Consider the following 115,343-nt stretch of genomic DNA (forward strand, 5'->3'; position numbering starts at 1 on the left):
CCCTATAGAATATAGGGTTAAGGCTGCTTAGATAATGTACCTTTTATTTAAGTGTCTACTTGACAGGGGTAAGACCATTATAATAGGTCTTTTTTTATTAGAAAAACATATTTCCAATCAAAATTTTCATCAAATTTTCATAAAACTTTTATATAATAATTTCCGATCAAAAAAATGGAGGAAATTTTAATGAACTACTCAATATTTAAATTAATAAATAATTTTGCTGGAAAATGGCCGGCATTAGATAATGTAATGATTTATTTATCTAAAACTGCCATTTTAATCGTAATAGCACTTTTATGTTATTTATGGATTCAAAAAGGTACCGAGCGTAAGTATACAGCTTTTTATATCGCTTTAACACTTATTTTAGCACTAGGCGGTAACTTTATAATCCATCAATTTTATTATCACGCACGACCATTTGTGAATCACCATGTGACGAAACTGATTTCACATTCATCGGATTCATCTTTTGTAAGTGATCATGGAACATTAGTATTTTCTACAGCTCTTATTTTATTGCTTAGAAAAGATCGTTTAGGTATGGTTTCACTTGTGTGGGCGATTTTAGTTGGTATTTCGCGTATCTTTGTTGGGGTACATTATCCATTTGATATAATTGGTGCATTTATTTTGGCTAGTATAGTAGCGATTATTGTTTTAAAAACATCATCATTAACGGAACCATTAATGAAAATATTATTGAAAATATACGAAAGAATAATAAACAAGTTACCATCTAATATGAAAAAGAAATTAAGTGCCTGATTAAGAACTTAATAGAGGAGACTTCTTTTGAAAATTTTATTTGCTGAAGACGATCAAAAACTTGGAAAAATGACAACCCATTTGTTAAAAACACAAACTCCATTTCAAATCGAATGGACTACTAATGGAAAACAGGCATTGGATTTAGCTACTCACTATGATTTTGATTTACTTATTTTGGACTGGATGTTACCTGAAATAAGTGGTTTAGAAATATGCAAAAAGCTAAGAAGAGGTGGATTTAAAGGACCTATCTTAATGTTAACAGCGAGAGACAGTATTAATCATCGTGTTGAAGGGTTAGAAGCTGGAGCGGATGACTATTTAATTAAACCATTTGATTTTAGTGAACTTGCCGCAAGAATTAAAGTACTCAATCGAAGAAATTTTGCGCCACTTCAAGATGAATTAATCACGATTGAAGACTTAACATATAATCGGACAAACTTTAGTTTAAGTAGAGGTAATGAACAAATAATTTTGACTCAAAGAGAATTACAATTATTTGATTTATTAGTAAAAAATAGAGGGATTGTGCTTACTAGGGAAGTTATTTTTGAAAGAGTTTGGGGAATTGAATCTGAGGTAACAAGTAATGCTGTTGAAGCGTATGTAAAAAATCTAAGAAAAAAAATTGATCTACCATATCAAAAAACCTATATAAAGAGTGTTAGAGGTGTTGGATATACAATCGAAAAATGAAATCTCATTATTTCATCAAATTAGCAAGCGATTAACATTTTTCAATCTTAGAATTTTAATGATTTTCATTATTTTATTTAATATTTCAGTAGGAAGTGTATTGTCGTTTTATATTTATTTAGATCAAAAGAGTGATCTAATTACAGTATTAAAGGAAGAAATAAAAGAAGTAAAAATGAATGCTGCATCTCTAGGTCCAAATGATGATATTACTCAAAGAAAACATAAACGCAAAAATGTTTATTTTAATTATTTTTTAAATAAAAAGAACGGATTTGAAATCTATGATGAAACATCACCAGGGTATACAAAAGATATAGAAAAAGTTTTAAAACAGATTAATCCTAATCATAATAAAGTATTTATTAAACGAATTAGTCCTCATGATAAAGAAGAACTAAATTTAATGATTGCTGCAGAAAAGGTATATGATTCATCCAATCATTACCTCGGTACAATTTATAGTGGTAAAGATTTATCGTCAGTTATTTATTTAATAAAGCAGTTTATCAGTATCTCATTTCTACTCTCAATTATCTTTTGTTTTATGGCGTACTACTTCGGCAAGAAAATTACAAATCAGGCAATGGAACCAATTATTTCATCTTATAAAGAACAACAAGAATTTGTGGAAAATGCTTCACACGAACTTAGAACACCGTTATCTGTATTACAAGCTGGTATAGATGTATTAAGCGTTGAGCAAGATCGCTTATCTGATTTCGGTAAGGAAACCTTAACCGATTTAAAAAAGGAATTAAGTGATACGCGTAATCTTGTCCATCAATTACTGTTTCTTGCAAGACTTGACCAGAAACAAATCGCCAAAGTTAATATTGAAGAATTTAGAATTGATGTCTTTTCGGAACAAATTCAAAAAGCATGGCAATATAAAGCATCAGAAAAAAATCAAATAATACAGCTATTAAATGAACAAAAATTTATTGTTAAAACGAATCAAGAAAGTCTAAAACAATTGATTAATATCTTTGTTGATAATGCGATTAAATACTCACATGAGGACCGTACAATTTCGTTAAATTACTACGTGAGATCAGAAAAAAAAACAAACTATTTCTATTATGAAATAAAAGATAATGGTATTGGAATTGCAAAAGAACTACAAGACAAAATATTTAATCGGTTTTATCGAATAGAAGAGCATAGATCAAGAGATGAAGGTAATACAGGACTCGGGTTATCGATCGCAAAAACGATTATTGAGTCTTTAAATGGAGAAATTATTGTTAATAGCGAATTCGGAAAGGGTAGCAGTTTTAAAATTAAAATTCCGATTTCAAATTTGTTTCAAATTAAGAAAAACATATAGAGAAAATTTTAAGGGAGTTAGAGTATATGGAGATAATAAAAAATTTTATTGATCTCATATTGCACTTAGATCAACATTTATTAACTTTTGTGCACAACTATGGGGCATTAACATATATCATCTTATTTTTCATTATTTTATTGGAAACGGGACTTGTTGTGACACCATTTTTACCTGGAGATTCATTAATTTTTACAGCAGGTGCACTTGCATCCTTACATTTATTAAACTTTTTTGGATTATTAATCCTTTTCATAATCGCAGCTAGTTTAGGTGATTCTTTAAATTATTTTATAGGTAATAAATTCGGAAGTAAATTAAGTAAGAGTAATAAAATAAATACAAAATACATTCATGAAACTGAAAACTTTTACAAACAAAAAGGGCCTAAATTTATTGTACTAGCAAGGTTTATTCCGATTGTTAGGACATTTGCTCCATTTGTAGCAGGAATCGGTGAAATGAACTATACAAAATTTATTTCATATAACATTTTCGGAGCAACACTATGGGTTGGACTGATGGTTTCGATTGGTTTCTTTTTTGGTAATATTCCAATTGTTAAAAATCATTTTGGGATCTTAACGATTGGAATCATTCTTGTTTCAATTATACCAATCATTATCGATGTTCTTAAAAAATTAAGTAAGAAAAGTAAATTGTCACAAAATTAATCAATTTTACTAAAACATAATGCAATTTTCATTAAATTTTCACTTTTATTTTGTACATTAGTTGTATAAAAAAGGGGAAATTCAAAAAATGGATAGTGCTATCTTCAATTTTCCTTTAATACTTGAAAGGAACGAATCAAAATGATTAGTAATTGGATAAAAAATAAATATGAGAGAAAATTAATTTATATAGCATTAGTAATTTCGATTATTCTTTTTATCATTGCAGGGTCGAAAGTCTCGCATCGAACTGAATTATTAACGAATTTGGGACCTCATATACAAAATGGCATACAACATGGTTTTCATAAAATTAATCCTTTAAAAATGTATGCGAAAGATAAGGGATCCCTTGGTAGAATAGGTGTATTTGCGGGATTTATTCTCTTTCCACTTTATTTTTTAATTAGATTTAAAAAATTAAATGACAAAAAGCAATTTAAGAAATACTTAGGTAAATTATTGAAATGGTGCAAGTTAATACATGTCCCAATCTCGTTAATTACTTTTGCTTTAATTACGGTACACTCTGTGATTATGACTTTTTTTGAATGGAAAACAGATGCTGTTTATATTTCAGGCGTAATAACTTATTTGCTCTTAGTCCCACTGGGGATATTTGGTTTTTTAAGATATAAACGTAAAGATAAAAACTGGCATTACTATCTTTCATTTACAGTAGTAATCTCAATGTTAATTCATACATTCGTTTAATTAATTTGTCTATTCAAAAGAGGTTGATTAGTATGGTATTGCAGCCTAAAATACTTGTCGTTACATCGAGTTTTGGAAATGGGCATAAAGAAGTATCAAAAGCGTTAAAAAGTGAGTTTGAACATATTAACCTTAACGATGTAACAATTATTGATATATATGAAGAAGCATATCCAACAATAAATGTATTTGCAAAAAGTATTCATTTGCAATTATTCCAACATGCCCAAACAATTTATAAATGGTTCTTCTATGGAACTGAGAAATTATTCAGTACAGTCATTTTTGACAGGCTTTTAGAATTATGCGGAAAGAATATAAAAAGTATTCTTCAAAAAGAGAAGCCTGATATTATCATTACTACATTTCCAGTTGGATCAGTAGCAAAATGGAAAAAATATTCATCACATCCTTGTAAATTATATACAGTTGTTACCGACTATTATATTCACCGTTCATGGATTCATAATGAAATCGATCGCTATTATATAGCAACGGAAGGATTAATCCATCAAATGGTGAATTTAGGCGTTTCATTATCGAAAATATTTGTAAGTGGTATACCTCTTCGCCAAGAATTTAAAGAAATAGATTTCTTGAATGAAGATACAAGTAAATCGAAATCAAACGATCAAATCTTGATAGTTGCTGGGGCAGTTGGATTATTAAAGGACGTAGAAAAAATGGCCAAGCAGTTACTTACTGAAACAAAGCTTAATGTAGCTGTGGTATGTGGCTATAATCGCATACTTTATAATAAATTAAGTAAATTAAATGAAGAATACGAAGACCGACTACAAGTATTTGGATACGTAAATAATATACGAAATTTGTATAAAAAATCTGATCTCTTAATTACGAAGCCGGGTGGTATTACATTATCAGAATGTATTGCATGTAATTTACCGACAATTCTATATAAACCGACACCAGGCCAAGAAAAAGAGAATTCCCGAATATTTGAAAATGCTGGTGCTTCAGTTACAGTAAAGTCGTTAAATGAATTAACTTTTTATATAAATCGAATTCTTTTCAAATCAAATCATTTAGAACAAATGAAATCATCTTTAACTGCATTAAATAAAGGATTTAGTTCACAATTAATTGTCAATGATATTTTTAGTTCAATTTCTTAGAAGATTTATGACTAAAAACTTTATAAATACTTAAAAACACCACAAGGTAATGAGTTCCTTGTGGTGTTTGGTTTTGAATGAATAAATAACTAATGATCAATCCTAACAAATTGATATTGGTTTTGTAAACAATGTTCAATAAATTTTTCTAATGCTTTTATTGTATGAATAGGCGCATCTTCATCTGCACCTAATGTATCCCCATTATCATGTAATAAAATAATTGATCCTGGTTTCGTTTGATTTAACAAACGAGTATAAATGCCATCACTACCTTCTTTACTACTCCAATCATTTGCCATTACCGACCATAAAATAATTTTAAGCTTTTTTTGAAATAGGAGAGGTAGTGAAACTAACCCCCAAGGCGGTCGATAATAAAGTGGATCACTGTTCGTTATTTTCTTAATAATACTTGCAGTCTTTTCGATTTGATTTTTTATGTATTTTGGACATAGAAACCAATTACATTTATGTTTATAATTGTGTATTCCGATTAAGTGACCATCTTCATGTATTCTTTTAATGATCGTAGGATACTTTTCTGCCGCTGAACCTAATACAAAAAAAGTTGCTTTAATTGAATGACTTTGGAGTAAGTCTAAAAGTAAATTCGTATAAACTGGATGTGGACCATCATCAAAAGTTAAAGCAATCCGTTTCTGACTTATAGAAGAAACTTGATGGATAGAAAAGAATTTAAATAAACGTGTTAGTAAACTCGGGATTGGTCCATATAGAATAAATACAAATAATAGTAACCCCCCGATTATGATGAAAATTCTAAGCATATATTCTCCTTAACTAACTATAAATAAAATGATAATATAATTTTATTATAGTCCAATTTACTAATTGTTGGTAATTAAAAGAAGAAAATATTATGATGAAATAAGAATATACTAGCGAAAAGTGATTACGGGATAATATGAGAAAGATTATATCGATCAAAGGCCCAATGGCTGGCGGAAAAACAACACTTGCGAAAAGATTAGAAAATCAATTATAAAATTTTCGAGTAATCTATGAAAATCCGTATCCAATTCTTCAAATTAGGAATAATTTAAAACTTGATTTACATACATTAGAAGGGTTTATTAAAAATCAGCATTTATTATTGATGTAAATGAAGTCTCTTACAAATATTAACTTATAATAATTTTTTAAGTAATTGAATTTCACTTTAGTAAAAAGGGTTTAAACCTATTACATAGAATTAATACAATATGCGTTTCAAATTTTCCATTTTTAACTAATGATGTTTAAAAATGGTATTGAAATAAATACACAAAATTGAATCAATCTATTTGTGTAAAGAATAAAAATTTTGAGGTGAACAATATGATCGTAGTTACAACTGAAAATATTGAAGGGTATAAACTAGTTGAAGTAAAAGGACCTGTATTTGGAGTAATTGTACGTAGTAGAGGACTAGGTGGCGATATTTTAGCTGGTCTAAAAAGTCTTGTTGGTGGAGAAATCAAACAATACACTGCAATGCTTGAGGATGCGAGAAAAGAAGCGATGGATCGAATGACAAAAAATGCTAGTGAAATGGATGCAAATGCAATTATCATGATGCGCTTTGATTCAGGTGAAATTGGGCAAAACATGAGTGAAATTGTCGCATATGGAACGGCTGTAGTAATCGAGAAAATATGATCGGAAAACCTTGAAATTTCAAGGTTTTTTTTTTTACTTTTTATAGAATTAAATATAAATAAAAAAAGTGTAAACAAATTCACGGACAAGCTTACAAGGAAACCGTACGAAAATCCCCATTAAGAAACGCTTTGCTTCAACTTATTCAAATTCCTACAATCAAAGTGCTTATATATAGCAATAAATCTAAAAGATTAGGAAATAGTGATTTAAAAAAATGAAATTGACGTAATTAATCAAGAGACACTTTTCATAGTTATGTAAATGCACTTGACTTATCGTATAGTATAGAAGTAGTTGAAATATCAGATGAAATGATAGTTGAAGATATTGACGTTCTTCGTAATGAACTAGATTTACTTGCTTTATCGCTATCCATCCTAAATTCTCTACTAAACTTTAGGGTTCACTAAAACCAAATATAGCCATTAATAGTACTGGAATAATAGTGATTGCTATAACGAAAAGCAATATAATTAGCATTCCAATATATTTTAAGAAGCCTTTTTCATAAGACTTTATTCCTAATAGACCAAATACAATACTTGTAATCATAAAAGCAATCCCTGTGAAGAAAAATATTTCTATGACGACTTTTTCTCCGAAAGTTGGGGTTTTAGAAATATAATAACTCACTATGAAAAATATAATTCCCACAATACTCAAAGCGGTTGACCATACCCCTTTTTTTAACGAAGTCAATGTAAATCCCCCTCCTTTGCTATAAGGCTAAGAAAAAACCTTAAAGAACCTGAAGTAAATAACAATTTGTTTATCTCTGCAAAAGCATCTCCCTCATTTAAAGCGAACCTGTATTGTATAAAAAAATTCAATTTTTCGTTCTTATTTTATCCGATAAGCCATTGTCATTAATGATTTTTATTACAGAGATTTTTCCTTTTTCTTTTGAATAGAAGTAGGCTTTACCTTCTACATTTACAGTTTTTTCTTCATCTTTCTGATAGCTGACTTCTGCTATAAAGGTATAACGAGTTGAATCAATCTCACTTTGCTTAATTGAAATCTTTTTAACACTTAACTTATATCCATTATCATAAGCAAAATTCGAATATTGACTAAGAATTATTGAAACGAAGGGATCGAGGTAAGAATCTGTAATGTATGCTCCATATACCTCTGCTACATATTTATCGAACATTGGGTTTTCTTCTTTTTTATTTATAACAGTCCTATATTTAGGATTCCACATTAGATCAATTAGCTTCTTATCTGGACCAGTAAAAAGGTGTTCAAGAACTTTTCTTATTGCTTTCTTTGATGTTTCAGAAGATGAAACTTCGGTGGATTGTTCATTTTTTTGTTTTGTTGTTTTGCTAGAATCAGAACAGGCAGTAAGCATCATTGTAGCTATAAGTATTATAGATAATTTCTTTATCATAATTTAATTAAATCTTAATTCTTTTAATCTTAGCATGATAATGAATATAGATTTGTCGAAAGAAGGAGAGAGGAAGTAAAATCCAGCTAATAGACCAACGATATATCGATTACTCCAATTTATATAATTATCTACTATTGTAGTTATAATTGTAGAAAAGGCACACATAAATATTCTTTGAGTAATACTCATTTTTACTTTGAAAATTTTCTTCATTAATTATCTCCTTTATAAATTTCTATTTTATTACTTCTATTTTAATAGAGATTAGTTCTTTTTAAAGCAAGTATGATAATAAGTAGATGGTGCGCTGGTTTTTTAGCAATTTTGCCGTACATAATATGTCAATTCTTAAAGCAACCATTCCTATTTTTCAATGTTCAATTAATTACATGAAAAATATGAATTTGTTGATTGCTAAATGAAAATAGAAAAAAACAAAATAAAGTTATTACTAATCCTCTTACGCAAATATATGGCTGTGAAAGGGGATTTTTTATTTTAAGCAAAGATAAAAACACTAAAAAAGTTAAGTATTTTAAAAATACATAAAGATTTTTGGTAAAAATCTAAAAATATTGAATTATTTTAGAAAACGTTTTCATCTATAATTAATTGCCAAGGAGGGTGAGAGATATTTGATTTTCAAAAAAATAAAAGAAAGGTGGAAACATAGTTGAAGAGTTTTAAAATTTGTACCTCAATCATTTTGGCATTATTACTAGTATTCAGCCAACTTGGAGCAACAGCTCGTGCATATAAACATACCGCTCCAAACGCTCTTGCATCGCCAGTAAACTTACAGATTCCAAAACTTGCATTTGACGAAGATAGTATCACACTTGTGTGGGAAAAGCCCAAGAACTATAGTGACATCGTAGATTTTAATGTCTATATGAATGGGAAGAAAATTGGTAGTGCTTCAAAGGATAACAGCGGCCCTGCAAAAGCTTATATCGATAATTTCTATAAAAATATTGATAAAGATAATTTCCACGTGGATATTCTTATTCATAATTTCACGGTTGAAAATCTTAAGCCAAACAAATCATATGAATTCTATGTAACGTCCGTTAATGCAGATGGTGTTGAGTCTGCTCATTCTAATATAGTTGTTGGAAAAACAACTAAAGTACCAAAGGTTTTCAATATCGTTGATTTTGGTGCAATACCAAATGATAAAGCAAAGGATACAGAAGCCATTCAAGCCGCGATTGATGCAGCTACACCAGGAGCAAAAGTGTTAATTCCAAAAGGTCAATTTATTTCTGGGGAATTATGGCTTAAATCTGATATGACGTTACAGGTAGATGGGTATCTCCTTGGTTCATCAGATCCTGAAGACTATAGCAAGAATTTCTGGGTATACGACTACTCTACTGATGAGCGCACTTACTCGCTAATCAATGCTCATACATACGATTACGGTAGCCTAAAAAATATTCGGATCGTAGGAAAAGGAACGATTGATGGCAACGGCTGGAAAAAAGATAAAAATAATCCAACCATAGACGAACTTGGCAATGAACTACCACGCCTAGCTGCAGGAAATAACTCAAATGTAACTGGGAATGTAGAAGTAGTTAATGGAAGAATGGGTCCTTTAGAACTTGATTCAGTAAACACACTTGGTTTCTTAGCTGCAAAGCAATCTTATGCTGCTCAAGAGTTAGGTATGGACGAAAAATCCGCTTATAATACCCGTTCAAATTTAATCACGATACGTGGTGTAGACGGTATGTATTATGAAGGAGTCACGCAGCTTAATCCTTCCTTCCACGGGATCGTAAACCTTCACAGCAAAAATATCGTCGTAAATGGAACGATTTCCAAAACATACGATGGAAATAATGCTGATGGATATGAGTTTGGTGATTCCCAGAACATCATGGTCTTCAATAATTTTGTTGATACAGGAGACGATGCCATAAACTTCGCGGCAGGTATGGGACAAGCGGCTGCTGATGAAGATCCTACTGGAAATGCCTGGATTTTTAATAACTATATTCGCGAAGGTCATGGTGGAGTGGTATTAGGTAGTCATACAGGGAGCTGGATCCAGGACTTTGTTGTGGAAGATAACATTATGTATAAAACTGATGTTGGTTTACGCAGCAAAACGAATACCCCGATGGGTGGTGGCGCTAAAAATATCCTTTTTAGAGATAATGCGTTAGAAGGCATTGATGGGGATGGTCCATTTGTATTTACTTCTGCATATACGGATGCAAATACGTCTATTCTTTATGAACCAGCCAAAGAAATCTCGCATTTTAAGGATATCGAAATTCTCAATACAACCGTTCGTAACCAAGGAGGTAGTAATAAACAATCCATTCTTGTGACTGGTAATAACGACGTCGGAGAAGTGTATCACGAAAATATTTCATTTAAGAATGTGAAATTTGATAATGTCTATTCAGTCAATATGGATTATGCAAAAGATTTTAAATTTATTGATGTATCCTTTACAAATGTAAAAGATAATAATGGAAATCCTTGGAGAATTAAAAACTCTACAGGCCTTGTTTTTGAAAATACGACAGCGGCTCCTGAAGATACTGCTGAAAAACCAGTCTGGTCAGAAAATTCTGCTGTCAAGGCACTATCTTCTGCTGATGGAAAGAGTGCGACAATAACTTGGAATGCAGCAAGCGATAATATAGGTGTTACAGGTTACACCATCTACAAAGATGGCGTAAAAGTGGGTACTAACTATACCACAACTAATAAAACAAGTTTTACATTAACCGGGTTAGCTCCGGCAAATGAGTACACGTTTAAAGTAGAAGCTGACGATGCAACAGGAAATCGTACTTCGAATGGTCCTGAAATCAAGGTTACAACAAATGGAGAAGCAGACAAAACAGCCCCTTTACTTCCAGCCAATACAGAAATTAAAGAACCAACAACGACGATCTCTGCTAGTGATACATTTAGCGGTCAGGAAGTAAATGCTGTGTATCCCGGTTTTACATGGGCTTCCGTAGCCTGGGAAGCAGCAAGTGATGAAACTGGAATTGCAGGTTATAATGTGTATGCAAATGGGAAACTTAATGGATTTGCGACAACCAACAAGTTTACACTAAGTGATCTTCAGCCAGGTAAAAAGTATAATGTAGAAGTGGAAGCAGTGGATTTAGCAGGAAATAAGACGCCTTATAACCGTTCACTCGAAATCGAAACAGCTGCTCCGTACGCGATTGGGTCTCCATCAATTACTGGCAAGCTAAAAGCTCAGATTGGTTTGGATGGAACTAGTGTGTACCTCTACTGGAACAAGGCATCCGCCATTAATCAAGATGTCATTGGATACCGTGTTTATGTAAACGGAAAACCGATCAAGCCTGATGGAAGTGAGTTTACACCAATTAATGCAGAAATGACAACAGCTAAAACCTATTATCGAGTGACGGGCCTTAAAAAAGGTCAACAATATACATTTAAAGTGGAAGCAGTGGGACAGGGAATCAAATATTCGAAAAGAGAACGTTTATCCGATGTGATTCCAAACGGTCTTGAAAAGGTTCTAGGATATCGATGGAGTGGCTTTGGGCCAAGCGAAACAGTTCACACACGGCCAGGTAAGGATTTTGAAAATCGCTAGATAGTCTTTGAAAGCATAACAGTATAATGATAAGACACTAACAGTCTAAATCAGTGTAATATTTAATGTTATTGTCTTACAAAATACAGGGAGTGAAGTAAATAAAACTCCCTGTTTCCGTTGATGCATGGGTCCATGTGGACTTACCGAAAGGAGTTATGGATATTACACATTTTCAAAAGCTGGTTCAAAAGAGTTAGCTGCTTTTGTTCTAAAAGAAATTGAGTAATTGTATTTATTGCTATTAAGTATCCATCTTTAAATAAGGTAGGTTTAATACAGCATAAAAAAAACGGTATTAAGTTATCAAAAAAAGTGACTGAAGCTGATAAAAAGGTAGGTTAAAAATGGTTAATTCAACGGCACCTAGTATATATAATATCAAACAATTTGGAGCAATCAGCGATGGGGTAACCAATAATAATAACGCTATTACTCTGGCTATTGAGGCATGTGCAGAAGCAGGGGGCGGAACTGTTTATGTACCAGCCGGACGATTTCTTACTGGAGCTATCATTTTAAGAAGCAATGTTCATTTTTATTTAGAGGCTGGTTCCATTTTAGTATTCAATCCGGATAAAACTGATTACCCAATCGTACATTCCAGCTGGGAGGGAGTATCTAGGGAAGTCTATTCCTCTTGTATTTATGCTGAAAATGCTGAAAATATATCGGTAACCGGTTATGGTACGTTGGATGGCAGCGGGCATTATTGGTGGAATATTTTTCAGAAGAATGAAAATCAATACCCGAGGCCGAAGCTCATTAGTTTCGATCATTGTAAAAATGTCTTGATATCAGGGGTTAAACTCACGAACTCGCCAAGCTGGACCGTTCATCCTTTTTGTAGTGAAGACATCACAATTCACAATATTCGGATTGAAAATCCCAGCGACTCTCCAAATACGGATGGGATTAATCCGGAATCTTGCAGAAACGTTCGCATTTCTGATTGTCATATTGATGTCGGTGATGATTGTATTGCCATTAAGTCAGGTACTGAAGAAACAAAAGAGCGTATTCCTTGTGAAAATATTACCATTACCAATTGTACAATGATTCATGGGCATGGCGGAATCGTGTTTGGAAGTGAAATGAGCGGAGATATTCGAAATGTCACCGTAAGCAATTGTATTCTAGAAGGTACAGACCGGGGAATCCGAATGAAATCAAGACGAGGCCGGGGCGGTGTGATTGAGGATGTACGCATCAATAATATTATCATGAAGGGGGTCATCTGTCCTTTTATTGCCAATTTATATTACAACTGTGGTCCAAATGGCGAAGAAAAATATGTGTGGGATAAAAATCCATACCCGATTACAAAAGAAACACCTGTGTTTAGAAGGATCCATTTTGCAAATATAACTGCCCGTGACGTCAGTGCAGCAGCAGGTTTTTTATATGGTCTTGCGGAAATGCACGTAGAGGAAATCACGTTTGTAGATGTGACTGTATCAATGGCTGAAGATGCCAAACCTGGATTGCCTGCGATGATGGCGGAACTTGAACCAATGAAGCAAAGAGGTTTTTATTGCTGCAATGTTACTGATATTAAATTCCAAGGGGTAACAGTTAGTAATCATAAAGGACCGGCTTTCTATATAGAAAACGGCCATGAGATTGAAATGGAAGGTTGCAAGTCCAAAAGATTCAAATCTACTGACCCACTTTTTATATTTAATAATGTAAGTAATATTTATTAGTCAATTTGAATTTCTGTCAATTGCCTGTCTTATTAACAATTAGGCAGGCAATATTTTTTTATGGTACGCTATTAAAATATCAATTTCAGATTCGTTATAATTCAAAATAAGAGTTAAAAAACAAAGTTGAAGTAAAAGTATATTGTTAGATAAAGAAGGCAGCTGCTCATAGCTGCCTTGTTTATCATCTACATTTAAAAAATATTTAAAAAATTATGAATATCTAAAAAAATCAAACAAACGCCTAAAGATATTGGATTCTTCGTGTAAGCGTTTTCGATTAAAATGAAAAATAAGAAAGGAGGATCCATTCAATGAATCTAAGACAAACACTGGAAGTATCAGTAGTTTCTACTGAAAAAAAGAAATCAATCAAAAAATTTAAATTACAAAAGTGGATACCTTATTTGTTTATTTTGCCATCAACACTAATGATTGCAATCTTTTTGTTCTACCCGATTGGGACGGTGTTCTATTATAGTCTTCAAAATTATGATATATCCGCTCCCTTTTATGACGGTTTTGCCGGGTTAGACAATTTCAAGAAGATTTTTACGGGGGATAAATTATTTCTTCCAAGTTTGATAACATCTTTTAAATGGGTAGTTTCTCAGGTAGGCTTACAGCTAATTTTTGGTTTATTTGCTGCACTACTTCTCAATCAAAAGTTTAAATTTAGAGGGATGGTAAGGGCGGCTGCATTTATTCCGTGGGCAATTTCTGGTGTATTAGCCTCTGTAATGTGGTCTCTTATGTTTAATGAACATATGGGTGTAATTAATGATTTATTTATCAAATTAGGGTTTATAAGTGAAAACAAGGCATGGCTTGCTGATAGCACTACTGCTTTTACATCGGTCGTTATTGCAGAATTATGGAGAGGGATACCATTCTTTGCAATTACTATACTCGCTTCACTTCAAAGTATTCCAGAAGAACTTTATGAGGCGGCAAAGATGGATGGTGCTGGAAGAGTTAAATCTTTCTTATATGTGACACTACCATCTTTGAAAAATACAATTGTCCTGACAACTTTACTACGTGTGATTTGGGAGTTTAATAACGTTGACCTTCTTTTCAACCTCACTGGCGGAGGGCCAGCACACAGTACTACTACTTTAACGATGTACATTGCTGAACAGGCCGTTCACGGATCAAATTTTGGATATGGTTCAGCACTAACTGTAGTTGCTTTTGGTATATTACTACTTTTTGCCATTATCTATTTACGAATAACGAGATATGATAGGGAGGGGAACTAACTTGAATAAACAAAAAAGAATTGACCGGCTTCTGACATTTAATCTGCCACTTCTGGTTATGCTGGCTTTTACACTCTTTCCATTATATTGGACTATTAATACGGCCTTTAAGCACGAGGGAGACATCGTCAAACGGCCGCTTGGATACATACCAGCTTCTCCGACAATCGATAACTTTGTAACAGCATGGACAAATGTAGGGTTTTCAACTTACTTTAAAAATAGTTTAATAGTTGGTGTATGTACTGTTTTTATAGTATTAATACTATCAACTTTATCTGGTTATGCATTAAGCAGATACAAGTTTAAGGGGAAGCGAGCATTCCTACTTATGCTTTTATGCACTCAGTTTATTCCAAGGTCCATGTTGATTATTCCTTTGTTTATTATTTTTAAGCATATGGGGCTAATCAGTAACCCGCTTTCTTTAATTATTACTTATGCCGCAGTTGAGATCCCGTTTACGACAGTATTAATGAATGGTTTTATATCAAATGTTCCACGAGAACTTGAGGAAGCAGCGATGGTTGATGGTTGTAACAAGCTGCAGGCAATTCGCTATGTAATCTTCCCGCTCTTGGTTCCAGGAATAGTAGCAACAAGTGTATTTACCTTCATTTACACTTGGAATGAATTCCTGATTGCTTTAATGCTCACAAATCAGCAAGGTAAATTTACACTCCCAGTCGGTCTAAGCTATATGATGGGTGAATTCAATATAAACTATGGTGCACTGGCGGCCGGTAGTGTAATCGCTTTAATCCCGGCAGTTCTTATGTTTGCCTATGCGCAAAAGCACTTGGTTAATGGGATGGGTGGAAGTGTTAAAGGTTGATGCAAGGTTTAAAATGTTGTTTTTATAACTAATAAACTTCAAATAACAGAGGGGGATTTTTGTGCACAAAAAGTTATGGAAAACGGTTGCAACTACATCAATAGCTGCTTCATTGCTTCTAGCAGGATGTAGTTCCAGCACTAATAATGAAGCGAGCGTAAAGGGAAAGAAAACAGATCCAAATGAAAAAATTAAACTAACGTTCTGGGATGAAAATGCCGGACCGCAGCGTACACCAATCTGGGAAGAATTAATAAAACGATTTGAAGAGAAAAACCCTAACATCGATGTTGAATATGTCGGGCTGCCAAAGGATTCTGCAAAAGCGAAATACGATGCATCCATTGCGGCTGAGGATACTCCTGACGTAGGTAGCGTGCAGACAAGCTGGCTTCCAGAGTTTGCGCTGAGAGACGCATTGCTGCCATTAGATCCGTATTTCAATAAGTGGGAGGATAAAGACAAGATTAATAAAGGGGCAATCGACTTCAACAAAGAAATCGTTGCAGATCACAAGTTATATGGAATTCCTTATACGCAAAACCTTGATATTCTTTGGGTTCGTCCTGATTGGTTCAAGGAAAAAGGGACAAAAGTTCCTGAAACATGGGATGACTTCTTTACTGCCGTTAAAAATCAAACAGACAAAGCTAACAAACGCTATGGTTATACGATCCGAGGTGGAGCTGGAGGATCATTCCAATTACAGCGTTTAATGTTTGCATACTCGGGTGAAGAAGATTACATAAAAAATGGTAAAAGTACAATTAACAGCAAAAAAAATATTGAATTTTTAAAGAAGTATTTCGGATTGTATAAAAAATATACTCCTCAAAGTGATATCACAAATGGATATAAAGAAATGATTGCAGGCTTCGACACAGGTGCAGTTGCAATGGTTCAGCATAACATTGGTTCTTATGGCGAACATAAAGAGGCATTGCAGTCAGATCAATTTCAGGCTATTCCACTTCCAAAAACTGCTGATGGTAAATATGTAGCAGAAGGCGGAAATACGATTGGAATCAGTGTATTCAAAGGGACGAAACACGCAGAAGCATCTTGGAAATTTGCAGCATTCTTGAACTCAAAGGACAGCCAATCTTATTGGAACCAGCAGGTTGGACAGATTCCTACGAATTCTGACGTGTTGAGTGAGCAATGGATAAAAGATTCACCACATATCCAAACAGCTTTCAAAGTTTATGATGATCCAAATACCATTCTTTACAAGCCGCCTTTCTATTTGCCTGAATACCGATCCATTCTTGATACAATAGTTGATCCAGGAACACAGGCAGTATTGAGTGGAAAAATGACGGTAGAAGAATTCCTTGACGAGTGGTCAAAAGCGATTGAAGACGCTCAAAAGAAATACGATGAGCATTTCAAAAAATAAACATTAAACATAAAGCCGTCTAGATACTACTTTCGAGACGGCTTTATCTCTTCTATAGGAGATGAATTGCATTAGCTACCTTGGAGACAAGAGGATATGTGGATTAGTAGGCCAGTACTTTGGATTTACAACTAACATTTAATTGTGTATATACTTTTTATTCGTTAACAATACTTAATTTTATTACTCATTACATAGTGTCGAAATCATTGGGTGTATTATTTAATATATTTTTAATCCACAGCGAGACAATTTTCATAAATATTCGAAAAAACAGGGGGTATATTCATGAATTATTCTGAAACCAAAACCATAAATGTAACTGCAGAAATTGCTTTAAGTATGGCTGAAAAAGCATCAAGAACTGTAATGAAAACATTCAGCCCAAAAGAACTACCTCCAGCAAATGTGTGGCATTATCATCAGGGGGTATTCCTTTATGGGATGCAACGTGTTTGGGAGATAACTCAAAACCAAGAGTATTTTGAATATCTTAAAAGCTATATTGATAATTTACTAGATTCAGAAGGCAATTTTCTATTCGAGAGGGACCAACTAGATTCGATTCAAGTAGGTATTTTGTTATTTCCTTTAATGAAAGCGACGAAGGATCAACGTTATAGGAAAGCAGCCGATAAACTAAGACATTTATACGATACATTGAATAAGACTAAAGAAGGTGGTTTTTGGCATAAAGACAAATATCCATATCAAATGTGGCTCGATGGTTTGTTTATGGCTGGACCTTTTGCCTTAATGTACCAGAATGCGACTAACGAACAAGGACTAGATGACATGGTCTTATACCAAGAAAAGCTAATGCGAGTAAATATGAAAGATGAAAATTCGGGTCTTTTTTATCACGCTTACGATGAAAGCAAAAGAATGCCTTGGGCAAATCCTGAGACTGGTTGCTCACCGGAATTCTGGGGACGATCGGTTGGCTGGTATGGCACAGCACTAATTGATATTCTCGATCTTCTTTCAAAGAATCATAGCGGAAGAGTAGAATTAATAGAGTCACTGCAAAGTCTTATCAAAAGCATTGTCAGTTTTCAGGACGAAAAAACGGGATTATGGTATCAAATCGTAGACAAAGGAAATCAAGAAGATAACTGGCTTGAATCTTCATGCTCTAGCCTATTCGTTTATACAATTGCCAGAGCGGTTGAACAAGGATATGTGGGGAAAGAATACATTGAAACCGCCATCAAAGGATACAAGGGTTTATTAAATGAGATGATTGAAGTCGATGGTGATTCATTGACGATGAAAGGAATCTGTATTGGAACTTCTGCAGGTGTGTATGACTACTACGTTTCCCGTCCAGTTTCCGAAAATGACCTACACGGAGTAGGTGCCTTTATTTTAGCAAGTGTGGCATTAGTGAAAATGATAAAAAAATAAATTAAAGATTTTATTACTAAAAGTCATTCGACTCAAACAGTTCTGCACTGGTAAACTAAAATAAGCTATAAAGAAACCCATAAAATTTTATGGGTTTCAGCCATTTAGTAATGGAAGTTTTTGGATGCGAGGGAAGATTCATTTACCAGTCGAGAAAAATAATGTATTTTTAAAATTAAGACTTATAGTAGAAAAGGAATGGAGTGGAAGTTGGAGATTATAAACGTTTCCTGTTATTGTCTATGAGAAATAAATTCGTCGTATTTATTAAAAAATATTTTTTATATTCCTTACGATCCACGATCATTTCGTTATTTTTGCCAGTTATCATCTTTTTTATAGCATTTACAGGATGGATTTCCTATCACCTAGCTGTGACCCAACTAGAGGAAAACGCTTATAAAAATGTTGATGATACAGTATTCCAGACCAAATCCTATTTAGAAAACAGACTTTATGATGTGTTCGAGCAGTTAGTTGCTTTCTCGAACGATCCGAAGACATTGGACTTGATAGATTCTGAATTTTCTGAGGTCGACCCTAATGATTACGTTCAAATGAACAATTCTTTGAAAGTGATCCATTTAACGTATAACACGATAATTGAATCAATCTTAGTTGATATGCATAATGGTGAATTTTCTTTATATCGGAGTGATTTCCGGAAGAATTTTAATCAGTTTCCCTATAAGAAATACACTGAAGAATATCGTGGCAGCAAACAAGGATTTTACTGGCATAATGAGCATCCCGATGATATTTTTGCCAGTAAATCAGAAGTGGTAAGTGTGTTTAAGTTGATAGGTAACGAGCACACAAAAGCAAATGGTATATTGCTATTTAATTTACGAAAGAGTTTTTTTGAAAACGTTTTAAACAAATCATTGATTGGGGACCATGGCTATCTAACTCTTGTCAGCCGGGATGGTACGTTTAATTCAAAAACAGTTTCAGACGAATACCGTTTGAGTCCAAAGGAATTAAGCTTTCTGCAGTCATTACAGGATGAAAAAGGGCGATATGAATTTAAAAATGCATTTGGAAAGAACATGACGATTATCTACGATACCATTGGTGTGAATAAGTGGAAGGTGGCCGCTGTTTTTCCAACGGATGAGATATTAAAGAAAGTCAATTATATAAAATTTGTAACAGTTATCATTATTTTAATCTTAACAACAATTGCTATTTTAATTGCAAATTTTTTAGCTAAATACATTACTAATCCAGTTTCTACCCTAGTCTATCAAACAAAGCAAATCAATGAAAATAACTTAAATATTAGCTTTTCGCATAAAGGTCCTAGAGAAATTGGAATTATGAAAACAGCATTAGACGATTTATTGGTTAAAATTAAAACGCTCCTTGCACAAATTAGATTAGAACAGGATGAAAAGCGACAACTTGAGTTCTCGATTATGCATGCACAAATTAATCCACACTTTCTATATAATACTCTTTACTCGATAAAAGGCTTATCTGACATGGGAATGAATAAGGAAGCCAGTAGTATGATCACAGCACTGTCCAATTTTTTTCGGATTAGTATTAGTAGAGGGAAGGAAATTATCAGTTTAGAAGAAGAAATTGCTCATATCCAGAATTATCTAATCATCCAGGAAATGAGATATGGAGATGATTTCTCTTATGAAATTATGATCAATCCAAGCCTATTAAACTTTAAAATTGTTAAACTAACCTTGCAGCCTTTGATAGAAAATGCCATTTATCACGGAGTAAAACAAAAAAGAGGTAAAGGAACGATTTTTATTAAGGGATATGAAATAAACGGTATAGTATGCCTTGAAGTAATTGATAATGGCTTGGGGATTGACAGTGACAAATTAAGGATTATTAATGAAGAACTGCATAGCAAAGGGAGCAATTCTTCGACAATTGGAATTGGTCTTAGAAGTGTACATGAAAGAATCAAACTTCATTTTGGAGAAGATTATGGGTTATCAATTGAAAGTGTTGCAGGAGTTGGTACAAAGACTATGGTAAAAATCCCAAAATCACGGGGGGACTAAATAAATGTATAAGGTAGCAATAGTAGATGACGATCGCATTATCCGAAAAGGTTTATCTAGCATTATACCTTGGATGGAACATGGATTTGAATTGGTTGGTGTAGGTGCGGATGGCGAGCAAGGTCTGGAAATTATTAAAGAGCATGATCCGCATATTGTCATTTCAGATATTCAAATGCCCTTTATGGATGGACTGGAAATGACTAAAGCAATCAAAGAATATAATCCCAAAACAAAAGTCATTTTGTTAACTGGCTATGAGGATTTTAAATATGCTCATGAGGCGATTAAATTAAAGGCTTATGATTATCTGCTAAAACCAGTAGAAACTAGTGAATTAATTGAAAAACTTAAACAGGCATCATTCGAATTAGGGCTTGAACTGCAAAAGGAAAATCAAATTAACGAAAGTCAATTTTATATCCAGCAGCAGTTCCTTAAAAGGTTAAGCCTTAACGAATTTATTAATGAAGAAATAGATAAAGAGTTTAATAAACTAGGTATAAAACCGCGAGGGACACTTTTAGCTGCATTGTATGTCAAAATGGACCAAATTGAATTTGGTCCTCAGACAGAGATTGAAGCTGTGAAGAAAAGTATAATGATGCATTGTAGTAAAATACTTGACATATTTAAACTGCAAGGATGTGTTGTAAATGCTGAATCCGAGCATTTCGCTGTCTTTCTATTTGGGTCGGATTTATCAGAAGAGGATTTTACTAGTGCCATTTCTTCCGTAACACGAGAATTCCTTTCTACTGTGCAAAAGGAGTTTCATACGACAATTACTATTACAAGTGGAAGAATTTATGATGAATTGGCAGACATTAACTATTCCTATCGAGAGGCATTAAAAGCGATGGACTTCCGTCACATAGTCGGGATAAATAAAGCTTTTTCTATTGAATTTATTGAATCGGTAAAACATGAAGAAGTGGCGGATTCTTTAAAAATCGAAGAAGAATTATTTCGGTATATTTCATTTGGTCTTCCGGAAAAAGTGATGGAGTTATTAGAAAATGAAAAAAATGAGCTATTGTCAACTAAAAGAGTATCATTGCAGGAAATAGTTTTATTTGGTGTCAGAGTCATTAGTTTAATATTACATGAATCTTCTAAAATAGCAAAAAACTGGGACGTTACGAGGTTTAAAAACATTGAGAAAAGAGTAGTAAAATTGCAAACAATTGATGAGATTTTTTCCGAAATAAGAATAATTTCTGTCGATTTAGCCGAGTTTGTAAAGCGATTAAATGGAAATCAAAAGCATACACTTGTTGATAAGGCAATTGACTTCATTCTTGAAAATTATCACGTAGCCAATTTAAGTCTCCTATCTGTTGCAGAAAAAGTTCATGTGAGTTCAGCCTATCTTAGTAATCTTTTTAAAGTTGAAAAGGGATTTAACTTTGGAGATGTTCTCCTTGAAACGAGGATGAAAAAGGCTATGGAGCTTTTTCAGAAAACCGATTTGAAGACTTATGAGGTTGCTGAAAAGGTAGGTTACTCTAATCCACAATATTTCAGCAGTAGTTTTAAAAAATATACAGGTTATTCTCCAATCGAATTTAAAAAGCTGAAATAGGCATATTATTTTGGTTGTTATAGAAATAAATATAAATAACCCAATAAATTAACAGAGAGGGAATTGAAAAGGGGTGGGAAAATTACCTTGTCAAAGTTTTTTAAGAATTCCACTTTTTTCAGCATACTGATATTTTTTATTCCATTGGCTTTATCTGCAAGTCTTACATCCATTTCGCATGTCATTATCAATGGGACATTGAGCCGTACCAACCATGCTGAAGTTATAATTGCCAATTATGCGATCGCTTTCTCTTTATTTGGTATCCTAGAACGGCCGGTTTTGGTTTTTAGGCAAACGATTTCAGCCTTGGCAATTGGAAAAGCTTCCTTTAATAAAATTGCAATCTTTTTTATCAAGGTGTCGCTTGTCATAACAGCTCTTTGTTTATTAATTGGCCTTACTAGGCTTGGAGATTTAGTGTTTAAGTATGGTTTTAATTCGAAAGCTGAATCTATGGATTCTTTGAAGTTTACTTTTCTTGTTCTTTCAGGCGTCATATTATTTTCCGGGCTCCGGTGCTTATATCAAGGAATGATTATTAATAAGTTGGAAACAAAATGGTTAACCATAGGCGTTGTTATTCGGTTAGTAGGTATGTTTGCTGTGGCACTTTATATGAACTTATCTAACCATGCCAATAATAGTAGTGCAGGAGCAATTATTTTTTTAACTGGAATGGGTATTGAATGCTTCATTAGTGTCTGGAGAGGTAATTCGATTGTTAGAGAAAATAATAATGAAACTGAAACACCTTTAAGACAAAAAGAAATTTCTGCTTTTTATTTTCCTTTAGTTTTTTATTTGTCGTTTCAAACCTTCTTAATCCCCATAATTTACGCGTTTCTTGGCAAAATTCAAGATGTTCATTTGGGGATTTCTTCCTTTGCATTGGCTTTTAGCATTACGAATCTTATACTGAGCTTTTTTATGTACACTCATCAAATTGTCCTGCAATTTTATGAAAAAAACAAACGAACGGTTTTGAAATGTGTAATGGTTTTCAGTATTGTTCCGTCTGTCCTTCTAGTTATTCTATGTTTTACTTCTGCAGGCCCTTGGTTTATGCGAACAGTGTTAGGTGCTAACATGGAATTGGCAGCTGAAAGTCTGAATGTATTAAAATTTTTTATTATCAAGACCTTGGTTTTCCCATGGGTGGATTACTTCGGAGGCATTCTCATGCTTCAAAAAAGTACAAAATCATTGTTAAAACCTCAAATTTTTAACATGATTGCCGTGGTCCTAGTCATCATTCCATTAGTATATTTGAATCCGGCACTAAATGGTAAGTCTGGTGCTATTGCAGCCTCAACAGGTGAACTAGTTGGTTTGCTTGGAGTTTACTCGGTTGTAACCCGTAGGCAAAAGATCAACCAAGTGGCAGAACGGAAAACGATTTAATAAATTAACGAAAATGTTAACGTTAACATTTTTATTTACATACGTTGATACATTTGTTAGACTGAAAATACAGAAAATTGTTAACGTTAACAAAATGAAGATAGGAAGGTGCTCGAAGTGGAAAAATTCATGGGACCAAATTTTTTATTGAAAAATGAAATCGCTAGCTCATTATTTCATGATGTTGCGAAGGAATTGCCAATTATTGATTATCACTGCCATTTAAGCCCAAAAGAAATCTATGAAAATAAGAAATTTAAAAATATTACAGAAGCATGGCTTTATGGTGATCATTATAAATGGCGGGCTATGAGAGCAAATGGTATATCCGAGGAATTTATAACAGGTAACGCAAGCGACTATGAGAAGTTTCTGGCGTGGTCAAAAACGATTCCAATGACAATTGGTAACCCACTTTATAACTGGACGCATTTAGAGCTTCAACGGTATTTTGTTATTCATGATGTCCTAAACGAACAGAGTGCGCCTAAAATTTGGGAGAAAGTAAATGGATTACTGAATGGGGAAGGATATTCGGTTCGTGAATTAATTGTAAAGTCTAATGTACAAGTAATTTGTACAACAGATGATCCGGTTGACAACTTGGAATACCATATATTATTAAAGAATGAGAAAGATTTCCCAGTAAGTGTTGTACCTGGATTCAGACCTGATAAAGGACTGGAAATAAATCGTGAAGGTTTTCTAGATTGGGTCGAAAAACTGAAGGAAGCTTCTAATCTTCAAATTGACACGTTTAAAGAGTATCTTGCAGCGTTAGAAGCCAGAGTAAAGTTCTTCCATGAATCGGGTTGCACTGTTTCCGATCATGCATTAGATTCCATGGTATATGAAGAAACTTCCTATGAAGAAGTTGCCCAGATTTTTGAGCAAAGGTTATCTGGCATCGTGGTTACATCGGAAGCTGAAAGAAAATTTAAGACATATACACTGATCTACCTTTGTAAGCTTTACGCAAACCTAGGCTGGGCGATGCAATTCCATATTAATGCTCATCGGAATAACAATACGAAAAAGTTTAACCAACTTGGACCTGATACAGGTTACGATTCAATCAATGATGATCAAATCGCCAAACCACTAGTAAGGATTCTTGATTCCTTAGATCAAGAAGGAAAGCTTCCTAAAACAATCATTTATTCGTTAAATCCAAATGATAACTTTGTGATCGCTAGCATAATCAATAGTTTTCAAGATGGTATCACTCCTGGGAAAATTCAATTCGGCACAGCATGGTGGTTCAATGATACCAAAGATGGTATGCTTGACCAGATGAAGGCGTTGTCTAATGTAGGTCTCTTTAGCAAGTTCATTGGAATGCTTACAGACTCTAGAAGTTTTTTATCCTACAATCGACATGAATATTTCCGAAGACTGGTATGTAACTTGATTGGAGAATGGGTAGAGAACGGTGAGGTCCCTTATGATTTGGAGTTGCTTGGAAAAATTGTCCAAGGTATCTGTTATTATAATGCGAAAGACTACTTTAATTTTAAAATCGTAGAACCCAGTTCGGAACTTAACTTAAATTATTAAAATGAATTTTTGCTAAAGAGGTGGAAGTAGGTCTGAAGAGGCTTTAATTAAATGGGTTGATGTTAAAAAGGAAGGTTAGAAAAATGGTAACAATAAAAGATATTGCTAAGTTAGCCAATGTATCACATACAACGGTGTCGAGGGCGCTTAACAACAGCCCTTTAATCAAAGAACCAACTAAAAGAAAAATTCTTGAAATTGCCTCTCAGCTAAACTATACACCAAATTTTAATGCGAAAAGTTTGGTGATGCAGAAATCGTATACAATCGGATTATTTTTAACGAGTATCAGTAAAGGTACATCAGCAAGTTTTCTGGCTGATACGATTAAGGGTGTAAATAGCATTATAAACCAGGATTATAACTTATTCATTCGTGGTATTGATGATTATCAAGATTTTTCCAGTATAAATTCTCAAAGGTTTGATGGAATTATCTTAATGAGCCAAAGCGTCCATGACAACACATTTATCTATCATGTATTGCAAAAGGGTATTCCTCTAGTTGTCCTTAATAGAGAAGTTGAAGAAGATCATCTTATTAATATTTTAAGTAATGATTCGGAAGGTTCACGTAAGGCAGTAGAATACTTAATAGATAATGGTCATCGTGATATAGCGATTATCGAAGGAACACCGAGTTTTAAATCAGCACAAAAGCGAAAAGAAGGTTACATGAAAGCATTAATTGATCATAACATTCCCATAAAAAATGAATATTCAGTTCAGGGGAATTATGATATGGAAAGTGGATACCAGGCAATGGTAAGGTTATTGGGTTTGAAGAAGCCTCCAACTGCTGTATTTTGTTCAAATGATGACATGGCTATTGGAGCAATGAACGCAGTATTTGCGCAAGGATTAAAAGTTCCTGATGATCTTTCGGTATTTGGTTTTGATGATATTGGATTCTCACAATATACTACGCCAAGACTTACGACCGTAAAACGTCCTTTAGAACAAATTAGCATTCATGGTGCGAAAAAAATGCTTTCGCTTATACTTGGTGATGAGCAAGAGGCTGAAAAAATTCTCTTAAAAACTGAATTAATCATAAGAGACACAGTAAAAAGATTCGTATAATTTACCCCTAGATTTATAGTGGGGTATATCCAAAAATGTTAACGTGTGCATGAAAGTAAGGAGTGTGGATTATGCAAAAGTTAAATCGAAAGAATTATAAAGAATTTCGTATCTACCCTGAAAAGATACTTCAATTTGGGGAAGGGAATTTTTTAAGAGCATTTGTTGACTGGCAAGTTCAGATCTTAAACGAGAAAACTGATTTTAATGGAAGTGTTGTTATAGTGCAGCCTAGGGGATCTGGAAAGATAGAAAGGCTTAATCGTCAAGACGGATTATTTACACTTTATTTACAGGGAATCAGGGATGGTTACCCAGTCAACGAACATATGGTGATTGATTCAATTAATCGCGGAATAAACCTTTTTAATGACTATCAGGCATTTAAAGAGTTGTCTGAAAAGAAGGAACTTCGTTTTATCATAAGCAATACGACTGAGGCAGGCATTGCTTATGATCCTACGGATAAATTAACCGATCAGCCTCAAAAGAGTTTTCCCGGAAAATTAACTGCCTTCCTATTTCATCGGTTCAAGGCTTTTTCCGGAGACCCAAAACGTGGCTGTATCATTATTCCGTGTGAACTAATTGAATATAACGGGACGATACTGAAGGAACTTGTACTAAAATATGCGCAGAACTGGAACCTTGGAAGCGAGTTTATCAATTGGATCGAGCAAGCCAATACATTTTGCTCAAGCCTTGTTGATCGAATTGTACCTGGATTCCCTTCGGATACCTATAGTGAAAAAACGGAGGTGCTTGGCTATCAGGATGAACTAATGGTGGTAGGTGAACAGTATCATCTTTGGGTTATTGAAGGACCGGAATCCATTAAACACGAGCTTCCCTTTGATGGAACAGGACTAAATACGTTAATTGTAAAGGATTTATCTCCTTTTCGAACACGTAAAGTTAGGATTCTAAATGGAGCACACACTGCAATGACGCCTATAGCTTATTTATCCGGATTAGAAATTGTTGAAGATGCCGTGAGTGACAAAGAAGTAGGTTCCTTTATCAGAGAACTAATTATCGAGGAAATTATCCCTACACTAGAAGGAAATACTGCAGACCATGAAAACTATGCTGAGGAAGTCCTAACTCGTTTTGCAAATCCATTTATTAGGCATTATTTAATGAGTATATCCTTAAATTCAACTTCTAAGTTTATTACAAGAAATTTACCTACTTTGATTGAATACATAGAGAAAACAAATGTACTTCCTCCGAGAATGGTTTTTGCTTTGAGCTGCCTTATCTATTTTTACCGAGGGAAAAGGGGAGAAGAAAATATCAGTTTGCAGGATCAAACTGAGACACTGGAATTCTTTAAAACTACTTGGGAAATGTATGAAAATAAGAAAATAGACTTAAATATGCTGGCTGAAAAAGTACTTAGTGAAAAGAAGATTTGGGAAATGAATCTTAATACGATTTCAAATCTAAAAGACACCGTAACAAAACACCTTAGTCTTATCGAACAATTTGGAGTAAGGAATGCATTAATAGAATTATCACTAACATCGATTCATAAATAAGGAGGACAGGGATAGATGAGAGATTTCCTCAAGATACATGGTAACGATAATATTATACTTGCTTTAAAAGATTTTAAGAAAGACGAACAGCTAAATGTTAATGGAGTTTCGATTCAAATAAAAGAAATGATTTATAGAGGACATAAAGTGGCAATTAAAGAGATCGTGGAAAATGAAGATATCATAAAATACGGATACCCGATTGGCCATGCCTTGACTCGAATTGCAACTGGCGAACTTGTCCATACTCATAATACGAAAACCAATTTATCAGGCACTGAAGAATATCACTATCATCCAGTTCAAACTACAAATCCATATAAAAATGAAAATCGAACATTTAGAGGCTATCGACGTGAAAATGGGTCAATCGGAATTCGAAATGAACTTTGGATCGTACCGACAGTTGGGTGTGTAAATGGAATTGCAGAAAAAATTATTAAACGCTTCGAAAAATACATAAGAGACTATAACCCTTTTGATAATGTCCTAGTTTTGAAGCATAGTTATGGATGTTCCCAGCTGGGTGATGACCATGAAAATACTAAACAGATTCTAGTAAATGCGGTTAACCATCCAAATGCTGGAGGAGTTCTAGTTTTAGGGCTTGGCTGTGAAAACAATGAACTACCGGAATTTAAAAAAGCTCTACGTAATGTAAATGATAATAGAGTTAAATTTCTAAGTTCACAGGCTGTAACAGATGAGATTGAAGAAGGTTTTAAGTTAGTATTGGAACTCTTTGAAGCAGCAAAAAAAGATAAAAGGGAGGATATACCTCTGTCAGAATTAAAAGTAGGTCTAAAATGCGGCGGTTCTGACGGTTTCTCTGGCATCACAGCTAATCCACTTCTAGGCAGATTTTCTGACTTCCTTATTGCTCAAGGGGGCACAACAGTTCTTACCGAAGTTCCGGAAATGTTTGGCGCAGAAAAAATTTTAATGGAACGTGCAGTCAATGAAGAGGTATTTCATAAAGTCGTCGGCTTAATTAATGATTTTAAAGACCATTTCCTACAACATAATCAGCCAGTTTATGAAAACCCATCGCCTGGAAATAAGGCAGGTGGGATCACAACTCTTGAAGATAAATCACTAGGATGTACACAAAAGGCTGGCACGTCAATGGTTGTCGATGTTTTGAAGTATGGTGAGGTCCTTAATACAAAAGGACTAAACCTTCTTAGTGCACCAGGAAATGATTTAATTGCTTCTACAGCCCTTGCTGCCTCAGGATGTCAAATGGTTCTGTTTACAACAGGAAGGGGAACTCCATTTGGAACTTTTGTTCCGACAGTTAAAATATCTACAAATACCCAAATTTTTGAAACAAAACCTCATTGGATTGATTTTAATGCCGGTACATTATTGGAAGATCATTTTTCGGCAGAGCAGGTCCTGAGTGATTTTGTTGATTATATCGTCAAAGTGGCAAGTGGTGAAATGGTGAATAACGAAAAAAATGACTTTCGTGAAATCTCTATTTTTAAAAGTGGAGTGACATTATAATTTTGGGTTACTCATTTTCTAAAAAACTTGAATTCTAGCAAAAAATAATTGTTATAGTAAGTGTATTTTCCAAGGAGGAAATCATGAAAAAACTAGAAATTATTACGAAGCTTACAGATTGTGGTGTAGTTGCAGTTGTTAGGGCAGATTCAAAAGAAGAAGCCATACAAATATCTGAAGCCTGTGTAAAGGGTGGGATTAATGGGATTGAAGTCACTTTTACCATTAATGAAGCAGAAATGATTATTAAAGAACTTACCTCCTGTTTCGCCGAGAACACTGAAGTTGTTATCGGTGCAGGAACCGTACTTGATGCAGCGACAGCAAGAATTGCCATTTTAGCTGGAGCCAAATTTATTGTAAGTCCATGCTTTGATAAAGAGACTGCAAAGCTATGCAATCTATACCAAATACCGTACTTGCCTGGTTGCATGACCATTACGGAAATGAAATTAGCTTTGGAATATGGGGCTGATGTTATTAAATTGTTCCCGGGAAATGCGTTCGGCCCGGATTTTATCAAAGCAGTGAAAGCTCCTCTTCCACAGGTCAATATTATGCCAACAGGGGGCGTAAGTCTCGAGAATGCAGACCAGTGGATTAAAAACGGGTGTGTGGCAATTGGAGTAGGCGGAAATCTCATAACTCCAGCCAAAACAGGAAAATACGAAAAAATCACAGAATATGCAAGTAAATATGTCCAAAAAGTTCAAGAAGCAAGAGAGGATTTACAATGAAGAAGGTTGTAACACTTGGAGAAATTATGCTTAGATTTTCGACTTTTGCAGGGGAACGGCTTTCACAATCTGGACAGCTCAAACTAAATTATGGAGGAGCTGAAGCCAATGTCGCGATTTCCATGGCTCATTTTGGATATAATGCTTTTTTTGTTAGCAAAATTCCTGATAACCAATTAGGGCAAGCAGTTGGAAGTCATTTAAGGTCGCACGGTGTGAAAACGGACTATATGGTAATAGGTGGAGAACGACTTGGCACATATTACCTTGAAACAGGGATCGGGGAACGAAGCGCTCATGTTACCTATGATAGAAAAAATTCCAGCTTTTCTATGATGAACGCGAATGAAATAAAATGGGATGAAATTTTTAAGAATGCTTCTTTATTCCATGTTTCAGGAATTACATTAGCATTGTCACCCGAACTGAGAGAATCGGTATTAGTAGGAGTAAAAAAAGCAAAACAATTAAGCGTCAAAACGAGTTTTGATTTCAATTACCGGGCAAAACTTTGGAGTCAGCAGGAAGCTAGGGAAGCCATATTGCCGTTACTTCCTTATATCGATATTTGTTCGTTCGGTGAATTAGATGCCATCTTTTTATTAGGTCTCGTTGAAGCGGATCAATCACTTTCACAGACTCAAAGACTCATTCATTATTATTCTAAGTTTACTGAGATATATCCGAATATTCAGTTTATAAGTTCTACGTTCAGAAATGTAATTTCAGCATCAACAAATCAATTACAAGGTAATCTGTTTGTACAAGGGGAACTTTATCAGTCCAAAGTACATTATATTGATCCTATCGTCGATCGAGTTGGCGGTGGTGACGCCTTTGCAGCAAGTATTTTAACAGGGATACTGGAAGAATATGATCCGCAGGAGGCCGTTTCTTTTGCAACAGCAGCCTCGGCGCTGAAACACACTATTCATGGTGACTGTAATTTGTTCACAAAAGAGGAAGTATTTCGATTTGCTGAAAGTGCCCCTGGGAAAATTGTTCGTTAATTATCTTAATAAATTGAAGGTGAAGGAGATATGGAAGATGGAAACACGTTATGCGATTCATCCAGAAGATATGAAAAAATATACAACTGAAGAGTTAAGAAGAGAATTTTTAGTAGAAACACTTTTTGAGCCAGGGCAAGTCCACATAATCTATACTCACAATGACCGTATGATTTTCGGAGGTGTTACACCGACTGAATGCGAATTGACTATAAAACTAAACAAAGAATTAGGTGTTGAGTATTTTCTCGAGCGTAGAGAACTTGGAATTATTAACATTGGAGGTGATGGTTCTGTCATCATTGATGGGGCTGAATATGGTATGAAGGCTCGAGACGGATTATACGTTGGAAAGGGAACAAGAGAAGTATTGTTCCGTTCAAACGATCCTAGCAATCCGGCTAAATTCTATATTAATTCTACTCCGGCTCATCATATATATCCAGCAGTTAAAATTGATATCAATAAAATTGTACCTCTTGAAACCGGTGAGCCTGGCACATTGAACGAGCGTAAAATATACCAATACGTACATCCGAATGTGTGCGAAAGCTGCCAGCTTCAAATGGGATTAACGATGTTGTCCCCAGGCAGTGTATGGAATACCATGCCATGCCATACACATGAACGCCGGATGGAAGTATACCTATACTTCGATATGGAACAAGAAACACGAGTATTTCACTTTATGGGTAAACCGGATGAAACAAGACATTTAATTATTAACAACGAGCAAGCGGTCATCTCGCCAAGTTGGTCAATACATACAGGGACAGCAACAAACAACTATACCTTCATTTGGGGTATGTGCGGAGAGAACATCACTTATACGGACATGGATTTTGTAAAAATCGAAGATTTGAGATAATAATTTGAATAAATTTTTGGAGCGGAGGTTATCAAAGTGTCTAATGAACTAAACACTTTTTCACTAGATTTTTTCAGCCTGAAAGGAAAAGTTGCGATTGTGACCGGGGGCAATAAGGGGCTTGGGCAGGCGTACGCTGTTGCATTAGCCAAGGCAGGGGCAGATCTATTTATAGTTGCACGAAGTGGTGACTGGCTGGAAAGTAAGAAATTAATTGAAGAGAGCGGCCAACGTGTGGTATTTTTCCAAGCAGATTTAAGTGACAGGACAAAAGTAAAACAAATAGTTTCAGAATGTATTAAGGAATTTGGCAGAATTGATATTCTGGTGAATAACGCGGGAGTTATCCGCAGAGCACCGCTATTAGAATACAAAGAGGAAGATTGGGATGACGTCATGGAAATTAATCTTAATTCTTTGTATCTCCTCAGTCAAGAAGCAGCGAAGCGAATGGTCAAACAAAAATCGGGAAAAATCATCAATATTGCTTCTATGCTTTCATTCCAGGGAGGTAAATTTGTTCCTCCTTATACAGCCAGCAAGCATGCTGTAGCCGGCCTTACAAAGGCGTTTGCTAATGAATTGGCCGAGCACAATATTCAAATCAATGCCATAGCACCTGGATATATTGCTACTGATAATACCGCACCAATTCGTGCCGACGAAAAACGCAATGGGGAAATTCTTTCTCGTATACCTACCGGACGTTGGGCTAGTCCAGCAGACTTGATGGGTGTTGTAGTGTTCTTGGCTTGTGAAGCATCTAACTATATGAACGGACATGTGTTAACAGTTGATGGAGGATGGCTTGCCAGATAACCCCGCAAGTGAAATTTTAAAAAATCAAAAAGTCGCACCAGATTTTTTGGTACGGCTTTTTGAAAATGAAAGAGGTGTATTTTTGTGAATTTAGGGATCAGAGCCCATGATATCGAAACAAATAATTTAGAAAAACTCGTTAATGATATAGCCGCTAAAGGATTGACCGGAGTTCAGCTTGCACTAAACAAGTCCTTGCCGGCATTCTATTCAGGAATTGGAAGTCTATCCTCTGATATTGCCAAACATATTGGAAATGCCTTTTCTGATAAAGGGCTTCAAATTGCCGTTTTGGGCTGTTATTTTAATATGATTCATCCAGACCAAATAGAGAGAAAAAAGGGGATGGATCGTTTCAAAGAGTATCTAAGATTCTCAAAGGATTTTGGCTGCAGCGTTGTGGCGACAGAAACGGGTAACGTCAATGCAGAGATTGTGTATACAAAAGAAAACTTTAAAGAAAAGCCTTTTATGGAAGTAGTTGAAAGTGTTTCAGAACTAGTAAAAGAAGCGGAAAAATTTGGTGTCATTGTCGGAGTAGAAGCGGGAGTAAATCACCCAATTTATTCTGTCCAAACGATGAAGCGTCTTTTAGATATGATTGACTCTCCCAATCTCCAAGTTATTTTTGATCCGGTTAATCTATTGACCATTGATAACTATAAAAATCAGGAGGAAATTTTTGAAGAGGCATTTAAGATATTGGGAGACAAAATGGTTATTTTCCATGCGAAAGACTTTGTTATTAAGGGTGGCTCACTAAAACAAGTGCCTGTGGGGCATGGTTTGTTAAATTACGATAAGCTATTTAGTTTAATAAAGGATAAAAAACCAAATATAGATATTTTAATAGAAGGAACAAAGGAACCCTTCATAGAAGAAAGCATTGACTATTTGAGACGGAAACAAGAATAAAAATAAGTTCACTTTCACGGTATTTTTTTCTATATTATCCCAATATGAATGTAATATAATAAAAATATGTTAGAAATTGTTGCTCATGGAACGGCTGTAGTAGTCGAGAAAATATGATCGGAAAAACTTTGAAATTTCAAGGTTTTTTTATTTCACTTTTTATAGAATTAAATATAAATAAAAAAAGTGCGGACAATTTTACAAGTAAACCGTACGAAAAATCCCCATAAAGAAAAGCTTTTCGTATCTAGTAAAAAATACTGGCATCTTTTTAGGATGCCGGACATTTTTCTTATTAAAAAAATAATTGTGCATCCAGAGAACACTAGTTCTATAAACTCATAGAATTGGTCTAAAATTAGAAAAAACAAAATTTAGTTAATAATTCAACTATCGAATGATAGATAAATAGGATTTTTTATTTGAAGAGAGGCAATTTGAGGGGGAATATATTTGGTTCACTTAAACAGGGGTTATAAAACTAAAGATCTGAGAGTTTCAGTCTCTTAGTTTGCTTCGTCTTGAATGGTACGATATTCACTTTTTGAGACGCTATACCAGTCTGTCCTGTTTTTGATGATGACGTTTTTGTTGATTTTGTAAACATCGATTTCCTCTTTTTGATAAACCACTTCATAAACTGGGTGTTTGTTTTTTGGAAACGGCATTTTCACTGTATTTTGATGTCTTTTTGTCACTGCCTTGATAAATCGCTTGCTCACCATTTTTTCTTTTCCGTTAATGGTGACAGTTTCTGTTTTCGAACAAGCTGTTATCGCCAGCCCCATCATAAGTACACAAAAAAAGATCATGATTTTCTTCACCTGTTCACCTCGCTTTAAAGTTCCACTAAATATCTGAAAACTTAAGCAAAATATTTCGCTCTTTTTCAACTCTTTCATTCAAATGTATGTGGGTGGTCTACGGTAAATGATAGGAGAGGAAGGAAACTCACAAGCCAAAAGAAGAAAGTAAATCAACATGAATGGATGAAGGAAAACAAATCTTTTTTATGAACTTGTTTAGTGTCCCTGTCAACTGGAGACGTTTAAGTTTTATAATCTTTATGTAACTTACTAGCATCTCAAGTTTTGCCAATTACAAACTAAACATGTAGAAGTGGCAAGTATTTTGAATTAAAGATGTCTAATTCAAAAATGTTTTTGCTATTTAAAATAAACATTTTCTAGTCCGACCTTGATTTCGTAAAAAATATTTTTGCGAATTCGTGGTCTTTTTTATGTTAAACCGTTATCAATCTAGTGATTTTTATTCAGTCTTTTGAGCCAAATTAAATTGACTCACTCTTTAGTACTACAATTATAAAGAAATGACCTAACTTGTTCAGCGCTTATTCCTATTTCAATGCATTCTAATAACAAATCTATCCAGTTTAAATCTGTTGAAATTTTTTCTTGTTCTGATTGCATAGTAAAGCCCCCCTTGAATAATGAATGTATTAATGGTGTATTAAATCATTAATATGAATGTTTCCTCCGTCTATCTACTTTAACTAGTAGTTTCTTTATTTTTGTTAGCATCTTGATCATTCGACTTCACCGTCATTTTACTTTTGTTCTTTTTGTCGAAAATTCTCTTTCTAATATTACGAAATTTTGTAATAATCGTAATATTGATTCCTTCTTTTTATAATACTGTCACGGAAATACTTTGTATATTGGGGGAATATTGATAAAATTAGTTTTTTGCATTCGATCTAAATCGATAAATTTGATTATCGAAGACGTTATATATACAAAAAATAGAGGGTATTTTAGATTTTTCACTAAAAAAGTACTAATTTTTAGCCATATATTATATTTTTTGATTAAAAACATTCTAATAATATCGGGCAATTTAGTAAGAATTCCGAATAATTTTTTGATTTTTTAAAAAAAAATATAATTTCCAAAATATACATATTATTTAAAGGCGATTCAGTGAAATTTATTTATTTAGAAATGATCGCCACAAAAGTATTTGACGGCTATGCTCCTGGTGATAGTTTGAAAAATACGTGATGAACCATGTGGAAATCAGTTAATTTGTACACATAGCAACTAGCCAAATGTAATATTTCTAGCAATACAGAAATTAATAGGAATTGGAGGATTAAAAAGAATGCTGTTACCAAACAGTTTGAATGCAAAAGAGGACCAGTAGCCTTCTGATTCTAACTTGATCAATAATGAAACACATCGTAGAAATGTATTAGTTGGAAAAGGTTGAAGCAATTGTCTTATACAGTCGAAAGGTATAAAACCTTAACTTCAATTAAGAGTGCTACAGTAATAAATGAGAGGGCCGGAAACTTATTTTGTAAGGTCTTATTATTAAAATTACGGATATATTTCTAATAAGTAGGTAAACAATTTTTTTAATGGGAAACTTTCGTTAAGCGGTGTAGTAGTAGATGAGCCAAGTACGATATATGGAAAATATGCTGATGAAAGTAGCCTGGTACTACTATAAAGAGAGCTTAACTCAAAATAAATATTTATGGTTGGCCTAGTTTGGAGAAGAGCTGTTTCCAGACCAATTGAATATTTGAAAATCGAACCCTTAGTCATATTTCAGTTGTAATCTTAACTGGGGGAGTTCTTTACTATCTTCATAATCGCCGTCAAAAAAAGGGCGGTTTGGAAAAGTTTCAGGATATACATGTGATTCCTGCTCCATTTTTGGCTTCAACCGAAGAAATGACAGGAAAATTTTTATCTAAACTTTCAATAAAAGACATTCCGAGGTGGCTAAATCCACAATATAAATCATTGTTGGTATTGTCGGTATTTATCCTGATGCCACGATTATTCAGGAAGAAAAAATGACCATGAACGAACTGACATTTATTAAACAACCGAATGAAGCCAGCGATATTTTAGGTCAATTTTACGATCAAAATGGTAAAATTATTGATTTGCCACACCAAAAAAGGCTAATCGGCACGGAGTTGATGAGTCTAAGAGCCTATGAGCCTTATATGTTATAGCCGTGTCTGGCGGAGAGAAAAAAATTGAGGCCATCTACGGAGCTTTAAAAGGTAAGTATATTAAGGTGTTAATAACAGATGAAGCTACAGCTATTTCATTACTCAATATGGAGGTGAAATAAATTAATGGCGTATATTCTGGCATTTGATGCTGGTACTGGTAGTATTCGCGCTGTTTTGTTTGATCAATTAGGAAATCAAGTTGGGTTTTCACAAATAGAATGGAACCATTTATCAAATGATAAGTATCCAGGATCTATGGATTTTGATTGGGAAACAAACTGGAAGTTAGTCGTTCAGTGTGTAAAGTCTGTTATTGAAGAAACAGGAGTAGACGGTAAAAAAATAAAAGCGATAAGTGCAACGAGTATGAGGGAAGGAATTGTCCTTTATGATGAAACGGGTAAGGAGATTTGGGCTTGTGCAAATGTAGATGCTCGAGCTTCGGATGAAGTCAAAGCATTAAAGGAATTAGATCCTGAATTAGAATACAAGATTTATAGGTTAACAGGTCAAATGTTTGCATTAGGGGCACTGCCAAGGCTTTTGTGGATAAAAAATCATTTACCAGGCATTTATGAAAAAGCCACTGACATGACAATGATTAATGATTGGATTCTTTATAAATTGTCAGGGAAACTTCAAGTGGATCCTTCAAATGGGTGTACTACAGGGATATTTGATATTGAGAAAAGGAATTGGGAAAGTGATGTAGTAAAAATGTGCGGACTAAAAAATAATTTATTTCCTCCGGTAAATGAAGCTGGTACCGTTATCGGTTACGTAACGGATGTAGTAGCAGCGTACACAGGTTTGAATTCAGGAACTCCGGTTATTTGTGGAGGCGGAGATGCTCAAATGGCTTCTGTTGGTGTTGGTGCGGTAAAAGCGGGGCAAGCTGTTGTATCAGGTGGATCATTTTGGCAACAGGAAGTCAATGTGAAACAGCCTTTAGTTGACAAAAGTGGCCGTATACGGGTTAACTGCCATGCAGTGCCTGAATTATGGCAGCTAGAAACCATTGCTTTTTTCCCCGGGCTTGTAATGAGATGGTTTCGTGATGCATTTTGTGATTTGGAAAAAACAGAAGCAAAAATGACCGGTCGAGACCCGTATGAAATTTTAGAAGAAAAGTCAAAAAATGTTCCAATTGGGGCAAATGGGATTATTCCTATATTTTCAGATACGATGAATTATAGCGCTTGGCGTCATGCATCTCCATCATTTATTAATCTCACTCTAGATCCTCTAAAGACTGGTAAAAAAGAAATGTTTAAATCGATTCAAGAAAATGCTGCGCTTATCACACTAGGAAACTTAAAGATTATAGAAGAAGAAACTGATTATTATCCAAGTGAAGTTATTTTTACTGGTGGTGCTTCGAAAGGAAAACTTTGGAGCCAAACCCTAGCAGATGTCCTTGGAGTACCAGTGAAAGTACCTGTAGTTAAAGAAACAGCAGCACTTGGCACCGCATTATTTGCGGGGATTGGCATAGGAATTTATGAGAATATCCATCAAGCAGTTAAACAAGTTGTAAAGTGGGAGAGGACGCATATACCTAACAATGAAAATCATAAACAATACCTAAAAATCTATGAAAAGTGGAGAAGTGTATATTTAAAACAGCTTCAACTTGCTGATCGTGGTTTAACCACGCATATGTGGAAGGCACCTGGTCTGGAATAATGTGAAAGGGTGTGAAGGGATGAAGAAAGTTCACGAAAATGACTTCGATTATCGGTTTGGCGACAACGGGCCGAAATATTTAACAAAAGGTCCAAATATAGATATTGGTGTGGTTGTATTGAAACCAGGTCAAGACTTCCAAAACCATTATCATACAGTTTGCGAAGAAATTTTCTATATCCTAGAAGGGCAGATAGATTTCTATATTAATGGTAATAAAGTTCCTACAATACCAGGTGATATGATTCAATGCCGACCAGGAGATGCACATTACCTCATCAATCAAACTGACAAAATCTTTAAAGCCCTCTTCATTAAATCTCCGCATATTTTGGAAAGAGATGTTGTGAATATAAAGAATCCAGAAATCAAGTTAAGGAGTGAATAGATAGTGAGCTGGGGATTTCAAAATCGATTAAACAAAATCTTACCAAATAAGAGGGCTGTAATGCTTGCGATAGATCATGGCTATTTCTTAGGGCCAATAAGAGGTTTAGAAAAGCCTGAAGAAACTGTCAGAGACTTACTTCCATACACGGATTCACTATATTTAACAAGAGGTACACTTGCAGCATGTATTCCGAAAAATACGGAAAAACCAATGGTTCTTCGTGTTTCGGGCGGTCCTACAACGTTAGGGAAGGATCTAGCGAATGAAACGATTGTTACTTCAATAAAAGAAGCAATTCGCCATAATGTTGTTGGTGTAGGGGTTTCGGTTTTTATTGGATCTGACTATGAAACTCAAACAGTAACAAATCTAGCTCAAGTTGTAACTGATGCTCATGATTACGGAATACCTGTACTTGGAATTACTGCAGTTGGAAAAGAGCTTGAAAAACGGGATGCCAGGTTCTTAGCATTAGCTTCAAGAGTTCTTGCTGAAATGGGAACCGATATTGTTAAGACTTATTACTGCGACGACTTTGAACAGGTAACAAGTAAGTGCCCGGTTCCAATAGTTATTGCAGGTGGCCCCAAATTTGATACAATTCGTGAAGCACTAAAAATTACGTATAATGCTATGGAGCAAGGTGCAGCTGGTGTGGATATGGGAAGAAATATTTGGCAATCTCAACATCCACTTGCAATGATCCAAGCGATACATTCCATCGTTCATAAAGGATTCACAGTAAATGAAGCGGTAGATTTATATGAATCTTCTTCAAAAGTAAAAGCTTAATATGTGTTAAAAAAGCAAACCTTTTACAATACCACCATAATGCTACGAACACAGTATCAACAGAAGTGATTAGTAAACAAGGCTTAAAGTTACGACAAGTCCAAAAACAATAACTGTGTCACAAAAATAATTAATCAATTAAGAAAAGTGTAGGGATGTAAAAATTTCTTACACTTTTTTAATGGTTTAAAAAATGTTACTAACGGACTATTTTTATTAGTTGTATAAGGTGATGATTCTAAACTAGTTGATACTTTGGTGATACGGTCAAACAAATAAACTAACTGACGTTTAGCAAAAATGGTGGAGCTAAAATTCCATCTTTTATATGCCCATTCTAACGAATTAATATTTAATTTTAGATACAGGTATTAGTTGATCAATGTTTTAAATGGTAATTAGCTTAAAATATCGTAGAATATTTTGTTTAATCTCCTTTACCTTTCGCTTGAAGTCAATTTTATAATAACCATATCGATGTCTTTAAACGCTCCTAAAATTTCAGTATTTAAAAAAAATACTATATTTATATCTAAAGTTTTGGTAATATAATAAAAAAGTAGTTTGAAAGAAAAAGTAATTAAAATCATTCTTCTTAATTTTTCATCATTGTATGAAACGAATAAAAAAATGTCCACTAGGTTATTTGTATAAGTTAGAATTACAAAAAGGATTTAGTCGTATTATCATTTAAGCTAGCTAACTTGGTACGAACTAATGTTCATCTACATATTGATGAAGGCGTTTTCAATTGTGAATAAGAAAAATCAAAATATAGCAATGAAGTAAAACTAAGAAAAATAATGATGATGATTGGGGAGAAGAAGATGAAATTCAAGGCAAAAAATATAGCTGAATTAGGGGAACATGTCTTTTTTAAGAATGGAATTAAAGGGATTGTTGAAAAGGTCAATGAAAATACAGTTATTGTAAATATAATCGATAATAAAACGGAATTGGTGTTTGAAGGAAACAGAACAGTTGTATCACACAAAAATTATCAAGTAATTGATGATGTATGAAGGAAAAAGGAAAGTCAGTTATACATGAGTTATAAAATATTTTAAACGAAAATTCTAAATATTGAAAATGTAAGCGTTTTCTGATATACTGAATAGTAGGTTGGATGGCATGTGTGGCCATCATCGTATTTGGCGTAGGTGGGGCCAGTACTCGGGACGGATTAGATAGGTTTTGTGATGTGAAAATGTAACGGGTTGATAAGATGTAATAGAGTAACAATGAAATTGTTGCTTATGGAACGGCTGTAGTAGTCGAGAAAATATAATTAAAAAACCTTGTAATTACAAGGTTTTTTTATTTTAATTTTTATAGAATTAAATAAAAAATAAAAAAAGTGCGGACAATTTCACGCACAAATTTACAAGAAAACCACACGAAGAGTTCTCTTTTTACTTGTCCTTAAATAACAATAAGTTTTAAAAAAAGAAATGTCGATATTTAATTTCTGCTATTTCTATATTAATTCAATTACTTAAACAGGATGAAGTTATTGGCGGTTAGCGTTTTCTTAAAAGAAGTCTAAAAACTCTTGAAATATTAAATCTGATAGACTAGTATATTAATATATAATAAATTAAATATTAATTTGTTAACAATTAGTTAAGATGCCTTAGGGCTTAATAGGGAATCTGGAGCATTACCAGAACTGTCCCCGCAACTGTAAGTGTGGACGAAATAGACAAACCACTGAAACGTTTATATGGACGTTACGGGAAGGGTCTAAAGTAGGAAGATACACAAGTCAGGAGACCTGTCTTAGCTTTTAAAGTTTCGAGTTCTTCGGGGGTTGAGAAGATGAAACGTTTGGACAAAAAGGATTATTTATTAACTTTCTTTGTGCTGGCGTTTTATCCGTTCAACTTATGTTGAACGGATTTTTTCGTTTTAATGATTCTAAATCATTTTTTTATGCCTCTAGAAGAAACAAGTCTTTTTAAAAATTGAATAGATTAGGATTGGTGCACAATGAAAATTGTGCTTAATAGGGAAGTACGGTTTAAATCCGTCACGGTACCCGCCACTGTAAGGGGAGTTCATTGCAGATGTCACTGAAGGAATTTGGGAAGACGCAATAGAATGATGAACCTAAGTCAGGAGACCTGCCTTTACCTAATAGCTTCAATCAACCTACGGGAACATAGGTAGAAGTGCTGAACTTACATCGCTATTTTTTGTGTGTATATATTCTGCACCCCTATGTTCATAGGGGTGCTTTTTTTATGAAAAAACGAAAGGGAGTGTGTGACATGACTACTTGGAATTTACAAGGAACGAAACACCATGTTTTCATTTGTAACGGCAGCAGCTGTATGAGAAAGGGTGGGGAGGAAGCGACACAAGCAATACGGAATGAAATCACCAATTTAAGCTTAGATTCAATCATACATACTACAAGAACGAGATGCAATGGGAGATGTAAGGATGCACCCGTTGCCATCGTCTATCCTTCAGGGACTTGGTATAAAAACGTAACCCCAGAAGTGGGAACTACGATTGTAAAGCGTCATCTGGCGGAAGGTCATTGCCTTCAGGAGCATTCGATCTATCAATATTCCGAAGCTGGATTCATACATCCAGAAGGGTCGGAATGCATCGAAGGAATACAAAAAGCGGTTAAAGAAAAGATTTAACAGCGGATAGTAGCTGGATTCTAGTTTGAAATTGTGAAAGGTGGCGTAATAGTGTGAAAGGCAAATTATTGGTAATTGGTTTTGGCCCTGGTGATGAAAAACATATTACCGGACGGGCAAAGGAAGCCATCCAAGAAAGTGATATCATCATCGGATACAAAACCTACGTTGATTTAATCAAGGGATTAATAGCTGGAAAGCAAATCATCAGCACAGGAATGACAGAAGAAGTGAGCCGTGCCCAAGAGGCTGTGAAACAAGCTGAGCTCGGTTACACGGTAGCTGTCATTTCGAGCGGTGATGCCGGTGTATATGGAATGGCAGGACTTGTTTACGAAGTGCTAATTGAAAAAGGCTGGAAAAAAGACTCAGGGGTAAAAGTAGAGGTGGTTCCTGGCATTTCTGCCATCAACTCCTGTGCTGCTTTATTAGGCGCGCCGGTCATGCATGATGCCTGTACGATTAGCTTAAGTGACCATTTAACACCTTGGAGTTTGATCGAGAAACGAATCGAAGCGGCAGCTCAAGCTGATTTTGTCATTGCCCTATACAATCCAAAAAGCGGGAGAAGAACACGGCAGATCATGGAAGCACAAAAAATTCTATTAAAATATCGCTCGCCAGACACCCCTGTAGGATTGGTAAAGAGCGCCTTCCGTGATAGTCAAAAGATCGTCTTAACCAATTTACAAGAGATGTTAGATCATGAAATTGGCATGTTAACCACCGTTTTAATAGGCAACTCTTCAACATTTTTCTACGATGAATTAATGATCACTCCGCGTGGTTATCAGCGGAAGTATACATTAAATCAGGCAATTCAGCCTTTGAAACCGCATCAGCGACTGCAAAAGGAAGCCGAACCATGGGCACTGGAGCAAATGGAAGATGTAATGCCGATAAACAAGAAACCAGTCACCCCAACCTCAGTGAAAGAGTCGCCAAGAGAGTTGGCTGAGGAAGCCTTGCAAATGAACCTTGGTGAGACCTATGGACGAAACCAAGATTTAATTGTGAAGCAAGACTTTCAATCTATTTTTGAGGTAGCGGTCAGCCCTGGTGTCGTCAATAAAAAATTTACCGCGCATCAGATGGTTATTCTTTCCGAAATTGTCGGAGAAGAAGGAGTCATGGAATACACACAAGACCATTTTATGAAGCTGCAAATTTTAACCTCTAAGCCTGATGAGATTATTAAAAAACTAACTACAGCCAACTTTTTAATTGCTCCTGTTGGCGACGTATTAACCGTAAAAGCATGTGATTTTTGTGACGGAGAAAAGAAGGATTCCATTCCTTATGCCGATGAGCTACAAGTAAGGCTTGGTGGCATAGAACTCCCAAAAGAACTGAAGCTTGGTGTGAATGGCTGCGGCATGGCCTGTTATGGAGCCGTAAAAGAAGATATTGGCATTGTCTACCGTAAAGGAGCGTTTGATTTGTTTTTAGGAGCCAAGACAGCAGGAAGAACCGCTCATACTGGCCAAATCGTAGCTGAAGGAATTGCACCGGACAAAATTGTCGGAATCATAGAGGGGATTGTTCAAGAGTACCAACAAAAGGCCTATCCAAATGAACGTTTCTATAAATTTTTTAAACGGGTCAAAGAGGTTCAAGGTTTTGTGTATCAGGATATCACACCAAACCTTAAAATCGAAGCGGCTGTTTGCGGGGAATAAAGGAGAGAAGACTAGCGGTAATTGGAAGGTAAGGCATTTAAAAAACAAAGGGGAGGAAATATTTTGAGAGCAATTTTATTTGTGGGGCATGGAAGTAAAGATCAAGAGGGAAATCAGCAGGTTCGTGAGTTCATCCGTGAGATGAGTAAGACTTGGGAAAGTTCTTTTCTGGTCGAGACGTGTTTTTTAGAATTTGAACGACCAACAGTGAATCAGGGCATCGATCTATGTGTAGAGAAAGGGGCCGACCATATTGTCGTGATTCCGATCATGCTCTTACAGGCAGGACACTCCAAAATTCATATTCCAGCAGCTATTGATGAGGCAAAGAATAAATATCCGCTTGTTCAATTTACTTATGGTCGGCCAATTGGTGTTCATGAGGAAACATTTGAAATTCTAAAAACTAGATTAATGGAAATTGGCGAGAATGTAGAAACCATCGAAGACGATACGGCTGTCCTTTTGTTAGGACGTGGCGGAAGTGATCCCGATGCGAATAGTGATTTATATAAAATTGCTAGATTACTATGGGAAAAAACAAACTATAAAATCGTCGAACCTGCTTTTATGGGGGTGACCAATCCTTTAGTGAACGAAGGGATTGAGCGCTGTATTAAACTTGGAGCAAAAAAAGTAGTAATCCTGCCTTACTTTCTATTCACTGGCATCCTGATTAAACGCTTAGAAGATATGATGGTACCTATTCAAAATCAATATCCCGCTGTCGAAATTCGGTTGGCTGACTATTTTGGTTATCATCCAAAATTACAGACGATTTTAATAGATCGGGTGGAAGAAGCTCTCCGTGATGAGGTGAAGATGAACTGCGATACTTGCCAATATCGTCTTAATGTGATGGAACATATCGATCATCACCACCACCATGATCATGACCACGATCATCATCACGACCATGACCATCACCATCATGACCATCACCATGATCACGAACATGCGGTGCAAAAGGCTGGAGATAGAGGATGATCTTCGTGTTAGCCGGAACAAGTGATGCAAGAGCCCTTGCTTTAGAAATAAAAAAGGAAGGCTTCGATTTCCTTGCCTCAGTAGTCACAGAAAATGCAGCAGTTGAATTAAGGGAGTCAGGGATACGTGTTCAAGTAGGAAGATTAACGGATACAGACATGGTGAGGTTGATTGACACAAAAGGGATTCTAGCGGTTGTCGATGCCAGTCATCCGTTTGCTGAAGAAGCTTCCAAAAACGCAATCAAGGCGGCCGAAACGGCGGGAATCCCCTATGTTCGGTATGAACGGGAGTCACAAAAATTCCAATATGACAAAATGAAAGTCGTCGAAAGCTACGAGGAAGCTGCCGAGCTTGCATTGGCCAATAAAGGCGTGGTAATGCTGACGACAGGCAGCAAGACGCTTCAAATTTTCACAGAAAAACTATTAGGTAACCCGGACATTCGCTTGATCGCCAGGATGCTGCCTCGTATAGATAATATGGAAAAATGTGAGCAACTAGGACTGCCGCAGAAAAATATTATTGCGATCCAGGGCCCATTTTCAAAAGAGTTCGACAAAGCCCTATATAAGCAATATGGCGTGAACTTAATGGTGACTAAAGAGAGTGGGAAAGTCGGATCGGTCGATGAAAAGGTGGAAGCAGCCAAGGAACTGGGGATTGAGGTTATCCTTATTGGCCGCCCGAAACTGAATTATGGCACGGTATATACTAATTTTATCGATGTCATCGCAGAATTACATAAAAAGATTGGTTCCACACCAACGTTACAACAGAACAATCATTTTAATACAGGAGTGAGATAAATGGATTTTCGTACCGAATTTAAACCCTTAACCGTCCAGCCGGAACAGATTGAAGGTAGAAGTTTTGAAATGATTAATGAAGAAATTGGTGAGCATCCTTTTACCGAGGAACAGTATCCAATTGTCCAGCGTATCATCCATGCATCCGCTGATTTTGAACTCGGGCAAAGCGTCCTCTTCCATCCTGACGCAATTCAGTCCGGTATTCGGGCGATTCGGAGCGGAAAAATGGTAGTTGCAGATGTTCAAATGATTCAAAGTGGGGCAAATAAATCGCGAATTCAAAAATTCGGTGGAGAAATCAAAGTCTATATTTCCGACCCAGATGTCATCCAGGAAGCCAAACGGCTGAATACAACAAGGGCGATTATTTCGATGCGAAAGGCGATCAAAGAAGCAGATGGCGGTATTTTTGCCATTGGGAATGCCCCAACCGCCTTACTCGAACTTATCCGCCTAATTAAAGAAGGAGAAGCAAAACCTGGTCTTGTCATTGGATTGCCTGTTGGGTTTGTTTCTGCGGCTGAGTCAAAGGAAGAACTAGCTAAGCTCGATATCCCATTCATCACCAATATTGGCCGTAAAGGTGGCAGTACCGTGACCGTTGCCGCATTAAATGCCATTTCCATTATGGCTGAACGGGGATAACCCATGCAGGAAGTACCAAAAGGTAAGCTGCGGGAAGGATATACGACTGGGGCCTGCGCAACAGCAACCACCAAAGCAGCGCTGACGGCATTAATTACCGGTGAACAGCAAACAGAATCAACGATATACTTGCCCGTTAAGCGGTTTGCAACCTTTCAGGTAGAAAACTGTGAAGTAACGGAACAAACGGCTACAGCCAGTACGATAAAAGACGCGGGGGATGACCCAGATGCCACCCATGGGGCCTTGATTGTTTCTACTGTGTCATGGCTCGATGAACCAGGCATTGTGCTTGATGGGGGAATTGGTGTTGGCCGCGTTACAAAGGACGGCTTGCCCGTTCCTGTCGGCGAGGCCGCGATTAACCCCGTTCCCCGCAGGATGATCTGCGAGACAGCAGAAGGGGTATTAAAAGAATTCGGGATTACAAGAGGCATTAAAATCGTCATTTCCGTACCAGCCGGTGAAGAAATCGCCAAAAAAACACTCAATGGACGCTTAGGGATCATTGGCGGGATTTCTATTCTCGGAACCCGCGGGATTGTCGTTCCTTTTTCCACAGCCGCTTATAAAGCTAGTATCATCCAGGCAATTAGTGTTGCCCGAGCAAGTGGCTGTGAGCACGTTGTCATTACAACAGGCGGGCGGAGCGAGAAAAATGCCATGAAGCAATTTCCTGAGCTGTCTGAAGAAGCTTTTATCGAAATGGGTGACTTTGTCGGGTTTACTCTTAAACAATGCAAGAAGCAAGAGGTAAAGAGAGTTTCGATGGTCGGCATGATGGGGAAATTCTCAAAAGTGGCAATGGGGATCATGATGGTTCACTCAAAAAGTGCCCCTATAGATTTTGATTTTTTAGCTGAGGTGGCAAGCCGTACCGGTGCTGATGCTACACTGGTCGAGGAAATTCGAACTGCCAATACGGCATCACAGGTTGGTGATTTGATGACAGCACAGGGCCACCTATCCTTTTTCGAAATGCTTAGCGACTATTGCTGCGTCGCTGCGTTAAAAGAAGTCGATGGTGGGATCGACATAGATACGACCCTATATACCATGAAGGGGCAATTGTTAGGAAAGGCGGTGCGAAAGAGTGCCATCAATTAAAATGATCGGCATTGGGGACGAAGGGAAAGTCAGCCTACTCCCAATGTACGAAAAGTGGATTAATGAAAGTGAACTCTTAATAGGAGGAAAAAGACAGCTTGCTTTTTTTTCTGAATTCGCCGGCGAAAAAATGGCGATTGAAGGCGGGCTTTATTCTCTAGTGGAACGGTTGCAGTCGGAGACTAGAAAGGTAGTCATTCTAGCTTCAGGAGACCCGTTATTCTATGGAATTGGAAGCTATTTATCTTCTAAAATCGATTTGGATATTTATCCATATATAAGTTCAATCCAGCTTGCTTTTGCCAGAATGAAAGAAAGATGGCAGGATGCTTATTTTACTAGTGTTCACGGCAGGAGTATAAAAGGGTTGGCACAGCGGGTGGATGGAAAAAAAACAGTCGCAATCTTAACCGACACAGAAAATTCCCCAAATAAAATCGCTCAATATTTACTTTCCTTTGGCATGACTGAATATGAGGCGTTTGTGGGCGAGAACCTAGGCAGTGACAAGGAACGATGCCGCTGGTTTACCCTTTCTGAAATGAAGGATGAAGAGTTTTCACCGCTCAATGTAGTAATTCTTAAGAAAAAAGGGGAAAGCCCACATTGGCCGATAGGCATTGACGATTCGGAATTTTTACAGCGTAAACCAGATAAGGGCTTAATTACAAAAAAGGAAATTCGCACACTAAGCATTAGTGGCCTAAGGTTAAAAGAAGATAGCACGGTTTGGGATATTGGGACATGCACAGGTTCTGTTGCGATTGAGGCTGCGAAAATCGCCAGGGAAGGACAATTGTTTGCCATCGAAAAGAACGAGGGCGACTTAGAAAACTGTAAGCAAAATTTAGTAAAGTTTCGTGTGGATGCAACACTCGTCCATGGGAAAGCACCAGAGGGACTAGAAACCTTCGCGGATCCGGATGCGGTATTTATTGGCGGGACGGCAGGTGGGATGGAGGACATTTTGGATATTTGCTGTAGCCGCTTGAAAGGGTGTGGACGCATTGTCTTAAATGCCGTCACAATTGAAAATCTATCAGAAGCGATGCTTGTGTTTAAAGAGCGAGGATATGAGACGAACATTACTCTTGCTCAAATATCAAGAAGTAAGCCCATTTTAAATTTAACAAGATTTGATGCATTAAATCCGATTTACATAATCGAAGCTTGGCGCAAGGAAGGGGAGTAAACATGTTAGGTACATTATACGGCCTTGGGGTTGGCCCAGGAGATCCAGAGCTTATTACCGTTAAGGCGTTTCGTAAATTAAAGGAATCACCAGTGATTGCCTATCCGAAAAAACAAAAGGGCAGCAAAAGTTATGCCCATCGAATCATTGATGTCTATTTTCAGTCGAACGAAAAAGAAATGCTGGGCCTTGTCTTTCCAATGACAAAGGATCCAGCCACATTAGAAAGAAAATGGACGGAAACCGTGGAAAATGTATGGGCCAAGCTGCAGGAGGGAAAGGATGTTGCTTTTGTAACTGAAGGGGACCCTCTTTTATACAGCACGTTTATTCATATGATGCGTTTGATGCAGCAGAAGTATCCGCAAGTTCCGATTGAAGTTGTTCCGGGGATTTCGTCCATCAATGGGGCGGCTTCTAGGCTGGGAATTCCATTGGCAGATGGGGATGAGCATGTTGCGATTGTTCCAGCACGGGATGACTATGAAACCATGAAAAAAGTCATTCAAGACAATGATTGTGTCATTTTTATAAAAGTAGCGAAAGTGATTGATTTAATGCTAGAAGTATTACGAGATTTAGATTTGCTTGACAAGGCTTCAGTCGTTACAAAGGTAACATCGGATGAAGAAATTATTTGGAGGGCAGATGAGCTCGAAGGAGCTGAGCTTGAATATTTAACATTAATGGTGGTGAGAAAATGAAGCTTTATATCATTGGTGCCGGACCGGGCGATCCTGATTTAATCACGGTAAAAGGCCTTCAGTATCTTCAGGAGGCAGATGTTATTCTATATGCGGATTCTCTTGTAAACGAAGACTTAATTGCAAAAGCAAAACCTTCCGCCGAAATATTGAAAACTGCTGGGATGCACTTAGAAGAAATGGTTGACGTCATGGCTGACCGAATTCTGCAAGGGAAAAAGGTTGTTCGTGTACACACGGGCGATCCGGCTGTCTATGGGGCGATTATGGAACAAATCGTCTTGTTAAAGAAGAGAGGAATCGAAATAGAAATTGTTCCAGGTGTGAGTTCTGTGTTTGCGGCCGCCGCGGCCGCTCAAGCTGAGCTGACGATTCCTGATTTAACCCAAACCGTGATCCTTACAAGAGCCGAGGGTAGGACACCTGTGCCAGAATTTGAAAAGCTGGCGGATTTAGCAAAACATAATTGCACGATTGCGCTTTTCTTAAGTGCGACGTTAACGAAGAAACTTGTCAAGGAATTGACCGGGGCAGGATGGAGCAAGGATACTCCTGTTGCGGTTGTTTATAAAGCGTCGTGGCCAGATCAAAAAATTGTCCGGACCACACTGGAACGCTTAGACGAGGATATGCGGATTAATGGGATTCGTAAACAGGCGATGATTTTAGCAGGATGGGCACTGGATGAAAACATCCACGAACAAGATTATCGTTCCAAGCTGTATGACAAACAGTTTACACACGGATTCCGTAGGGGGGTGGAATCGTAATGATCGAGCTCCAAGAAGCGCAAAGGGCGGTCATCCAGCAGAAGGGGGACTATGCGGTTGTCGCCATTACAAAGCATGGGGTCGAACTGGCCCGCAAGCTGGGACATTCGTTTCAAAATGCCGATGTGTACTATATGGCGAAGTTTGAAAAAGGAGATGAGAGGAACAAGGACATCCAGTTATTTACCGGGAGCGTTCGACTTCTTCTGCCCGCTCTTTTCGAGGCCTACAATGGGCTTATTATCATCATTTCCCTTGGAGCCGTGGTACGAATGATTGCACCTATTTTAAAGGATAAAAAAACAGATCCTGCGGTTGTCGTTATCGATGATAAGGGTGAACATGTGATCAGCGTGCTGTCAGGCCATATCGGCGGTGCAAATGAACTAACGAAAGAAGTGGCGGCCACTCTACAGGCCCGTCCAATTATTACCACAGCTTCAGACGTACAGGAAACGATTGCGGTTGATTTGTTCGGGAAACGATTTGGCTGGATTTGGGACTCGGCTGATAAGCTGACGCCCGTTAGCGCTTCGGTTGTAAACGAAGAAAAAATCGCCGTGGTTCAGGAGTCAGGTGAAAAAGACTGGTGGTCATATGACCGGCCGCTACCAGGAAATATTCAGCCGTATTCATCGATTCAAGAAGCGCTGGCCGCAAAGCCAGATGCTGCCTTAGTAGTAACCCATCGGAATTTATCCGAAGATGAAACGGAGATTTTACATAATGGAGTTTTATATCGACCAAAGGTGATCGCCCTTGGATTGGGTTGCAACCGTGGGACAACTGCAGCGGAAATCGAAGCAGTAATCGACGAAACACTTAAGGAATTAAAGTTTTCAAAAAAAAGTGTCAAAGCGGTTTGCACGATAGATCTAAAAAAGGATGAAGCAGGACTGCTTGAAGTGGCGAAAAAAAACGGCTGGGAGTTTATTTATTACACCCCAGTTGAATTGAATTCGATTAAACTTCAGAACCCTTCTGAAACAGTCTTTAAATTTACCGGTGCATACGGTGTCAGTGAGCCGGCTGCTTTATTGTACAGCGCAGCGGAACATCTAACGTTGATAAAGAAGAAATCAGGTAATGTCACCATATCAGTAGCGGTGATTCCCTATTGAGAGAGGAGGGAAATAGAATGTCTACTCGTAGACTTGTGATTGCAGGGACAGGCAGCGGTGTCGGAAAAACGACGCTGACAATCGGGCTGATGTCTGCTTTAAGGAAAAAGGGCTATACCGTCCAGGGCTTTAAATGCGGTCCAGATTATATCGATCCGACCTATCATACGGCGGTCACGGGGAGAACGTCAAGAAACATTGACAGCTGGATGCTCAACCACGAGATGGTCAAAGAAATTGTTAACCTCGCAAGTAATGGGGCGGATATTTCCGTCATCGAGGGGGTCATGGGATTCTTTGATGGGAAAAATCCTCTAAATAATACGGGATCAACTGCCGAAATCAGTCTCGTCACCGAAAGTCCGGTCATTTTGGTCGTGAATTGTGCCAGTATGGCCCGTAGTGCGGCAGCCATTGTAAAGGGATTTCAAACGTTTTTGAAGGAAGCCAATATAGTCGGGGTGATCGCCAATCGGGTGGGTAGCGAAGGGCATTTTAAAATCGTTCAAACCGCGATTGAGCAAGAATGCGGTATTCCCGTCCTTGGCTATTTGAAAAGAAACGAGGAACTCTCGATACCGGAACGGCATTTAGGGTTGATACCCTCCGTTGAACGGGGAGAATTGGATCCATTTTTTGAGCAACTAGGTAAATTGGTCCTTGAAACAGTTGATGTAGATTCTATATATGACTTGGCACAAGCCCCTCTATTAAAGATAAAAGAATCCCAGTTTAAAAGAGCGGAGCAGGCAACTGTAAAAATTGCAGTCGCACGAGATGCCGCTTTCAATTTTTACTATCAGGAAAATCTCGACATGTTAGCAGCCGCAGGAGCCGAGCTAATCGAGTTCTCTCCATTAAAAGGTGAATGCCTGCCGGAACATGTCCATGGCTTATATATCGGTGGCGGTTTCCCAGAGGAATTTGCGGAGGAGCTGACCAAACAGACAGAGGTAAAAAACTCGATTCGAACGGCCATTGAAAAAGGAATGCCAACCTTGGCAGAATGCGGCGGGTTTATGTACTTAACTGAATCGTTGGAAACAACGGATGAAACGAGTTACAACATGGTAGGGATCATTCCTGGAAAGGTGAAAATGCAGACAAAACTAGCTGCTTTGGGATACCGAGAAATCACTGCAGAAGAAGAAAATTTCTTGTTAGCGGGAAATCTGAGTGCAAGAGGCCATGAATTTCACTACTCCACCTTTCATCCGAGAACGGTTTTTGAACCGGCCTACCAAACGAAAGGGATGCGTGGGTTTAAGCAGGAGGGCTATAGGAAAGGGAATTTAATTGCAGGTTATACCCATTTTCATTTTGGCTCATGCCCTGAGCTTGTCGAAAATTGGGTGAAGAAATGTAAGGAGTTCAAACAAAATGACTAAAGCTCTCCCACTTATGTTTCAAGGTACCAATTCGGATGTTGGCAAAAGTGTTGTCGTGACCGCCTTTTGCCGGATATTCGCCCAGGACGGATATAAAACGGTTCCATTTAAATCACAAAATATGGCGTTAAATTCCTATATCACAGTGGATGGAAAAGAAATCGGCAGAGCACAAGGTGTTCAGGCCGAAGCCGCATGTATTCAGGCAACCACCGATATGAACCCGATTCTACTAAAGCCAAACCGAGATAACCAATCCCAAATTGTCGTCCATGGTAAACCATATAAAAATATGGAAGCAGGAAGGTACCGCCGGGAATTCTTTCAAACGGGATTGGAACTTATTCAACAATCACTGTCCACTCTGTCCCAAAATTATGAACGAATTGTCATTGAAGGGGCTGGTAGTCCGGCCGAGATTAATCTGAATGACCGGGAACTAGTTAATATGCGGGTCGCCAAAATGGCGGATGCCCCTGTGATTTTAATTGGGGATATCGAAAAAGGCGGAGTGTTTGCTAGTTTAGTAGGAACCCTTCAGCTAATGGAACCAGAGGACCGCGATCGAGTAATTGGTGTAATCATCAATAAATTCCGCGGTGATCTCAGCCTGCTAGAATCTGGATTAACGTGGTTTGAGGAGTATACAGGAAAACCCATTCTCGGCGTGATTCCTTACTTGCAGAATCTAAATATTGATGCCGAGGATTCCGTGATATTAAATCAATATACATCTACTCAAAATACTGAAAAAGAATTGGATATCGCGGTGATTCAGTATCCGAAAATCTCAAATTTCACCGATGTCGACCCGTTTTTTGCTGAGCCGGATTGTCATGTTCGTTTTATAACGAGAGCGGATCAATTACTAAATCCAGATTTAGTCATTCTCCCGGGCAGCAAGAATACGATTGAAGATTTACTTTTTTTACGAAAGAGCGGCATCGCTCAAAAAATAGCAGAACTACATAAAAAGAAACACTCCGTACTTTTCGGGATCTGTGGTGGCTATCAATTGCTCGGTGATAAAATTGAGGATCCGTTGGCGATCGAGTCTCTTCATAAAGAAATCGAAGGCCTTCAGTTACTGCCAATTGAAACTACCATTACGAAAGATAAGACGACGATCCTATCAAATGGGGAGTTGCATCTTTTCGGAAAAAAATTTCATGTGACAGGTTACGAGATTCATATGGGTGAAACCGTGGCGACAGGATCGTCCCAAGGGCTTATTTTTACAAATGAAAAATGGGATGGTTGTTATTCTCTAGACGAAACCGTCATAGGCACTTATTTTCATGGGATATTCCATAATGATGAATTTCGTGAGGAATTACTTAATCAGCTCCGCCGTAAAAAGGGATTGGAGCCCATCCACATGCGCCAATCTTTTAACCAATTGCGGGAAGAAGCGTTTGACCGGCTGGCAGAACATGTAAGGGCACACGTTAAACTGAATGTCATTGAACATTTAATGAAGGATTATCAAAAAAGGAGATCACCCAATGAATAGCGTAATAACAGGAATCCAGCCACTTGATAGAGAAATGGGACAAAAAGTTCGTGAGTATATCGATACGTTAACCAAACCTCCGGGCAGTTTGGGGAAATTAGAGGAATTAGCCATTCATCTGTCGGAAATGACATCTGTATCATTCCCAGTCGTATCACCGCCCGGTGTTATAGTTTTTGCCGCTGATCATGGTGTAGTCGAAGAAGGGGTGTCCGCTTTCCCTCAGGAAGTTACCGTGCAAATGGTCAAAAACTTTTTAAACAGCGGTGCGGCCATCAATGTTTTTAGCCGGCAAATCGGAGCCATGTTTGAAGTCGTCGATATCGGTGTGGCAGCAGATATTGATGCTAACGGGTTTGTGAATCGAAAAATTCGCTATGGAACCAACAATTTTTGCCAACAAGATGCAATAACAAGAGCAGAGGCCGAACAAGCCATTACAGTTGGCTATGAACGGGCGGAACAGATGATTAAACAGGGAATCAAATGCCTAATTGTTGGTGAAATGGGGATTGGTAATACGACGTCAAGCAGTGCGATTGCAGCGGTTTTAAGCGGACAGGACATCGATGTACTCGTCGGCCGAGGAACAGGGATTGCACGAGAAAAAATTCGTCATAAAAAAGAGGTCATCAAAAGGGCGATAAAGGAAAGGAACCCTGACCGGAAGGATCCCATCGATATCTTAGCAAAAATTGGCGGTTTGGAAATTGCCGGAATGACAGGTGCAATGCTCTCCGCCGCTCAAAACCGAATTCCGATATTAATAGATGGGTTTATTTGCACGATTGCAGCTCTTTTGGCAAGGGAAATCTGTGAGACAGCAGCGGAGTATATGATTGTCGGCCATCGTTCCGTCGAGCCTGGACATGAAATTGCGCTGCAGTTATTAGGCAAAAAGCCACTTCTTGATTTAGATTTGCGGCTAGGAGAAGGAAGTGGGGCAGCAGTGGCCTTTCCAATCTTACAATCAGCAACCTTAATGTTAAAAGAAATGGCCACTTTTGCATCGGCTGGAATTTCAAATGAGTAATTTAGGAAGGAGCTAGAAGATGATAAATGGAAAAGTGTATCTTGTTGGTGCTGGACCGGGAGACCCTAAACTAATCACGGTTTACGGGATGGAGTGTATCCAACAGGCGGATGTGATTTTATATGACCGTTTAGTAAATGAGGAACTGCTCAAGTATGCAAAGACGGAGGCAGAGTTGATATTTTGTGGAAAACTACCAGGGAAACATCATCTCATTCAAGATCAAATCCATCAGTTGTTAATTGAAAAAGCCAGTCAAGGCAAAACTGTCACCAGATTAAAAGGAGGCGATCCTTGCATTTTCGGCCGTGTCGGTGAAGAAGCGGAAATTCTTGCAGAACATGGTGTTCATTATGAAATAGTACCGGGGATTACAGCTGGTATTGCAGCGCCTGCTTATGCTGGAATTCCGGTTACTCACCGCGATTATGCTTCCACCTTCGCGATCGTCACAGGCCACGGCCGTGCGGAAAAAAGTGCGGATCAATTAAATTGGTCAGCTCTCGCTCAAGGAATCGATACAATTGCCTTTTATATGGGAATTGGGAATTTACCTTATATTGTTTCGAAATTAATAGAGAACGGAAAAAGCCCTGATACGAAAGCAGCCATTATCCAATGGGGGACCACGACCAAGCAGAAAACGGTGACAGGGAGTTTAAAGGATATCGAAGTCCGGGTTCTAGAAGTCGGGATTACTCATCCTGCGATTGTTCTCGTGGGTGATGTGGTCGGTCTTCGCGAGAAATTACGCTGGTTTCAAGAAGCAGATGAAAAACAATTAGTTGGAATTGGGAGGGGCTAAGATGTCGATTTTAGCTGAAATCAAAACCCGAAGAGCAATACGTGATTATGCGGCTCAAGAGGTAGAGGAAGAAAAGATTCACACCTTATTAGAAGCAGCGACATGGGCACCGAATGACCGGATGCGTGAACCATGGAGCTTTTATGTGATTAAAGGCGAAGCAAAAAAACGCTATGAAGCGTTGGCCTATGAATATCTACAGGAACGCTTTCCAACCAAGCCAAATTTAATCGAAAGCTCCTTAAAGGTACTAAAAACAACACCGGTCCATATTGTCGTTACCGCTGACATCGTTGCAGACGATGAAGAGGCATCTGCCGATAATGAATATGCCGTATGCTGTGCGATCCATTCGATGTGGCTTTCCGCCAAAGAATTAGGATTAGGTCTGGTTTGGCGGACAAGGGGAGTCGGACTTGTTCGTGACCATCGAATGTATGAGTTTATTGGCTCACCCGAAAACAAGAAAATCATCGGAAATTTGTTTATCGGTTATCCCGATTCAGAAGTATTAAAAAAGGCGAAAGTTCCGGCTAGGACATCCTTTGAAGAAAAGACAGTCTGGTTGTAATGAGGAGGGAAGCGTATGGAAGAGGTAACTGAAAACAAAGCAAAGCGCGGTCTTACACTAGTTTACACCGGTGATGGAAAAGGGAAGACGACAGCAGCCCTTGGGCTCGCAGTTCGTGCCGCGGGTCGGGGAAAACGAGTGCTTATGATTCAATTTATTAAATCGCCTGATCGAACGTACGGGGAAAAAATTACGTTCGAAAAATTAGGGATTGAAATCGTGCAGACAGGAATCGGCTTTACGTGGACGAAAACACCAGAGGAACATCGGGTAGCCCTAAAAACCGCTTGGTCTTTTACAAAAGAAAAGGTCCAGTTTGGCAGCTATGATGTTGTCATTTTAGATGAACTAAATAATGCGCTCGCAATTGATAAATTTCCGATTGACGATGTCCTTCCGTTAACAGAAGTTATTGAGTTGATTCAGAAGCGCCCTAAGGGGATGCATTTGGTGATTACCGGACGGTCAGCCAAAGAGGAAATCATCGCTTGTGCGGATTTAGTAACCGAAATGAAGCCAGTTAAGCATTATTATAACGAAGGAATTCCTGCCGTGAAGGGAATTGAGTTTTAATGGTCTATATTGAAAAATTTGGTCATGGTGGCGATTTACTGACGGCCCAACAATTGTTTGGTAAAGATTCATCGCAGCTGTTAGATTTTAGTGCGAATATCAATCCACTTGGTCCACCTGCTAGTGTAATTGAGTTGATAAAGGAGCAACTGGAGTCGATCGTCCATTATCCCGATCCCGCCCATCGTGTTCTTAAACAAAAGCTGGCGGAAAAACACTCCGTTTCACCAGAACAGATTTTGATAGGAAATGGAGCAGCAGAGTGTATCGCCCTTACGATTTTAGGATTGCAACCTGAAACAGTGGGGGTTGTATATCCTTGCTTCTCGGAATACGAAGAGCTTGCTAGAGCTTATGGTGCTACCATCAATTCATTGGTCGGCAGGGTAGAAAATGATTTTAAGCCTGATCAATCGGAATTCCTTCAATTAATAGCGAAAACCGATCTTGTATTTGTAGGACATCCCAACAATCCCACTGGTGTAACATATTCGAAGGAAGAACTTGTCGAGATGGCAGAACAGGCAAAGAAGACAAATACATATTTGATAATAGACGAGGCATTTATTGATTTTCTTCCAATCGAAACACGAGTCACGCTGCTTGAGGAATTGCAACGTTGGAAACAAGTAATCCTAGTTCGCTCGATGACAAAGTTCTATGCGATTCCTGGTCTCCGGCTGGGGTATATGGTGGCCGATCCAAGCCTGATATTAAAGTTTCAGGCGAAACAAGTAACTTGGAGTGTCAACCAAATGGCACTATTGGTTGGTGAAGCGGTCCTAAACGAAAAGGTATACGAGGGAGAAACGATTACCCTAATTCAGGAGCAAAGAAGCCTTGTCAAACTAGCCATTGAAGAAAAACTTGGGTGGAAGGTTTTTCCCGGTCAAGCCAATTTTCTGTTAGTTAGGATAACAGCTGGCATCACGGCGGTTGAATTACAGTGGCGCATGGGTCATAAAGGAATCTTAATACGCTCCTGTACCATGTATCCGGGGCTAACGGATCAGGATTTTCGGATTGCGATTCGAACCGAAGAAGAAAATCAATGCTTAATCCAAGCCTTAATTGAAGTAAGTAAAGAGGTGAATCCATCATGACCTTAACCTATGTAACTGGAGGAATTCGCTCCGGGAAGAGTGAATTTGCGGAACGCTTGGCTTTCAGTCATACAGGTAGAGTCCTTTATGTTGCATTCGGAGTCCAAGCCGATCAAGAAATGGTGAAAAGAATTGATAGCCATAAGAAGCGGCGCCCAAGTGAATGGGACTTATTAGAAGAACCGAACGAACTAACTTCTGTTCAAACCGTCTATCAAGGCTACGATGTTATTTTAGTTGATTGTATTTCTTCGTGGCTGTCCAATCATTGTATGTGGTTAACAGATCAGGAACTCAAGGAAGAAAACAAGATAACCAGTTTAATAGAGGAAGTGGATCGTTGGATTAAGGTGATACAAGAAAATCATCAGCATGTGATTGTTGTTTCTAATGAGGTAGGTCTAGGTGGTGTCGCGTTATCGTCGTTGGGGCGTTTTTTTCAGGATGTTCTAGGAAAAATCAATCAATTATTGGCAGCCGAAGCAGATGAAGCATACACCGTTTTTTCCGGTCTGCAACTAAGGCTAAAATAATGAACCTGGCTACCAGTCAAGTAAACTATCTTCCAACCCCTTTTTTTGCAGGCACCGCCACCTCCATTGGGAATACAATTGGCTGCCTTGTTTATGAGGCCACATGTGAAGTAGTAATGAGTCAGGAGGGCTGAGAATTCGATGTTAGTTCATGCCATTAATATTGTTATTGCTTATTTTATTGATCGAATCATTGGTGACCCCCAAAAGCTGCTACATCCGGTGGTCATCATTGGGAAGTCTATTAGTCGTTTGGAAAAAGCGATTCGTTTTTTCATCGTAAAGGAAAGGTATTTGAAACTGGCAGGACTCTTATTTCCTATTTTGATTGCTGGCGGCAGCTATTTAATCGTTGCTTTGCTGCTTTGCGGCCTCAATCAGGTGAATCACGTTCTTGCTGTCATTGCGGAAATCTGGTTAATTTCAACGACCATCGCGACAAAAGGATTGGCTGATGCAGGGTTGGAAGTATTCCAACACTTGAAAAATCAGGATTTAAGGGCTGCACGTAAAAGTCTGGGAATGATTGTCGGAAGAGATACAGAAAACCTCGAGGAAAGTGAAATTTCGCGGGGGGCAGTGGAAACCGTAGCCGAAAACATTGTCGATGCCATTATATCACCGTTATGCTTTGCCCTTATCGGGGGTGCCCCGCTTGCAATGTTGTACCGAGCGGTTAATACGTTAGATTCGATGGTAGGATATAAGAATGAAAAATATCAAAACCTAGGCTGGGCCTCGGCCCGACTAGATGATCTATTAAACTATTTGCCTGCCCGGTTAACGTTTGGAATGATGCTGCTTGCTTGTTCGATTAAACGTCTCAATATACTAGGCGCTTGGAAAATGATGAAACGGGATGCTAAACTTCATCTGAGTCCAAATAGCGGTATTCCAGAAGCGACAATCGCAGGAGCGCTTCAGATACAACTTGGAGGAACGAATTATTATTTCGGTAAAGTCTCTGAACGGGCAAAGATGGGCGAACCATTACGGAAGATCAAAGCAGATGATATTTTACTTACAGTAACAGTTATGAAAACTACCTCCATTATCTGTGTCGTATTATTTATGGTACTTGCGATATTAGTGGAGCTGGGCATGAAGTAAGGGGATAGGAGCCTGAACAATGAAACTAGGAAGAGGAAGCTGCAATGGCACATTTGGGGAATTGGTCCAAGGTATCATGAAAGAGCGTCCGTTTTTAATCACTTTGCCTATCCGGAGTTTACGAAGTGAGGCTAGATTTGTTCCAGACACAAACGTTTCCCGGATAAGGGTTGTAAATTCCAAAATGAAAGCGAAGAAAGCGGGTGAATCATTACTCCAACTTTTTGGGATAAGAGGAGGTGGGTATCTTGAAATCCATTCCAATATCCCAACCGGCAAGGGGATGGCTAGTAGTTCAGCGGATATTGTTGCTTCATTAAGAGCAATTGCTGACAGCTATAGTATTCCGCTCACAAATGAAATGATCTCGATGATTGCCGCAAAAGTTGAACCTACCGATGGGGTAATGTATGAGGAAGTCGTGGTATATGAATATATTCACGGGCAACTGATTGCAAGCTTTGGGACCTTACCCCCATTCATTCTCGTTGGTATCGATCTTGGGGGTATGATCAAAACAATAGAATTTAATGAAGTGCCGAAAGTATACAGCCAGGACGATCAACAGCAATTAATTAAAGCTTTTGATCTAGTTTCAAAAGGGTTTAAGGAAAAAAATATAACTTATATTGGGGAGGCGGCAACCCTCAGTGCAAGGGTGAATCAAAAAATATTGCCAAAGCCTGTTTTTCCTCTATTAGTTCAGTTGGCCGATCGCTACCAGGGCGGAATCGTTGTCGCCCACAGTGGAACGGTCGCGGGTATTTTACTAGATGGAAATCTTCCAAACAGTGAACTGGTGGTTTCACATTTAATTAGGGAAATGTCACTCGCTTACAAGGGTGTACCTTTAAATTTATTTCATTATGAAAGTAAGGAATAGATAATGATTTGAATGATTCACAAAGTTTGATTACAAAAGGGTGGTAACATGTTTAGTCAAGAGGAACGAGAAGTGATTTACGTTTTCATTAATAAAAGGAGAGTTGGCCGCACTTTTCTCCAGGATGTCCTCTAAAATCCTCAATCTGTCAAAGGTTTAGGATTGATTTTTTATGTTGCAACTGTTTAAAAAAGGGAGGGATTTTTTAATGGAAACAGTATCAATGTTTTTCCTTGTTTTTGTATTGGGGCTTCGGCATGGGTTGGATGCTGATCATCTTGCTTTTATTGATGGACAAACCCGTTTTAATTGGAAAATGGGCAGTTCGTTCGCACGTTGGGTGGGGACATTATTTTCATTGGGTCACGGAGGAATGGTAGCATTAACAGCAGGTATTTTAGGAATGGTGATAAAGAATTTTTCATTCCCAGCTTATTTTGATAATATTGCATCATGGGTGTCGATTTTTTCTTTATTCCTTATTGGAACGTTAAATACGTATAATCTATTACGCACTAGAAACAATCACGAAGAGTTTCAACTTAGCGGACTAAAGGGAAAGTTTATCCCAAAAATTGCGAAGGGGACTACAAATCCTTTTCTTATTATTTTAGTAGGGGCTTTGTTTGCCTTGGCTGCTGAGACAGTAAGTCAAACCGCCGTCTGGTCTTTGGCGGCTGGAAGTGTAAGTAAATATACCCCTTTATTTTTAGGGCTAGTTTTTATGTTTGGGATGATGATTACGGATACAATTGATTCGATGATTGTCTATAAAATGGTGAACCAGTCCAGCAAAATCGGTCAAGCTGCGTCAAGACTAATGGGTTGGGTGATTGTCGTCTTGGCATACGGAGTTTCCTTCTATCTGGCATTTACTTTTTTTAACCCTTGGGCAGAACTAGATTTCGAAATTGTGGGAGTCATTCTTTTCATTTTCTTAGTCGCATCATTTATCTTTATAAGCGTTTACTCCAAAAAACAGAATCACGAAATAAATACTACGAATTAATTAGATAAGCTCTGACAATTTTATAGTGTCAGAGCTCTTTTAATCTCTATAGTAATCGTCCATAAAATTGCGTAAAATATGAATCTATTGGGATAAGATTAAGGAGATGTACCGTGAAATTGTTGCTTATGGAACGGCTGTAGTAGTCGAGAAAATATAAAAAAAAACCTTGTCATTTCAAGGTTTTTTTATTTCACTTTTTATAGAATTAAATATAAATAAAAAAAGTGCGGACAAATTTTCGGACACAAACCAGACTGTTCCAATAATGGAACCAGATAGCTTATACAATTTAACTAATGTAGATTCACAATATATCGAAGGAATGAGCAAAGGGATTGTAGCATTCAGAATAAACATCTCAAAAATTGAAGCGAAAGCTAAATTAAGCCAAAATCATCCCGTGGAACGACAAGAGTTAATCATTAGGCAACTAGAAACCAGTTCCCAACTAGATAATATTCAGGTAGCATCACAAATGAAGAAAAATCTACAGAGATAGCGGCAGCATTAAAAGATGTTATTAATCTAGATAGGATGTAGAGTGAAGAAATAAAAAGAACCCTTGAGCCAGGGTTCTTTTTAGATTGACATCACGATAATAGATATAAGAAATAACATCATATGAATAACGGAGTATCTAAACATCCATTTCGCCCAATGTGCTTCGTTTTGTGTAGCAAATCCGCTGATCGATAAAATTATCCATCCAATATTTAAAATTGTCATAAATCCGATGAAAAACAAACCAAGGGATTTCATGAAGAATGGCATTGGAATTAAACAGATAAGATAAAATAGTAGATGGATTTTTGTTTTCTTGACGCCTGATACAACAGGTAACATGGCGAATCCTGCCCGTTTGTAATCATCAAATCTTCGTATAGCGATGGAATAAGTATGAGGCATTTGCCAAATGAATACGATGAGTGCCATCATCATAGGAATAAGTTGAAAGCTACTAGATAACACTGACCAACCGATTAACGGTGTTACACATCCTGATACGGCACCAATAATCGTGTTCCATGAGTATTTTTGTTTACTCCAAAAAGTGTACAAGACCACATAAAAAAACCAACCAACGAATGAAAATAGTAACACTTCGGCATTAGTAAAAAACAATATAAAAAATCCCATTATGCTTGTTGTAACTCCTAATGTTAAAACAAACTTCTTGCTGAACTCTCCAGTAGCACTCGGTCTATTTTTAGTTCGCTCCATTTGTTTATCTAAATCGGCTTCGTACCAATTATTCAACATTAAAGCACCAGCAATGACAAAGGCACTTCCTATTAATGTAACAAAGAAAGAGGCAATATGTGCAGCAAGTGGAATATGATTGATATGCGAAGATAAAAAATATCCTGCCAACACAGGAAGCACATTGATAACAAAGACTTTCCCTTTAATGAGGCTGATTAGGTTTTTAAAGAAATTTTTAGATGATTTTGTTTGAATTTGATTCATATATATTCCTCTCTTTTTTTATCCAAAAGACTATTCATTCTAGCACAAATATTCTCCAAAAGCTCATGGTTTATTTTTGAATTTCTAATACCACCGCCTGAAACATGTTTATACAAGTAGGGGGGTGAACAGTTTAGTTGACTGAATCGAGTTCCACGGATGTGACATTCTACCCCGACTAATGTAAATAATAAGACCTTAAAGCATTCATGTCACAATATTTGCCTATTCAACCACTTTGACAACCATTTTGGGATCTTATTTGGATTATTAATTATCTCGATTGCACATAGGAGAAGTGTAGGGGATTAAAGATGTGGTCTACATAATTATTTAAGATTTTGTCTTATTCAGTCGCTCCAAGGAATAAGCAAAAGATGTAATGATGCATAAAGCAATTTCAAATTATTTTTAATTCCAATACATGAGTGCATAGACCTCTCAAAAAAAAATTGTTATAATCAAATTCATAAGGGAACTGGTAATTAATTCTGTAGTAAGCTAATCAAACTAATATTTTATTTTTTTGGTTTGTTATTAAAATTATGAATATGAACATCCAAATGCTTCTTTCCTGTTTTTTTAGTTAATAGTTTTTTAGCTATCTAACGGACAAACGGACAAAATGACGGACATAATTTTGTGAGTAGCTTGTTTAGTATTGTAATACCAATACTTTTAGGGGGTCTGTCTACATGAAGTACAATATGAGTGGAATTGTAGCATATGGAACGGCTGTAGTAGTCGAGAAAATATAATGGAAAAATTTATTTTCGGTTTTTATGGTCTCCAAATTTTATTTCTCATTATTTGTTTATTGCTAGGTTACTTTATTTACGATAAACGATTTAATCGAAATCATGGAAATCAGATACCAGAAGGATTTCAACGAACTAGCGAAGTGAATATTGATCCTGTAACAGGGGAGAAAACAAGAGTTTACTATAATCCAGATACAGGTGAACGATTTTATAAAAAAGAAAAGTGATATTTAAAAACGCCCTTTTGGGGCGTTTTAGTGTGTAGACATAGTACAAAAAACTTGGGTTTCAGACTGATTGCAAGCGCTTGTCTTTCGAGGCGTGAAGTCTGGTGAGGAGCGGAGTTACCTTAGACGGTAATGAGCACCGCAGACAGGCGAAGCAACGAAGAAAGCGAGCGTTTGTCAACAGTCTGAAACGCCCTTTTGGGGCGTTTTTGTTTTGAAGATCAAGTTATTTGATAGTCGAGTTAATCAATTCAAACATATCATCAAAATCAAATGGAGATTTTGATTTTACGGTCTCAGCAAATTGAGATACAAGTTTTAATGTTTCAATGCTTTCGATTGGATGGTGGCCAGCAGCACTTTCAGCGGATAGCATGACTGCATTCGTCCCATCCATCACAGCTTGAAATACATCAGTTACTTCAGCTCGTGTTGGAATTGAATTTTCTACCATTGATTGAAGCATCTGAGTTGCTGTGATCACATATGTACCATTTGAATTACACTCATGAATCATTGCTCTTTGTAAGAGAGGAATCCATTGATAAGGTAATTCAACACCTAAATCACCACGAGCAATCATAATTGCATCAGTTTCTTTATTAATTTCTTGGAAATTTTTTATTGCTTCGATCGTTTCAATTTTTGCGATTAACTGAGGTGTTTTACCACTTTTTGAATTCATAAAACTTCTAATTTCTTGTAAATGTGATGCACGACGAATAAATGAGCATGCAATATAGTCTAAACCTTCTTGCAAAATGAATTCGATGTCTTTTCGGTCTTTTTCAGTAATAGCAGGTAAACTTGTAACGACTCCTGGTAAATTAACCCCTTTATGCGAAGAAATTTCGCCACCAGTTTTTACAGAAGTGACAATCTTATTTTGTTCTATCTTATCAACTAATAACTCCACTGCACCATCATTAATTAATATACGATCTCCTTGTTTAACATCATTTATTAAACCTTTATAATCTACACTTGCTTGATTACGATCACCTGTAATTTCATCAATTAAGAGTGTAAAAGCTTGATTAGGTTCAAGATTGATTTTTTCCCCTTCAATTTTTCCTAAACGAATTTTTGGACCTTGGAGGTCTCCTAAAATCTTGATATCTTTTCCTGCCTCTTTTCTGATTGATTTTAATAGTTCGATGACATTGTGATGACTTTCATGTGTTCCGTGTGAAAAATTGAGTCTTGCGATCGTCATGCCATGCTCAATCAATTCAGACAATATTTTTTTATCAAAACTAGCTGGTCCAATCGTACAAATTCGATCAATGATCATTTGATATCGCCTCCATATACTGGAATTATTATACCCAAGATTAAGTAGAAGAAATCTAACTGATTTTTAAAGTGATAGATAAAAGACTATGAGTTGTTTTAAAAATTATATGAAAGGATGTCAGAATGATTAACAATTCTGCTACTCAAAAATTTGAAACAAACCGATTAATTCTTAGAAATGAGTCATAGTAACAGTAATTAAAGGTGTGCATAAATCAGTTGAAGAAACGATTGAACAGTTTCAAAAAAGAATATCTTAAATAATCTACATTTCTAAATTTTGACATTTTTCTACGTTATGTAGAAGGAATTCATGTAACTTTTGTAGAACACTACTATTCGATCAAAATTTAAGATGAGGTGAATCTACTGATGATTAAACAAGATGAAATAAAAATTGTAATTGGAGCAGGTGAATATAACAATAATCCAACATGGATTCAAACTCAGGAAGAAGAACTTAATTTATTAGTTAGGTCGACTTGGGAAAATAAATTTGAGAAAAATTCGGTTTCAGCTATTTTAGCTGAACATGTTTGGGAACACCTTACATATGATGAAGGTTTAGAAGCTGCTAAAATTTGTTATGAATATTTAAAACAATCAGGCTATATTCGTTGTGCTGTACCAGATGGATTTTTTCAAGACGAAACATATCAAAGTATTGTTAAAGTGGGAGGACCTGGACCAAAAGATCATCCTGCTGCAAGTCATAAAATAGTATATAACTATAAAACACTAATTAACATGTTTGAAACAGCGGGTTTTGAAGTTAAACTACTAGAATATTGTGATGAAGAAGGAAATTTTCAGTTTAATGAATGGAATGGTAAGGAAGGTGTTATTTTCCGTTCAAAAAAATATGATCCTAGAAACCACGGGGAAAAAATCCTGTTTCCTTCAATCATTGTAGATGCAGTAAAACGATAATTTAACAAAAAATCATATTATTAAATACAAAGAACTGAAGGATTACTTCAGTTCTTTAAAATAGACTATATTAGTAGATCATTATATCTCTGATTTCTTTCGTTATTCGTTCGATTTGACCTTGAAACATCATAGAAGGGATGAAAATCGAATCTTCAGGATGGTTTATTACTAGATAAGCACTATGTGATGGTGTTTCTTTATAGCGGTATTGTAAATTAACACGTGTAATATGATGAGCAGGAATCGTTCGCTTAAATCCCCAATGTTCGTATGTAACTCCGTGATCATTTATTCTAATAACCATACTACGAATATAACCGATATAAGCTAGAAAGATTAAACTTACCATCGTCATGATCATATATGACTTAATAGTATTAGGAAATCCATGCCTTTGTACATAAAAGATGAAAGTGACCATACAAATCGCAAACAATATCGAAACTAAAAAATTAGAAAGCCTTCCACTACTTCTAAATTCCACTTTTGATACACCTCTTTCATATTAATATAGTTTGGTCTAAAAACTTTTAATATTAACAATTAGGATGATCTCTTTTAGTATGAATCAATAATCATTTTTATTAATGAGTCTTATCCACTCTAATAGAAGTAGTAATCAAACAATCTTTCTTTTCTATTAAAATAAAGAATACAAGTGTAAGGAGTATAGGATGAAAATACAACCTCAGAAATTTACGGAAAATGGCCTTCAATATATTATTAGACATGCAGTACTTACAGATGCTAAACAATTATCTAGTTTGAGAGTACAGATTGATGGAGAGACAGAAAATTTAGATAGAGAAGCAGGAGAAGCATTTATTGATCCAAAAGGCTTTGAACAATTAATTATCTCAGATACAGAAACTATTAAAAATTTATTTTTAGTAGCTGAAGTTCAAGATAAAATAATAGGTTTTTCTAGATGTGAAGGTAATCAATTAAAAAGACTTTCCCATAAAGTAGAGTTCGGAGTTTGCGTTTTAAAAGAATTTTGGGGACACAGGATCGGTAAAAATCTTTTAAAACAATCAATTTCTTGGGCAGATACTAATAATCTTCATAAAATAAATCTAAGTGTATTAGAAACGAATGCAAAAGCAATTAATTTATATGAAAAGTTAGGCTTTGAAGTTGAAGGAGTATTAAAAAATGATAAGGTACTATCTGATGGTAAATTTTATAATACGATCTTAATGGGTAAAATTAAGGAATGAATGCTAAAAAGAGTCGATTAATGGGCTCTATTTTGCAACAACCTGATTAATTAAATTAATTTATAAGTATTATAAGAGAGGTAATTTAAAAAATACATTTTTAATATTATAAAATGAATTTTCTGAAAAATCTAGAGTTTGTTGCGTTTACTAGGATTTATGTTTGAAATAAATTAAAAAGATTAAATAAAAGTGCTCTATTAAAATGAGATTTGTGATTTTTCTAAATTAAGCTACATTTAAATTTGAAGGAATGAAAGACTTGAAGTAGAAAATATTAAAAGGGAACTTAATCGTGACCATCTTGTGAAGCTAAATCAGATTGACATCAAGAGGTAAAAAGAAGAAGAGATTAGATCAAAATATAAGAAGAGGTGTTTCTATTGATTTTAGGTATCAACCCTTTTTTAATATAAAATGGAAATGGACAAGAAGCTGTTACATTTTACAAAGATGCTTTCAATACAAAGACCCTTACTCTTCAAAGATTTGGCGACATGCCAGGGGAAGAAAATACAAATCTAACTGATGAAGAAAAAAATCGTATCTTACATGCACATCTCAAAGTAGGTTCAACAGATATAATGATTTCAGATACTTTTACAGGTCTACCTTATCAAATTGGCGACCAAACCACCTTAGCTATTTTAATTAATGATGTTGAAACAACAAAAGAAGTATTTGGTAAATTACAAGATAGAGGAAAAGTAATCATATCGTTACACGAAACATTTTGGAGTCCTTTATACGGACAAGTAACCGATAAATTCGGTGTTACATGGCAAGTTTCAACACAGTCAGCTCAATAGTTGAATGATACTTTCTGTAAAACTACAGCGTTCGATACTGTTCCAAACTGACGCGCTACGATACATAGAGAGAAGCGTTAGAGTTGGAAAAGATAGATCCTTATTTGGAAGATAAAAACGGGGGATATGAATTAGCATTGTAAAGGAACTGAAGAGCATTCAGCTCCTTTTTCACTATCATGCGTTAGTTGAATAGTAAGTTACTTTTTTTCATTTGAAGTGGCTTTGGCTGAACCTGTGAATGGATTAATTTCATAAGAAAGATCTCTACCAGCCTCTTTTTCTTCTTGGTGAATTCTCTTTCCTAAAGATGCATAATACCAAATCCATGCACCCAACGCTAAAATACCACCAATTGTTGTAATCCAAAAAGCCATTTAATTTCCCTCCAAAAAGTTCCAAATGAGAAACACGTATGTGTTTATTCTCTAAAAAGAATATTATTTTTATGCTTAAAAAATCCGAGAATAAAAGATGAACATTACATTTCAGGTGGGATTTTATATGTAACTTTTCCTTCTCCGTCTAAAAATTCCATACGAGGAATATCATTTTCGTCTACTACCATTCTAATTCGAGGTTTTCCTTTGCTATCTGATAGTTGAACTGTTACTTCTCCTTTGGAATTCTTCCCCATAAAGGCTCGAGGCGTATTTCCTTCCCAAATATTTTCTAACTCTTTATCAATTTCCTTTTCCGTAAGTGCAGAGTTTTGTATACTATGCGTTCTTTCTAAAAGATCTGGTAAAGGTGTATTAGGTCTATCATAAATTGAAATTCCATAATTTCTTTGATCATTCACATCAATATAATGCATTTGTACAACTTGATCTTGTTTATATTGATCAAAAGTTAATGATGCGTATGATTCATAGTTTCCTATTTCATCTTTTTTACTTCCAAATATAAGTCCTCCACACTCATCACCTTCTCCGTTATAAAACATTAATCCAGCAATAGGATCTTTTTGCCTGTGACCTGGAAGAATATCTTTTCCATCCATAATTGCAGTTGGGATGTTATCATTATTAAAAATTCTCATTCTTACAGTTCCATCTTTATCGACAATATTTATATTTTCAACATTAATGCTTTTGAAATCAGACATAAAAATTCCTCCTATCTATCCGTATATAGGAGTTTCTATATATACCCATTATTTTCCTTTTTTTCGAACTTCATAATAAAATCCTTATATACCACTAAAATGCCAATTAATAGAATAAGAAAATCAACAATCGCCTTTAACAAAGCCTAATATTTTAAAAAAAGCCGTTTTGTCTTGCGTTTTTCAAGTATAATGAATCATACTCAATAAATGAATATGATTTTTCTAAGAGAGAATTCTATACATATATCGAAAAAAACATAAAAACGAGGTTAAGAAATGACTAAAAGAAGTTATGCGGATTATCATCTAAGTGAGGAAATTAAAAGAGCACTTGCTGTTTTAAAATACGAAACTCCAACTGAAGTTCAGAGTGAAGTGATTCCATTAGCAATGGAAAATCAAGATTTAATCGTAAAATCTCAAACAGGAAGCGGCAAGACTGCCTCTTATAGTATTCCTGTTTGCGAAATGATTGAATGGGAGGAAAAAAAACCACAAGTTTTAATTCTAACTCCAACTAGGGAACTTGCAGCTCAAGTCCGCGAAGATGTTACGAATATTGGCAGATTTAAACGGATAAAAGCGGTGGCCGTCTATGGTAAAGAACCGTTTAGTAAACAAAAGGTAGAATTGGAACAAAAAACACATGTAGTAGTTGGTACGCCTGGAAGGGTCATGGACCATCTTGAAAGAGGAACCCTTGATATAGATCAAATAAAATATTTAATCATCGATGAAGCTGACGAGATGCTTAATCGAGGCTTTATTGATGAAGTAGAAGCAATCATTGATCAGTTACCTTTAAACCGTGTTACGATGGTTTTTTCTGCTACCTTACCTAAAGATGTTGAAAATCTCTGCCATAAATATATGAAAGAACCTACTCATATAGAAATTGAATCAACTGGTGTAACTGCAAATACAATTGAACATTTTTTAATTGAAGTGAAAGAAGAAGAAAAGATTTCACTTCTTAAAGACGTCACTGTTGTAGAAAACCCAGACAGCTGCCTAATTTTCTGCCGGACTAAAGAAAACGTTGATGCAGTTTATAGTGAATTGGAAAAAGCTAATTATTCATGTGAAAGACTACATGGAGGACTGGAACAAGAAGACAGGTTTGCTGTAATGGATGGATTTAAAATAGGGAACTTCCGCTATCTAGTAGCAACCGATGTAGCTGCTAGAGGTATTGATATTGATAATGTAACGTTAGTCATCAACTATGACGTTCCTATGGAAAAAGAGAGCTATGTACACCGTACTGGTAGAACTGGTCGTGCCGGAAATAAAGGAAAAGCAATTACGTTTTCGACAAAGTTTGAAGGAAAGTTCGTTAAGGCAATTGAAAATTACATCGGTTTTGAGATACCTACTATAGAAGCTCCTAGTCATCAAGAGGTAATTAGTCGAAAAGCAATCTTCGAAGAAAAACTTAACAGCAGGCGAGTGGTAAGAAATAATAAAACAGCTCGAATTAACCAAGATATTATGAAACTCCATTTCAGCGGCGGAAAAAAGAAGAAAATTCGTGCTGTTGATTTTGTTGGAACAATTGCAAAAATCCCTGGAGTTACAGTAGAGGATATCGGTATTATTTCTATTCATGATCAAATGTCATATGTTGATATTCTGAATGGAAAAGGGTCATTAGTTTTACAAGCCATGGAGAATGCGACGATTAAAGGAAAAAAATTAAAAGTGAGTAAAGCTATTAAATAAAGAAGTAAAGTTTATGGACTTAATCATTCAAACATAAAAATTATTCAATTCTTGAATTAAATTACAAAAAAAGTCGATTTTCCCAATTTGAATTGTTAACGGAAATCGACTTTTTGTTTTTCATTAATATGCGCTATTTTAAATCAATTTTATTTTACAAACAAGCTTCTAATGCAAGTTTCATCATTTTATCGAATGAAGTTTGTCTAGCCTCAGCACTAATCTCTTCATGAGTAACTAAAGAATCTGAAATAGTAAGTAAACAAGCTGCTTTCTTTCCTAAAACTTTCGCATTATGGAAAAGTGCAAAACTTTCCATTTCTGTACAAATACAATTATGCTCTTTATAAAAATTAACAAAATTTGGAACTGAACTTTCATAATAAAAGACATCGCTAGAATGTATTCTTCCTTTAACGATCGGAGTATTGATTTGTTTTGCTGTATCTTCAATTTTGTTTGTTAGTGTTTCACATGGATACTGAATGTCACTTTCAACACCTGCTTGAGTCTTTGCAAATGTAGATTGACTCCAAGCACTATCTACAAGCACAATATCGTGAATGTTTAGTTTATCTGTATAAGCTCCTGCACTACCAACTCGGATAATATTTTCTACATCATAAAATTTATATAATTCGTATGAGTAAATTCCTATACTTGGCATGCCCATACCAGATCCCATTACTGATACTTGTTTTCCTTTATATGTTCCTGTATAGCCAAACATATTACGTACAGTATTAAATTGCACTGGGTTTTCTAGATATGTTTCTGCAATATATTTTGCACGTAGTGGATCCCCAGGCATTAAAACTGTTTTTGCAATTTCTCCTGATTTTTTGGCTGTATTATGTGGCGTTGTCATATTATTTTCTCTCCATTTCTATTCTTTTAATTTTCTTAACTAAATCCAATACAACTACTATTCTTACTCATTTCACCCATGTTAATTTATCTTTAGGTTAACATTCTTTCCTAAAATGTTTCCGTTTACAAAATAAAGCAAAACAAATGTTCAAAAAATGAAAATTAATACTACGAAGTATAGTTGTATATATAGTTGTCTATTTAGTTTCAACTAAATTATATTTCAATAAAATATAGAAAGCAATAGCAACTTAAACTCACTCAATCATTTATCCTAATAAATCAACGTTATTTTAAAGAATAATGATCTTGTTTACATTTACGATCAAACACAAATTTGCGAATAATTCATAACTCGATATAATATTTATAAGGAGTGTTGTTATGTCCGTTGAAAATAAAAAAAAATTACCTCTATATGTAGGGGTTTATGAAAAATTATTTAAATTAATTAATGAGGGAGTCTATCCGATTGGAAGTAAGCTTCCTTCTGAACCAGAACTTTCTAAGATGATGAATGTTAGCAGAATGACATTAAGACAAGGGTTGAGTTTACTAAAAGAGGACGGTTATCTTGAAACAATCCATGGACAAGGTAATTTTATAAAACAAAATGTAAATTTAAGAAGTGTTGGCTTAGAAAAAATTGATAACTCAGTTTTTCAATGCTGTACAGAAACAATTGATGATGTAGATGCTTATTTAGAAGTTAGTCTTTCGGATGATTATGAATACGTTAAAAAGATTTTTAATAAAGATTCTGCAGTGATGGTCAGGTTTAATAGATGGTACAAATCTAAAAATAAAATTGTCGCCCATGCTTATACTATGTTCCCAAGTGAGACAGCTTCCCAATATCAAATAAACCTAGGCGATCAGCAGAGTTTACTAAAAATACTTGAAGAAGATATTTATAAGTTAATCCATTCATCAACAATCGAAATAAAATATACAGAATCAGTCCTTCCTTCATCAAACTATGAATTACGTTCAACTAATAATTTATTCGTTTTACTTGTTGAAAATCTATATGACTCAATGGGGAATATTGTACTTAAAAATAAGATTTATATCCCAATCGAACTTAGCTCAATTAAAATAAATCGAATAAATAAATAGTTGAAAATGTAGCGTATCTAAAAATGAAATATGCAAACTAGATGAAGTATGACAGTTTTTAGTTGAGAAATTTAATTACATAACATTTTGCACATCCAATCAGTTGTGAATCAAATTAAGAACATTTCAGCAAACTAAATCATATTTAATTGATTTTAAAGGAGAGCAATATGATTAAACTTGTATTAATCAGACATGGGCAAAGTTTATGGAATGTTGAAAATCGGTTCACAGGCTGGACAGATGTTGATTTAACGAAGAGCGGTCTTTCCGAGGCAAGAGAAGCTGGTATCATTTTAAGGAAAAACGGATTTACATTTGATGTTGCCTATACATCAGTACTTAAACGAGCAATCCGAACATTATGGATTATTTTAAATGAAATAGATATGATGTGGATTCCTGTTTATAAGACATGGAGATTGAATGAACGTCATTACGGTTCACTTCAGGGGCTGAATAAATCCGAAACAGCCCAAAAATATGGGGAAGAACAGGTTAATATTTGGAGAAGATCTATGAATGTTAGACCACCAGCTCTAAAACCGGATGATCCAAGATATGAAATAAATGAACCTCGTTATAAAACCTTGTTAAAAGATGAATTCCCGCTTACTGAAAATTTGGAGGATACAGAAAAAAGAGTCTTAAAATATTGGGATGAAGATATTGCTCCAGCTTTGAAAACAGGCAAAAAGGTTATTATATCTGCACATGGAAATACGTTGAGGGGAATCGTTCAATATTTAGATCAAGTCTCAGCTGACGGGATTGCTTCACTTAATATTCCAACAAGTATTCCTTTAGTTTATGAATTAACTGACGAACTAAAGCCAATTCGACATTACTATTTAGGTATGGAAGGTGAACTTCCATCTGATGTAATCCCAAAACATATCCCTAGCGAATTACTTGACCAATTTGATGATGATCATCCAAATATAACAATACAAGATGATTAAAATACAAAAAAGGATGGGTGAGCAATTGTGCTTCCCATCCTTTTCATTATGCTTCAGATAACTTTAGTTTTTTTATTTGTAGTTGTACTAATCGGAAAGATAATGTTAGTGCTGACACACCTAAACCGACGATTAATCCAACCCAATATCCTTTTGCACCAAGATTTGTATTAGATAGTGCGTACCCTACTGGTAATGCTATTACCCAATAAGCTAAAATCATCATAATTAACGTTGCATTTACATCTTTATAACCTCTTAATGCACCTTGGATTGGCGCTGCAATTGCATCAAATAGTTGGAACATGACTGCAAAGATTAAGAATCCGCCTGCCAAAATTTGTACAGATGGATCATTTGTATACCATCCGGCTACATCATAACGGAATAAATAGATGATGATCCCGAAAAATGAAGCAATTGAAACTGCCATTACTAAACCAATTTTGCTATATTCTTTTGCATTTTGAAACTCTTTTGCACCAACTTCATAGCCGACAGCAATTGTTAAAGCCATCGAAATACTTAATGGAACCATATAAAGAAGACTTGCAAAATTCATTGCCACTGTATGTGCAGCAATCGTTTCGGTATCAAACTCACTTAATAATAATGTTACGACCGAGAATACACTTACTTCAAAAAAGATACTAAGACCAATTGGTACTCCTAGTTTTAAAATACTTTTCCAAGTTGCAATTGAAATTGGAGGAAGTTTTTTAAATAGATTGAATGTGCTAAATGGCTTTTTAGTTTTAATAATGTAAAAAGCAATTCCAAAAATAATCCAATACGTTATTGCAGACGCTACTCCAGAACCTACGCCACCTAAGCGTGGGAGACCAGCTTTACCGAATATAAGGAAATAGTTCAAAATTACGTTAACTGGTACTGAAATAACTGTAATAACCATAGTAGTTCTTGTTTTACCTAAACCATCAATAAACTGACGAATGACTGTATATAGAAATAAAGGTAAAATTCCAAATGATAATGCGAATAAGAAATGAAGAGCAACACGATGAACTTTCGGATCAAGATTCATATGATTCAAGATTGGATGAATTGAAAATATACCAATAATAATAATGACAATTGCAATTATCCCAGCCAAATAAATTGCCTGCATAACAAGTGGCGTAATTTTTTCATCCTGTTTTGCACCATTTAAATTGGCAACCATTGTCGTAAGTGCGACTAAAATGCCAGTTAACCCAGTACTAATTGGAGTCCAAATACTAACACCTATCGCAACCCCTGCTAAGTCCCCTGGACTACTATTACCAGACATGATTGTATCAAAAAATGACATCGAAAATAATGTCACTTGAGTGATTAAAATCGGAAGTAGTAGTTTAAAAAAGCGTGATATTTTATCCGTTTTAGTAGTATTCAATTTATCGACCTCCTAAACAAACACTTTTACAATTGTATCATGTTTTGGTTTAATAGCTATAATGAAATTATTCGGATAAATATTTTATAAAGAAAGTTGGTCTTAGATTGGGAAATCAAGTTGTTATTATCACAGGCGCAGGAAGTGGATTAGGAGCGTCATTAGCTAAAAAATATTCTGAAAATGGAGCTCACATTTGTTTGTTAGGAAGAACTGAAAATAAACTTAGAGAAATTGGAAAACAATTACCTAACAATTATTCAATACATACTGTTGATGTTTCAGAATATGAAGATGTAAAAAGAGTCTTCGATACAATTATTCAAACATATGGAAAAGTTGATTTATTATTTAATAATGCAGGTGTTGGAATATTTGAGCTTGCAGAAGAATTAAATGAAGAAGCAGTACATAATATGATTGATATTAACTTAAAGGGAACCATTTTCTGTTCACAAGAAGTTTTAAAACAAATGAAAAAACAAAATAGTGGAACGATCGTCAATATTGTTTCTACCGCAGGTCTAATTGGAAAAGCAACAGAATCAGTTTATTGCGCAAGTAAGTTTGGAGTTAAAGGCTTTACCGAAAGTTTGGTTGTTGAATTAACAGGAACGCCAATTTCGGTGTTTGCAGCATATATGGGCGGAATGAATACAGATTTTTGGTCAGGTATTTTTGATGAAGATAAAACTTCAAAAATGATGAATCCAGAGGATATCGCTGAAATTATTATTGAAAATATAAAACCACGTAAAAATATATCGATACCCGAAATTATTATAAAAAACATAAAATAAGTATTATCCAAGCTAACTTTTACACAAACTATATCCAAATCATGAAGGATTAAGTGAGGTAAAAAAGATGAGCAAATCGAAAAAGAACAAATCAATTGATTCAAATCAAAATAATTTTGACGAATTATTACTTGAAGATCTTAATACTGCAGATGATATTCCTATCGATTGGTTACCTAAAAGTGAACCGATTACGGAAACAATGTCATATAAACAGGCTGAAGATTAATTAGACTATAGATTGGTTTTTGTTTCTATAGGATGAGTAGGCTTAGTGACCTGAAAATTAAGCGTTTTCAATTAGTCTGATTGGCATGTTTTTTTGACTTTGTCTTCAAACTGTAAAGAATAGCCATTTTGGCTATTTTTTTTTATATTGATATGGTATTATTATTGAAGCGTTTTATATTAAAGCCAATTCTTGGCATTAAAATACATAAAAAAATGAAAAACAAGATATAGTTAGGAGAATTTTTGATGGAAAAAGTACTAGTTTTTGGACATAAGAACCCAGATACAGATACAATTTGCTCTGCAATTGCATATGCAGAATTAAAAAAGGCATTAGGTGAAAATGCTGAAGCAATTCGTTTAGGTGAAGTAAGTGCAGAAACGCAATTTGCACTTGATACGTTTAAATCTGAAGCACCACGTTTAGTAGAAAAAGTTGCTTCTGAAACAAATGATGTCATTTTAGTTGACCATAATGAGCGTCAACAAAGTGCTGATGATATCGAACAAGTTCGCGTACTTGAAGTTATTGATCATCACCGTATTGCTAATTTTGAAACTAGTGATCCTTTATACTATCGTTGTGAGCCAGTTGGATGTACAGCTACAATTTTAAACAAATTGTATAAAGAAAATAATATCGAAATTAAGAAGGAAGTTGCTGGTCTAATGCTTTCAGCAATTATTTCTGATACATTATTATTTAAATCTCCAACATGTACTGATCAAGATGTTGCTGCTGCAAAAGAACTTGCAGAAATCTCAGGTGTAAATGCAGAAGAATATGGTCTAGAAATGTTAAAAGCGGGTGCAAATCTAGCTGATAAATCGATTGAGTCTTTAGTTTCACTTGATGCGAAAGAATTCCAAATGGGTAACTATAAAGTAGAAATCGCACAAGTAAACGCAGTTGATACAAATGACGTACTTTCTCGTCAAGCTGAATTAGAAAATGTACTTGAAGGTATTGTTGCTAATAAAGGATTAGACTTATTCTTATTCGTTGTAACAGATATTTTAACGAATGATTCGATCGCTGTTGCAAAAGGAAATTCGACTAATGCAGTTGAAAAAGCATACAATGTAACTTTAGAAAACAACACTGCTTTATTAAAAGGTGTTGTATCTCGTAAAAAACAAATCGTTCCAGTATTAACTGAAACATTTAATACACTTTAATTCGTAATTTAACAACAAAGTCTTTTGAAAGGCTTTGTTGTTTTTTTATAATAGCTAATTAATGGGGGATTTGAAATGGAAAATTTAAAGTATCCGATTGGCAGATTTAATGTACCATCTAGCTTCACTCATCAACAACGGAAAGAATTTATAAAAGTACTAAAAGATGCTCCAATTAAATATAAAGAGGCAATCACGTCACTTACTAACGAACAATTAAACACACCTTATCGTGAAGGTGGTTGGACACCAAAACAAGTTATTCATCATGTTGCTGATAGCCATTTGAATAGCCTTATTAGAGTTAAATTAGCTTTAACTGAAGAAAATCCTACTATCAAAGCCTATGATGAAAATGCATGGATTTCATTAAGTGATTCGAATTTTGATTTTCATAGTTCTTTAAAAATAATCGAAGGTATTCACGAGCGTTACGTAGTTTTACTTGAATCACTAACAGAGGAAGAGTTTAATCGAACTTGTTATCACCCTGAGCTTAAAATTAATATAAGTATAGATTTCATCTTAGCTTTATACGCTTGGCATAGTGAACATCACTTGGCTCATATTTATTTAGTGAAAAACAATTAATAGTAAGGTGTGAAGAAAAATTAAATTATTATTCATTTGTAGCAAAAATCAATGGAGAAGTCCTACAGCGGAAAAAATTTTCCACTTATCTAATGGCTACGAAGCGAGATCAGCAGGAACAGAAGCTGGTGCCAGGATTAAAGTGACAGAGGGACATATTGGTTGGGCAGATATTATTTTTGTAATGGAGAAAAAACATTTAAGAAGAATTCGCGATAAATTCGGTGATTTACTTAATGAAAAAAAGATTGTCAATCTAGATATAGCTGATGACTATCAGTTTATGGACGAAGAATTAATTGAAATTCTCCAAAATAGAGTATCTGAAATAATTTAAGGTTAATAGGTAGTAAGCGTAAAAAATTTAATAATTTATTAAATGAACCCACTCAGCTATAAGAGTGGGTTTAGTTCTTTTTACCTTTATGAAAAGTTAGATTCTAAGTACTTCCTCACGAATATAAAAATTTCCAAAAAAACCCAATTACGATCAGTGTCAAAGTCCATGTTGTACACATAAAAATAAAAATAGAGGAAAATAAGAAAAAGGTGTGAGCATGTACTACAAATTATTAAAGCAATATATTAAAAACTCAAATTTAAGTTTGACTGATATAGCCAAAGAATTAAATAAGTTGGGCTTTTCAAAAGACAAGAGCTATTTAAGCAAATTACAAAATGCGAAATTGACTCCACCTGAAGAAAAATTAACTAGAGCGATTGCAAAAGTGACAGGTGGAAATGCTGAAGAATTAATTTGGTGTGCTTATATTATTAATGCCCCTGAAAGATTGAAAACTCCTTTACGAAACATTTCAGAAGAAGTTTTCAATCTCACAAAGAATGAAATCAATGGCAATCTAAAATTTGATGTCGTCTATAAGGAACAAAATGTTGAGGATCGTTCAAAAAAATTTGCTGAATTTATTAGACAGACACGATTACAAAATAACCTATCAATAAAGTGCCTTGCAACAAAAGCAAATGTATCCCATTCATATATTTCACAAATTGAAAATGGCAAAAGAGGTATTCCATCAACAGAAATTTTACGAAAGTTGGCAGAACCACTCGGCGTTCCTGTTATTCAGTTATATCAATTAGCTGGGTATGTACCAATTGAAGAAAACGATTGGATAGAAGGTATGAACCTCATACGTAAAGCAAATTTAATGCTAAATAATGAAGAAAAAGAGAAATTATTGAGGTTAATTGAAGCTTTTCTAAAATTGTCTTCTTTACACTTTTTCTAATAATGTAGAAAAAAATAAAAATGCAGGATTCAGGTTTTCACCTTTAAACTGCATTTTTCTGTCCAGCTATTATGCCTTTAATTAGAGACATTCTGTACCCCTAAAGGAAGAATTAATCCAAAAGATAATAAAGTAGCGTGTAATATAGTTTGAAACATAGAACCACCTAACTAATCAATATTATTTACAATTCAATTCTTTTTTACGAATCTTGACTAAATTTGTAAATTTTAGGAAAGGATAATAAGAAACTGTAAAAGGAAGTGAAGAGTATGTCACAACAATTTGACAATTTACCTGATTATGAATTATTAGCGAATAATCCAGCATTATCTTTACATGAACTGTCATATCACTATGATATGAGTTTTAATGATATTGCTGAAATTAGAGGAATCTCTGTAGAAGATTTAGTAAATTACTATCAAACAAATACTTCTCACGATTCATTATTTTATTTTGAATAAAATATACATAAAGCTGAGCCAATATATATTGGAATCGGCTTTTTTTCGTAAACAATTCATTTACTAATTGTATTTAAAAATTTGTAGCAATACTAGAATTTTAGACAGATTTAACATGCCGGATTGAGAATTAAGAAAAAAAGAAAGGCCACTTTAAGACTTAACTTCATTTTTTCTTTATTGTCCTTAGTCGCCAATTATTACACACCATAAAATTACCAATTGGATATTCAAAATTACATTTTTTAATAAACTTGAAATTTAATTTTTCACATATTTTATTAGACGGAATGTTATTAGTGGCAGGAAAAGCGTGAATGTACTTATGCTTTGATTCTTTTTGGGCCTTCTTAATAGCTTTTTTCACTGCGATTGTTGCAATCCCTTTTCGTTGAAATTGTGGTAAAATGCTCCAACCAATTTCATAAACAAGTTTACCATCCCATATCCGATCCCAATAACCAACAGTCCCTATTTTTGTTCTGTACGGAAGCAAAATGATTACAAACATTTGTCCTGTACCGATTCTACTCATTTCAAGATAATGCTTGTGCCGACTCATAATTTGATTCAAACTTTCTAATCCTCCAAGATATTTCATCATACTATTCGTATTTGATGTCAGAAGTAAATTAAGATCTGCTTCGTTCCAAGGCTCGATAAGAATGGTTGATTCATCTATTTTTGACAATTAATTCACTCCAAATTTATTTTAAAAAGAATCATAATAAAATAGTATTCTGAAGTGAAGATGATATTTCTAATTAATAAACACAAATTAAATAGGTGAGATTCTTATCGCGAAATTGTTAATAAAGAGAAAAATTCAAACATAAAAGTAGTAACGATTCATTATGATAAAAAAATAAAGTAAATAAGGGCTGTTTGAAGTTAGAAAAACTTCGGACAGTCCTTTTACTGACCAAGATTAAATTTAATAATGAGTAATCAATAAGGTTTATATTTTCATCTGATAAGCTTTGACGATAATCCCATCATTTGCTGGTTCAAAGTCAAACTTTGGTAAACGTTTAAATCCGATTCTTTCATATATACTTATGGCATTTTTCATAAATTCACCAGTATGTAATCCGATTGCATCGAATCCTTTTTCCTTCGTACGATTAATGCATTCTGAAATTAGCGCAGAAGCAATTCCTTGTCCGCGATAGTCTGACTCGACAGCAAGCATTCGAATCTCTGGGTAATCAAGCTCGTCGATTAAATCTCCATAGGCATTTATTTTAGCTGGAAATAAAGCGACGCTTCCGACAATTTTTCCTAAAACCGTCGCAACAATGATTTCCACACCTTCTTGCTCATCAACATTCGATGAGAGGGACTTCTTTAAAGCATTCCAATGTTTTTCTGGTAACAAGTTGCCGTATTCATAATAAGCGTTAATTCTTTGTTCTCGAATTGACTGAAACATCTCTTTTTCAGCATTACAAAGTTCTATTTTTACCATATATATTGCATCTCCTTATGCCTTAATGAATGAGGAACTTTTCTTTTTGTCTACTTAAATCTTCACGATTGTGCTTCGAATTCCAAATCGTAAGTTCAGGACCTTTTGGTAGGACTTTTGGTTCTTTCTTATCGGGCGAAATAGTAATCGATAAATGGTAATGTCGCTTAATCGCATCAAAATCAGTCGTATCGCCAAACCCTGGTGTTTGATATAAATCCCGTGCATAGCCCCATAAGTTTTTATACTCGCGTATTAAATTTCGATTCGTATTAAAGGCTGTAAAGTAAGCAGCATCGAACCGTACAAGTGTTGTAAATAACCTAACATCAGTATCAGTAATTTTATCACCAAATAAAAAACGTTGTTTAGATAAGCGATGCTCTAGCTCATCTAATCTATTAAATAATGTTTCATAAGCATCTTCATAAGCCTTCTGAGATTGTGCAAAACCACATTTGTATACGCCATTGTTTACATCAGTGAAAATGATTTCATTTAAGGCATCAATTTCTTGGCGGATGGATTCTGGGTATAAATCTGGTGCATTCTTTTTGTGATAAGGCTTCCAAACAGATTCGAAATAATTTGTTAGTCTAAAATAATCATTATTAACTACCTTACCAGAACTAATATCGATCATTGCAGGCACTGTCGGACGTCCGGTGTAGTTTTGATCAGATTTATGATAAATTTCACTCATGTATCGAACGCCTAATATTGGATCGAGTCGTCCTGTATCTAAAGAAAATTCCCAATCCACGTGAGGTAATCTTGGACGCATTGGACTGACGGTTCCTAAGCTTATCGAATTTTCTAAACCTAAAACTTTTCGTACAATAACAGAGCGATGGGCCCATGGACATGCAGCTGACCAAATAAGTCGATATCGACCTGCTTCAACAGGGAGTTCTTCTGGCTTATTTCCAAATGGTGTAGAAAAACGATTTAACTGACGTTTAAAGAAACCATCAACTGATATTTCAGTTGGTTTAGTTTGATTCATACTTAAACTTCCTCTCTCACTAATTTGGATAATATTTCTTTTGCTCAGAATTTTTGAAGGGGTACATAGAAGTGATTCTAATATTCTATTATACTCTAAATATTTAGAAAATGTATTTTTTCTGGAAATAGAAATGATGATAATACTATATCTTTAACTGCTGTTATACTACTTTGTTAGAATTTATCTCGAATTTGAGGTATATTTAAATTGATTAATAAATATAGGAATAGAACTTTGTAAATCTATTCAAAATTCACTTCAAAAATGACAGAAATTCGGAGGAATAGCTTAATGGAAATAGGAATCAGTACTTTTGTTGAAACAACACCTGATGCAAAGACAGGTGAAGTAATAAGTCATGCGGAACGATTGCGTGATGTTGTGGAGGAAATTATTCTTGCAGATCAAGTTGGATTAGATGTATTTGGAGTAGGGGAACATCATCGTAATGATTTTGCAGCATCATCGCCGGCAGTCGTACTAGCAGCGGCGGCATCACAAACAAATCGTATACGGCTAACAAGTGCCGTAACTGTACTATCATCAGCAGATCCAGTACGAGTTTTTCAAGATTTTGCTACGCTTGATGGTATTTCGAATGGACGAGCTGAAATCATGGCGGGACGTGGTTCTTTCATCGAATCATTTCCTTTATTCGGCTATAATTTAAACGACTATGATGAACTGTTTGAAGAAAAACTGGATTTACTGTTAACCTTGCAAAAATCCGAATTTGTAACATGGAGTGGAAAACATCGACCAGCCATTAATAATATAGGAATCTATCCACGTCCAGTTCAGGAGCCCCTGCCAATTTGGATTGGAAGTGGCGGAAACAGTGAGTCAGTCGTTCGAGCTGGACTTTTAGGACTTCCACTAGTACTTGCTATTATAGGTGGACGCCCAATTCAGTTCGCACCACTTGTTGAGCTTTATAAAAAAGCTGCTGCTCATGCTGGTCATGATGTAAACAAACTACAAATTGCATCCCATTCACATGGCTTCATTGCAGAGGATACAATGACAGCAGCTGATAAATTTTTCCCATCAACACAGCAAGTCATGAATAAACTTGGAAAAGAACGAGGTTGGGGAAATTATGACCGAGCTGCATTCGATGCGGCAAGAAGCGTTGAAGGTGCACTTTATGTTGGGGATTCTGAAACTGTAGCACAAAAAATTATCCATCTTCGAAAAAATGTAGGTATTACAAGATTTATGCTTCATGTACCAGTTGGTTCAATGCCACATGCAGACGTAATGAAAGCAATTGAACTATTAGGTAAAGAAGTTGCACCAATCGTTCGTGAAGAAATCTCTAAGTGGGAAGCACATCAATAAGTTGAAATAAATGAAAAACTGTTTTCTATAAAAGAAGACAGTTTTTTTATACTTAAAAAAAATCGTGATAATATTCCATCAAATGGAAAAGAATAGAGCGTAGGAAAGGAGGGTATGCGAGTGTTAAGAAGAAATTGGTTATCAGGACTAATTGTTATTTTGGCAACGATTGTATTAATAGCAACACCAGGTAATTTTAAAGCTTTTGCTGAATCTGAGGTATCAGATGCAAATGATCGCGCACAAACAATCGTAGTAGAATTGAATGATGATTACTTTAATCCGAAAAACATCACGATTCCAAATGGGACAAAAACAACTTTATTATTGAAAAATAAAGGGAGTAAATCACATACTTTTACTGTGAAAATGCTCAATATTGATGTAGAACTTCAACCTGGAAAAGAAACATCCATTGCCGTTCAACCAAAACAAGCAAATACATATGATCTTACTTGTAAATACCATTTCAATGTTGGAATGGTAGGAAAAGTAATCGTTAAATAAAAGCAAGGCCACAGGGCCTTGCTTTTATTTATGTATTGATAATTTACCACCATATAGAAATGTCATTTGAATTTCTAACTGGAACATTACTTTTTAACAAAATCTCCTCATACAATTAAAATGAGGAGGGATATGGATGGAGAATATCGATTTTCATATACTTCAATGGTTTTTCGGTAGTACACCGATTCTTGGTTTAACATTAATGATGTTTATTGCTTCATCGCTTGGGAAACGCCCTACTATACCAATTATTACACTTATTGTAACTTCATGCTTGTGGTTTATTTGGAAAACGCTCCCAAACGATATATGGCATCATATGGGTGCAGGTGATAATGTAGGTCTGTACCAACATATAACATTTGCGCTAATCCTTGGTTTTGCCACATCGAGCATTCTTGGATTGTTTCAAAAAACTCGTCAAGCTTAATAAGATTACCATTAGATATATGAACATTTAAAAGGCTATTAATGTTTTTATATAGATTAGAATACTATGTACTAAAAACTATGAGCTTCTCTAAATAGAGGCTCTTTTTTTATTTTATAGACTTGGAAGCGAATTCATAAAAAAGAATCAAAAATAATGAAAAAACCGATTGACTCTCCCCTCGGAGGAGGCTTTACATTATGTTTTGTAGAGTTTTAAAAGGAGTTGAGGTAAAAATGAAAAAACAAAACATAATGTTATCTTTAGTATTAATGAATTTATTCATTATTTTTTTAGGAATTGGATTAGTAATTCCAGTAACACCATCAATTATGAATGAGTTAAATATATCGGGTACTATTGTGGGGTATATGGTAGCTGCATTTGCTATTACACAATTATTTTTTTCACCAATTGCAGGTCGCTGGGTAGACCAGTTCGGACGAAAAAAAATGATTATAATTGGTTTATTAATCTTTAGTATCTCAGAGTTTTTATTCGGAATGGGTAAAACGATTGAGGTTCTTTTTATTTCACGTATGTTAGGCGGAATAAGTGCGGCATTTATTATGCCAGCTGTAACAGCATTTATAGCAGATGTTACAACGGTTGACACAAGAGCAAAGGCACTTGGCTATATGTCGGCTGCAATTTCAACAGGTTTTATTGTTGGACCAGGTGTTGGAGGATTTTTAGCAGAATATGGTCCACGCATACCATTTTTCTTTGCAGCAGGATTGGCAATTTTTGCAGGGATATTATCTATTACAGTCCTACCAGAGCCTGAACGAAATCAAGAAAGTATTGAAGAAAAACGACAAAAGCCAGGATTTAAACGTGTTTTTGCACCGATGTACTTTATTTCGTTTATGGTCATATTAATCTCACAATTTGGTTTGTCAGCTTTTGAATCATTATTTTCATTGTTCACTAATCATAAATTTGGATTTACACCCAAAGACATAGCAATCATGATTACTGGTGGTGGGATTGTTGGTGCGATTGCTCAAATTGCATTATTTGATCGATTAACAAAATGGATGGGAGAAATTCGATTAATTCGATATAGTTTAATCCTTTCTACAATACTAGTGTTTATGATGACAATTGTTAACTCATATTTTATGATTTTACTAGTGACGATTACAGTATTTTTAGGCTTTGATTTAATGCGTCCGGCTGTAACTACTTATTTATCTAAGATTGCTGGAAATGAACAAGGCTTTGTAGGTGGAATGAATTCAATGTTTACTAGTTTTGGGAATGTAATAGGACCTATCATCGGTGGAATCCTATTTGATATAGACTTAAACTATCCATTTTATTTTGCAACAGTCTTATTAGCGAGTGGCGTTGGTTTAACAATTGCTTGGAAAATGCCAGTGTATCGAACAGCATAATTAAATGAAAAGCGTATTCTATATTTACGAATAAAGAATACGCTACTTTTGCTAAAATAAGATTAGGAGGTGATAGAAGTGAAGGAAAAACTATATACAATAGGTGAGGTCTCCAAATTAGTTAATATTTCGATTAAAGCACTCCGATATTATGATAAAATCAATTTATTTAAACCAGCGTATGTCGATCCAGATACGAATTATAGATATTACAAAGACTCACAAATTCATCTTCTCGATTTAATCAAATCACTCAAATATATTGGTACTCCATTAGAAGAGATGAAAGAAGTACAGGGGCTACAGAGAGATGAATTTTTCTCCTTTTTAACAGAACAAGAAAAAATTGTAAGAGAAAAAATAGATTCATTAATGGAAATTGAAAAAATCATCGCAAATGCAAAAAAGGGATTACAAAAACAAAAGGATTATCCACAATTTGGTGAAGTGTTTTTTTCTTATGAAGAAGAAATGCAAATCATTCAGACGAAAGCTAAAGGGATTGACCCGAAAAATATTTTAAATGCTTCATACAGTAAATTGAAGAAATTTGCCGCATCTACAGAAGGTTTTAGGAACAATGGTTATGGGGCCATTGTGCCATATAAGTCTTATACACATGTTAGTGAAGTAACATATCAATATTTATTTACACCAGTTTTAACAAAAAAACAAACTACACTACTATTACCGGGTACCGAGCTTTCAACCATCCCCGAAGGAAATTACATATGCATTACTTATAATAGCGTATCATCTGATGATTATTTTACAAACTTACAAAGACTTATTAACTATATAGACAAACATCAAATAACGATTAAAAGTGATATCTATGAGTCATTAATACATAATAATTATTCACCGAATCAAAGAGAAGAATTTTTGGTTGAAATGAGAGTATTGGTCGAAGATGAAAATGAATTGATAGAATAATAAATGATTCCTAAAAGCTCTTAGATTAATACGAAACCTAATTAAAGTTTTTTAGACAGACTCCTTAAAGAGTCTTTTTTTTTAGTTCTATGATCCAAGAATAAATTTATTTAATATACAAATTAAATTATTGAATAAAAAGGTATAGATTTATAGATAAATTGAATTTATACATATGACGAATCAAATTATTTAATGTAAAACTTTAATTATTTAATTTAAGTATAAGTTTTTATAAATATTTTTAAATTTTTGTTTGAAAAATTAAATAGATAGTGTATGATATGATTAAATAAAAGAAAGGAGAACAGTATGTCGTATCCTTTACTCACAAATTGTCCTGTTTGCAGCAAGTCACTTAAAATTACTAAACTACATTGTAACCATTGTCAGACAACAATTGAAAATGAATTTGAAGTATCTAGATTAGCGGCTCTTGGTCAAGAACAACTTCATTTTATTGAGATTTTTCTTAAATGTCGTGGAAATATCAAAGAGGTCGAAAAAGAACTAGGAATTTCTTATCCGACCGTCAGAGGAAAATTAGATGAAATTATCTCTTCCCTTGGATATTCCACTCAAAAGAAACCAGAAATAGATAAATCAAAAATTGTAACATTATTGGAAAAAGGCGAAATTACTGCTGAAAAAGCCATTCAATTATTAAAAGAGGGGGACTTATAATGAAAGACGAGATTTCAAGAATCTTAACGTTGATGGAAGAAGGAAAGATTGATAAAGATAAGGCAAGTGAATTAATTAATATTTTACAAGATAAAGATACGCCGGAACGCGTATCTTTGAAAAAAGAATCATATGGAAATAAAATCTTAAAGATTCGGGTGAACTCTGAAGTAGGAGATAATGTTAATGTTAATGTACCGATAAATCTTGTAAAAGCAGTTTTAAAAGTAGGGACAAATATTGCTGAAAAAATTCCTGAGGCAGAAAAATATGTAAAAGATATTAATGTTGATCTGCTAATCGAAGCAATCGAAAACGAAATGGTCGGACAAATCGTTGACATCACTTCATCAAACGGTGATAAAGTTTTTGTTGTGATTGAGTAGATTATGATAAAGGTCAAGTTGAAAATAGAAGGAAAGCGATTCTCCATTCCCGTTCCTTATGCAATTTTAGATTTAGCTAGTTTGATCATCACATCAAAATTACTTAATCATATAATAAATAAAGCTATTAAAAAAAATGGCAGTAAATTTAATTTGCCTGAAATTGATAGAAAGGATTTGAAGCCGTTAATAAAGGGACTTTCAAAAAACAGTGGACTAATCCTTGTTGATACGAAATTAAAAGATGGAACTGAGGTAGTAGTAAAGCTTTAAGGTTCAGTCTTTTGATCACTAAAATAAATTTTCTTATTTATTCAATTGATTTTATAATAATATTATTATGTAAACTAAGAGTATTAAAAAGAAACCCCTTTTTTGAAAAAAGGGGTTTCTTTTTAATACTCTTCATCATCCCAAACATTACTTGCATTTTGAGTTCGATTCATCATTTTTGCTAAATAAATTTCCGTCGTTTGAATACTTTCATGACCTAAACTTCGACTAACTTGATAGATGCTCGCACCTTTTTCAATTGAACGACAAGCGTAATGATGTCGAAAGAAGTGAGGACTAATATTGTTCGTTCGATTATGATCTTTTACAAACGTTAACTCAGAATCTTTTATCATTTCAATTACATATTTTGATAAATATTTAAACGAATAATGTTGTTTCAGTTTATTTGGAAAGAATGGACTTGAATCAGTTTTTGCAATTTGATTTGATAGACCACGTCGACTCCTTAGTTTACATAAATCTACAAATACATGATTTAATAATTTAACTTCACGTTTTTTATTTCCTTTTCCAACAATTTCAAGCCAATAAGCGTTTGAATCCTTTGTAACTTTACCCCAATTTGCCTCAGCTAGTTCTCGAATTCGCATACCAGTTGTAGCTAATAGTTTGATTATAGTCGTTTTTAAAATATTACCATTATAAAAATTCAATAATGCTTTAACTTCACTTTCTTCCAAATCACGATTTGGTAAGTCATCCTTTGTTATTTTTGCATTCAATATTCGAGTATATAAAGGCACTTGAACGTAATGACTATCAAATAAAAACTTAAAAAAACTCTTTAAAATCACAAGTTTTCTTGAAAGAGTTGTAACACGATATAGTTGTTTGTTCGGACCGTATTGATAAGTAGACAGCCATTGTTGATATGAATCGATATGTCTTTGTTTTAAATTTTTGAAAAGGGAAGTTTCTATATAAGATGCTACATCCTGACGCAAAAATTCTTCACTCTTTAATAAGTATCGATAAAACTGCAGTAATTCTCGTATGTACTCCATCTTTGTACTTTCTTTTCGCTGTTTTGATTTTTGAATATCTTTTCTTTGATGAACAAAATAGTAAATCATATCTAAATCTGTAAAACCTTCATAAATCATACGATGATTTTTTTCATTTTCAAACTTTGTTTGTAAAAGAGTAGGGAAGTATGTTTCATCTATTAAATATTCAATTATGTTGGATTCATTAAGATTCGTTGCTGGTAAATGTATTGAATTTGTAATAAGTAGATTGGATTTTACTAGCATATTACTCACCTCATAATCTATTATACATAAATCATTGTATTTATAGTATTAATTTGAATAGTTTTTTCAGTTAAATAGTTTACTTCTATATTTTATAAATATTGAAATGCGATAAATGATTAAGGTAGAAAAATACACTATTATTCAACCTTTAACAAATCTTGTATAATTTATTATTTATAAATAAATTGATTTACTTGTATCTGTTTAATTACTTTTTAACAATTTGTTGGAAATAATTATGATATAATTAGTCTATAAAACAATGAAAAAGGAAGAATTCAAATGTTAGAACATGATCAAAAAATGAAAGAGGTTGTTACAACAAATGAGGCTGTAGAACTGTTAGGTGTATCGAAACAAACGATTTACAATTATGTAAAGGCAGGGAAACTTAACCTTGTTTATGAAGATTGGCAAATCGATGGGACAATGAGGTTTTACCTAGAGGATCTTAATCAGTTAAAATCTCAAACTGTAAAACCAGTAGGACTTACTGTTCTTGAAACAGCTAATTTATTAGGAGTATCAAAAGCAACTATCCATCAATATATAAAAGCTGGGAAAATAAACGCAACTAAAGTAAATTTTAAAGGTAGACAAACTATTTTTATTCCAAAAGAAGAAATTGAAAATCTAAAATTCTCACAAAAAAACGCAACAAGAAAAAAGTCTTTTTTTACAAAAGACTTAGAATTTTACTTATTCGGATTGTATGAAATTCCAAACTCGAACGAAAAAGCTCGAATCATAGAGATTACTGAGACTGCTGAGATTGTAGCAAAAACGAATATGGGTGAACTTTTAAATAAAGAAGAACTCACTAGCCGTGGTTTTAGAAAAGCCTATGAAATGAAGAAGGCTAATCATAGTACTAAAAGAGGCATGATCTCGTTTCAATTTCCAATACCTCAGTCAATTAGTGCCCCGATTTTTGGCATTATCGATTCATTTTATAAACAGATTGGACATCAAAATTTGAATCTATATATATTGAACAACTCAATTAAGGTTGAAATAAAACCAATTAAATTACCATATCTTGATGCCCAAATTGAACAAGATTTTGAAATTTTACAAAACTGTTTAATTGATGGTAAGCTTTCTACTAGACCAGGTTTTATTGTATTTACGAGTAATCAAGAACAGCTAACTATTTTTGTGAAAGATTCAATAAAAGAAAAGATTAAACAAATTGCACTAGATCATCACACTGGAATTGAGGATATTACTGAGAAGCTTTTGCTTTTGGGTTTAAAGGAATATGAAAAAAACAACTCATTTAATGTCTAAATTCACCCTCCAATTTCCGACAATGAGATAGGTACTTGTATTGGAAGTCAAATCTCGATGCTTCTACCAAACCAGTTTAGATAATTCTGAAAATATAAAAAAAGGGGAATGTGAAAATGAAGTTTATCGATTTAAGAAGTGACACTGTAACAAATCCTACAGATGAAATGAGACAAGCAATGTTTTTAGCCGAAGTTGGCGATGATGTATATGGAGATGATCCAACTGTACATAAATTAGAAAATCTAGCAGCTTCTTTGATTGGGAAAGAAGCTGCTTTATTTGTACCAAGTGGAACATTTGGTAATCAGCTAGCATTGTTTACACATTGCAATCGTGGTACTGAAGTAATTCTTGGGGAGGATTGTCATATATTCGAACATGAAGTAGGCGCAGCCTCAATCATTGCCGGGGTTCACTTAAGAACATTACAATCAACTCATGGCATGATGGATACTAAACGAATTAAACAATCGATCCGACCTGATGATATCCATTATCCAGAAACTTCATTAATTTGTTTAGAAAATGCCTATTCAAATGGATCTGTAGTTGATATCGATTATATGAAGCAAGTTTATAGCATCGCGAAAGATGCAAAAATCCCTGTTCATTTAGATGGTGCAAGAATTTTTAACGCTGCTACTTATTTAAAAACGGATGTCAAAGAACTATCTCAATATAGTGATTCGGTAATGTTTTGTTTATCAAAAGGACTTTGTGCTCCAGTAGGTTCAATACTTGCTGGTAGCAAAGAATTTATTGAAAAAGCGAAAAAGAAACGTAAATTGTTAGGCGGGGGCTGGAGACAATCTGGATTTTTAGCAGCTGCTGGTATAATCGCATTAGAAAAAATGACGAAACGTTTGCATGAAGATCATGAAAATTCGCTATATTTAGCTAATAAACTAAGTGATATCCCAGGAATTAATGTTGACACATCTCAACTTCATATCAATTTAGTATTCTTCCAAATGACTGATATGAGAAGAAGTCCTGAGGAAATTGAACAAATTTTTAAAGAGAACGGAATGATCATTTTTGCGCCGGATGAAGATGGCATGATGCGTTTTGCTACACATTACTGGATTACGAAAAATGATATTGATAAAGTAATTGATGTGATGAAGACAATATAAATTTTTGCTGTGAAATTACAAAAGAGGAAAATTCCTCTTTTTTGTTTTTGAGGACTTTTAGAGTAGAATGATATAATTTATTAAATAAATGTAATAACTGGATGTGTCAAAATGAATAAATGGAAATTTGATAATGGATCTAAAAAGAAAATTAGGGGTATTAGACGAAGATATAAATCGTTAGAAAAAGAATTAATAACGTTAACAGATAACATGCCAAATCCTTATGAAAGTTCTCTTGGATATTGGCATCTACACTTGCCATTTTCACAGGAATATATAGATTCAAAAAAAACACCGAATTGCATAAGACGTAAGTTGATCCAACTTTTAATTAACAGAGTTGAACATTTAAAGAATATAAAAACGAAGGAAAACTCACGATTTCGTATATATTCAATCATTTCTTTACCCCATTTATTCGACACTCAAATCGTTGTTATACCTGATAGTTATTTATTTGAAGGATTTTTTGACAGAAATACTGATGAACAAAAATGGATTCAACTTGATACTCAAAAAAACATTATTGAATGGGATCTTGAATTACCAGAAGGATTAACGTTTAAAGGATTTAAAGAGTTTATTAATGAAGAAGATTACAGTTATCAAGGTGAGATTTGGTTTATTGGTGAGTTGGAATAAATAATAAAGATATATTTAATAATGTAATCAATGCTGGATTTAGTTTTTTAAGATGAAGTAGAACGGGGCTTATAAATGAAAATCGAAGAAAAAGATGACTTTGTCATAATAAATGGATTTGAAAAAGATGGTTTTATAGATAAGATTCAACTTTGCTCCAAATGTAGAAATAACTTAATTTATTATGAAGATTTTGATGCATATTTCTGTCCAAATTGTAATACCTGGACCGAGGATAAATGTAAGGATTCTAGTTGTTTTTACTGTCCAAATCGTCCAGAAAGGCCACTACCATTTTAAATAGTTTTGTTCAACTAACGCATTTTGATCGGCAGTATAGTCGGTTTTTTTATATATTAGGATAGTAAAATAAGGAGTATTAGTTTTAAAATTTATAAACAAATATAAATGTCAGAGGAGTTTCGACAAATGAAAAATACAGAAGATTTATATTTAGAGATGTCCGATAAAATTATAGAAAAAGAAAGTAAAAATGGAGTTGAGGCTCTAAGTGAAAATGAAAGAAATTTTTATTTAATCGATAGTCTCTTAATGGAATTGAATAATGGTGGTTTTGATCAATATTTCTTAAATTGGACTGGTGAACATTGGCAAGAAACTGTTTCGATCTTAGATAATTTAGGGATCAGTTTCTTATCTAATTTAGTTAAAAAGGCTAGTGAAATCTATCGAAGTGATAAAGCAGAAGATGATATTCTTGATGAACTTAATGAATTGGATAATGTGTTTTATAATCATTTGAACTATGAAGATACATATGAAAAAGTAATGAAATCGTTCATTTAACTTATGTAATTATTTGAGCAAACTATTCTATTTTTAACGTTAAGATGTTTTTACACTAGTAGTACTACTTCTGAACTATTTTTTATTATTTTAGTAAATTACTTGTATACTTAGAAAATATTACCCTACTATAAAAGCATAGTTAATATTAACGGAATTATCAGGAAACTATTGTGCATTAAGATGACCTTGTATATATTTATAGTACAATATGACCGAACGATTGCTCATATTACGTTGAATTTTACTTAATAAGGTATTAAGGAGGATGAATGATGGAAGAAATAATTGAAAAAGCAATACAAGATATTTACCCTGATGATTTCGCTTGGTGTTATGGATGTGGTCGATTAAATAAAGATGGTCATCATCTTCGAACTAGTTGGCAAGGTGATAAAACTGTTACGATTTTTACACCTGAATCAAAGTACATGGGAATTCCAGGTTTTATTTATGGTGGACTAATTGCTTCCTTAATTGATTGTCACGGGACAGGTTCTGCCTCACTTGCTTTACACCGTAAGAATGGGAACGAAATTGGAGATGGGTCAGTGCCACCTAGGTTTGTAACCGCTGCTCTTAATGTGGAATATCTTAAACCAACCCCACAAGATGTGCCATTAAAAGCAGTTGGAACTGTAGAAGAAATCCATCCTAAAAAATGGAAAGTTCATACAGAATTATTCGCTAATGATATTCTTTGTGCCCGAGGAGAGGTAGTTCTAGTTGTAATGCCTAGCACATTTTTAAAATAAAAACTTTAAATAAATATCTACTTCGTTTCAGATCTAAGAGAAAATTTCTTAGCCATTTAGAGTAGGTGATTAAATGTGTAAAGAAATAATGAAGGATATTGAAATAACTGCCGAATTGATTTTACTCAAAGTACAGATTAAGATCGCAAAATGAAGGAAACTCGCCGAAATTGTAGCGAGTTTCCTTCATTTTTATATGCCAATTGCTATGTCAAAACGGGCTTTAAATATCTGAAGCGAACTTCAAAAAAGAAACCTTATGTCTCGACATATTTTATCAACAGACTCTTTTATTTAGGCTCTTTAAGTATTTTGCTAATTACGCTTTTTGTAGGTTTATCAACCAGCGTACTAAAGGAACTGCAACCAGCAACATGATAAAAAGACGGAATGATTGCATCTCGAATATTAAAGTTGTATCGGCTCCTGTACCAAAGGCGATGGCCATCACAGCATTAATGCCACCTGGTGTTGTAGCTAAATATCCAGAAAGTAAGTTAATATGAACAAACTTTGCTAGAACCAAACCGAAAGCTCCACAGCCGATTATAAGTATGAGAACAAAACCGGTAATTGCTGGTAACAATCGTTGAGCTAGTCGTAAGGCTTCTCTATCAAAACGTAATCCAATTTGCAGACCAATTAAAGTAAATGCTGGCTCACGTATCAATTCGGGTGGGGTAAGCCCTTGAAATGGTTTCAATGTACTCAAAACTGCCCCAAGTATCAATGGTACGATCAAAGCCCCTGCAGGAATATGAAAACGATTCCCTAACCATGCTCCCACTATAGCAATACATAATGTGAAGATACACCCCGCGAAAATTGGACCTGTGGCCTCAATTTCTGCTGGCCTAGCATATTCATAGTTACCAGTAGGTAACAAGACTAGTCTGACAAGAAGGGGAGTGATAAATACTACTAAGAAGAGGCGAACAAATTGCATGAAGGCTACAAGTCGGCCGTCAGCGTTAAGATCATCACTCGTAGCGATGACTCCTGCCGAACCACCTGCAATCATCCCCAAGGTGGAAGTTGCTAAATCCGTCTTGGTCACTCGAGCAAAAACAAATCCAGTAAGGACACTTAGCACTAAAGTGGCTCCTGTAACAAGAAGCACGATCGGCCAATCATTTCCTAGAGAGGCAATCGATGATGGGTTAAAGTAAGTACCTAAAAGTACACCTGTAATCGCCTGAGCTACTGTAAATATACCAGATGGAATTATTTTACTATAATGATTAAATGACGTGAACGCCACTATTATTCCAACAAGAAGTGCAGCAAATAAATGGGGGGAAGGAAACCCCTGGTCTTCTAGCAAAGTGCCGATAAGTAATGTACCTGCAATAATGCCAAACCAAATTATCAATATTCCTATCCAACGACGATCTTTCATAACGATCTTTCATTCCTTTCATCCTTTAGTTTTTTTCTCAAGGTAATTAGGCTTGTACACCGGTATTTCTGCTCTTGCAAATTCATTTGAATAATTACCCGAAGTTGTCCAACCGCCGTAAAAATCTTAACAAAGAAGAACTCTATCATAAACAACGTTATCCAATATTAATCATGCTTATTCAGATTAAGAAAATATAAATAAGAATCAAATTATTTACATATAAGTTTAATTTTATTTTCATTTTACTTTAAGGCTCTAAGCTATAATTCTCTTTTATAGGGCAAAGAAAAAAGGGGAAGAGGATTTAATCATTGAATTCCGATTTAATTTGACTAATAAAAATAGGGTGTGATTGTATTAAAAAAATAATAGACGCGATTAATTAATGGGCAGGTAAATCACCTAATACAGTCGATGAATCAACGCCAATTGATCGTCTAAAGCAAAAAGTTGATTACTCTTATGCTCAAAAGGTAGTGATTCTTAATCCCGAAATAAACCTAAATACGGTGATGCCCAGGTTATAAATATTGATCAACTCCAGTAGAAAATATAAAAAAATGAGGGGAATATAATGAAAAATATTCGAGCACAAGTATTAGTTATTTTGACTGATTTATGTAATACAGAAGAAATAGTAGAAAATCCGGAAGTACTTTTATTTGAAGAAGGTTTGTTAGATTCATTTGGAACTGTTAGCTTACTTGTTGAGATAGAAGAGAAATTAGGGATCGATGTAACAATTTCTGATTTCGATCGAGATGAGTGGTCTACACCAAATAAAATTATAACAATTTTAGAAAATATGGCTGCTTAAAATATAGAATTTTAGAAAAAGCTTCCGAACACTCAAATTTTGTGTTCGGAAGCTTTTTTCTTTGGTCTATATTCAATTTCATATGCATATTTTGTTCAGTGTCAATCAGTTAATCACTAAGTTTTGAGATTTATTCTTAACTTTTTCTTTATTGTGCAAGAAAGATTCCATTGCTTGATCCACATAAACCCATCCCTTTAAACTTAAATGAAGCGAATCTCTGAAAAAATATTTATCATATTCATGGTTTGATAAGTCTTCAACTTCGAATCCAGCATCACGAATTTCTTTAGATACTTTTTTATAATACAAAGTACGCTCTTCTTTTTTAAAACCAATGTAATCATAAAAGTACCCATTTACTGGAACAGATATGAAAAGTGGTTTTGCGCCAGCACTTTTTAATAAATCTAATTCCAGTTGTAGGTCCTTATATTCTGGTGATTCTTTATAGGAAAGTGTAGACTTAGAGTTTTTTAATTGATTAATTTTATTAGCAAAATGCAATGTATAAATACTGTTTCTAATATAAAATGGATTATTAGTTGCTGTTTTCTTTCCTTCTTTCTCTGCAATTGCTATCAGTTCTTTATATGATTTATTTTTTGAAGTTGAGTAATAATTACTTTCAAAATTACTGATAAAATTAAATTTTGATGTAAGAACATCTTGTTTATTAATAATTGATAAATAAGGATTGACTAAATTCTGAGTAATTAATTTATTAGATAGTTTTTCTGGTTTCATTCCAAGTGCCTGCCTCATCAAAGTCGCAAGCATTTTATCATTTCTTACTATTGAATAATCAAGTAATCGATTAATTGCTCTTTCTTTTATATCCATAGGGATATTATTATTTTTTGCAAATTCAATTGCTTGTAACTTTGAAAAATTTGGGTCAAAACGTTGTTCATCTAATCCTCTTTTATTAAACCATTGAGGTGAAATTATAAAAATTATTTGTTTCCCTTTTAAACTTGAATAGTTAGCAGATAAACTAAGGAAATGTATTAATGATTGAGTTCCACCTCTTCCAATTAGGAAAGGTGTATATTTTGGATCATATACCTTAAAATAATTTGAAGGATGAAACTCATCAAATCTTGAAAGTTCAGACGAACCATAGATTGGTATAATGGTAGGATCTTTCATAACTTGTCTTTGTACTGTAATACCTTGGAAGATAGCAGGACTAAGTGAGCTAGATTGATGCCTAGCTGTTCGATTTGTAACTAGTGGAGTTAACCATTGATTTGGAATGGTAATTATTAATATAGCAACTATAACAGCCAAAAACATTGGACCGAAAGTAGTTTTTTTCATATCTAATCCCTCATTTGATGTCTAATTATTTGTTTTAGAATAATGTTCCTGAAAAAATTAAAAAACCAAAACAAATAAAGTGAAATGTTATAATGATTGAAAGTATATCAGTGAATTTTGTTCGCGGAATTAATTTCTTTTCTTTGTTTTTCCTTTCAAATAGATCGTAGCAAATAATTAAAAGAGCATGGTAAATACCATAAACAATGAAATGCAACGCTAGTCCATGCCAAAGACCCATTAAAAAAAATAAGGTAAAGTAAGAAATATACGAGATAACATATCGGTTTTTTATTATTTTCTTTTTTTGTAAGTAAAAAACTAGCCTCATATAAACATAATCTCTAAACCAAAACGACAACGTCATATGCCAACGATTCCAAAAATCTTTAATATTTCTACTTAAAAATGGTTTATTAAAGTTCTGTGGTGTTTGAACACCTAATAAATAGCTAACTCCGACTGCAAAAGCACTATAACCTGCAAAATCAAAGAACAAATAAAAGCTGTATGCATACATGTATACCAGTTTTAAGACAAATAGGTCTTCATGTAAATAGACATTTGAAATAATATACAAATTGATAGCATGGGCAATAATATACTTATAAAGAAACCCTCGAAAAATTAAGTTTATACCATTAAATAAAAGAACTTTATATTCCCCAGGTTCAAAGCTATTCTTGAAATCCTTCTCAAACCTTCGAAATCGATCAATCGGACCAGACGTAAAAGTTGGGAAGAATAAAAAGAACTGTAGAAACTCAAATACTGTTAACGATTTGATTAATCCATCCCTTATTTCGATTAGTAATTGGATTGATTTGAAAGTTACATAGGAAATACCCAAAAATCCAATTATTGAATTTGGAATAAAAAGTGGCTGAACCTTAGTTAAAATTAACGGAAATATCGTTAATACTATTAAAAAATAAAAAACTCGAGGATTATTGTATTTCTCACGATATTTTCTATAGTTAATGACCAATACTGTTTGGAAAATAGTAAAACATATAAAAAATAACAACTGTTTTATATCGTCTTTAAAAATAAGTAAAATAAGTGTCCAGCCAACAAGCGTATTGTAAAATGTTATCTTTTTTCCTCTTAACCCATATATAACAATTGGTAAGAATAATAACATCAATAATAAAAAATATAGTAAATTTGCGTATGGTGTCATTTGAATACCTCTATAAATATTAGTTAATAAGATTAAAATTCATTATAAATAAATGTTGATGAGCCAGAGGAATTACAAATGTAAAAATATATTAGCAATATGATGATCATTAAATAATAACTAGTTTTTAAAAACCATTGAAAAATCATTGCATTTTTATAAACTAGATTTGTTTTCTTTTCTTTCATAGTTAATTCTCCCTTTAATTTCTAAGTTTAAAATTGAATGTTTAAATTGTTTATAAGTACTGAAATGTATAGCATTGCTATATAATAGCACAGTAAAAAAGCAAAAAAGATTATATTTTTTTAATCAATTTCACTATAATTTAATGATTGGCTATAAAATTCATTATTGTTTTTTTTTAGGCATTTTTTTATATGTATAAGTGTTTAATAATTAAATTATTCTAATGAAATTTATAGTGAATATTCATAATAGAATCTGCGAAATTTAATTTATGAAATAGAAAAAAGAGAGAGTAACGGGACTCTCTCTTTTTCGTTTGGATAATGAAAGGATTCCATCATCAATCCGAACAAATTTAAAATTCTTTTTTTTACAAAATAAGTAATAAAACCTTCAAGCGCATTGTTTTCGTTCATACTGCTTTTCTTTATAACGCTGATAATACCAGATAGCAGTACTAATCCAAAATCCTCCAATAAAGTAACCAGCAATTACATCGCTTGGAAAATGAACACCTAAATAAATTCTGCTTATGCCAATTAAAAGAACCATTATTAAACTTATCATTATTAATAGAGAACGCCCAAATTTTGTCCGAATATTTCTCCACAATATAAATGCTAAGATTCCATAAACTGTCATAGCGTTAGTTGCATGCCCACTCGGAAAACTATATCCACTTATTTCAATTAAACGGTGTAAATCAGGTCTCGCCCTATGAAAGAAGAGTTTTAATAAAAAACAAAGAATATTTGAGCCAATAAGAGCAGCAATAAATAATATTAATTCAGAACGGTGATCTAAAACTTTATAAAGAAAATATAGAATACTAATAGAAAGTACAATAATAAATACGCTTGAACCTAAAAAAGTTATCAATTTCATAAAAGATGTCATGAAGGGTGATTCAAGTCCTTGTATAAAGTTAATAACCGTGCTATCAAAATGATATATACTATGATTGCTCACTAGTAATGCCATGAGTCCGAAACCAAAAAGAGACAAAAGACTAATTAAAAAAGCAATCCACAAAAAATACTTTAAATTCATTTAAAAATACCTCAAATTTACAAAGTTGTTTTTGGACCTTGCTAACTAACATTTAAATCATATTCTTTAAGAGTTAAGATACTACCTTTTCCATTCCGTTTCACTTATATGTCATAATTTTACTTTTTCATTGATTTTAAATAGCTACATGGTAGGTTTGTTTGGAAATGTCTTATATTGTTGTATGAGACGAAGTATTTCAAGTAGTAATAAGTTTAAAAATAACCATGCTGCTCCATATGTGTATCCTGCTATAATGTCACTTGGAATTTGAATTGAGAAATATATATTTGCTACTCCAATTAATAATAAAAGAAATAAAACTAGAATTGGAGTGATCAATTTGATTCGAGTAAAGAGATCGTTTTTTAAATGGCGTATCAATACAAAAACAAAATAACCATAGACGACAATTGACATAAAAGATTGTTCATTTGGAAACTCAAAATGTAATAAAGAGCCTGCATTAGGTTTTAAATAATGAAATACATCCGTAATTATTTCTTTGAATATCACACCACCAACAATCGATGTTATAAAAAATAAGAATTCCAAAATTAAATTTCTCTTATTAACAAATAGTAAAATTAAAGAAACCATTGAAATAATAAGCAAAATTAAAGGTATTTGAAGAACAAGTAATCTCTTCATTATGAAACTCCAGTTGTCTCCAAAGAGTTCGTTTATGATATATATACTAACTTCATTTAACTCTTTAAACTCATTGTGTAAATATTGTTCACTCAATCCTAAAGTAAAAATAAGCATACTTAAAAACAAAACAGCAAGGCAAATAATAAAAATTTTAATTCTATTTAATGATAAAAAAAAACGAGTTGAAAATGAAGTTATATTATTATTTAAAAAGTATTTTAAAGATGTTTTGTATCTCCTTAACAAGAATAAAATTACAATAAAACTTAAAAGACCAACTATTCCTATTCCAAGGTATTTACTTGCAGAATGATGAAATTTCTGCCACTGAGGACCAAGAACCTTACCAAGAGTGACAAAGGTAATAGACCAAAGAAACGCACCAATATATGCATTTCGTGCAAATATTTTATAAGGTAAGCAGGAAATCCCACTAAAATACCCAGTAAAATGGCGAATTCCAGGTATAAAAAAAGCAAATACCAAGAGTTTATTACCATACTGATCAAACCATTTTGCCGTTTTATTATATCGATCGGGACCAAAGTGTATATATTTTCCGTACTTTAGAATAAGATTATAACCGAATCGATTACCAATTAAATAAGATACAGTAATTCCAATAATAGCCCCTAATGTTGCCAAGAAAATAGTAATTATATAACTCATTTTACCTTGGTATATTAGATACCCCGAATAACTCATAGTGATTTCTCCTGAAATAGGTAAAGCAATAAGTTCAAGGAGATTCACTGAAAATAACAAAAGATAACGATGGTGTTTTATTAATGTAAGGAGTATGGACAAAGTATTTTTCCTTTCTAATTACTTTAGTATTTATTTAAATTCGTTGCTATATAGAAGTTCTTGATTATTAGAAACTATACAAATATTAGAAATGAAAACTATAATAAAAATCAATTCAGTGATAAAAAATCTATTTTGACCTTATATTGTAAGAAAAATAATACCAAATCGAATTAAATTTAACATTTGTTTCGTTTTGATATTGGCTGATACAATTATTTTGTATTATTCCCTGATAGAAGGAATCTAATTTAGAGTAAGACATTTAGTACAAAAAACATTCTGAAATTAAAATATAAATGTTATTTATGTACCAATTCTTTTATTTTCATAGGTTTTATGGATAATACTTTGGATTATTGATTTATATGGGGATAAATATTTATTAAGTTGGAAATGAAGGGGCGAATGATTACAAATCATTTTCAATTGTTTTAATCAAGTGTATATGGTAAATTAAGGTCATCAACTTATTAAAGCTGTTTAATAAGTTTTTTAAGGCGGTGAATTTAGTGAATGAATTTTTAGCAACTCCAAGCAATATGAAGAAAATGGTTCTTCGTGGTATTCGTACAACGCTCTTAAAATTAGGTAGTGCAACTAAAGTTGAATTAAGTCAAAGACTAGAAATTAGTTTTCCGACAATTAGTAAGTTTCTAACAGAAATGGAAAAAGAAGGAGAAGTTCTTTTAGTCGGATTAGATCATTCTAGTGGTGGTAGAAGGGCAAAAAGATACTCTTACAATCCTGAACATATGCTAGGTTTAGTAATATTTTTAGAGGGAACTGAAACGAACTATATCATTTTTAATTGTGTTGGTGAAGTAAAGGAACAAGGCAAAGCACCAAGTGCATTAATAGATAATAGTTTGCATTTTTTAACGATGACCATTGAAAAGATCATAACTAAATATCCAAAAATCAGTTCAATGTCGATTGGAGTACCAGCGGCGGTTGATAATGGAAAAATCTTTTATATCCCAGGATACGAACAGTTTCAAAACATTAATTTAAAAGAATATTATGAAGAACAGTTTTCGATTCCTGTCATAGTAGAGAACGATATGAATGCAGCTGTTTTAGGTTTTCACAATAATAGAGGAATAAAAGATAAACAATCCCTTGTTTATTTATATTCAGGTCAAAATGGTCCGGGTGCGGGAATTATGGTAAACGGTGATGTTGTAAGAGGAAGTACATTTTTCTCAGGTGAGGTTTCATTCGTACCTCAATATGATGAAAGAAATTTTGGGCAGGCATTAGAAAATAGAAGAGGACTTAAAAACCTAATAATAAGTGGGGACTATGAAATTGATGCAATCAGCAGATTAGTCGCCTCATTTATAGCGATCATTAATCCTCATATCATCATTTTTTGTAAAGATGAAGTTGAAAACGAAATATTAGATAAAATTAGAATTGGTAGCTCAAATTATATTCCGTCCGAACATCTTCCTTTGCTTACGACGAGTGATTGGAAACAAGATTATTTATTTGGATTACAAAGTCTTTGTCTTAAACTTATGATTGATTGAATATTTAAAAGGTAGTCATATAAGGTGGTGAGTCTCGTTTAAGACTAATATTTAAAAAAAATAATATTGGGGAGTTAAAATAAATGAAAATTGAACATGTCGCTATATGGGTTAAGGATTTGGAAGGGATGAGAGAGTTTTATGAAACTTTTTTTAATTGTAAGTCTAACAATAAATATCAAAATAGCGAAAAGAAATTTGAATCTTATTTTCTTACCTTTGAATCTGGAGCACGATTAGAAATTATGCGTAAAGAGGGAATTGTTAAGACTAATCCCGGTGATCAAATTGGTTGGGCTCATATTGCAATCTCCTTAGGAAGTGAAGACGCTGTCAAACAGATGAGTACCAAAATTAAAAATAGTGGTTATTCCCTCGTTAATGGTCCTCGTTTGACTGGTGATGGGTACTATGAGAGTGTTATAAAAGACCCTGAAGGAAACTTGATTGAGTTGACTGTATAATTAATACTAATAGGTAAGTGATTCGATACTTATTAAACAGGTTTAATAAGTTTGTCTTACTATACTTTTTAAACACATTTAAAAAGTTTTGAAACTAAAAATAGGAGGTCAAGTATGCACTATTCATTAACTAGCCGTCAAATTCAACTATGGCGGGTCGCCATTTATTTCATTTTTGCACTGACCGGATTTGCATTCGCATCATGGGTATCTCGTACACCTGCAATTAGGGATGCACTAGGATCTACAACAGCAGAGATGGGTGTAATCATATTTGGGCTTTCCGTAGGATCAATAATCGGACTGATAAGTGCTAGTATGCTTATTGCTCAAAGGGGCGGACGTTTTGTGATGGTTTTTGGGCTATCTGTGGTTTCTATTGGACTTCTAATTGTTGGAATCAGTGGTTCATGGCTCACAAATAGCACTGTGGTATTTTTAGGGCTTGTCATTTTTGGTTTTGGGCAAGGAATATGTGATGTAGCGATGAATGTAGAGGGAACCGCAGTTGAGAGAGCAGCAAAAAAGTCACTCTTAACCGGTTTTCATGCAGCGTTCAGTTTGGGTACGCTTCTTGGAGCATTGGTTGGTTCGACAATGACTAAGTTGGGAATCTCTGTACCTATTCACTTGTCACTTACAGCCTTGGTTATCGTTGTGACTGTTTTGTCTTTTTACCGTTTCATACCTGCTGACACAGGTAAAGAAGTTGCTAGTGACGCTGTTAAAGTAAATAGAATGAGGGAATATATGGCTGTATGGAAAGAGCGACGCACAATCATGATTGGTATCATTGTTCTTGGAATGGCTTTCGTTGAAGGATCAGCAAATGACTGGTTACCACTTATTATGGTTGATGGCTATCATGTTGCACCAGCTATGGGTTCCATTGCATATGGGATATTTGTCGGTTCAATGACTATTGGACGTGCAATAGGAGATAAAATATTAGACCGTTTCGGTAGAGTGATTATTTTGCGTTCATCCGCACTTTTGGCTTTTGTAGGACTGATTATTGTTATATTGAGCCAAAGTTTTGAGATAGCAACTATTGGTATTGTATTTTGGGGACTTGGAGCAGCATTTGGTTTTCCAGTCGGACTTTCCGCTGCAGGAGACGATCCAAACAGAGTAGCTGCAAGAGTAAGTGCAGTATCCACGGCCGGTTATCTAGCATTCCTAGTAGGACCACCATTTTTAGGAATTATCGGTGAACATATAGGGTTACTTCGTGCTCTAATTTTCGTACTTATTGCTGTATCAATCTCTGGACTGCTTTCAAAAGCTGCGAAACCTATAGGAAAACAAAATAATTTGGAAATGGAATCGAACAGATCTAATTCCGTAAAACTGTAGTTTGAAAATATTGATCCGGCAGTCTGAACATAATTAATATAACAACGAATAGAGGATAATCATTTATCGATATCCTCTATTTCATTTATTGGATTAAGAAATATTTTTTTCAACTTAATCTCTAAGAACCCAAAATTTCACCCAATCATTTTTTGAAATAGTGACCCATTTCAAGATCCGAAATCAAACTTGCCTGTGCTGGGTGCCATCCTAATAGTTCTTGAGTCTGTACGCTTGACCTTGGGATGTCTTGCGAAGCGATGTTACCTAGAAAACCAAAGTGCTCGAATGCTTTCTCTTGAGAAATGCTAACAATAGGCAGATTAAGTTGCTTACCGATGACACTTGCTATGTCACGAAATGGCACTGCTTCATCTGCAACTCCATCTAGATATGAACCAGGGGGAGTTTTTTCCAAAGCAAGGCGATATAGTTTTGCGGCGTCGAGTCGGTGTATAGCCGTCCAGCAGTTAGTACCTTCATCGATATAAGCAGAAAAACCTTTTTCATGTGCAATTTTTATAAGTCCTGGAACAAAGCCCTTATCACCAGGTCCGTGCACTGATGGAGCAAGCGACACAACTGAACTTCGAACCCCATGGTTCCCCAGTGCAATCACTGCGTTATCAGATGCTGTTCCGTTGTAGTGAGCCGTGGTCACAAATGGCTTACCAGTTCCTTCCAAAGCTCTACCAATCGTCTCTATGACGTTTAAATCGGTTTTTAATGAGTGCGCAAAATCAGAGAAATCATTATTAAACGCTAGATGGATTACACCGTCAGCAGCCTTGGCACCATTATAAATGCTCTCAAGGTCGTTAAGATCTCCTGGATGTACTTCAGCCCCGGCTTCTCTTAGTTTGGCAGCACCACTGTCTGAACGAGTAAGCCCGACGACATTATGACCTATATTAATGAGTTCTTGTACCACCGCAGTACCGATGTATCCTGTTGCTCCTGTCACAAATACTCGCATAATTATATCCTCCTAAAACTGTTTTGTTGTATAGTTGCTTGAACAAATGTAGTATAAACTATAGAGTTGACTCTAAGGCAAGGCGTTTTAGGAGGAATTTTTTTGAAGATAAATGTGTTAGCGAAAAAAATGGGTTTATCAGTCCACACTATTCGGTTTTATGAAAAAGAAGGCTTGTTGGACAGTCGTCATGTTCAAAGAGAGGAAAATAACTATCGTAACTATTCAGACGAAGCGGTTAAACGCCTGAAACTCATCAAAAAATTTCAGGGTATAGGATGTTCATTAATTGAACTAAAAGAAATCTTAGAGGACAAAGATAAAAATACACGATCTAATCAACAGGTAATTGAATGGATTTCTCAAAAAATTATTGAAATCGAACGAATGAGAAATGAATATGATCAAATGCTTGTTACGCTTAATATCATGTTAGAATACAGGAAGACATTAGATAATGATTTAAAAAATGAATAAACTTATTAGTTTACGAACGATTTTCTTTTAGTAGAAATTTGTATATCCATTTTTTATAGGCTATAATACTTTAAACCATTTCTTTACCTGAGTTCCACGTTTAAATTTCCCCCTATTCTTAAATGAATAGGGGGTTTTTATTTTTATTAGATAAAAAAAGTCAGATTCTATTATTAGAATCCGACTTTTTAATTTTTTAATTATGCTTTTTTAACGTTAGTTGCTTGTGGTCCGCGTTGTCCTTGTTCTACATCAAATGTAACTGCTTGACCTTCATCTAATGATTTAAATCCGTCAGTTTGAATTGCTGAGAAGTGAACGAATACATCATCACCATTTTCACGCTCGATGAATCCAAAACCTTTTTCTGCATTAAACCATTTTACTTTACCATGTTCCATTTTTGTTTCCTCCTAGTGCGCTTTACACACGTTGTAATAATTCAATCTTAACATTAAATGTAAAGATAATCAAATTCAACTATATATTGGTGAAATTACATATTTTTTATAATCAATTATTACTTAATTCTTAGTTTTTAATTTAAAAATAAAAACACTAACTAAAAAAACAATTACTTATTGACATGTCTTATTTATTACTGGTAAAATATTTATTTTGACAAAAAAACAATAAATGTTATGCTTATATAGGTTCATAATTTAAATGGGGGTGTAGATAATGTTTGAGGTTGGTGATAACATCTTTTATCCAATGCAAGGAGCAGGTATAATTGAATCTATTCAAGAAAAAGAAGTACAAGGTGAAATACAGCAGTATTTTATTATAAGATTACTAATTAAAAAGATGGAAGTAATGATTCCAATTTCTAAAATGAGTAATTCAAGAATTCGAATGGTCGTTGATTCAAATACACTCGACAATATATTAATAAATTTTCATAATGGAGAATCTGATCGTTCTCTATCATACAAACAAAGATTTAAGCTAAATACTGAGAAAATGAAAACAGGTAATATTGAAGATGGCGCAGAAGTAGTACGTGATTTAATGCGTATAGATAAAGAAAAATCTCTTAATTCAAGTGAAAAACAAATGTTAGGTAACGCAAGTAAAATTTTTATAAGCGAACTTGAATTAGTTAAAGGGATATCAGAAAGTCAAGCCAAAGAACTAATATTCGGGTAATAAATCTTTAACTCAACTTACAAAGGAAATTACAGTATTTCAAATTTTCAAATCGTGTATGAAACGAAACCCCTTATACAAAACATTAGCCCCGTTCAATTTATGCTAGTGTTCCTACTTTTAAATTCCATTTAGAATATAATGTTGCTAATTTAAAAATTAATCCATTATATATTGAATAACTTATTTCGAGTATCTATTTCATATTTAACTTGGTCAACGTAAAAAAAACATCCAATTTATTTGGATGCATATTTAAGAATTCCGCTTAAAAAGAGTGAATCTTCTAACTGTGTGCACTCTTTTAGTTTGATTAATCCATCTAGTTCTAGATCCTTAGCTAGTTTTTCAATCATATTTGTATCATTTTCCAATGAATTTTTAATGTCGATTATAAAGAAATTTCCTCTTGTTGCAAGTCGAAGGTTCTTTAATAGATTTTCCTTACTCATTTTCACATCTCCCTTCTAAATTATATAATTCGACAGAGAAGAGGTCTTATCCTGTAAATTCAATTAAGTTACAAATTTATCTTCAGAGTATAACATTTATAATTCATATACTCTTTCAATAGACAAAAACGCATAGTATTGTGAATAATATTAACTTAATAAAGGGTATAAAATGAATGTTGTGTATTCATTTTTTATAGGCTATAATACTTTAAACCATTTCTTTACCCGATCTCCACGTTTAAATTTCCCCCTATTCTTAAATGAATAGGGGGTTTTTATTTTAACAGATAAAAAAAAGCCAGATTCTACAAATAGAATCCGACTTTTTTAATTATGCTTTTTTAACGTTAGTTGCTTGTGGTCCGCGTTGTCCTTGTTCTACATCAAATGTAACAGCTTGACCTTCGTCTAATGATTTGAATCCTTCAGATTGAATTGCTGAGAAGTGAACGAATACATCATCACCATTTTCACGCTCGATGAATCCAAAACCTTTTTCTGCATTAAACCATTTTACTTTACCATGTTCCATTCTTGTTTCCTCCTTATGTGCTTGAACACATTTAATGTTTATATAATAACAATTTAAAGTTAGATAATCAAATTGTCTTGCAAAAAAAACAGGACTTTTCACTTATTTAATTGGAAATTAAAGGATTTTCTTTAATTTTTTATTAGAAAACGTTGGACATTAATAGCTATTAACGATGATTAATTAAGGTTGAAGATAGGCCCTCGCCCTTCATTTTCTTCATATGATACTCAGTAAAAAATAATAAGTATGAAGAGAGTGATGGATGATGAATATGTCAACATGCTAAAGACTTGCGGAAATGATTGGTGGAGAAGTTGTTCAAGCAACACCTGTATGCGTTATTATGCGTCTTCGCGATATTAATGCAACTATTTTAGGGCGTAGGACTCGTTCTCCTTTAGCACTTCCATTCATGTTATCTTTTGAAGATAATGGTTTAAACCTTGGCGAATCTGTAGTCCGTCAAAAAGAAATTAATCCAGTAATGACAGCTTTACGAAAAAGAGGAATAATCGTGACAGCAGTTCATAACCATTGGTTGTTTGATAAACCACGTTTAATGTATATGCATTGGGAGAATGTTAATTTGGATCCGGTTGAATTTACAAGAGTTAGTTTTGAGGCAGCAAAGGAAGCAGGTCTTTTTTAAACATACTTACTTGAAATTGAGTGACTAAAATTGCATAGTTTAAAAAACAATAAATCAAATAAAAAAGCAAATGGACATCTCACTTCTGATCCGTTTGCTTTTTTTATTTCTTATTAAGTTAAATCAAAGTAACTGAATAATTTAGGAAATGCAGTAGAAAGTATCCTATTGTATTTTTTATTAATAATTTTTAATTGTACAAATGAACAATAAAGTTTTATGATTAGTTTACAATGTAAACAGTTTACAAAGTAAACTAATGGATCGAGGTGATATGGTGTCAGATTTACAACAAGCAATTGATTTAACAAATTCGTTTGTTTCAATTGCGCGCCAGCTGAAAAAAATAAGCTTACAAACCGCAACTAAACTTGGTCTCACATTCCAACAATTAATTATCCTAAATTCAATTCGAAATAACGAAGGACTAACACAAAAAGAACTAACTGAACGCTTAAGAACTGCTAAAAGCAGAGTTAGCCTTAGTATTGATGAGTTAGAGAAAAAACATTATGTAAAAAGAGAGACGTCAGCTAATGATCGTCGCGAAACTCAATTGTTTTTAACACTCGATGGTGAACGATTATGTCAACGCTATCGTGAAGAATCAGAAGCTTATAAGAGTTTAGCAAATTCACTGGAACAATTTTCACAGGATGAGCTTAATATACTTATAGACATGCAAAAAAAAATTTTAACTGATTTATCAAATGAACAAACTAATTGTTCGAAATAAGGAGGACGTTTAATTATGTCAGGATGGGGTGGTGGACCTCCGATGGGTCCCCATGGTTTTGGGCGAATGAAATACGATAAAAACGCACAAAAACCAAATATATCAAAGGCAATACTACTTAGAATTGCAAAATATTTTATACCGTATTGGAAGCAAACAACACTTGTCGTGCTTATTTTATTAGTTACTTCAGTATTAGGCATTTTACCGCCTATTATCATTCAACATATTGTTGATACAGCCTTACCAAATAAAGATTTAAGTCTCCTAATCTATCTCGTACTTGCCTCACTTAGTACTACGATTATTTCAGAGTTATTGGGTGTTTGGCAAAATTATTTAAATGCATATGTTGCCCAAAAAATTATTTACGATATGAGAAACCAAATGTATCTTCATTTACAACAAATGCCATACCAATTTTATTCGAACGTTAAGCAAGGTGAAGTGATCACCCGAATGACGGCTGATATTTCTGGTGTTAAAGCTGTTTTTGATAGTACGATTGTGAGTTTTGCTAATAATCTATTCATTCTTATTTCTACCGCTACTACATTGTTAATAGTGAACTGGAGGCTTGGATTACTAGGATTAATCATTGTACCATTATTTATTCTACCGACTCGTAAAATGGGGAGTGTTCGTTGGAGTATTGCAAAACAGACACAGGAAAAAACAAGTGAGCAAAATCATATTATACAAGAAACATTAAATATTAGTGGTTATTTATTAATGAAGCTTTTTACAAAGGAACAAAAGGAATTTAAAAATTTTGATGAGATTAATGTACAGGCTACTAATCTTAAAATAAAGGAATCTATGGCAGGCCGCTGGTTTATGATGATTTTATCAACCTTTACTAGCATCGGCCCAATGCTCATCTATTTATATGGTGGATATTTATTTATTCACGGTCAGATTACGATTGGAGCTATTATCAGCTTTGTTGCTTTACTTGGTCGTTTATACGGGCCAGTTGGACAATTAACAAATCTATATGTAAATATTACAAGTTCGATCGCTTTATTCGAACGTATTTTTGAATATTTTGATATGAAATTAACGATTAAAGATCGTGATGATGCGACTGAAATGAAAGTTACTCATTTAGATATCGAATTTAAAGATGTATCATTTTCTTATCAGCAAGATAAAACGGCTTTGAAAAATATTTCCTTTATAGCTCCTTCTGGTACAATGACTGCTTTAGTTGGACCGAGTGGTGCTGGTAAAACAACCATTACTAATTTAATTCCTCGTTTGTATGACTTCACATCAGGTTCAATCAAAATTGGCGGTCGTGATATTAGAGAATTCACGCTAGAATCATTACGCTCTCATATTGGACTTGTTACACAAGATAGTTATTTATTTAATGGAACGATTAAAGAAAATTTATTATATGCAAGCCCTGATTCATCAGATGAAGAAATTACGAATGCTTGTAAGGCTGCATATATTCATGATTTCATAATGGATTTACCAAATGGTTATGAGACAGTTGTTGGAAATCGAGGAATCAAACTTTCAGGTGGAGAAAAACAAAGAATTTCAATTGCTCGTGTATTATTAAAAGATCCTGAAATCATTATTCTTGATGAAGCAACTTCTTCATTAGATACTTTATCTGAATTTTATATTCAAAGTGCAATCCAAGGATTATTAAAAAATAAAACATCTATTGTAATTGCACACCGACTTTCAACCATTATGGCCGCGGATCACATTATTGTTTTACAAGATGGTCAAATTGTTGAAGAAGGCAAAAATGAAGAATTGTTAATGCAAAATGGATTATATAAAGAATTATATAATAAGCAATTTGGTAGAAAAGCAATTGCATCTATTGAATAGATAGTTAAAAAGCACAGATTAATTTCTGTGCTTTTTTCATTATGTATGGTAGAAAATTGATTTACTAATTTTTTACGAACTCTTCCTACTTTAATTATACCATAAAAGAAATGGCCAAAATAGACTTTATATTCCTATTTTCAACTGATAAAATCAATAGACATTACAGGTTAGGAGAGATGTTGAATGAATTCTTTAGTTCTCGATTTCCATGAGATTGATAAAAACCAACTTTTACTTGTTGGCGGAAAAGGGTTAAATTTAGGTGAATTATCAAAAATTCCCGATATAAAAGTACCTGAAGGATTTTGTATTACAACTGTGGGCTTTCAAAATGCTATCGAACAAAACGAATCCTATCATGCTTTGTTGGATCAACTAAAAACGCTAAATGTAAAAGATCGTGATCAAATTAGTGAGATTAGCAAAAAGATTCGAGACATTATTTTGGAAGTAGCAATCCCTTCTGAGGTTGTAAATGCAGTTTCTAACTATCTCTCCAAATTCGGCGAGGAACTTGCATACGCGGTGCGTTCTAGTGCGACTGCTGAAGATTTGCCACATGCCTCTTTTGCTGGCCAACAAGACACTTATTTAAATATTATTGGTAAAGAAAATATTTTGCAACATATTAGTAAATGTTGGGCTTCTTTATTTACAGATCGCGCAGTTATTTACCGTATGCAAAATGATTTTGACCACACTCAAGTATATTTATCCGTTGTTATTCAGAAAATGGTTTTCCCACAAGCTTCAGGTATATTATTTACCGCTGATCCTGTTACTTCCAATCGAAAGGTCCTATCAATCGATGCAAGTTTTGGACTTGGAGAAGCGCTAGTTTCTGGTTTAGTATCGGCCGATTGTTATAAGGTACAAAATGATGAAATCATCGATAAGAGAATCGCAACAAAAAAAATGGCGATCTATGGGCGAAAAGAAGGCGGAACAGAGTCACAGCAACTTGATCCAAAAAAACAAATCACTCAAACACTTAACGAACAACAAATTTTACAACTAGCACAAATTGGTAGACAAATAGAAGCTTATTTCGCTTGTCCACAAGATATCGAATGGTGTTTAGTAGAAGATACATTTTATATTGTCCAAAGTCGTCCAATCACAACTTTATTTCCGATTCCTGAAGTAGATGATCAAGAAAAACACGTCTATCTATCTGTTGGTCATCAACAAATGATGACCGATCCAATAAAACCATTGGGATTGTCCTTTTGGATGTTAACCTCTAGGGCACCTATGCGTAAAGCTGGAGGTAGATTATTTGTTGATATCTCACAACATCTTGCTTCACCTGACAGAAGAACAATGTTTATAGAGGCCATAGGAAAATCCGATCCGCTTTTAAAAGATGCTCTTTTAAAGGTTGTAGAAGGAGAAGATTATATAGAATCATCAACTGAGAATAAAGCACCAACCCCCACTAAAAATGTTCAAGAACAATCGTCGTCGAGTTTTAAAGCACTAATCGAAAACGATCCAACAATAGTAACTGAATTGATTAAGAAAAGCCAAAAATCAATCGAAGAGTTAAAACAAAACATACAAATGAAATCAGGATCAGAATTAATGGATTTTATTTTAGAAGATCTTCAGAAATTACGCGAGTTATTATTTGATCCACGAAGCTCGGCAGTGTTTATGTCTGCTATGAATGCTACAGAATGGGTCAATGAAAAAATATACGAGTGGTTAGATGAAAAGAATGTAGGAGATACACTTTCGCAATCTGTACCAAATAATATTACTTCTGAAATGGGTCTAGAACTAATGGATGTCGCTGATGTAATTCGTCCTTATTCAGAAGTAATTGAATATTTAAAGCAAGTAGAAGATGATAACTTTTTGGATGAATTGATTAAATTTGAGGGTGGACAGGAAACGAAAGATGCAATCGATGATTATCTAAGAAAATATGGAATGCGATGTACTGGTGAAATTGATCTAACTAGAACTCGTTGGAGCGAAAAACCATCTACACTCTTACCAATGATTCTTAGTAACATCAAAAACTTTAAGCCGCATGAAAGTAGACGGAAATTTGAGCAAGGGCTAGAAAAAGCATTGCAAAAAGAACAAGAGATTGTAGAACGATTATTGGAATTACCAGATGGTAAACAAAAAGCGGAAGAGATAAAGGAAGTTATTAGTCTAATTAGGAATTTCATTGGATATCGTGAATATCCAAAGTATGGAATGGTTAGTCGCTATTATGTGTATAAGCTAGCTTTATTGAAAGAAGGCGAACAACTCGTTGAAACGAATGTTATTTCTGAAGTGGAAGATCTATTCTATCTCACATTTGAAGAACTTCAAGAAGTCGTTCGCACAAAAAAACTAGATTTCCAAATCATCAACAAACGAAAAGATGCGTACAAATTATATAATAAACTAACTCCTCCTCGAGTTATCACATCTGATGGTGAAATTATTGTAGGTGAATACAAACGGGAAAATCTACCACCTGAAGCGATTGTAGGTTTAGCTGTTTCTTCAGGTGTAATCGAAGGAAGAGCTCGTGTTATTTTAAATATGGAAGATGCAAATCTAGAAGAAGGTGACATATTAGTTACTTCATTTACTGACCCAAGCTGGACACCATTATTTGTTGCAATTAAAGGACTGGTCACTGAAGTTGGTGGACTAATGACACACGGAGCGGTTATTGCTCGAGAATATGGCTTACCAGCAGTTGTCGGAGTAGAGAATGCTACCAAATTGATAAAAGACCGGCAAAGAATACGTGTACACGGTACTGATGGGTATATTGAAATATTATAATTGTTGAATGCATAGGCCGTTTTTCCAAATATGGAAAGCGGCTTATTTTTTATTGAAATAAATAACAGTTTAGGTAATTACTGCAAAATAATGTTGTATAATAGTCTAAATATAAAGTAACGAGAGAGGAGATGAACATCATGCTTTCATTTATTTTAGTTGTATTAACACTTTTTCTAATACCAGGACCCGCTGTGCTTTTAACATTATCCCAAACAATGAAAGGTGGGAAATGGAATGGCATCTTAACAGGGGTTGGTATTGCTGTCGGTGACTTAATTCACACATGTGCATCCGTATTTGGGCTTTCTGCAATTTTAATGACTTCTGCATTTGCTTTTGAAATTGTTAAATATTTAGGAGCAGCTTATTTATTTTATTTAGGAATCATGGCAATCATTAAAAAGTCAAAAAACAGTAAAAAGTCAAATGAACAAAAAGAAGTA

Annotated in this window: 118 protein-coding genes, 1 pseudogene and 2 riboswitches (1 of these 121 running past the window's edge); of the genes and pseudogenes, 91 read left to right on the plus strand and 28 right to left on the minus strand. The window is 34.7% G+C overall.

Annotated elements, in window-relative coordinates; translation table 11 throughout:
* The first annotated feature begins 189 nt into the window (after positions 1-189).
* The 6 genes from AN960_RS00400 to AN960_RS00425 all read left to right on the plus strand — a co-directional run bounded on the left by AN960_RS00400 (position 190) and on the right by AN960_RS00425 (position 5,330).
* Complete coding sequence (locus AN960_RS00400; protein WP_056465384.1) at positions 190-774, plus strand: phosphatase PAP2 family protein; 585 nt, start codon at positions 190-192, stop codon at positions 772-774.
* A 27-nt stretch (positions 775-801) separates the two neighbouring features.
* Positions 802-1,476, plus strand: a complete 675-nt coding sequence (locus tag AN960_RS00405) for a response regulator transcription factor (RefSeq protein WP_056465387.1) — start codon at positions 802-804, stop codon at positions 1,474-1,476.
* 100 nt (positions 1,477-1,576) lie between these two features.
* On the plus strand, positions 1,577-2,806 hold the full coding sequence (locus AN960_RS00410; protein WP_172795379.1) for a sensor histidine kinase: 1,230 nt from the start codon (positions 1,577-1,579) through the stop codon (positions 2,804-2,806).
* A 26-nt stretch (positions 2,807-2,832) separates the two neighbouring features.
* Positions 2,833-3,480, plus strand: a complete 648-nt coding sequence (locus AN960_RS00415) for a VTT domain-containing protein (RefSeq protein ID WP_056465391.1) — start codon at positions 2,833-2,835, stop codon at positions 3,478-3,480.
* A 141-nt stretch (positions 3,481-3,621) separates the two neighbouring features.
* Positions 3,622-4,194 carry a hypothetical protein gene (locus AN960_RS00420; RefSeq protein ID WP_056465393.1) on the plus strand — a complete coding sequence of 191 codons (573 nt, stop codon included), beginning with the start codon at positions 3,622-3,624 and terminating at the stop codon, positions 4,192-4,194.
* 32 nt (positions 4,195-4,226) lie between these two features.
* Positions 4,227-5,330 (plus strand): MGDG synthase family glycosyltransferase, encoded by a 1,104-nt coding sequence (locus tag AN960_RS00425; protein ID WP_056465395.1) that lies wholly within the window; start codon positions 4,227-4,229, stop codon positions 5,328-5,330.
* An 89-nt stretch (positions 5,331-5,419) separates the two neighbouring features.
* Here the strand turns inward: AN960_RS00425 and AN960_RS00430 are convergent, their stop codons facing one another.
* Positions 5,420-6,121, minus strand: coding sequence for a polysaccharide deacetylase family protein (locus AN960_RS00430; RefSeq protein WP_056465397.1), 702 nt, complete (start codon positions 6,119-6,121; stop codon positions 5,420-5,422).
* A 550-nt stretch (positions 6,122-6,671) separates the two neighbouring features.
* On the opposite strand from AN960_RS00430, the gene AN960_RS00435 reads away from it, so the two are divergent.
* On the plus strand, positions 6,672-6,992 hold the full coding sequence (locus AN960_RS00435; RefSeq protein ID WP_056465400.1) for a YbjQ family protein: 321 nt from the start codon (positions 6,672-6,674) through the stop codon (positions 6,990-6,992).
* 256 nt (positions 6,993-7,248) lie between these two features.
* Here AN960_RS00435 and AN960_RS24955 read toward each other — a convergent pair whose 3' ends face one another.
* The 4 genes from AN960_RS24955 to AN960_RS00450 form a co-directional block, all read right to left on the minus strand.
* A complete protein-coding gene (locus AN960_RS24955) occupies positions 7,249-7,371 on the minus strand; it encodes a hypothetical protein (RefSeq protein WP_286131522.1) in 123 nt (40 codons plus the stop codon).
* A gap of 20 nt (positions 7,372-7,391) precedes the next feature.
* Positions 7,392-7,694: a hypothetical protein gene (locus AN960_RS00440; RefSeq protein WP_056465403.1), complete on the minus strand. Its 303-nt coding sequence runs from the start codon at positions 7,692-7,694 to the stop codon at positions 7,392-7,394.
* A gap of 127 nt (positions 7,695-7,821) precedes the next feature.
* On the minus strand, positions 7,822-8,391 hold the full coding sequence (locus AN960_RS00445) for a hypothetical protein (RefSeq protein ID WP_056465405.1): 570 nt from the start codon (positions 8,389-8,391) through the stop codon (positions 7,822-7,824).
* A 3-nt stretch (positions 8,392-8,394) separates the two neighbouring features.
* Positions 8,395-8,607 carry a hypothetical protein gene (locus AN960_RS00450; protein ID WP_056465408.1) on the minus strand — a complete coding sequence of 71 codons (213 nt, stop codon included), beginning with the start codon at positions 8,605-8,607 and terminating at the stop codon, positions 8,395-8,397.
* A gap of 460 nt (positions 8,608-9,067) precedes the next feature.
* On the opposite strand from AN960_RS00450, the gene AN960_RS00455 reads away from it, so the two are divergent.
* The 18 genes from AN960_RS00455 to AN960_RS00540 all read left to right on the plus strand — a co-directional run bounded on the left by AN960_RS00455 (position 9,068) and on the right by AN960_RS00540 (position 33,664).
* Complete coding sequence (locus AN960_RS00455) at positions 9,068-11,998, plus strand: fibronectin type III domain-containing protein (RefSeq protein WP_056465410.1); 2,931 nt, start codon at positions 9,068-9,070, stop codon at positions 11,996-11,998.
* A 347-nt stretch (positions 11,999-12,345) separates the two neighbouring features.
* Positions 12,346-13,704 (plus strand): glycoside hydrolase family 28 protein, encoded by a 1,359-nt coding sequence (locus AN960_RS00460; RefSeq protein ID WP_056465412.1) that lies wholly within the window; start codon positions 12,346-12,348, stop codon positions 13,702-13,704.
* 314 nt (positions 13,705-14,018) lie between these two features.
* Entirely contained in the window at positions 14,019-14,966 is a 948-nt protein-coding gene (locus AN960_RS00465) for a carbohydrate ABC transporter permease (protein WP_056465414.1), read from the plus strand.
* Positions 14,947-15,801 carry a carbohydrate ABC transporter permease gene (locus AN960_RS00470; protein ID WP_056465416.1) on the plus strand — a complete coding sequence of 285 codons (855 nt, stop codon included), beginning with the start codon at positions 14,947-14,949 and terminating at the stop codon, positions 15,799-15,801. Before AN960_RS00465 ends, AN960_RS00470 begins: the two co-directional genes overlap by 20 nt.
* 61 nt (positions 15,802-15,862) lie before the next feature.
* On the plus strand, positions 15,863-17,200 hold the full coding sequence (locus AN960_RS00475) for an ABC transporter substrate-binding protein (RefSeq protein WP_056465418.1): 1,338 nt from the start codon (positions 15,863-15,865) through the stop codon (positions 17,198-17,200).
* A gap of 288 nt (positions 17,201-17,488) precedes the next feature.
* Positions 17,489-18,607, plus strand: coding sequence for a glycoside hydrolase family 88/105 protein (locus AN960_RS00480; RefSeq protein ID WP_056465419.1), 1,119 nt, complete (start codon positions 17,489-17,491; stop codon positions 18,605-18,607).
* Between the two features lie 203 nt (positions 18,608-18,810).
* Positions 18,811-20,637 (plus strand): sensor histidine kinase, encoded by a 1,827-nt coding sequence (locus AN960_RS00485; RefSeq protein ID WP_156339575.1) that lies wholly within the window; start codon positions 18,811-18,813, stop codon positions 20,635-20,637.
* A 4-nt stretch (positions 20,638-20,641) separates the two neighbouring features.
* Positions 20,642-22,222: a response regulator gene (locus tag AN960_RS00490; RefSeq protein WP_056465423.1), complete on the plus strand. Its 1,581-nt coding sequence runs from the start codon at positions 20,642-20,644 to the stop codon at positions 22,220-22,222.
* 87 nt (positions 22,223-22,309) lie between these two features.
* Positions 22,310-23,626: a hypothetical protein gene (locus AN960_RS00495; RefSeq protein ID WP_056465425.1), complete on the plus strand. Its 1,317-nt coding sequence runs from the start codon at positions 22,310-22,312 to the stop codon at positions 23,624-23,626.
* Between the two features lie 129 nt (positions 23,627-23,755).
* The gene (gene uxaC / locus AN960_RS00500) at positions 23,756-25,183 is read left to right on the plus strand and encodes a glucuronate isomerase (protein ID WP_056465427.1); all 1,428 of its coding nucleotides are present in this window, start codon (positions 23,756-23,758) and stop codon (positions 25,181-25,183) included.
* A gap of 59 nt (positions 25,184-25,242) precedes the next feature.
* Positions 25,243-26,265: a LacI family DNA-binding transcriptional regulator gene (locus AN960_RS00505; RefSeq protein WP_082459350.1), complete on the plus strand. Its 1,023-nt coding sequence runs from the start codon at positions 25,243-25,245 to the stop codon at positions 26,263-26,265.
* A 71-nt stretch (positions 26,266-26,336) separates the two neighbouring features.
* On the plus strand, positions 26,337-27,806 hold the full coding sequence (locus tag AN960_RS00510) for a tagaturonate reductase (RefSeq protein WP_056465431.1): 1,470 nt from the start codon (positions 26,337-26,339) through the stop codon (positions 27,804-27,806).
* A gap of 15 nt (positions 27,807-27,821) precedes the next feature.
* Positions 27,822-29,315 (plus strand): UxaA family hydrolase, encoded by a 1,494-nt coding sequence (locus AN960_RS00515; protein WP_056465433.1) that lies wholly within the window; start codon positions 27,822-27,824, stop codon positions 29,313-29,315.
* Between the two features lie 83 nt (positions 29,316-29,398).
* Positions 29,399-30,052, plus strand: a complete 654-nt coding sequence (locus AN960_RS00520) for a bifunctional 4-hydroxy-2-oxoglutarate aldolase/2-dehydro-3-deoxy-phosphogluconate aldolase (RefSeq protein ID WP_056465435.1) — start codon at positions 29,399-29,401, stop codon at positions 30,050-30,052.
* A complete protein-coding gene (locus AN960_RS00525; RefSeq protein ID WP_056465437.1) occupies positions 30,049-31,062 on the plus strand; it encodes a sugar kinase in 1,014 nt (337 codons plus the stop codon). The genes AN960_RS00520 and AN960_RS00525 overlap by 4 nt, the downstream gene beginning before the upstream one ends.
* 37 nt (positions 31,063-31,099) lie before the next feature.
* Positions 31,100-31,930, plus strand: coding sequence for a 5-dehydro-4-deoxy-D-glucuronate isomerase (kduI, locus tag AN960_RS00530; RefSeq protein ID WP_056465439.1), 831 nt, complete (start codon positions 31,100-31,102; stop codon positions 31,928-31,930).
* 36 nt (positions 31,931-31,966) lie between these two features.
* A complete protein-coding gene (kduD, locus tag AN960_RS00535; protein ID WP_056465442.1) occupies positions 31,967-32,749 on the plus strand; it encodes a 2-dehydro-3-deoxy-D-gluconate 5-dehydrogenase KduD in 783 nt (260 codons plus the stop codon).
* Positions 32,750-32,833: 84 nt separating this feature from the next.
* Positions 32,834-33,664 carry a sugar phosphate isomerase/epimerase family protein gene (locus AN960_RS00540; protein WP_056465444.1) on the plus strand — a complete coding sequence of 277 codons (831 nt, stop codon included), beginning with the start codon at positions 32,834-32,836 and terminating at the stop codon, positions 33,662-33,664.
* A gap of 506 nt (positions 33,665-34,170) precedes the next feature.
* Here the strand turns inward: AN960_RS00540 and AN960_RS00545 are convergent.
* A complete protein-coding gene (locus tag AN960_RS00545; RefSeq protein ID WP_156339576.1) occupies positions 34,171-34,488 on the minus strand; it encodes a hypothetical protein in 318 nt (105 codons plus the stop codon).
* Between the two features lie 477 nt (positions 34,489-34,965).
* Positions 34,966-35,094, minus strand: a complete 129-nt coding sequence (locus AN960_RS24250) for an anti-repressor SinI family protein (RefSeq protein WP_156339577.1) — start codon at positions 35,092-35,094, stop codon at positions 34,966-34,968.
* 1,349 nt (positions 35,095-36,443) lie between these two features.
* Here AN960_RS24250 and AN960_RS25405 point away from each other — a divergent pair.
* The 27 genes from AN960_RS25405 to AN960_RS00670 all read left to right on the plus strand — a co-directional run bounded on the left by AN960_RS25405 (position 36,444) and on the right by AN960_RS00670 (position 61,717).
* Positions 36,444-36,653: a sugar-binding domain-containing protein gene (locus AN960_RS25405; protein WP_502692491.1), complete on the plus strand. Its 210-nt coding sequence runs from the start codon at positions 36,444-36,446 to the stop codon at positions 36,651-36,653.
* A 2-nt stretch (positions 36,654-36,655) separates the two neighbouring features.
* Positions 36,656-36,775: a sugar-binding domain-containing protein gene (locus tag AN960_RS25410; RefSeq protein WP_502692480.1), complete on the plus strand. Its 120-nt coding sequence runs from the start codon at positions 36,656-36,658 to the stop codon at positions 36,773-36,775.
* A gap of 4 nt (positions 36,776-36,779) precedes the next feature.
* Positions 36,780-38,342 (plus strand): autoinducer-2 kinase, encoded by a 1,563-nt coding sequence (lsrK, locus tag AN960_RS00550; protein WP_056465447.1) that lies wholly within the window; start codon positions 36,780-36,782, stop codon positions 38,340-38,342.
* A 19-nt stretch (positions 38,343-38,361) separates the two neighbouring features.
* The gene (locus AN960_RS00555) at positions 38,362-38,730 is read left to right on the plus strand and encodes a cupin domain-containing protein (RefSeq protein WP_056465448.1); all 369 of its coding nucleotides are present in this window, start codon (positions 38,362-38,364) and stop codon (positions 38,728-38,730) included.
* Positions 38,731-38,733: 3 nt separating this feature from the next.
* Positions 38,734-39,525: a 3-hydroxy-5-phosphonooxypentane-2,4-dione thiolase gene (gene lsrF / locus AN960_RS00560; RefSeq protein ID WP_056465450.1), complete on the plus strand. Its 792-nt coding sequence runs from the start codon at positions 38,734-38,736 to the stop codon at positions 39,523-39,525.
* 827 nt (positions 39,526-40,352) lie between these two features.
* Positions 40,353-40,547 (plus strand): DUF2187 family protein, encoded by a 195-nt coding sequence (locus AN960_RS00565; protein WP_056465451.1) that lies wholly within the window; start codon positions 40,353-40,355, stop codon positions 40,545-40,547.
* 587 nt (positions 40,548-41,134) lie between these two features.
* Positions 41,135-41,321: riboswitch (cobalamin riboswitch) on the plus strand.
* A 167-nt stretch (positions 41,322-41,488) separates the two neighbouring features.
* Positions 41,489-41,670: riboswitch (cobalamin riboswitch) on the plus strand.
* Between the two features lie 125 nt (positions 41,671-41,795).
* Entirely contained in the window at positions 41,796-42,179 is a 384-nt protein-coding gene (locus AN960_RS00570) for a (2Fe-2S) ferredoxin domain-containing protein (RefSeq protein ID WP_056466994.1), read from the plus strand.
* A gap of 53 nt (positions 42,180-42,232) precedes the next feature.
* The gene (gene cobJ / locus AN960_RS00575; protein WP_056465453.1) at positions 42,233-43,858 is read left to right on the plus strand and encodes a precorrin-3B C(17)-methyltransferase; all 1,626 of its coding nucleotides are present in this window, start codon (positions 42,233-42,235) and stop codon (positions 43,856-43,858) included.
* Between the two features lie 63 nt (positions 43,859-43,921).
* Positions 43,922-44,845 carry a sirohydrochlorin chelatase gene (locus AN960_RS00580; RefSeq protein WP_056466997.1) on the plus strand — a complete coding sequence of 308 codons (924 nt, stop codon included), beginning with the start codon at positions 43,922-43,924 and terminating at the stop codon, positions 44,843-44,845.
* Entirely contained in the window at positions 44,842-45,654 is an 813-nt protein-coding gene (cobK, locus tag AN960_RS00585; RefSeq protein ID WP_056465455.1) for a precorrin-6A reductase, read from the plus strand. Before AN960_RS00580 ends, cobK begins: the two co-directional genes overlap by 4 nt.
* Complete coding sequence (locus tag AN960_RS00590) at positions 45,655-46,302, plus strand: precorrin-8X methylmutase (RefSeq protein WP_056465457.1); 648 nt, start codon at positions 45,655-45,657, stop codon at positions 46,300-46,302. It abuts the gene before it with no gap.
* 3 nt (positions 46,303-46,305) lie between these two features.
* A complete protein-coding gene (locus AN960_RS00595; protein ID WP_056465459.1) occupies positions 46,306-47,409 on the plus strand; it encodes a cobalt-precorrin-5B (C(1))-methyltransferase in 1,104 nt (367 codons plus the stop codon).
* Position 47,410: 1 nt separating this feature from the next.
* Entirely contained in the window at positions 47,411-48,601 is a 1,191-nt protein-coding gene (locus AN960_RS00600; protein ID WP_056467005.1) for a bifunctional cobalt-precorrin-7 (C(5))-methyltransferase/cobalt-precorrin-6B (C(15))-methyltransferase, read from the plus strand.
* A gap of 2 nt (positions 48,602-48,603) precedes the next feature.
* Positions 48,604-49,305, plus strand: coding sequence for a precorrin-2 C(20)-methyltransferase (gene cobI, locus AN960_RS00605; RefSeq protein ID WP_056465461.1), 702 nt, complete (start codon positions 48,604-48,606; stop codon positions 49,303-49,305).
* Positions 49,302-50,075: a precorrin-4 C(11)-methyltransferase gene (cobM, locus tag AN960_RS00610; RefSeq protein WP_056465463.1), complete on the plus strand. Its 774-nt coding sequence runs from the start codon at positions 49,302-49,304 to the stop codon at positions 50,073-50,075. The genes cobI and cobM overlap by 4 nt, the downstream gene beginning before the upstream one ends.
* Entirely contained in the window at positions 50,075-51,196 is a 1,122-nt protein-coding gene (locus AN960_RS00615) for a cobalt-precorrin 5A hydrolase (RefSeq protein WP_056465465.1), read from the plus strand. Before cobM ends, AN960_RS00615 begins: the two co-directional genes overlap by 1 nt.
* A gap of 17 nt (positions 51,197-51,213) precedes the next feature.
* Positions 51,214-52,584 carry a cobyrinic acid a,c-diamide synthase CobB gene (locus tag AN960_RS00620; protein WP_056465468.1) on the plus strand — a complete coding sequence of 457 codons (1,371 nt, stop codon included), beginning with the start codon at positions 51,214-51,216 and terminating at the stop codon, positions 52,582-52,584.
* Entirely contained in the window at positions 52,577-54,097 is a 1,521-nt protein-coding gene (locus tag AN960_RS00625) for a cobyric acid synthase (protein WP_056465469.1), read from the plus strand. Before AN960_RS00620 ends, AN960_RS00625 begins: the two co-directional genes overlap by 8 nt.
* Positions 54,090-55,130 (plus strand): nicotinate-nucleotide--dimethylbenzimidazole phosphoribosyltransferase, encoded by a 1,041-nt coding sequence (cobT, locus tag AN960_RS00630; RefSeq protein ID WP_056465471.1) that lies wholly within the window; start codon positions 54,090-54,092, stop codon positions 55,128-55,130. The genes AN960_RS00625 and cobT overlap by 8 nt, the downstream gene beginning before the upstream one ends.
* A gap of 19 nt (positions 55,131-55,149) precedes the next feature.
* Complete coding sequence (gene cobA, locus AN960_RS00635; protein ID WP_056465472.1) at positions 55,150-55,935, plus strand: uroporphyrinogen-III C-methyltransferase; 786 nt, start codon at positions 55,150-55,152, stop codon at positions 55,933-55,935.
* Between the two features lies 1 nt (position 55,936).
* Entirely contained in the window at positions 55,937-56,506 is a 570-nt protein-coding gene (locus tag AN960_RS00640) for a nitroreductase family protein (protein WP_056465474.1), read from the plus strand.
* Between the two features lie 15 nt (positions 56,507-56,521).
* Positions 56,522-57,079, plus strand: coding sequence for a cob(I)yrinic acid a,c-diamide adenosyltransferase (gene cobO, locus AN960_RS00645; protein ID WP_056465476.1), 558 nt, complete (start codon positions 56,522-56,524; stop codon positions 57,077-57,079).
* Entirely contained in the window at positions 57,079-58,182 is a 1,104-nt protein-coding gene (cobD, locus tag AN960_RS00650) for a threonine-phosphate decarboxylase CobD (protein WP_056465478.1), read from the plus strand. The genes cobO and cobD overlap by 1 nt, the downstream gene beginning before the upstream one ends.
* Positions 58,179-58,715, plus strand: coding sequence for a bifunctional adenosylcobinamide kinase/adenosylcobinamide-phosphate guanylyltransferase (cobU, locus tag AN960_RS00655; protein WP_056465480.1), 537 nt, complete (start codon positions 58,179-58,181; stop codon positions 58,713-58,715). The genes cobD and cobU overlap by 4 nt, the downstream gene beginning before the upstream one ends.
* A gap of 141 nt (positions 58,716-58,856) precedes the next feature.
* On the plus strand, positions 58,857-59,825 hold the full coding sequence (gene cbiB / locus AN960_RS00660; protein ID WP_056465482.1) for an adenosylcobinamide-phosphate synthase CbiB: 969 nt from the start codon (positions 58,857-58,859) through the stop codon (positions 59,823-59,825).
* A gap of 19 nt (positions 59,826-59,844) precedes the next feature.
* On the plus strand, positions 59,845-60,708 hold the full coding sequence (locus tag AN960_RS00665; RefSeq protein WP_056465484.1) for a GHMP family kinase ATP-binding protein: 864 nt from the start codon (positions 59,845-59,847) through the stop codon (positions 60,706-60,708).
* Positions 60,709-60,916: 208 nt separating this feature from the next.
* Complete coding sequence (locus AN960_RS00670; RefSeq protein ID WP_056465486.1) at positions 60,917-61,717, plus strand: HoxN/HupN/NixA family nickel/cobalt transporter; 801 nt, start codon at positions 60,917-60,919, stop codon at positions 61,715-61,717.
* A 582-nt stretch (positions 61,718-62,299) separates the two neighbouring features.
* Here AN960_RS00670 and cyoE read toward each other — a convergent pair.
* Positions 62,300-63,187 (minus strand): heme o synthase, encoded by an 888-nt coding sequence (gene cyoE, locus AN960_RS00680; RefSeq protein WP_056465488.1) that lies wholly within the window; start codon positions 63,185-63,187, stop codon positions 62,300-62,302.
* Positions 63,188-63,944: 757 nt separating this feature from the next.
* Between cyoE and AN960_RS00685 the strand changes: the two genes are divergently transcribed.
* Positions 63,945-64,175: a hypothetical protein gene (locus tag AN960_RS00685; protein ID WP_056465490.1), complete on the plus strand. Its 231-nt coding sequence runs from the start codon at positions 63,945-63,947 to the stop codon at positions 64,173-64,175.
* Between the two features lie 226 nt (positions 64,176-64,401).
* On the opposite strand, the gene AN960_RS00690 is transcribed toward AN960_RS00685, so the two are convergent.
* On the minus strand, positions 64,402-65,469 hold the full coding sequence (locus AN960_RS00690; RefSeq protein WP_056465493.1) for a pyruvate kinase: 1,068 nt from the start codon (positions 65,467-65,469) through the stop codon (positions 64,402-64,404).
* Between the two features lie 371 nt (positions 65,470-65,840).
* On the opposite strand from AN960_RS00690, the gene AN960_RS00695 reads away from it, so the two are divergent.
* Positions 65,841-66,401: a class I SAM-dependent methyltransferase gene (locus AN960_RS00695; RefSeq protein WP_056467007.1), complete on the plus strand. Its 561-nt coding sequence runs from the start codon at positions 65,841-65,843 to the stop codon at positions 66,399-66,401.
* 70 nt (positions 66,402-66,471) lie between these two features.
* On the opposite strand, the gene AN960_RS00700 is transcribed toward AN960_RS00695, so the two are convergent.
* Complete coding sequence (locus AN960_RS00700) at positions 66,472-66,888, minus strand: hypothetical protein (protein ID WP_056465494.1); 417 nt, start codon at positions 66,886-66,888, stop codon at positions 66,472-66,474.
* Positions 66,889-67,078: 190 nt separating this feature from the next.
* Here AN960_RS00700 and AN960_RS00705 point away from each other — a divergent pair, with 190 nt between their 5' ends.
* Positions 67,079-67,624 (plus strand): GNAT family N-acetyltransferase, encoded by a 546-nt coding sequence (locus AN960_RS00705; RefSeq protein WP_056465496.1) that lies wholly within the window; start codon positions 67,079-67,081, stop codon positions 67,622-67,624.
* 383 nt (positions 67,625-68,007) lie between these two features.
* Positions 68,008-68,433, plus strand: a pseudogene (locus AN960_RS00710) (VOC family protein).
* 200 nt (positions 68,434-68,633) lie between these two features.
* Here the strand turns inward: AN960_RS00710 and AN960_RS24260 are convergent.
* Both AN960_RS24260 and AN960_RS00715 read right to left on the minus strand, forming a co-directional pair.
* Positions 68,634-68,810, minus strand: coding sequence for a hypothetical protein (locus AN960_RS24260; RefSeq protein ID WP_156339578.1), 177 nt, complete (start codon positions 68,808-68,810; stop codon positions 68,634-68,636).
* A gap of 104 nt (positions 68,811-68,914) precedes the next feature.
* Complete coding sequence (locus AN960_RS00715; protein ID WP_056465498.1) at positions 68,915-69,541, minus strand: hypothetical protein; 627 nt, start codon at positions 69,539-69,541, stop codon at positions 68,915-68,917.
* Positions 69,542-69,820: 279 nt separating this feature from the next.
* On the opposite strand from AN960_RS00715, the gene AN960_RS00720 reads away from it, so the two are divergent.
* Positions 69,821-71,266: a DEAD/DEAH box helicase gene (locus AN960_RS00720; protein WP_056465500.1), complete on the plus strand. Its 1,446-nt coding sequence runs from the start codon at positions 69,821-69,823 to the stop codon at positions 71,264-71,266.
* A gap of 154 nt (positions 71,267-71,420) precedes the next feature.
* Here the strand turns inward: AN960_RS00720 and deoD are convergent, their stop codons facing one another.
* Positions 71,421-72,134 (minus strand): purine-nucleoside phosphorylase, encoded by a 714-nt coding sequence (deoD, locus tag AN960_RS00725; RefSeq protein WP_056465502.1) that lies wholly within the window; start codon positions 72,132-72,134, stop codon positions 71,421-71,423.
* Positions 72,135-72,520: 386 nt separating this feature from the next.
* On the opposite strand from deoD, the gene AN960_RS00730 reads away from it, so the two are divergent.
* Both AN960_RS00730 and gpmA read left to right on the plus strand, forming a co-directional pair.
* Positions 72,521-73,255, plus strand: a complete 735-nt coding sequence (locus tag AN960_RS00730) for a GntR family transcriptional regulator (protein ID WP_056465503.1) — start codon at positions 72,521-72,523, stop codon at positions 73,253-73,255.
* A 170-nt stretch (positions 73,256-73,425) separates the two neighbouring features.
* A complete protein-coding gene (gene gpmA / locus AN960_RS00735; RefSeq protein WP_056465505.1) occupies positions 73,426-74,217 on the plus strand; it encodes a 2,3-diphosphoglycerate-dependent phosphoglycerate mutase in 792 nt (263 codons plus the stop codon).
* Positions 74,218-74,263: 46 nt separating this feature from the next.
* On the opposite strand, the gene AN960_RS00740 is transcribed toward gpmA, so the two are convergent.
* Entirely contained in the window at positions 74,264-75,613 is a 1,350-nt protein-coding gene (locus AN960_RS00740; protein ID WP_056465507.1) for an MATE family efflux transporter, read from the minus strand.
* A gap of 107 nt (positions 75,614-75,720) precedes the next feature.
* Between AN960_RS00740 and AN960_RS00745 the strand changes: the two genes are divergently transcribed.
* The 7 genes from AN960_RS00745 to AN960_RS00770 all read left to right on the plus strand — a co-directional run bounded on the left by AN960_RS00745 (position 75,721) and on the right by AN960_RS00770 (position 80,134).
* The gene (locus AN960_RS00745) at positions 75,721-76,413 is read left to right on the plus strand and encodes an SDR family oxidoreductase (RefSeq protein WP_056465509.1); all 693 of its coding nucleotides are present in this window, start codon (positions 75,721-75,723) and stop codon (positions 76,411-76,413) included.
* 67 nt (positions 76,414-76,480) lie between these two features.
* Positions 76,481-76,642 carry a hypothetical protein gene (locus tag AN960_RS24265; protein ID WP_156339579.1) on the plus strand — a complete coding sequence of 54 codons (162 nt, stop codon included), beginning with the start codon at positions 76,481-76,483 and terminating at the stop codon, positions 76,640-76,642.
* Between the two features lie 248 nt (positions 76,643-76,890).
* The gene (locus AN960_RS00750; RefSeq protein WP_056465511.1) at positions 76,891-77,823 is read left to right on the plus strand and encodes a manganese-dependent inorganic pyrophosphatase; all 933 of its coding nucleotides are present in this window, start codon (positions 76,891-76,893) and stop codon (positions 77,821-77,823) included.
* A 75-nt stretch (positions 77,824-77,898) separates the two neighbouring features.
* Positions 77,899-78,414, plus strand: coding sequence for a YfiT family bacillithiol transferase (locus AN960_RS00755; protein WP_056465513.1), 516 nt, complete (start codon positions 77,899-77,901; stop codon positions 78,412-78,414).
* Positions 78,415-78,433: 19 nt separating this feature from the next.
* On the plus strand, positions 78,434-78,751 hold the full coding sequence (locus tag AN960_RS00760) for a low molecular weight protein tyrosine phosphatase family protein (protein ID WP_056465515.1): 318 nt from the start codon (positions 78,434-78,436) through the stop codon (positions 78,749-78,751).
* A 220-nt stretch (positions 78,752-78,971) separates the two neighbouring features.
* A complete protein-coding gene (locus tag AN960_RS24725) occupies positions 78,972-79,667 on the plus strand; it encodes a helix-turn-helix transcriptional regulator (RefSeq protein WP_056465517.1) in 696 nt (231 codons plus the stop codon).
* A 272-nt stretch (positions 79,668-79,939) separates the two neighbouring features.
* Positions 79,940-80,134: a hypothetical protein gene (locus tag AN960_RS00770; protein WP_025569137.1), complete on the plus strand. Its 195-nt coding sequence runs from the start codon at positions 79,940-79,942 to the stop codon at positions 80,132-80,134.
* Positions 80,135-80,300: 166 nt separating this feature from the next.
* Here the strand turns inward: AN960_RS00770 and AN960_RS00775 are convergent, their stop codons facing one another.
* The 3 genes from AN960_RS00775 to AN960_RS00785 form a co-directional block, all read right to left on the minus strand.
* Positions 80,301-80,825 (minus strand): GNAT family N-acetyltransferase, encoded by a 525-nt coding sequence (locus tag AN960_RS00775; RefSeq protein ID WP_056465519.1) that lies wholly within the window; start codon positions 80,823-80,825, stop codon positions 80,301-80,303.
* A gap of 267 nt (positions 80,826-81,092) precedes the next feature.
* Positions 81,093-81,602 carry a GNAT family N-acetyltransferase gene (locus tag AN960_RS00780; RefSeq protein WP_056465520.1) on the minus strand — a complete coding sequence of 170 codons (510 nt, stop codon included), beginning with the start codon at positions 81,600-81,602 and terminating at the stop codon, positions 81,093-81,095.
* A gap of 22 nt (positions 81,603-81,624) precedes the next feature.
* Positions 81,625-82,608, minus strand: coding sequence for a glutathione S-transferase family protein (locus AN960_RS00785; protein ID WP_056465522.1), 984 nt, complete (start codon positions 82,606-82,608; stop codon positions 81,625-81,627).
* 294 nt (positions 82,609-82,902) lie between these two features.
* On the opposite strand from AN960_RS00785, the gene AN960_RS00790 reads away from it, so the two are divergent.
* From AN960_RS00790 to AN960_RS00825, 8 genes are all read left to right on the plus strand, one after another.
* The gene (locus AN960_RS00790; protein ID WP_056465524.1) at positions 82,903-83,952 is read left to right on the plus strand and encodes an LLM class flavin-dependent oxidoreductase; all 1,050 of its coding nucleotides are present in this window, start codon (positions 82,903-82,905) and stop codon (positions 83,950-83,952) included.
* Between the two features lie 114 nt (positions 83,953-84,066).
* Positions 84,067-84,459 carry a cupredoxin domain-containing protein gene (locus AN960_RS00795; protein ID WP_056465526.1) on the plus strand — a complete coding sequence of 131 codons (393 nt, stop codon included), beginning with the start codon at positions 84,067-84,069 and terminating at the stop codon, positions 84,457-84,459.
* A gap of 136 nt (positions 84,460-84,595) precedes the next feature.
* Positions 84,596-84,892 (plus strand): hypothetical protein, encoded by a 297-nt coding sequence (locus AN960_RS00800; protein ID WP_056465528.1) that lies wholly within the window; start codon positions 84,596-84,598, stop codon positions 84,890-84,892.
* Positions 84,893-85,128: 236 nt separating this feature from the next.
* A complete protein-coding gene (locus tag AN960_RS00805; protein WP_056467011.1) occupies positions 85,129-86,292 on the plus strand; it encodes an MFS transporter in 1,164 nt (387 codons plus the stop codon).
* A gap of 78 nt (positions 86,293-86,370) precedes the next feature.
* Positions 86,371-87,228, plus strand: a complete 858-nt coding sequence (locus tag AN960_RS00810) for a MerR family transcriptional regulator (RefSeq protein ID WP_056465532.1) — start codon at positions 86,371-86,373, stop codon at positions 87,226-87,228.
* Positions 87,229-87,540: 312 nt separating this feature from the next.
* Entirely contained in the window at positions 87,541-87,912 is a 372-nt protein-coding gene (locus AN960_RS00815) for a DUF2089 domain-containing protein (RefSeq protein WP_056465534.1), read from the plus strand.
* Positions 87,912-88,298 carry a hypothetical protein gene (locus AN960_RS00820; protein ID WP_056465536.1) on the plus strand — a complete coding sequence of 129 codons (387 nt, stop codon included), beginning with the start codon at positions 87,912-87,914 and terminating at the stop codon, positions 88,296-88,298. The genes AN960_RS00815 and AN960_RS00820 overlap by 1 nt, the downstream gene beginning before the upstream one ends.
* Positions 88,299-88,301: 3 nt before the next feature.
* A complete protein-coding gene (locus AN960_RS00825) occupies positions 88,302-88,571 on the plus strand; it encodes a lysophospholipid acyltransferase family protein (protein WP_056465538.1) in 270 nt (89 codons plus the stop codon).
* A gap of 122 nt (positions 88,572-88,693) precedes the next feature.
* Here AN960_RS00825 and AN960_RS00830 read toward each other — a convergent pair whose 3' ends face one another.
* Positions 88,694-89,848, minus strand: coding sequence for a tyrosine-type recombinase/integrase (locus tag AN960_RS00830; RefSeq protein WP_056465540.1), 1,155 nt, complete (start codon positions 89,846-89,848; stop codon positions 88,694-88,696).
* Between the two features lie 285 nt (positions 89,849-90,133).
* On the opposite strand from AN960_RS00830, the gene AN960_RS00835 reads away from it, so the two are divergent.
* The 6 genes from AN960_RS00835 (at position 90,134) to AN960_RS00860 (ending at position 94,487) form a co-directional block, all read left to right on the plus strand.
* Positions 90,134-91,141 (plus strand): helix-turn-helix domain-containing protein, encoded by a 1,008-nt coding sequence (locus tag AN960_RS00835; RefSeq protein WP_056465542.1) that lies wholly within the window; start codon positions 90,134-90,136, stop codon positions 91,139-91,141.
* Between the two features lie 116 nt (positions 91,142-91,257).
* Positions 91,258-92,280 carry a low-specificity L-threonine aldolase gene (gene ltaE, locus AN960_RS00840; RefSeq protein ID WP_056465544.1) on the plus strand — a complete coding sequence of 341 codons (1,023 nt, stop codon included), beginning with the start codon at positions 91,258-91,260 and terminating at the stop codon, positions 92,278-92,280.
* Positions 92,281-92,391: 111 nt separating this feature from the next.
* A complete protein-coding gene (locus tag AN960_RS00845; protein WP_056465545.1) occupies positions 92,392-92,925 on the plus strand; it encodes a DUF3916 domain-containing protein in 534 nt (177 codons plus the stop codon).
* Positions 92,926-93,000: 75 nt separating this feature from the next.
* Positions 93,001-93,225, plus strand: a complete 225-nt coding sequence (locus AN960_RS00850) for a hypothetical protein (protein WP_056465547.1) — start codon at positions 93,001-93,003, stop codon at positions 93,223-93,225.
* Between the two features lie 129 nt (positions 93,226-93,354).
* Positions 93,355-93,732 (plus strand): DMP19 family protein, encoded by a 378-nt coding sequence (locus AN960_RS00855; RefSeq protein ID WP_056465549.1) that lies wholly within the window; start codon positions 93,355-93,357, stop codon positions 93,730-93,732.
* A 275-nt stretch (positions 93,733-94,007) separates the two neighbouring features.
* Positions 94,008-94,487: a PaaI family thioesterase gene (locus AN960_RS00860; RefSeq protein WP_056465551.1), complete on the plus strand. Its 480-nt coding sequence runs from the start codon at positions 94,008-94,010 to the stop codon at positions 94,485-94,487.
* 319 nt (positions 94,488-94,806) lie between these two features.
* On the opposite strand, the gene AN960_RS00865 is transcribed toward AN960_RS00860, so the two are convergent.
* Positions 94,807-95,886: an AbrB family transcriptional regulator gene (locus AN960_RS00865; protein WP_056465553.1), complete on the minus strand. Its 1,080-nt coding sequence runs from the start codon at positions 95,884-95,886 to the stop codon at positions 94,807-94,809.
* 577 nt (positions 95,887-96,463) lie between these two features.
* Between AN960_RS00865 and dltC the strand changes: the two genes are divergently transcribed.
* Positions 96,464-96,706, plus strand: coding sequence for a D-alanine--poly(phosphoribitol) ligase subunit 2 (gene dltC, locus AN960_RS00870; RefSeq protein ID WP_056465555.1), 243 nt, complete (start codon positions 96,464-96,466; stop codon positions 96,704-96,706).
* Positions 96,707-96,811: 105 nt separating this feature from the next.
* Here the strand turns inward: dltC and dltD are convergent, their stop codons facing one another.
* From dltD to AN960_RS00890, 5 genes are all read right to left on the minus strand, one after another.
* Positions 96,812-98,029 (minus strand): D-alanyl-lipoteichoic acid biosynthesis protein DltD, encoded by a 1,218-nt coding sequence (gene dltD / locus AN960_RS00875; RefSeq protein WP_056465557.1) that lies wholly within the window; start codon positions 98,027-98,029, stop codon positions 96,812-96,814.
* Between the two features lie 34 nt (positions 98,030-98,063).
* On the minus strand, positions 98,064-99,212 hold the full coding sequence (dltB, locus tag AN960_RS00880) for a D-alanyl-lipoteichoic acid biosynthesis protein DltB (protein WP_056465558.1): 1,149 nt from the start codon (positions 99,210-99,212) through the stop codon (positions 98,064-98,066).
* Between the two features lie 32 nt (positions 99,213-99,244).
* Positions 99,245-99,400 carry a teichoic acid D-Ala incorporation-associated protein DltX gene (gene dltX / locus AN960_RS23815; protein ID WP_082459304.1) on the minus strand — a complete coding sequence of 52 codons (156 nt, stop codon included), beginning with the start codon at positions 99,398-99,400 and terminating at the stop codon, positions 99,245-99,247.
* A 394-nt stretch (positions 99,401-99,794) separates the two neighbouring features.
* The gene (locus AN960_RS00885; protein WP_056465560.1) at positions 99,795-100,451 is read right to left on the minus strand and encodes a phosphatase PAP2 family protein; all 657 of its coding nucleotides are present in this window, start codon (positions 100,449-100,451) and stop codon (positions 99,795-99,797) included.
* A 144-nt stretch (positions 100,452-100,595) separates the two neighbouring features.
* Entirely contained in the window at positions 100,596-101,810 is a 1,215-nt protein-coding gene (locus AN960_RS00890) for a VTT domain-containing protein (RefSeq protein WP_056465562.1), read from the minus strand.
* Between the two features lie 614 nt (positions 101,811-102,424).
* Between AN960_RS00890 and AN960_RS00895 the strand changes: the two genes are divergently transcribed.
* The 3 genes from AN960_RS00895 (at position 102,425) to AN960_RS00905 (ending at position 105,267) form a co-directional block, all read left to right on the plus strand.
* Complete coding sequence (locus AN960_RS00895) at positions 102,425-103,447, plus strand: ROK family transcriptional regulator (RefSeq protein WP_502692482.1); 1,023 nt, start codon at positions 102,425-102,427, stop codon at positions 103,445-103,447.
* An 83-nt stretch (positions 103,448-103,530) separates the two neighbouring features.
* Positions 103,531-103,911, plus strand: a complete 381-nt coding sequence (locus AN960_RS00900; protein WP_056465564.1) for a VOC family protein — start codon at positions 103,531-103,533, stop codon at positions 103,909-103,911.
* A gap of 114 nt (positions 103,912-104,025) precedes the next feature.
* Entirely contained in the window at positions 104,026-105,267 is a 1,242-nt protein-coding gene (locus AN960_RS00905; RefSeq protein WP_056465566.1) for an MFS transporter, read from the plus strand.
* A gap of 145 nt (positions 105,268-105,412) precedes the next feature.
* Here AN960_RS00905 and AN960_RS00910 read toward each other — a convergent pair whose 3' ends face one another.
* Positions 105,413-106,243 carry an SDR family oxidoreductase gene (locus AN960_RS00910; RefSeq protein WP_056465567.1) on the minus strand — a complete coding sequence of 277 codons (831 nt, stop codon included), beginning with the start codon at positions 106,241-106,243 and terminating at the stop codon, positions 105,413-105,415.
* A gap of 102 nt (positions 106,244-106,345) precedes the next feature.
* Between AN960_RS00910 and AN960_RS00915 the strand changes: the two genes are divergently transcribed.
* Positions 106,346-106,720, plus strand: coding sequence for a MerR family transcriptional regulator (locus AN960_RS00915; protein WP_056465568.1), 375 nt, complete (start codon positions 106,346-106,348; stop codon positions 106,718-106,720).
* Between the two features lie 200 nt (positions 106,721-106,920).
* On the opposite strand, the gene AN960_RS00920 is transcribed toward AN960_RS00915, so the two are convergent.
* The gene (locus tag AN960_RS00920) at positions 106,921-107,121 is read right to left on the minus strand and encodes a cold-shock protein (protein ID WP_056465570.1); all 201 of its coding nucleotides are present in this window, start codon (positions 107,119-107,121) and stop codon (positions 106,921-106,923) included.
* Between the two features lie 280 nt (positions 107,122-107,401).
* On the opposite strand from AN960_RS00920, the gene AN960_RS00925 reads away from it, so the two are divergent.
* A complete protein-coding gene (locus AN960_RS00925; RefSeq protein ID WP_056465572.1) occupies positions 107,402-107,869 on the plus strand; it encodes a CarD family transcriptional regulator in 468 nt (155 codons plus the stop codon).
* Positions 107,870-108,108: 239 nt separating this feature from the next.
* Here AN960_RS00925 and AN960_RS00930 read toward each other — a convergent pair whose 3' ends face one another.
* Together AN960_RS00930 and AN960_RS00935 are read right to left on the minus strand one after the other, a co-directional pair.
* Positions 108,109-108,321: a hypothetical protein gene (locus AN960_RS00930; RefSeq protein ID WP_056465573.1), complete on the minus strand. Its 213-nt coding sequence runs from the start codon at positions 108,319-108,321 to the stop codon at positions 108,109-108,111.
* 334 nt (positions 108,322-108,655) lie between these two features.
* Positions 108,656-108,856, minus strand: coding sequence for a cold-shock protein (locus tag AN960_RS00935; RefSeq protein WP_025568372.1), 201 nt, complete (start codon positions 108,854-108,856; stop codon positions 108,656-108,658).
* 301 nt (positions 108,857-109,157) lie between these two features.
* On the opposite strand from AN960_RS00935, the gene AN960_RS00940 reads away from it, so the two are divergent.
* The 5 genes from AN960_RS00940 to AN960_RS00960 form a co-directional block, all read left to right on the plus strand.
* Positions 109,158-109,508, plus strand: coding sequence for a DUF1259 domain-containing protein (locus tag AN960_RS00940; protein ID WP_056465575.1), 351 nt, complete (start codon positions 109,158-109,160; stop codon positions 109,506-109,508).
* Positions 109,509-109,785: 277 nt separating this feature from the next.
* The gene (locus tag AN960_RS00945; protein WP_056465577.1) at positions 109,786-110,244 is read left to right on the plus strand and encodes a MarR family winged helix-turn-helix transcriptional regulator; all 459 of its coding nucleotides are present in this window, start codon (positions 109,786-109,788) and stop codon (positions 110,242-110,244) included.
* A gap of 15 nt (positions 110,245-110,259) precedes the next feature.
* Entirely contained in the window at positions 110,260-112,098 is a 1,839-nt protein-coding gene (locus AN960_RS00950) for an ABC transporter ATP-binding protein (RefSeq protein WP_286131533.1), read from the plus strand.
* Positions 112,099-112,284: 186 nt separating this feature from the next.
* Positions 112,285-114,897, plus strand: coding sequence for a phosphoenolpyruvate synthase (gene ppsA / locus AN960_RS00955; RefSeq protein WP_056465579.1), 2,613 nt, complete (start codon positions 112,285-112,287; stop codon positions 114,895-114,897).
* A gap of 140 nt (positions 114,898-115,037) precedes the next feature.
* On the plus strand, positions 115,038-115,343 hold the 5' portion of the coding sequence (locus AN960_RS00960) for a LysE family translocator (RefSeq protein ID WP_056465581.1). 312 nt of this gene lie beyond the right edge of the window; the window shows 306 of its 618 coding nt (coding positions 1-306); its start codon is at positions 115,038-115,040; the stop codon falls past the right edge of the window.

It is taken from the genome of Bacillus sp. FJAT-25509 (genome assembly GCF_001420605.1).
In the GTDB taxonomy this organism is placed as follows: Bacteria; Bacillota; Bacilli; order Bacillales; family Bacillaceae_G; genus Gottfriedia.

What these genes read in the sequence shown, in the direction of transcription:
- AN960_RS00400 (WP_056465384.1), top strand. Translation starts at nt 190, where the DNA reads ATGAACTACTCAATATTTAAATTAATAAATAATTTTGCTGGAAAATGG.
- AN960_RS00415 (WP_056465391.1), top strand. Translation starts at nt 2,833, where the DNA reads ATGGAGATAATAAAAAATTTTATTGATCTCATATTGCACTTAGATCAA.
- AN960_RS00420 (WP_056465393.1), top strand. Translation starts at nt 3,622, where the DNA reads ATGATTAGTAATTGGATAAAAAATAAATATGAGAGAAAATTAATTTAT.
- AN960_RS00425 (WP_056465395.1), top strand. Translation starts at nt 4,227, where the DNA reads ATGGTATTGCAGCCTAAAATACTTGTCGTTACATCGAGTTTTGGAAAT.
- AN960_RS00430 (WP_056465397.1), bottom strand. Translation starts at nt 6,121, where the DNA reads ATGCTTAGAATTTTCATCATAATCGGGGGGTTACTATTATTTGTATTT.
- AN960_RS00435 (WP_056465400.1), top strand. Translation starts at nt 6,672, where the DNA reads ATGATCGTAGTTACAACTGAAAATATTGAAGGGTATAAACTAGTTGAA.
- AN960_RS24955 (WP_286131522.1), bottom strand. Translation starts at nt 7,371, where the DNA reads ATGGATAGCGATAAAGCAAGTAAATCTAGTTCATTACGAAGAACGTCA.
- AN960_RS00445 (WP_056465405.1), bottom strand. Translation starts at nt 8,391, where the DNA reads ATGATAAAGAAATTATCTATAATACTTATAGCTACAATGATGCTTACT.
- AN960_RS00450 (WP_056465408.1), bottom strand. Translation starts at nt 8,607, where the DNA reads ATGAAGAAAATTTTCAAAGTAAAAATGAGTATTACTCAAAGAATATTT.
- AN960_RS00460 (WP_056465412.1), top strand. Translation starts at nt 12,346, where the DNA reads ATGGTTAATTCAACGGCACCTAGTATATATAATATCAAACAATTTGGA.
- AN960_RS00465 (WP_056465414.1), top strand. Translation starts at nt 14,019, where the DNA reads ATGAATCTAAGACAAACACTGGAAGTATCAGTAGTTTCTACTGAAAAA.
- AN960_RS00470 (WP_056465416.1), top strand. Translation starts at nt 14,947, where the DNA reads ATGATAGGGAGGGGAACTAACTTGAATAAACAAAAAAGAATTGACCGG.
- AN960_RS00480 (WP_056465419.1), top strand. Translation starts at nt 17,489, where the DNA reads ATGAATTATTCTGAAACCAAAACCATAAATGTAACTGCAGAAATTGCT.
- AN960_RS00490 (WP_056465423.1), top strand. Translation starts at nt 20,642, where the DNA reads ATGTATAAGGTAGCAATAGTAGATGACGATCGCATTATCCGAAAAGGT.
- uxaC (WP_056465427.1), top strand. Translation starts at nt 23,756, where the DNA reads ATGGGACCAAATTTTTTATTGAAAAATGAAATCGCTAGCTCATTATTT.
- AN960_RS00505 (WP_082459350.1), top strand. Translation starts at nt 25,243, where the DNA reads ATGTTAAAAAGGAAGGTTAGAAAAATGGTAACAATAAAAGATATTGCT.
- AN960_RS00510 (WP_056465431.1), top strand. Translation starts at nt 26,337, where the DNA reads ATGCAAAAGTTAAATCGAAAGAATTATAAAGAATTTCGTATCTACCCT.
- AN960_RS00515 (WP_056465433.1), top strand. Translation starts at nt 27,822, where the DNA reads ATGAGAGATTTCCTCAAGATACATGGTAACGATAATATTATACTTGCT.
- AN960_RS00520 (WP_056465435.1), top strand. Translation starts at nt 29,399, where the DNA reads ATGAAAAAACTAGAAATTATTACGAAGCTTACAGATTGTGGTGTAGTT.
- AN960_RS00525 (WP_056465437.1), top strand. Translation starts at nt 30,049, where the DNA reads ATGAAGAAGGTTGTAACACTTGGAGAAATTATGCTTAGATTTTCGACT.
- kduI (WP_056465439.1), top strand. Translation starts at nt 31,100, where the DNA reads ATGGAAACACGTTATGCGATTCATCCAGAAGATATGAAAAAATATACA.
- AN960_RS24250 (WP_156339577.1), bottom strand. Translation starts at nt 35,094, where the DNA reads ATGCAATCAGAACAAGAAAAAATTTCAACAGATTTAAACTGGATAGAT.
- lsrK (WP_056465447.1), top strand. Translation starts at nt 36,780, where the DNA reads ATGGCGTATATTCTGGCATTTGATGCTGGTACTGGTAGTATTCGCGCT.
- AN960_RS00555 (WP_056465448.1), top strand. Translation starts at nt 38,362, where the DNA reads ATGAAGAAAGTTCACGAAAATGACTTCGATTATCGGTTTGGCGACAAC.
- AN960_RS00565 (WP_056465451.1), top strand. Translation starts at nt 40,353, where the DNA reads ATGAAATTCAAGGCAAAAAATATAGCTGAATTAGGGGAACATGTCTTT.
- AN960_RS00570 (WP_056466994.1), top strand. Translation starts at nt 41,796, where the DNA reads ATGACTACTTGGAATTTACAAGGAACGAAACACCATGTTTTCATTTGT.
- cobK (WP_056465455.1), top strand. Translation starts at nt 44,842, where the DNA reads ATGATCTTCGTGTTAGCCGGAACAAGTGATGCAAGAGCCCTTGCTTTA.
- AN960_RS00590 (WP_056465457.1), top strand. Translation starts at nt 45,655, where the DNA reads ATGGATTTTCGTACCGAATTTAAACCCTTAACCGTCCAGCCGGAACAG.
- AN960_RS00595 (WP_056465459.1), top strand. Translation starts at nt 46,306, where the DNA reads ATGCAGGAAGTACCAAAAGGTAAGCTGCGGGAAGGATATACGACTGGG.
- AN960_RS00600 (WP_056467005.1), top strand. Translation starts at nt 47,411, where the DNA reads ATGATCGGCATTGGGGACGAAGGGAAAGTCAGCCTACTCCCAATGTAC.
- cobI (WP_056465461.1), top strand. Translation starts at nt 48,604, where the DNA reads ATGTTAGGTACATTATACGGCCTTGGGGTTGGCCCAGGAGATCCAGAG.
- cobM (WP_056465463.1), top strand. Translation starts at nt 49,302, where the DNA reads ATGAAGCTTTATATCATTGGTGCCGGACCGGGCGATCCTGATTTAATC.
- AN960_RS00615 (WP_056465465.1), top strand. Translation starts at nt 50,075, where the DNA reads ATGATCGAGCTCCAAGAAGCGCAAAGGGCGGTCATCCAGCAGAAGGGG.
- AN960_RS00620 (WP_056465468.1), top strand. Translation starts at nt 51,214, where the DNA reads ATGTCTACTCGTAGACTTGTGATTGCAGGGACAGGCAGCGGTGTCGGA.
- AN960_RS00625 (WP_056465469.1), top strand. Translation starts at nt 52,577, where the DNA reads ATGACTAAAGCTCTCCCACTTATGTTTCAAGGTACCAATTCGGATGTT.
- cobT (WP_056465471.1), top strand. Translation starts at nt 54,090, where the DNA reads ATGAATAGCGTAATAACAGGAATCCAGCCACTTGATAGAGAAATGGGA.
- cobA (WP_056465472.1), top strand. Translation starts at nt 55,150, where the DNA reads ATGATAAATGGAAAAGTGTATCTTGTTGGTGCTGGACCGGGAGACCCT.
- AN960_RS00640 (WP_056465474.1), top strand. Translation starts at nt 55,937, where the DNA reads ATGTCGATTTTAGCTGAAATCAAAACCCGAAGAGCAATACGTGATTAT.
- cobO (WP_056465476.1), top strand. Translation starts at nt 56,522, where the DNA reads ATGGAAGAGGTAACTGAAAACAAAGCAAAGCGCGGTCTTACACTAGTT.
- cobD (WP_056465478.1), top strand. Translation starts at nt 57,079, where the DNA reads ATGGTCTATATTGAAAAATTTGGTCATGGTGGCGATTTACTGACGGCC.
- cobU (WP_056465480.1), top strand. Translation starts at nt 58,179, where the DNA reads ATGACCTTAACCTATGTAACTGGAGGAATTCGCTCCGGGAAGAGTGAA.
- cbiB (WP_056465482.1), top strand. Translation starts at nt 58,857, where the DNA reads ATGTTAGTTCATGCCATTAATATTGTTATTGCTTATTTTATTGATCGA.
- AN960_RS00665 (WP_056465484.1), top strand. Translation starts at nt 59,845, where the DNA reads ATGAAACTAGGAAGAGGAAGCTGCAATGGCACATTTGGGGAATTGGTC.
- AN960_RS00670 (WP_056465486.1), top strand. Translation starts at nt 60,917, where the DNA reads ATGGAAACAGTATCAATGTTTTTCCTTGTTTTTGTATTGGGGCTTCGG.
- cyoE (WP_056465488.1), bottom strand. Translation starts at nt 63,187, where the DNA reads ATGAATCAAATTCAAACAAAATCATCTAAAAATTTCTTTAAAAACCTA.
- AN960_RS00685 (WP_056465490.1), top strand. Translation starts at nt 63,945, where the DNA reads ATGGAAAAATTTATTTTCGGTTTTTATGGTCTCCAAATTTTATTTCTC.
- AN960_RS00690 (WP_056465493.1), bottom strand. Translation starts at nt 65,469, where the DNA reads ATGATCATTGATCGAATTTGTACGATTGGACCAGCTAGTTTTGATAAA.
- AN960_RS00705 (WP_056465496.1), top strand. Translation starts at nt 67,079, where the DNA reads ATGAAAATACAACCTCAGAAATTTACGGAAAATGGCCTTCAATATATT.
- AN960_RS24260 (WP_156339578.1), bottom strand. Translation starts at nt 68,810, where the DNA reads ATGGCTTTTTGGATTACAACAATTGGTGGTATTTTAGCGTTGGGTGCA.
- AN960_RS00715 (WP_056465498.1), bottom strand. Translation starts at nt 69,541, where the DNA reads ATGTCTGATTTCAAAAGCATTAATGTTGAAAATATAAATATTGTCGAT.
- AN960_RS00720 (WP_056465500.1), top strand. Translation starts at nt 69,821, where the DNA reads ATGACTAAAAGAAGTTATGCGGATTATCATCTAAGTGAGGAAATTAAA.
- deoD (WP_056465502.1), bottom strand. Translation starts at nt 72,134, where the DNA reads ATGACAACGCCACATAATACAGCCAAAAAATCAGGAGAAATTGCAAAA.
- AN960_RS00730 (WP_056465503.1), top strand. Translation starts at nt 72,521, where the DNA reads ATGTCCGTTGAAAATAAAAAAAAATTACCTCTATATGTAGGGGTTTAT.
- gpmA (WP_056465505.1), top strand. Translation starts at nt 73,426, where the DNA reads ATGATTAAACTTGTATTAATCAGACATGGGCAAAGTTTATGGAATGTT.
- AN960_RS24265 (WP_156339579.1), top strand. Translation starts at nt 76,481, where the DNA reads ATGAGCAAATCGAAAAAGAACAAATCAATTGATTCAAATCAAAATAAT.
- AN960_RS00750 (WP_056465511.1), top strand. Translation starts at nt 76,891, where the DNA reads ATGGAAAAAGTACTAGTTTTTGGACATAAGAACCCAGATACAGATACA.
- AN960_RS00755 (WP_056465513.1), top strand. Translation starts at nt 77,899, where the DNA reads ATGGAAAATTTAAAGTATCCGATTGGCAGATTTAATGTACCATCTAGC.
- AN960_RS24725 (WP_056465517.1), top strand. Translation starts at nt 78,972, where the DNA reads ATGTACTACAAATTATTAAAGCAATATATTAAAAACTCAAATTTAAGT.
- AN960_RS00770 (WP_025569137.1), top strand. Translation starts at nt 79,940, where the DNA reads ATGTCACAACAATTTGACAATTTACCTGATTATGAATTATTAGCGAAT.
- AN960_RS00780 (WP_056465520.1), bottom strand. Translation starts at nt 81,602, where the DNA reads ATGGTAAAAATAGAACTTTGTAATGCTGAAAAAGAGATGTTTCAGTCA.
- AN960_RS00785 (WP_056465522.1), bottom strand. Translation starts at nt 82,608, where the DNA reads ATGAATCAAACTAAACCAACTGAAATATCAGTTGATGGTTTCTTTAAA.
- AN960_RS00790 (WP_056465524.1), top strand. Translation starts at nt 82,903, where the DNA reads ATGGAAATAGGAATCAGTACTTTTGTTGAAACAACACCTGATGCAAAG.
- AN960_RS00795 (WP_056465526.1), top strand. Translation starts at nt 84,067, where the DNA reads ATGCGAGTGTTAAGAAGAAATTGGTTATCAGGACTAATTGTTATTTTG.
- AN960_RS00800 (WP_056465528.1), top strand. Translation starts at nt 84,596, where the DNA reads ATGGAGAATATCGATTTTCATATACTTCAATGGTTTTTCGGTAGTACA.
- AN960_RS00805 (WP_056467011.1), top strand. Translation starts at nt 85,129, where the DNA reads ATGAAAAAACAAAACATAATGTTATCTTTAGTATTAATGAATTTATTC.
- AN960_RS00815 (WP_056465534.1), top strand. Translation starts at nt 87,541, where the DNA reads ATGTCGTATCCTTTACTCACAAATTGTCCTGTTTGCAGCAAGTCACTT.
- AN960_RS00820 (WP_056465536.1), top strand. Translation starts at nt 87,912, where the DNA reads ATGAAAGACGAGATTTCAAGAATCTTAACGTTGATGGAAGAAGGAAAG.
- AN960_RS00825 (WP_056465538.1), top strand. Translation starts at nt 88,302, where the DNA reads ATGATAAAGGTCAAGTTGAAAATAGAAGGAAAGCGATTCTCCATTCCC.
- AN960_RS00830 (WP_056465540.1), bottom strand. Translation starts at nt 89,848, where the DNA reads ATGCTAGTAAAATCCAATCTACTTATTACAAATTCAATACATTTACCA.
- AN960_RS00835 (WP_056465542.1), top strand. Translation starts at nt 90,134, where the DNA reads ATGTTAGAACATGATCAAAAAATGAAAGAGGTTGTTACAACAAATGAG.
- ltaE (WP_056465544.1), top strand. Translation starts at nt 91,258, where the DNA reads ATGAAGTTTATCGATTTAAGAAGTGACACTGTAACAAATCCTACAGAT.
- AN960_RS00845 (WP_056465545.1), top strand. Translation starts at nt 92,392, where the DNA reads ATGAATAAATGGAAATTTGATAATGGATCTAAAAAGAAAATTAGGGGT.
- AN960_RS00850 (WP_056465547.1), top strand. Translation starts at nt 93,001, where the DNA reads ATGAAAATCGAAGAAAAAGATGACTTTGTCATAATAAATGGATTTGAA.
- AN960_RS00855 (WP_056465549.1), top strand. Translation starts at nt 93,355, where the DNA reads ATGAAAAATACAGAAGATTTATATTTAGAGATGTCCGATAAAATTATA.
- AN960_RS00860 (WP_056465551.1), top strand. Translation starts at nt 94,008, where the DNA reads ATGGAAGAAATAATTGAAAAAGCAATACAAGATATTTACCCTGATGAT.
- AN960_RS00865 (WP_056465553.1), bottom strand. Translation starts at nt 95,886, where the DNA reads ATGAAAGATCGTCGTTGGATAGGAATATTGATAATTTGGTTTGGCATT.
- dltC (WP_056465555.1), top strand. Translation starts at nt 96,464, where the DNA reads ATGAAAAATATTCGAGCACAAGTATTAGTTATTTTGACTGATTTATGT.
- dltD (WP_056465557.1), bottom strand. Translation starts at nt 98,029, where the DNA reads ATGAAAAAAACTACTTTCGGTCCAATGTTTTTGGCTGTTATAGTTGCT.
- dltB (WP_056465558.1), bottom strand. Translation starts at nt 99,212, where the DNA reads ATGACACCATACGCAAATTTACTATATTTTTTATTATTGATGTTATTA.
- dltX (WP_082459304.1), bottom strand. Translation starts at nt 99,400, where the DNA reads ATGAAAGAAAAGAAAACAAATCTAGTTTATAAAAATGCAATGATTTTT.
- AN960_RS00885 (WP_056465560.1), bottom strand. Translation starts at nt 100,451, where the DNA reads ATGAATTTAAAGTATTTTTTGTGGATTGCTTTTTTAATTAGTCTTTTG.
- AN960_RS00890 (WP_056465562.1), bottom strand. Translation starts at nt 101,810, where the DNA reads ATGAGTTATTCGGGGTATCTAATATACCAAGGTAAAATGAGTTATATA.
- AN960_RS00900 (WP_056465564.1), top strand. Translation starts at nt 103,531, where the DNA reads ATGAAAATTGAACATGTCGCTATATGGGTTAAGGATTTGGAAGGGATG.
- AN960_RS00905 (WP_056465566.1), top strand. Translation starts at nt 104,026, where the DNA reads ATGCACTATTCATTAACTAGCCGTCAAATTCAACTATGGCGGGTCGCC.
- AN960_RS00910 (WP_056465567.1), bottom strand. Translation starts at nt 106,243, where the DNA reads ATGCGAGTATTTGTGACAGGAGCAACAGGATACATCGGTACTGCGGTG.
- AN960_RS00920 (WP_056465570.1), bottom strand. Translation starts at nt 107,121, where the DNA reads ATGGAACATGGTAAAGTAAAATGGTTTAATGCAGAAAAAGGTTTTGGA.
- AN960_RS00925 (WP_056465572.1), top strand. Translation starts at nt 107,402, where the DNA reads ATGTTTGAGGTTGGTGATAACATCTTTTATCCAATGCAAGGAGCAGGT.
- AN960_RS00930 (WP_056465573.1), bottom strand. Translation starts at nt 108,321, where the DNA reads ATGAGTAAGGAAAATCTATTAAAGAACCTTCGACTTGCAACAAGAGGA.
- AN960_RS00935 (WP_025568372.1), bottom strand. Translation starts at nt 108,856, where the DNA reads ATGGAACATGGTAAAGTAAAATGGTTTAATGCAGAAAAAGGTTTTGGA.
- AN960_RS00940 (WP_056465575.1), top strand. Translation starts at nt 109,158, where the DNA reads ATGATTGGTGGAGAAGTTGTTCAAGCAACACCTGTATGCGTTATTATG.
- AN960_RS00950 (WP_286131533.1), top strand. Translation starts at nt 110,260, where the DNA reads ATGTCAGGATGGGGTGGTGGACCTCCGATGGGTCCCCATGGTTTTGGG.
- ppsA (WP_056465579.1), top strand. Translation starts at nt 112,285, where the DNA reads ATGAATTCTTTAGTTCTCGATTTCCATGAGATTGATAAAAACCAACTT.